Raw genomic sequence first — 112400 nt, 5'->3', positions numbered from 1 at the left:
GCTCCGGTGTCGTCGGAACAGGTCGAGGACGACGACTTCGACGCGCCGGCCCTCGGGGTGAACTGGTCGACGCTGCGCCGCCCGGCCACGCCGGACTGGGTCTCGCTGACCGAGCGCCCCTCGCACCTGCGCCTCTACGGCGGCCTGTCCCCCATGGGCCGCCACCGGCCGAGCCTGGTCGCCCGCCGGGTCGTCGCGGCCGACTGCGAGTTCGAAGCCGTGATGGATTTCGGGCCCCGCAACTATCGCCAGCTCGCGGGCATCACCGCCTACTACAACACCCGCAACTGGTACTTCCTGCACGTGACCGCCGACGACGACGGCAGCCCCGTCCTCGACATGCTGGCCTGCGACAGCGGCCACGTCACCGTCGTCCCCGGCGTCCGCACCCCCGTCCCGGCTCCCGGCCCGGTCCGCCTGCGCTTGCGCTTCGAGGGCCCGTCCCTCTCCTTCGGGTACGCCTTCCCCGGCGCGGCGGACGACTCGGTGTGGCACCAGGCCGGCCCGTCCTTCGACGCCACGATCCTCTCCGACGAGTTCGCCGCCCACGTGGTCGACGGCGAACCGGCCGCATGGGGCTTCACCGGCGCCTTCGTCGGCCTGTGGGCGCAGGACCTGGGCCGCGAGGGCGCCTACGCCGACTTCGACCGAGCCTCCTACACCACCGCAATGAAGCCGACCGAGGCGTAGAGCCAACCGAGGTGTAAAGCCGACCGAGGCGTAGAGCCAGCCGAGGCGTAGAGCCAGCCGAGGCGTAGAGCCAGCCGAGGCGTAGAGCTGGCCAAGCTCCCGGACGGCAAGCGCGGCAGCTCAGCTCACGACGGTGAACTGCCTCAGCGTGTGCACCTCCTTGCCGCCGGTCGGGACGACCACGCCGCGGACGGTGCGGTCGTCCGTCCAGGCGACCTCGACCGTCGCCGCGGCGGCACCGCCCTTCGCGGTCGCGACCTCGCGATCGGCCAGCACCCGGCCGTCCTCGGTGCTGAGGACGGCCACCCGCGAGGCGCCCTTGGCGCGGTAGGTGACGGCGACCCGCAGGGCGGCCGGGGACAGCCGCAGCCCGGTCACGGACGTGCAGCCCAGTGCCGTCAGAGGCAGGAAGCGCAGGCCCTGGGGCGGCGCGATGCTCGTCAGCAGCGGACGGCACGACCGGTCCTGGTCGGCGATGACCAGCCGGTCTCCGCCCACGTCGGCCGCGTCGAGGCCACCGGCCGGGTCGCTGTCGGGCAGCTCGAGCATGTCGGAGGAGATGACCAGCCGCTCGAGGCCGCCGGCCAGCTCGCGGGCGTACAGACCGTACGGGCGCCACAGGTAGGCCGTGGTGGCGTCGGCGGCGGCCAGGCTGACCGGCTCGTCCTCACTCGTGACGTCGCGCTGCTGCGTCTGGCCGCCGGGCGTCTCGACGGTGAGCAGCATTTCCCCGTGCGGCGGGGCGGCGCCGCGCGGGCCCATCGAGACCAGCCGGCCGTCGGGCAGGCCGATCGACGTGGTGTAGCGACCGCCGCCCACGACCTGATGGGTGAGCAGGTGGTCGTCGACGGAGAGCTCGCCGATCTGCGCGGCGTCGCCCAGGTGCACCGGCGACGGGTCGCCCTGGGCGGCCACGTAAATGCCGTCGGCCCCGGGAAGCAACAGCCGCTGGGCCGGCACCGGGGAGGCCGGCTCGTGGAGCGGCATCGCGTCGGTGCGCTGCCGCAGGGCGAACCCGCCACCGGCCAGGCCGGCCAGCACGGTGAACGCGGCGGCTGCGGCCGTGGCCCGGCGCCGGGCGCGACGGCGGCGCGCCCGGCGGAAGACCGTGGACAGCTCGCCCTTGTAATCCTGGGGCGCCTCGGCCGCGGCGCGCACGGCCACCTGGATGTCGCGCGGAATCTCGTCCATGGTCACTCCTCGGTGCTCAGCTGGGCGCGAAGGGCGGCGAGGCCACGGGAGAGGCGGCTCTTGACCGTCCCCTCGCTCAGGCCGAGGGCCTCGGCCGTCTCGGCGGTGGAAAGGTCGAGCAGGATGCGGCACGTGACGACGGCCCGCTGCGGGAGGGGCAGGGCGGCCAGCGCGAACAGCGCGCCGCCGGGCGTGGTGTCGGCGGCCGGATGGTCGGCGGCCGGGTGGCCGGTGTCGGTGAGCGGCGGGCCCTCCCGCCGGAGCTTGCGCCACCAGGAGGTCGCCCAGTTGAGCCCGACCCGGAAGACCCAGCCGGCCGGGTTGTCGAGCGTGCCGACCACGTGCCATCTCGCGTAGGCGCGGGCCATCGCCTCGTCGACCGCCTCGTGGGCCAGGTCGTCCCGTCGCAGCGTGACCGCGAGCGCGCGATAGACCCGGTCGACGTGCGCGCGGTAGAACGCCTCGAACCCGTCCGTGACCGGCTCGGCCGGGGCGGAACGGGGGGCTGTTGTCGGAACCACCATGTCCGATACACGCGGGCGCACCCCGGGAGGTTCCCAGACGTACGGGAAAAGGTTGTAGACATCGATCGATTGCGATGGGGGGAAGCGGGCATTACGGTGTTGTCACCGCGGTCGCGCGGAGCCTCCACCCCCAGGCCGAGCGCGACGCGGGGGAACGGCGTGGTGCCCCGCCCGAGGCGGACGGCACGAGTGGGCACGCTGACGTCGAGTCACGCCCCCCACTCAGAGGTAGGTCATGAAGAGGAAACTCACCGTCCTCGCCACCGCTCTGCTCGCCGCCGCGGCCGCTGTGCTGTTCTTCCCCGGGCCGGCCTTCGCCGCGACCGGCCTGCACGTCGTCGGACGCGACATCGCCGAGGCCAACGGCCAGACGTTCGTCATGCGCGGCGTCAACCACCCGCACGCCTGGTACGCCGACCGGACCGGCTCGTTCGCCGACATCAAGGCGGCCGGGGCCAACACCGTACGCGTCGTGCTCAGCGGCGGCCGCTGGACAGCGAACACGGCGAGCGACGTGACGAACGTGATCGCGCTGTGCAAGCAGAACAAGCTCATCTGCGTCCTCGAGAACCACGACACCACCGGGTACGGGGAGGACGGCGCGGCCTACACCCTGGACCAGGCGGCGAACTACTGGATCGGCCTCAAGAGCGTGCTGGTCGGCCAGGAGGACTACGTCGTCATCAACATCGGCAACGAGCCGATCGGCAACACCAACCCCGGGCAGTGGACGGCCGCGACGGTGGCGGCGATCCAGAAGATGCGCAGCAACGGCTTCGAGCACCTGCTGATGGTCGACGCGCCGAACTGGGGCCAGGACTGGACCTACGTCATGCGGGACAACGGCCAGACCATCCTCGACGCCGACACCCGGAAGAACACGGTGCTGTCGATCCACATGTACGCGGTGTTCAACACGGCCAGCTCGATCACCAACTACCTCGACACGTTCGCGAGCAAGGGCTGGCCGCTGGTCATCGGCGAGTTCGGCTGGCAGTTCGCCGCCGGTGAAGTGGACGACGCGACGATCCTGTCCGAGGCGGTCAAGCGCAACCTCGGCTACCTCGCGTGGTCGTGGTCGGGCAACACCGACCCGATCCTGGACATGACCACCAACTTCGACGCCGCCCGGCTCACCACCTGGGGCCAGCGCATCGTCAACGGACCCAACGGGCTCAAGGCCACCGCCAAGCAGGCGACCATCTTCGGCGGGCCGACGACCCCCACGCCGACCCCGACCACCCCGGCGCCGACCACCCCGGCGCCGACCACCCCGCCCCCGACGACCCCGCCGCCGACGGGCGCCTGCACCGCCACCTATGCCACCACCGGGCAGTGGGCCGGTGGCTTCCAGGCCGACGTCAAGGTGACCGCCGGCGCCGCCGCCATCAAGGGCTGGGCGGTGACCTGGACGTTCGCGAACGGACAGTCCGTGTCGCAGGCCTGGAACGCCACCGTCACCAGCAGCGGATCGACCGTGACGGCGAAGAACGCGGGCTACAACGGCAGCCTCGCCGCCGGCGCCAGCGCACAGTTCGGCTTCCTCGGCTCGTGGAACGGCACCAACAGCATCCCGGCAGTGACCTGCGCCGCGGCGTAGGTCCCGCGGGCTGCCCCGGTCTCCGGATCGGGCAGCCCGCAGCCCCGGGGATCCCGTCGCCCGGCGAGCCTATGGGAGACGGTCAGACCATCGCCGGGTCTTCCTCGTCCGGGCCGGGCTCCGGCGGCACCTCGGGCTCGGGGTCCGGCGGGTCGTCGCTGAGCTGCTCGCGGACGTAGACGTAGACCACCGAGATCAGCGCGGCGACCGGCACGGCCAGCAGGCTGCCGATGATGCCGGCCAGGCTGCCGCCCAGCGTCACCGCGAGCAGCACGACGGCCGCGTGCAGGCCCAGGCCCCGGCTCTGGACCATCGGCTGGAAGACGTTGCCCTCCAGTTGCTGCACCACGATGATGATGCCGAGCACGATCAGCGCGTCGACCCAGCCCTGGGTGACCAGCGCGATCAGCACGGCGATGAAGCCGGCGAAGAGCGCGCCGACGATCGGGATGAAGGCCGTGATGAAGGTCAGCACGGCCAGCGGCAGCACCAGCGGCACGCCGACGATCCACAGGCCGAGTCCGATGAAGACCGCGTCGAGCAGGCCGACGAAGGCCTGCGACCGCACGAACGCGCCCAGCGTGTCCCAGCTGCGCGAGGCCACCGCCGGGACGTCGTCGGCGAGCCGGCCCGGCAGCTGCTTGGACAGCCAGGGCAGGAAACGCGGGCCGTCCTTGAGGAAGAAGAACATCAGGAACAACGCCAGGACCGTGGTCACCACGCCGTTGACCAGGGTGTTGACGCCGGTCAGGGTGATGTTGACGATGCTGCCGGCGCTGTTCTGGATGCGCTCCACGGCCGAGTCGAACGCGCCGGTGATGTCGTCGTCGCCGAAGTTCAGCGGCGGTCCGGCGGCCCACTCGCGCAGGCGCTGGATGCCGTCGACGACCGCGTCGGCGAGCTCACCCGACTGGGACGCCACCGGCACGGCGATGACGACGATGATGCCGGCCATCACGACCAGAAACAGCAGGGTGACCACACTGGCGGCGAGCGCGGGCTTCCAGTTGAGCCGGTAGCGCAGGAACCGCGCCACCGGCCAGGTCAGCGTGGTGAGCAGCAGCGCCACCACGACCGGCCAGATGACCGACCAGGCCCGGCCCATCAGCCACAACACGACGTAGGCCATGACCAGCACGAGCAACGTCTGCGCCGAGAGGAGGGCCGAGGTCCGTAACGCGGACCGGGCCCGGTCGGGGTTGAGCTTGGCAGGCATGCCGATCACCTTAGAGAGCGGTGCGCGCTTCCGCTGGGTGACGCCCCCGGGATCACGCCGGCTGGAACAGAACCGTGTCCGATCGTTCACCGTCGCGCCGCCCGGACCAGAATGGACCCATGCCGTACGGGATCCTGGGTCCGACGCTCGCCGGCCCGGAGACCGCCGGTCCCCGGCCTGGCGCAGGCGGGGCCCGGTTGCGTGCCCTCCTGGCCCGGCTGCTGCTCGAGCCGGGCCGGGTGGTGCCGCTCCCCCGGCTCATCGACGACCTGTACGGCGACGATCCCCCGGCCGGGGCGGTCAACGCGGTCCAGTCCAACGTCTCGCGGGCGCGGCGTGAGGTTCCCATCTCGTACGACGGCTCGGGCTACCGGCTCGAGGTCGCGCCGGACGAGGTCGACGCGCACCGCTTCGCCCGGCTGGCCCACGCCGGCCGGGATGCCCTGCGGGCGGGCGACCCGGCCACCGCGAGCGCGCTGCTGACCGACGCGCTCGCGCTGTGGCGGGGTGCGGCCCTGGCCGACGTCCGCTCGGCGCCGTTCGCGCCGGCCGCGGCCGACCGCCTGGAGGAGCAGCGGCGGCGCGCCCTGGAGGACCGCATCGAGGCGGAGCTGCACCTGCGGCCGTCGGGGGACGCCGTCGGCGAGCTGCGCGCGCTGCTGACGGCCGCGCCGTTGCGGGAGCACACCTGGGCGTTGCTGATGCGCTCGCTGGTCGCCGCCGGGCGCCCGGCCGAGGCGCTGGCCGCCTTCGCCGAGGCCCGGCACGTCCTGGCCGACCAGCTCGGCGCCGACCCGTCGGCCGAGCTGAGCGCCGTGCACACCGCCGTGCTGCGCGGGGAGGCCGCCGGAGCGGACCGGCGCCGCCTGCCGGCCCAGCTGACCAGCTTCGTGGGACGGGAGGAGGAGCTGGCCCGGGCCGGTGCGGCGCTGCGTTCGGCGCGGCTGGTGACGCTGACCGGGCCGGGCGGGGCCGGCAAGACGCGGCTGGCCCTGGAGGTGGCGGCCCGGCATCCCGGCGAGGCCTGCCTGGTCGAGCTGGCCGCCACCGGGCCCGGAGACACGGCCCGGGCCGTGCTCGACGCCCTGGGACTGCGCGACAACACCCTGCGCGACAACACCCAGCGCGACAACACCCCTCGGGAGCGCGGGGCCGGGCCGGACACGCTCGACCGGCTGCTCGCAGCGTTGTCGGCCCGGCCGCTGCTGCTCGTGCTCGACAACTGCGAACATGTCGTCGGGGCGGCGGCCGCTCTGGCCGGGCGGCTGCTCGCGGCCTGCCCCGGACTGCGGGTGCTGGCGACCAGCCGGGAGCCGCTGGGGATCACCGGCGAGGTGCGGCTGCCGGTCGGCGGGCTGCCGCTGGAGGCCGGCGTGCGGCTGTTCGCCGACCGGGGCGCGGCGTCGGCCGGCTTCACGCTGAGCGCCGGCGCCGAGGACGCGGTGCGGCGCATCGTCCGTACGCTGGACGGCTTGCCGCTGGCCCTGGAACTGGCCGCGGCCCGGTTGCCGGTGCTGCCGGTCGACGAGCTGGCCCGCCGGGTCGGCGACCGGTTCCGGCTGCTGTCGCGGGGCAGCAGCACGGCCGGGTCGCGGCATCAGACCCTGCGGGCCCTGGTCGCCTGGAGCTGGGATCTGCTCACCCCGCGCGAGCGCCTGCTGGCCCAGCGGTTCACGGTGTTCGCCGGCAGCGGCGGGCTGGACGCGATCGAGCAGGTGTGCGGGCTCGGCGCGGACACCCTCGACGTTCTCGACGGCCTGGTCGGCAAGTCGCTGATCGAACGGGACGGCGCGCGGTACCGGATGCTGTCGACGATCCGGGCGTTCTGCGCGGCGCAGGGACCGGCGCCCGTCGAGGCGCACGCCGCCCACTTCCTGCGGCTGGCCCGGACGGCCGACGCGCACCTGCGCGGAGCGGAGCAGCTGGAGTGGCTGGACCGCCTGGACGCCGACCGCGACAACCTGCACGCGGCGGTGCGTCACGGCTCCGGCGGGGTGGCGCTGGGGCTGGTCGCCGCCCTGTCGTTCTACTGGTGGCTGCGGGGCGCCCGCGGTGAGGCGTCGGCCCTGGCCGGCGAGCTGCTCGAGCGGATCGGTCCGGCGGCCCCGGCCGGGCTGGCCGAGGAGCACCTGCTGTGCCGGTTGAACGCCGACCTGTCCGGCCCGCGAGAGCCGGGCGAGCATCCGGCGCTCTATCTGCAGTCGCTGGACCGCGCCCCCGACCAGCCGTTCCTGCTGTACCTCTCGGCGTTCGCCGCGGGACCGCCGGCCGACTCACCGGACGACGTGGTCCGGGTGCAGGAGAGCCTCCGGGCCCGGCTGGCCGGTCACCCGTGGAGCCAGGCGCTGGCCTCGATCGGCAGCGGCTGGATCGCGTCGTTCCGGGACGATCCCGGGTGGGCCGAGCGGGAGTTCGTCCGGGCGCTGACCGGGTTCCGGGCACTGGGCGAGCGCTGGGGCATGATGCTCGCCCACTCCGGGCTGGCCGAGCTGGCCACCGCGCGGGGCGACCACGCGGCGGCCCGGGCTCCCCTGGACGAGGCGCTGCGCCTGGCCGGTGAGCTGCGCTCGCAGGTCGACCTGGCCGAGATGCTGCGCACCCGGGGCGACGCCCGCATGCGCAGCGGCGAGCCGGCCGGGGCGGCGGCCGACTTCACCGAGTCCATGGCGCTGGCCACGGCCTGCGGCGCCCCCGAGGTGGTCGCGTCGTCCCGGCTGGGCCTGGCCCGGCTGGCCCGGCTCCAGGGTGATCCCACGACCGCGCGGGCCCTGGCCCGGACAGCCCTGGCCGAGTGCCCGGCCGGGTGGTACACCGCCGACAGCGTCCGCGAGACCATCCGGCTCGAACTGGCCGCGCTGGAATCCTGACGACGCCGGTGAGCGGCCCGTCAACGGCCCGTCAGCGGCTCGTGCGCGGCTCGTCAGCGGCCGGCGGGAGTCTCGGGCCATGACGACGATCGCCATCGCGGCCGAGGGGCTGCGCAAGACCTACCGGGGCGTGCCCGCGCTCGACGATTTCCGGCTCAGCGTTCCGGCCGGCACCGTCTGCGGCCTGCTCGGGCCCAACGGCGCCGGCAAGACCACCGCGGTCCGCATCCTGGCCACGCTGCTCGACTTCGACGGCGGCCGGGCCACGGTGGCCGGCGCCGACGTCGCGAACCGGCCCGACCTGGTGCGCGAGCGGATCGCCCTTACCGGGCAGTCCGCCGCGGTCGACGCCTCGCTCACCGGGCGGCAGAACCTCGTGCTGTTCGGCCGTCTGCACCATCTCGGCCGCCGGGCCGCCCGGGCCCGCGCCGAGGAGCTGCTCGACCAGTTCGACCTGGCCGGCGCGGCCGACCGGTCGGCCGGCGAGTACTCCGGCGGCATGCAGCGCCGCCTCGATCTGGCGGCCAGCCTGGTCCGCGCACCCCAGGTGCTGTTCCTCGACGAGCCGACCACCGGGCTCGACCCGCGCAGCCGCAACCAGGTCTGGGACACCGTCCGCAAGCTCGTCGCCGACGGCACCACCGTGCTGCTGACCACGCAGTACCTCGACGAGGCGGACCAGCTGGCCGACCGGATCTCGGTCGTCGACACCGGACGGGTCGTCGCCGAGGGCACCCCGGACGAGCTCAAGACGGCCATCGGCGCCGACCGGCTCGAGGTCGTGATCCGCGAGCACGACCGTCTGCCCGAGGCCGCCGCCCTGCTCGGGCGCATCGGCGACGTGGACCTCGATCCGGATGTCCGCCGGCTGCGGGTCACCGTCACCGACCGGGTCGCGGCGCTCGTCGAGGCCGCCCGGCTGCTGACCGGCGCGGCGATCACGGTCGACGACCTCGGCCTGCGCCGCCCGACCCTCGACGAGGCGTTCCTGAGCCTGACCGGCCGCCCCGCCGACGACCAGCACAGCGACCAGCAGACCGGCCAGCAGGAGGAGACCCGATGACCACCGCAATCGCCGACGGCTGGGTGATGACCGGCCGCTACCTGCGGCACGTCGTCCGCGAGCCCGAGCAGATCGTCATCTACTTCTCCCTGCCCATCATGTTCGTGCTCGTCTTCGGGTACGTCTTCGGCAGCGGCATGGCCGTCGGCGGCGAAAGCTACCGCGAGTTCCTGCTGCCCGGTGTCTTCGTCATGACCCAGCTGTACGGGCTGGGCGCCACCGCCACGGCCATCTCGCTCGACATCAGCCGCGGCGTGGTCGACCGCTTCCGGTCCATGCCCACCGCCCGCTCGGCCCTGATGGTCGGCCGCGGCACCGCCGACCTCACCCGGGCCGTCCTCGAAATGATCGTCCTGCTGGTCTGCGGCCTGCTGGTCGGCTGGCAGTGGCACCGCGGAGCCGGAGCGGCCCTGGCCGCGGTCGGCCTGATCCTGCTGCTGCGGCTGGCTTTGACCTGGGTCGGCATCTTCCTGGGCAGCGTCGTGCGCAACCCCGACACGGTCAGCCTGATCGTCTTCCCGCTGGCGTTCCCGTTGACCGCCCTGTCCAACGTGTTCGTGGCGCCGGAGCAGATGCCCGCCTGGCTCGGGGCCGTGTCGGAGTGGAACCCGATCTCGGCCACGGTGGCGGCCGCCCGCGAGCTCTTCGGCAACCCGGGGCTGGGCAGCGACTCGTGGCCGGCCGAGCACGCCGTCGCGCTCGCCCTGGCCTGGCCGCTGCTGTTACTCGCGGTGTTCGCCCCGCTCGCGGTGCGTCGCTACCGGCTCCTGGGCCGGTGATCAGCCCGGGCTGTCCCGGCGCATCTGCCACGCGTCGCCGACAAGTTCTCGCAGCCGCGCAGTGGTCACCAGGGGTAGCCGCAGCATCACCAAGGGCAGCCCGTCGTACGACGGAACGGTGAAGAACAGCTCGGGCTCGCCGAGGACCAGAGCCTGTTTCTCGGCCTCGTCGCCGACGTAGAGGACCGCGATGTCGGTCCGCAGTACGCGGGGCTTACCCGGCTCACGCTGCGGATACGACCAGACGAAGCCCCGGTTGCGCACCCGGAAGTCGAAGCCGTCGCTGTCGATCTCGGCCACGTCGGGCAGAGCGAGGGCCAGTCGGCGTACGTCGTCGGCGTCAGCCACTCCGGACCTTTCGCGGATGGTGGGGTCGGCGACTGATGCTATGACACCCGAGCGAGCTCAGCGGCTGTGTGCGTAGGATGCGGCGGCACGGTACGAAACAGCAGGGGAGCCGAGGAGCACGATGCCGCTAACTCCAGCCGACGTTCACAACGTGGCGTTCAAGAAGCCGGCGATCGGCAAGCGCGGGTACGACGAGGAGGACGTCGACGCGTTCCTGGACGAGGTCGAGCAGGAGCTTCTCCGGCTCCTCGAGGAGAACCGCGCTCTGCACGACCAGGTCCAGCGACCCGGGCCGAGCGGTCCGCCCGCCGGGGGGAACAACCGGGCGATGGAGGCCGAGCTCAACGACCTGACGGCCCAGCTCGGCCGGCTCCAGGAGGCCCGCGCCCGGGCCGAGCAGAACGCCCGCAGCATGCAGTCCCAGCTCGAGCGGGCCCGCCGGGAGACGCCGTCCGGTCCGCCGCCGTCGGCCGGCGACGGTCAGGACTCGCCGGTCCTGATGATGGCCCGGCGCACCGCCGACGACCACATGCGGGACGCGCGCAACGAGGCCGACGCGGTGATCGGCGGGGCGCAGTCCGAGTCCGACAAGATCACCAGCGACGCCCAGCTGAGCGCCAGCACGATCGAGACCGACGCCCGTCGCAAGCACACCGAGGCGATGAACGGCCTGGTCGAGAAGCGGGCCCAGCTGCTCGACGAGATCGACAAGCTCGGCCGGCTGGCCCAGACCTACCAGCAGGCGCTCGGCGACCACGTCCAGCGCCAGCTACAGGAACTGGACATCGCCTCGGGCCGCGACCTCGACTGAGCCTGCTCGGCTGAGCCTGCTCGGCTGAGCCTGCTCGACCGAGTCTGCTCGGCTGACCCTGCTCGCGCGGATCGGCGGAATCAGCTCGCGCCGTGGCCGGCCGACCCGGCCGGCCACGGTAGATTCGCCGCATGAAGACGGTCAGCCGCCGGCTCGCCCTGTGGCGCGCCGATCTCGAGGCGGGCGTCTGCGCCGTCCCCGAGGAGGCCGCCGCGTCGGCGCCGGAGTCGGGCCGCGTCGTCGCCGTGCTCGACAACCGCCAGACCTTCGAGTGTGAGCTGCGGCAGGACGTCGAGTGGCAGCTCACCGGTCTGACCTGGCCGGCCGGTTTCCGGCCGGGCGTCCTGGTCACCGTCACCTGGCATCCGGCGCGCAACGACTTCGTGATCCGCCCCGAGCCGCTCGACGAGCCGATGAGCGTCGACGGCGTCGACTACTTCTACGCGTACGACCCCAAGGTCGTCACCCGCGACCACCGGCCCGAGGAGTCCAACCGGGCCAAGGTCCTGCACACCGTCCGCAAACTGGGCCGGGTCTTCGACGACGGCAGCGCGGTGCTCAGCGAGGAGCTGCTGGCCAAGCGGTCGGGCCTGGGCCGCGGGGCCAAGGCGGCGTTCCTGCTCCGCAACGCGGTCGACCAGCTCATCCGCGAGGGCTACCTCACCCGGGTCACGGGCAGCGTCGACTCGGCCGGCCACCCGTCCTATCCGGCCGCCGACGGCGAGACCCTGACCGACATGGTGTTCTACGCGCCGATGGTCGAGCCGATCCCGTACGAGTCGCATCGCGGCGAGCACTGGGTGAGCGGCTTCATCCGCAAACTGCCCCGCGGCGCCCAGCCCTCCGAGAAGCAGCTGGCCCTCTATCAGGAGGCGGTCGAGAACGAGGGCATCGGCCCGCTGGCCCCGGGCTACACCTTCGTCAAGAAGCACCACCGCAACGGTTAGCCGGGGCTCCGATCTAGATTGTCGGTCATGGTGGATGACGTGGCGGCCCGGATGGCCGAGGCGGCCCGGGCGTGGCTGGGGCAACTGACCGACGACCAGCGGGCCGTCGCCCGGGGCCGCGGCCCGTCGGCCGGGGAGCCCGACGACGAGCGGCGGCGCTGGTTCTACACCCCGACCGACCACGGCGGCCTGACCTTCCATCAGCAGCGCCCGGCCCAGCAGCAGGCGGCGATGCGGCTGGTGGCCGCCGGCCTGTCCCGCGCCGGCTTCGTCACGGTGGCCACCACCATCGGCCTCGAGAACGTCCTCGACCACACCGAGGGCTTCGTGTCCGGCTTCGGCGGCGAGCGGGGTCGCGACCCCGGCCGGTACTACCTGCGCGTCTTCGGCGAGCCGGGGCCGAGCGGCGCCTGGGGCTGGCGCTTCGGCGGCCACCACGTCTCGCTCAACAACCTCGTCGTGGACGGCCGGGTGGTTGCGACCACGCCGAGCTTCCTGGGCGCCGACCCGGCCGTCTCCGAGCTGCTGGGCGGGGCGGTCAACCGTCCGCTGGCCCGGGTCGAGGACCTGGCCCGCGACCTCGTCCGGTCCCTCGCGCCCGGCCTGGCCCGGCGCGCGATCCTCTCCTCCACCGCGCCGTCCGACGTCGTGACCGGCAACCGCAGCAGCATCGCCGGCGACGACCTGGTGGCCCGGCCGGCCGGCATCGCGGGCGCCGACCTGCCGGCCGACCGGCGCGATCTGCTCCGGGCCCTTCTCGGTACGTATTTCGGGCGCGTGCCCGAGGCGGTGTCCCCGATGGCGGCCTACGACGACGCCGCGCTCGACGCCGTCCACTTCGCCTGGGCCGGCCCGACCGGTCCCGGCGAGCCGCACTACTACCGCGTGCAGGGACCGAACCTGCTGATCGAGTGGGACAACACCCAGCGCGGCGCCAACCACGCCCACTCGGTCTGGCGCGACCCCGCCAACGACTTCGGCCAGGACGTCCTCGGCCGCCACCGCCGCGATCACCACTGACCGATCCCCGACCGGGCGACGCTGACCATGGCGGCCGGCGACGACAATCACGGGGTGGAGCAGCGGGTCGATCGGGTGGTCCTGGCCGACGGCACCACCGTGGCCTACGCCCGCGCCGGCGCCGGCCGGCCGCTGGTCTACGTGATGGGCTGGCTCACGCACCTGCGGCTCAGCTGGGAACTGCCGGCCGAACGGGCCCTTTACGAAGCCCTGGCGCGCGGCTGCCGGCTCGTGCGTTACGACCGCGCCGGGTCCGGGCTGTCGGACGCCACGGACCGCCCGGCGTCGCTGGAGTTCGAGCTCGAACAGCTGGGCGCGGTCGCCGCGGCGGTGGGCGAGCCGTTCGACCTGATGGGCACGTCGATGGGCGTACCGGTCGCCGTGGCCTGGGCCGCGGCCCATCCCGCCACCGTCCGGCGCCTGGTGCTCTACGGCGGCTGGGCCCGCGGCGGCGAGCTGTCCCCGCCGGGCGTGCGTGAGCACATCCTCGGCCTGGTCGGCTCGCACTGGGGGCTGGGGTCGGACGTGCTGACCGACATCTTCGCGCCCGACGCCGACCGGTCGACCCGGGCCGAGCTGGCCCGCTATCAGCGCGCGTGCTCGAGCGCCGCGACCGCGCAGGCCCTGCTGGCGCTCAGCTACCGGCTCGACGTCAGCGACCGCCTCGCCCACGTGCGGGCGCCCACGCTGGTGGTGCACCGCACCGGGGATCGGGCGGCGCCCGTCGCGCAGGCCGCCACGCTGGCCGACGGCATCGGGGGCGCCCGGCTGGCGCTGCTGCCCGGCCGGTCGCACCTGCCCTACGCCGGCGACCGGGACGCGCTGGTGCGCGTCGTCCGCCGGTTCCTCGGCCTGCCCGTCCCCCGGCGGCGCGCCGACGGGTTGACGGTCCGCCAGCGGGAGGTGGCCGACCTGATCAGCCAGGGGTGCACGAACCGCGAGATCGCGGCCCGCCTGGGGATCGACGAGCGCTCGGCCGAGGGGCACGTCGAGCGGATCCGCCTGCGCCTGGGCTTCCGGTCCCGGGCGCAGGTCGCCGCCTGGTACAGCGAGCGGCGCGATCGGCTCTGAGCGCGGCCACAGTGGGGTATTTCCCCGCCTGACCGGCGGGCCGGATCGGCGCAGAGTGTCCGGATGACCGACAACGACCTGCGCCTGTCCTCAGCGAGCGGCTTCGAGACGCACGCCGCGCGCGGACCCTTCAACGCCGCGTTCTTCAGCGTCCTGGGCCCGTACATCGAGTGGAACGTGCGGCGGCACAAGCAGCGTGTCTTCGCCCGGCTGCCGTCGACCGTCGTGGAACTGGGCCCGGGAGTGGGCGCCAACCTCCGCTACCTGCGCCCCGGGACGACGCTCGTGGCCGTCGAACCCAACCGGCCGATGCACCGGCGGCTGCGGGCCGCCGCCGAGCGCCGCGGCGTGCGCCTCGACCTGCGCGACCAGGTGGCCGAACACACCGGCCTGGCCGGCGGAAGCGCCGACGCGGTGATCTCGTCGCTCGTGCTGTGCACGGTGACCGATCCCGTCGGTGTCCTGGCCGAGGTCCGTCGCATCCTGCGGCCCGGCGGCACCTTCCGCTTCCTGGAGCACGTCGCCGCCCGGGCCGGCACCCCCACCCGGGCTCTCCAGCGGGCGCTGCGCCGCCCGTGGGCCTGGACCTTCGAGGGTTGCTCGTGCGAACGGGACCTGGCCGGCCTGGTGCGCGCGGCGGGGTTCGACCGCGTCGATCTCGAGACGTACCGGCTGCACAGCCCGTTCGTCCCGTTCAACACCCAGATCGCGGGGATCGCGTACGCCTGAGCAGCGCTTCGCTGTGACGACCCGGCCGCTCAGCGGTGGGTGGAGTCGACGTCCCAGGCCTCGTCGCGGACCTCGGGCTCGTGGTGGTCGCGCAGGGAGCCCAGCAGGTCGCGCCAGGGATCGGTCCAGCGGACGCGGGTGTCGGTCAGCAGGGCCACCGCGAACAGGCCACCGGCCAGGTCGCCGCGAGCGGCCAGGCGGCCGATGGCGGCCCGGTCCTCGAAGGCGGGCAGCTCGATCAGGCGGTCGCGGATCCGGTCGGCCGTCCGCACGGCCAGCACGGGGCGGCCGGCGCACAGGTCGGCCAGCTCGTCCAGGTTGTCCAGCCGGCCCAGGCCGAGCAGCAGAGCGGCCGCCACCGGCCGCCGGCCGGGCCGGGCCGCGAGCCACCGGGCCGACGCGATCAGCGCCGACCGGCCGGTCGCCGCCGGCGCGTCGCGGGACCACGCCGCCGTGCCCCGGGCCAGCACGTCGAGCCGTCGCCGGACGGGCTCGGCGTCCCGTCCGATCAGGTCGGAGAGGACGGCGGTAAGGCCGGTCGGGGCCAGCGCCGGAAGCAGCCCGGCGACCTCGGCCGGGCCCAGCTCCTCGCCGAGGTCGGTGAAGCGGGCGGTGACCAGGTCGCCCGCGGGCGCCCAGGGCAGCCAGGCCGGCAGGGCGGCGAACGCGGCCCGCCGGACCACCGGGTCGGGGCTGCGGCCGGCGTCGGCGATCAGGGCCGCGTACCGGGGGCGGTGCCGGGCCGAGATCCGGGCCGGCGCGGTGGCCAGGACGGCACGGCGTTCCTCACGGCTGCCGTCCCGGGCCGCGGCCAGCACCGTCCAGCTGGGGTAGGCGTCGAGGCGCCGGCCGGCGCCCGCGACGATCGCCGCCCGTACGTCCCGGGGGGTGTCCGGGTTCCGGAAGACCTCGAGCAGGGTGGTCATCACCTCGGCCGGGGCGTAGCGGGCGAGCAGCCGGGCGGCCTCCTTGCGGCTGGTGACCTTGGCCGGTCCGGCCAGCACGCCACCCAGCAGCGCCGGCAGGCGGCCGGGCTCGGTGTGGGCGGCGGCGCGACCGGCGGCGTAGAGGGCGACCCGGGCGCGGTCGGAGCCGGCGTACTCGAGCAGGATCGACAGCGCCTCGCCGGGGCGGTCGGTCCACGGCAGAGCACCCAGCGCGGCCTCGGCGATCGGCACGGCCGGGTCGTCCCGGTGGCGCAGCACCAGTTCGCGCCCGGCGCCCGGCACGACGGCGGCGGTCCGCAGCACCCGGGCCCGCGTCCACACCCCCTCGGCCGGGTCGCCGGCCACCGTGGCGAGCAGTTCCACGAACGCCTCCTGCTGGCGCGGCAGCCAGCGGTCGACGTGCCGCGGCGTCCGGGGGATCCAGCGCTCGCCCGGTCCGAGCCGGCGGCCACGCATCGGACCGGCGAAGACCTTGTCCAGCAGGTCGGTGCGGCGCGAGCTGATCGTCTCCCACACGATCGGCAGCGTCACCGCGGTGAGGTCGCTGTCGAGCACCTGGGCGACCCGCCGGGAGCGCTGCCGCCGATCGGCCAGCCACAGCCGGACAGCCTGGTCGCCCAGCCTCGACCCGATCGCCGAGCCCAGCAGGTCCTGCAGCTCCGGCCGGTCGTAGGCGCCCCGGCCGAGGGCCCGCGCGACCGCCAGCAGCGGCTCGGGCCGGCCCTGGGCCAGGGAGGCCGACACCCAGGGGCGCAACCGGTCCCAGACGATCGCCGGCGGCACCCCGTCGAAGCTCGCCAGGTGCGGGACCGGTGCGGCCGTGCCGACGCGGTCGATCGTGAACAGCGCCCACTCGCGCAGCGCCGGCACGTCGACATGGAAGCGCAGCGTGCCGAGGGCGAGGCGGGCCAGCTCGGCCGCGGTGGTGGCGGACGAGTCCCGGGCCTCGACGGCGGCGGTGGTGACCCGGGTGAGCGGGGCGGCCGCGGACGCCGTGAGCAGCCGGGCGACCCCGGACAGGGCGCTGAGGGCCGCCGCGCGGACGGGATCCTGCTCGTTGCGGAGCTGGTCGAGCCGGTCGATCACCTCGGCCACCGCGTGCGGGTCACGGGAGAGCCGGGCCGCGGTGACCAGCCGGGCCCAGGCCCGCTCCCGCTCGGCGGCGTCACCCGAGCGCAGCTGCGGGGCGAGCGCGGCCGAGACGTCGGTCCAGGCGAGATAGGCGCGGTACTTCCCGCGTACGGACGGGGACACCAGCTCCGCGGCCCGGGCGGCCTCCCGGATCCGGGTCGCGACCGGCAGCAGCTCCAGGATCGCCGGCGACGGCACGCGGCCGGTGGAGGCGCGGTCGTACAGGTCGGTCCGCCGCGACGGCGCGAGCGCGTCGAGCAGCGCCCTGAGGTGCGTGCGGGCCAGCGGCACCAGCGCCTCGTTCGGCAGCGCCGCGAGACGCCGCACCACCGCCGGCGGCAGCGGGCCGGTCTCGACCGGGGCCAGCAGCCGGGCCACCCGGCCCGGGTCGGCCGCGGCGAGCCGGCCGTAGGCGCGCAGATCGCCGGGCAGCCGGTTGTTGACCGGGAAGCGTTCGACAAGGTCGAGCGCCCGCCCCGGATCGCACGACAGCACCGCCGCCCCGACCTGCTCCCACACGTCCCACCGATTCTCGATCGGGGCTGCGGCCAGGCGCTCCCCGGCCCGTGCGAGCAGCAGATCGGGGTGCCGCCGGGCCACCACTTCGAGGTTGGCCGCGAATTCCAGATCGGGCAGCGCGGCCCGGACGACCGACGGCCCGCAGGCCGGCAGCAGCGCGGCCGCCTCCTCGTCGCCGAAGTGCTCGCGCACCTCGCCGATCAGCGCGTCGGCCGTCGCCGTGTCGTCGAGCCGCCGCAGCGTCCGGTAGGCCCGCCGTCTGTCCCGTGCGGACAGTTCGGTGATGCGCCGGTCGAACACCCGGGCCCGCAGCAGGATCTGCGGGTCGGACGACGCGGCCACGATGCCCGCCGCGTCTTGGGCGACCATGGCGGCGACCAGCGCGAGCCGCCGGCCGTGATCACCCCGGGCGAGGAGCTCGGCGCAGACCTCCGCACGGTCCGGCGCGGTGCGCGCCCAGGCCGCCACGTGACGCATGCGCTGGTGGTACGGCAGGGGATCCAGCGCGGTGAGGAGCTCTTCGACGGCCATTCACGAGATTATGACGGTCTGCAGCTCGGTGAAGGCGTCCATGGGGTGGCTGCCGCCGACCCGGCCGAGCCCGCTGTCCGAGCCCGACCGCCCGCCGAACGGCAGATGGCTCTCCCAGTAGTTCGACGACTCGTTGATGTTGACCCAGCCGGTGCGCACGGCGTCGGCGAAGGCCAGCCCGGCGGACAGGTCGGCCGTGTAGACGGCCGCGAGCAGCCCGTAGCGGGACGCGTTGGTCAGCTCGATCGCCTCGTCGAGCGAGCGGATACCGACGATCGGCGCGACCGGCCCGAAGGTCTCCTCGGTGGCGACCAGCGATTCCCGGGACACGCCGTCGAGCACGGTGGGCTCCCAGTAGAGGTCCGTCCGGAACGACGAGGCGCGTGACCCGCCGGTCAGCACCGACGCGCCCCGCCCCACCGCGTCGGCCACGTGCGCGTCCATCTTGGCGGCCACGCCGGCGTTGTTGAGCGGTCCCATCGTGGTCGCGTCGTCGAACGGGTCGCCCAGCCGGACCGTGTCGCGCACGGCCGCGGCCAGCCGGGCCGCGAACTCCTCGCGCACGGCCTCGTGGACCAGCAGCCGCTCCCCCGCCGTGCAGCTCTGGCCGGCGCACAGGAAGCAGGCGACCAGCGCCCCGGCGACGGCCCGGCCGAGATCGGCGTCGGCCAGCACGACCACCGGCCCGTTGCCGCCCATCTCCAGCAACGTCGCCTTGCCGGCGGCGGCGTGGGCCACGAGCCGCCCGGTCGCGGTCGAGCCGATGAACGCGACCGCGTCCGTGCCCGGGTGACGCGCGATCTCGTCCCCGACGACCGGCCCCGGCCCGGTGACCAGGTTGAGCACGCCCGGCGGCAGATCGGCGTCGGCGACACAGGAGGCCAGCGCGACGGCGGCCACCGACGTCGAGGGGGCGGGCGTCCACACCACCGTGTTGCCGCAGGCCAGCGCGGGCGCGATCAGCTCGGCCGGCATCGTGTAGGGCCAGTTCCACGGGGTGATGACGCCGACGACCCCGCGCGGCCGGCGGATCAGCAGGGCCCGCTTGCCCGGCGACGACGAGTTCGGCAGCAGCCCGCCGTGGCGCTTGCCGTCCTCGGCCGCCATCCGCCAGTAGGTGACGAGCTCGTCCACCTCGTCGTAGGCCTCGGCGCGCAGCGGCTTGCCCTGGTCGAGCGTCAGCGTGCGGGCCAGCTCGTCGCGCCGGGCCTCGATCACGTCCCCGACCCGGTGCAGCAGGGCGGCCCGCTCGAAGGCGCTCAGCCGGGCCCACCCGGGTGCGGCCGACCGGGCCGCGGCGATGGCCGCGCGGGCGTCGTCGCGGTCGCCTTCCGGTACGCGGCCCAGCGACTCGCCGGTGGCCGGGCTGGCCGCTTCGGTGCTGGCGTGCGAGCGCGCGGGCACCCAGGCGCCGCCGACGAACATCCGGTGATCCACCGGCTCAGGCTATCGGCGGTCATCACACGGTGATAGGTGCGAAGTGAGCTGTGTCCTTCCCGGCGGTCCGTGGCGTACGTTACTTCGACAGCCTTCGATGCGTGGCCGGACCGGACCGGCTCCGGGCGCGTCGACGTCCCCCCGAAAGGAGTCCGGCGTGCGCATCCGCATCGTCGTCGCTTCGCTTGCCACCGTCCTGACCGGTGCCCTGGCCGCCCCCTCGGCCGCCTCCGCGGCCGTCGACGACCCCGGCGCCGGCATCATCGGCGGCGGCACGGTCTCGTCCGCGCCGTGGGCCGCCGCCGTGCTCAGCAACGGCAGCTTCACCTGCTCGGGCACGATCATCTCGGCCACCTACGTGCTGACCGCCCGGCACTGCATCTCGGGCACCATGTCGGTGCGGGTGGGCAGCGTGAACCGTACGTCCGGCGGCACGACCCGCACGGTGAGCAGCACGTCGACCCGGTCCGACCTGGCCCTCATGCGGCTCAGCTCGCCGATCACCACGTCGTACATGCCGCTGTCGAGCGCGTACCCGCCGGTCGGGTCGACGAACTCCATCTACGGCTGGGGCATGACCTGCTACAGCGGCTGCAGCGCCTCCACGACGCTGAAGACCGCCACCGTCCAGGTCACCTCGACCAACCAGACCGACGCGTACGGCGGCCGGGCGATCGGCAGCACCCGGATCAACGGCAACGCGTGGCGCGGCGACTCCGGCGGCCCCCAGGTCTACAACGGCGCGCAGGTGGGCGTGGCCTCGACGGCCGACGGCACGAGCCGGCAGTACTACGGCAGCGTGGCCTACAACCGCGCCTGGATCACCTCGGTGGCGGGCATCTGACCCCTCCCACCTCGTCCGGAGCCGGCCCCTGAGGGGCCGGTTCCGGATCTTTTTTGCGGCGGCCCGGCGGTAACCCGGGAAATGGTGTTCAGGCAATTCCCAGAAAGGGTGAGCGCGCGATGAGTTAGAGATCAGAAAGCGCTCGAAACGGACAGCGGGGTGGGCGCGCATTAAACAGCGGCCGGATAATTCAATGGAGGCTCGACGCGGTCGGATCGTTACCCAGCGTACCGAAAAACGGCTTTTCGCATGCTCCTTGTCATGGCGGCGTAACCCATTGTTCAGCGGGGTTGACTAATAGATCGTGACCATATATCTGTTCTGACGGCGTTGAGCCCGGTGCGGGCGGTGACTCCCCTCCCGGGGTGTGCCGCACGCCCGCATCAGACGAGGGAGCTAACACCTATGCCGGCTGGGACCGCCACGAGAGGCGATCGCAACGTCCGCCCGGGCCAGCGCAATGCGCAGAGCGGCGGCGGAGCCGGCAACAACGGCGGCCAGTACGGAAAGAAGTCCAAGCGCCGCGCCCCGCTCTGGGCGAAAATCGTCACCGTGTTCGGCGTCGTGATGGCGCTCGTCGGCGTCGGCGGCATCGTGACCGTCAAATACTTCCTGGGCCAGCTGACCTCGAACATCCAGACGACCTCGTCGGTGCTCGACTCCTCCGGCGGGCTGGGCAACAGCGGCGCCAAGGCGGGCGAGCTGCCCAAGGGCGCGATGAACATGCTGCTGCTGGGGCTCGACACCCGTACCGGATGGGGCGAGGGCGAGTCCCGGTCGGACACGATCCTGATCCTGCACATCACCGCCTCGCACGACAAGGCGTACATGATCTCGATCCCCCGGGACACGGTCGCGGAGATCCCGGCCGACGAGTCGATGGGCGTCCGCAGCCAGCGCACCAAGATCAACGCGGCCTACCTCTTCGGGTCGCAGGGGGGCCGGGGCTGGCAGGGCGGCGCCAAGCTGGCCACCAAGGCGGTCAACAAGCTGACCGGCATCGAGTTCGACGGCGTCATGGTCATCGACTTCAACGGCTTCAAGGGCATCCTCGAGGCGATGGGCGGCGTGCGTCTCTGCGTCGACAAAGAGATGTGGTCCAGCCACTACCTGGTCAAGAACGGCAAGGTCGAGTACGCCCACGGCGCCGACCCGACGTCGAAGCCGCGCAACGCCCTGGTCTTCAAGAAGGGCTGCCGCGAGATGCAGCCGTGGGAGGCCCTCGAGTTCTCCCGGCTGCGGCACTCGGACAACGGCGACTACGACCGGCAGCGTCACCAGCAGCAGCTGCTGCGCGCGATGGCCAAGAAGGCCAGCAGCGCCGGCATCATGGGCAACCCGACGAAGGTTTCGAAGATCCTGGCCGCCGCGGGCAAGTCGCTGAAGATGGACACGCACGGCGTGAAGGTCGACAACTTCATCTTCGGCCTCAAGGGCCTGGCCGCGGGCGACCTGATCCCGATCAAGACCAACGGCGGCACGTTCGCCGGCGGCGAGGGCGGCGAGGGCATCACCGACGACACCCGGCGCCTGTTCGAGGCCACCTCGGCCGACAAGCTGCCCGAGTTCCTGCTGCGTCACCCCGAGAACGTGATCACCGACGGCGCGGCCGCGTCCTGACGACGGCGTACCACGCGGGAATCCGCTGGACCGGGCCACCCGGCTCCAGCGGCACCCCGTAGACCTCGGTGGCGCCCTGTTCGACCAGCTGCCAGGCGTCGCCGGGGAAGCACTCGGCCACCTCCTCCGGCCCGAAGCGCCGCGGCGCCCGCACCCCCGCGCTGATCAGCCGGTGCACCAGCGGCGGCAGCCGGGTCGGCCGGGCGCCCTGGTCCAGCAGATAGTCGAGCGGGTCGCCGGTGTGGTTGGTCTCGCTCAGATACAGCGCCCCGGTCTCGCCCAGCAGCGCCGCGACGGTGGCCGCCACGGTGCGCCGGGAGGCGTCGTCCAGTACGTGCAGGACGCCGCGGATGTGCACGTTGGAGTCGCCGAGCTCGTCGTGCAACCGCTCCCCCAGGCCGGGCGAGGCGAGGTCGGCGACCCGGAACGTCACGTCACCGAACGCGGCGGCGGCCCGGGCGATCGCGGTGGCCGACCCGTCGATGCCCACGACGCGCGAGGCGAAGCCCGTCAACGCGTACGCCTGACGCCCGGACCCGCACCCCAGGTCGACCATCGGCAGGCTGGGGTCGGCGTGCCGCCGCAGCGTGGCGGCCAGAAGTTCCGTCTCGGCCGGCTCGTCGGCCTCCCAGAGCACGTCACCACCCGGCCCGGTACGCGTGACGCTGCCCCAGTAACGCTCCCAGGCCCGCGACTGCGAGCGGGGGGCACCGAGCGCGGCGAGGGTGAGCCGGGGGATCAACAGGTACTTGCGCCAGACCACGACGATCATCATTGCCCGCTCGGCAATCCCTGACCAGACCGGTCGGTGGGATCTCCGAAAACGGCACCCGGAAGGTCTGTCCACGACGGAATCCGTGGCCATTATGACCAGGAAAAACTCATTACGCACCGAGATCAACACGTAACAATGGGTCGGTACGGTCCCCATCCATGATTCGGCGCAGTGGCCTGGCCACACTCGGTGTTGTGCTGGCGGTCGCTGTGGCCGCCTGTGGATCGGACGGCGGCGACGACCTCGTTTTCGGCGGTGAGCCGATGTCGCAGTGCGTGCGCGTGCCCGAGGGGGCGTCCATGGTGATCGGCGCGGTGATGCGCGCCCCGGGCGACGCCGACCTCGTCGTGCAGAAGATCGGGCTGGACGGCGCCCAGGGCGTCAAGGCGGGCAAGGCCTTCATCGTCCCGCTGGGCAGCGGGCGCACGCCGATCGGCAACACCAACTACCCGCCGGCCGCCAACGTGACGTGGGACTCCCGGGTGCCGGCCGAGAACGCCACGGTCCGGGCCGGCGAGGAGGCCAACCTGCTGCTCGTGGTGAGCCGCAGCGGGACGCTGGACGGCTCGGCCACGGGCATGCGGATCGACTACCTCGGCGGCACCAAGACCAACGCGACGACCTACCAGTTCCGGACGGACTGCAGCCAGACTTAGGGCTACCGCAGGGCCGGCAGGACCTTGGCCCCGAAGGCGTCGATGAACGGCATCAGGTCCTGCCCGACGTGGTGCAGATAGATCCGGTCGAAGCCGAGGGCGGCGTAGCCCCGCAGCTTGTCGATGTGCTCCTCGAGGTCGGCCGAGATGTTGACGACCTTGCCGACCTGCTCGACCGTGACGTTCTCGCCGACGACGTCGAAGTGGTCGACGGTCTCGAGGTCCCAGCACACCGGCGGGGCGAAGATGTTGCTGCGCCACTGGTCGTGCGCGATCGTCTCGGCCTCCTGCTGGGTCGGCGCCCAGCTCAGGTGCACCTGCAGGCAGATCGGGCCGCGGCCGCCGGCGCCGCGGTACTCGGAGATCATCGACCGCAGGTGCTCGTCGGGGGCGTTCACCGTGACCAGGCCGTCGGCCCAGCCGGCGCACCACTTGGCGGTCTTCGTGGTCACCGCGGCGCCGATCAGGGCCGGCGGCGTCTCGGGCCGGGTCCACAGCCGCGCCCGGTCGACCGTGACCAGACCGTCGCGGGTGACCTCCTCGCCGGCCAGCATGTCGCGGATGACGCCGACGCACTCCAGCAGGCGAGCCTCGCGCACCTCTTTGCGGGGCCACGGCTCGCCGGTGATGTGCTCGTTGCTGTACTCGCCGCTGCCCAGGGCGGCCCAGAACCGTCCCGGGTACATCGCGCCGAGCGTGCCGATGGCCTGCGCGATGATCGCGGGGTGGTACCGCTGACCGGGCGCGTTCACCACCCCGAACGACAGGTTGGTGGCCTGCAGCGCGGCCCCGAGCCACGACCAGGCGAAGGCCGACTGGCCCTGGCGCCGGCTCCACGGCGAGAAGTGATCGGAGCACATCGCCGCGTCGAAGCCGGCGCGTTCCGCGGCCACCACGGCGGCGAGCAATTCGGCGGGCGGGATCTGTTCGTGCGAGGCGTGGATTCCGTACTCCGTCATGGCAGCCCTCTTACCCAGGTTGCCCGGCTAAGAATCGGACACGAACGACGCGTACCGCTGGCGATCACCGGCTGTGCGGCACAGCATCACCCCATGGGGATCAGCCGAAGACTTCTGTTCACCGCCGGATCCGGCGTGCTGGGTGTGACCGTGCTGTCCGCGTGCTCGGCCGACGAGACGCCGGCGAGCCAGGCGTCGACGGGTGCGGCGCCCCCGAGCACCGGCCCGGCGAGCGCGGCCGCGCCCGGGAAGTGGGAGCGGGTCAACCTCTCCTTCGTGTCGGCGTACCTGTTGATCCGCGGCTCCGAGGCGGCGATCGTCGACCTGGGCGTGGACGGCTCGGCCGACGCCATCGGCAAGGGGCTCACCGCGGCGGGCAGCGGCTTCTCGGCCGTACGGCACGTGGTGATGACCCACAAGCACGACGATCACGCCGGCGGTCTCGGCGGCGTGCAGCCGCAGGCGGCGAACGCGAAGTTCTACACCGGCGAGGCCGACGTCAGCTCGGTCCAGTCGGCTCAGCCGCTGACCCCGCTCAAGGACGGCGACGAGGTCTTCGGCCTGCAGGTGATCGGCACACCCGGGCACACCGCCGGGCACATCGCCATCTACGACCCGGTGACCCGCACCCTGGTCGCCGGTGACGCGCTCGGCACCGGCCCCGGCGGCCTCGTCGGTCCCAACCCGCAGTACAGCGAGGACATGACGACGGCGGCCGCCTCGCTCAAGAAGCTCGCCGCCCTCGACGTCCGGACGATCCTGCCCGGCCACGGCGACCCGCTCACCTCCGGCGCCGCCGACGCCCTGCGGAAGCTGGCCGCCGGGGCGAGCTGAGCTCTGTTCATCTGCTGGTCGCCCGGCCGAGCGGGAAAGATCGTAAGGTCGGCCGGTGACGACACAGAACGAGGACCGGGTCTCCGACCTCCACCACCGGCTGTCGGGCGCCGAGGACGCTGCCGCCGAGCGGCACGCCGGCTACGCCGAGGCGATCCGCGGCTCCTTCGACCGCCTGCGCGCGGGGCTCGAGCACGCCCACGCCGGCAGCCGGGCCGGCGACCAGGAGTGGGCCGCCTACGTGGCCGGGCTCGACCGCGGCCTCGACGAGCTCGACCGCGAGCTCGCCCACGCCGCCGATCTGCCGGCCGCCGAGGGCCGGCTGCTGGTGCACACCTCGAAGCTGGAGCTCTCCGGCTGGCGGCTGCGGGTCAGCCTGCCCGGCTCGGCCGCGTCCGACCGGACGGGCGTACGGGACCGGCTCGCCGCCGCCGAGACCGAAGTGGACCGCTACGCGGCGGGCGCGTCCTCACCCGAGAACGTGCACCGCACGATCGAAGACCTGCGGGACGCCCGGGCGGATCTTTAGTTTTCCCTTTCCGGCCGAGCCTCCGGTGCCCTTGATCGGGTAAATTGCGCCCGGCGCAGTCGCGCCGCGTATCCGAAAGGGCACCCCATGCGCCGGACGCTCGCCGCTGCCATCGCCGTCGCCGTGCTCCTCACCGGGGCCGCCTGCTCCGACGACGACGCGGCCGAGGCGCCCAGCGGCACGAAGGTCAGCGTCGGCGTCATCCCGATCATCGACGTGGCGCCGATCTACCTCGGTCAGCGCAAGGGCTTCTTCTCGCGGCGGGGCATCGACCTGTCGCTCACCCCCGAGCAGGGCGGCGCGCCCATCGTCGAGGGGGTGCTCGGCGGCAAGTACCAGTTCGGCTTCAGCAACGTGACCTCGCTGATGGCCGCGCAGGCGGGCGGCGCTCCGCTCAAGGCCGTGGCCAGCGGCGTGGCCTCCAACGGCCGGGCCGGGCGGGACTTCTCGGCCATCGTGGTGACCGGGGCCAGCCCGGTCCGCTCGGCCCGCGACCTGACCGGCAAACGGATCGCCGTGAACACGCTGAAGAACCTGGGCGACACCACCGTGCGGCAGTCGGTGCGCCGGGCCGGCGGCAACGCGGACAACCTGCGGTTCCAGGCGATGCCGTTCCCCGACATGCCGGGCGCGCTGCAGGCCGGCAAGGTGGACGCGGCGTGGGTGGTCGAGCCGGCGCTGAGCGCGGTGCTCACCCAGGGCGGCCAGATCGTGGCGTCGAACTATGTGGACACCGCGCCCGACCTGACCGTGGCGTTGTACTTCACCAGTCAGGGAACGATGACCGCGAAGCCCAAGCTGGTCGCCGACTTCACCGCGGCCATCAAGGAGTCGATGCGCTACGCCGCGGGTCACCCCGAGGAGGTACGCGACGTGGTCGGCACGTACACACCGATCAACGACACCGTGCGGATCTCGATGATCCTGCCCAGCTGGCCCGTCGACATCAACCGGCCGTCGCTGGAGCGGGTGGCCACGCTGGGCGAGCAGGACGGCATCTTCGCCAAGCCGCCGACCCTTGACCAGCTGCTGCCCTGATCGCCGTCACCGCACGCCGGCGGATCGTCCGGCCGGGGAACGCGTTCGGCTGATCCGCGGCGTCCGGCTGCCGCATGATGAGGCGGTGCGGTTTGTTCTGCCGGTCGCGGCCGGTGTCCTGGCGGTCGTGCTGCTGACGCTCGTCGGCGTACGGCTGCTCGACAGCGGCGACGACGGCCCGCGGCCCGACCAGTCCCGCCCCGGGACGGTGCTCCTGGTGCCCGGCTACGGCGGCAACCGCACCGCGCTGTCCCGCCTGGCCGAGCGCCTGCGGGCCGAGGGACGCACGGCGACCGTGCTCACGCTGCCCGGCGACGGCACCGGCGAGCTCGAGGAGCAGGCCGGTGTCCTCGACGCGGCCGTCCGGGACGCCCTGCGCGCCGGCACGCCCTCGGTCGACGTGGTCGGCTATTCGGCGGGCGGGGTCGTGACCCGGCTGTGGATCGACCGCCACGACGGCGCCGAGGTGGCCCGTCGCGTGGTCTCGCTGGGCTCGCCGCTGCACGGGACCCGGCTGGCCGGGCTGGGCGCCCGGTTCGCCCGCGACCAGTGCCCGCCGGCCTGTCAGGACCTGGCGCCCGGCAGCGACCTGCTGGACAGCATCGACGACCCGCTGCCGGCGCGCCTGCCCTGGCTGTCGATCTGGACCGAGCACGACGAGACCGTCCAGCCGCCCGACTCGGCCCGCCTGGACGGGGCGGTCAACCTGTCGCTGCAGAGCCTCTGCCCCGCCGCGCGCACCTCGCACAGCGAGCTGCCGGCCGACCCGTACGTCACCGCCCTGGTGCTCGACGCCCTCGGCACCGGCCCGCTCACCCCGCCCGGCACGTGCCCGGCCGTCTGACGACCACGGGCTTCACTAGCAGACGCACGCTTCCGGCGCGCCCCCCGCGCCCCGGCCGATCGGGTGATCCGGGCGGCCGTTCAGGCGGAAGATCATAGCGGGCGGGGGGCATCTGGCGGCAGCGATGAGGCAGGAGTTGAAAGTGTTTCTGCATTGAGTAATCTGCTCGCCGTTGTCCCGTGAACAGGAGCGCGCACACCCATGGTTTCCAACCTTCTTGAGCTTTCCGACAACCCGGCCACCAAGGAGGCCTTGGTCAAGGACGCCCAGGCGCTTGTCGAGTCCGAGCTGGCCAGCAAGTCGGGCATCTCGGCCGGCGCGGTCAAGCTCGCCTACAAGGCGGTCACCTCGTTCGCCCCGGGCTACTACGTCGAGACCCTCAACATCATGGTCCCCTCGATGCTGGAGCAGCTGCAGCCGTTCTGGGCCGACTTCCAGGTCGCCGGCGGCGGCACCTTCGGTGACTACCTGGTCAAGCGCCAGGACGAGGTCACCCCGGCCCTGCTGCTGGTCACCGACGACATGGCCAACGCGTCCGAGAAGGCCGTCGTCGTCAAGGCCTACAAGACCGTCCGCGGGGGCGCCGCCAAGCACATCGAGGCCGCCCTGCCGGCCCTCGGCACGCTGGTGGAGAAGTACGCCGCCTGATCGAGTTTTCCCACAGCCGCGCCCGCGTCGTCAGTGGGCGCGGCTGTTCGGAGCCGGCACGGTCCTGCGGTAGGCATGGAAATTGATGTCGCGGCGGTGCCGGAAGCCCATCGCCAGGTACAGCCGGATCGCCCCGGTGTTGCTCCCGGCCGCGTGCAGGAACGGCGTGTCGCCCCGGTCGCGGACGGCCGCCCCCACCGCCCGGACCAACCGGGCGGCCAGACCCTGGCCCCGGAAGGCCGGATCGGTGCAGACGGCGCTGAGCTCGGCCCAGCCCGGCGGGCGCATCCGTTCCCCGGCCATCGCGACCAGCGCGCCACCGCGCCGGATCCCCAGATAGGTGCCGAGCTCCTGGGTCCGCGGCCCGAACGGCCCGGGCCGGGTGCGGGCCACCAGGTCCAGCATCTCGGGCCCGTCGGCCTCGGTCAGGACCACCGCCTCCGGGTCGGGCGCGACCGCCAGGTCCTCGCCGGTGAGCTGCACCCCGAGGCCGCCGCCGGCGCGTTCCCAGCCGGGCGGCGTCCCGTCCGGGGCGGCGGGCATCAGCACCTCGGCGCCGGGCCCGGCCAGCTCGGCCAGATCGGCCCACGCCGCCGGGTCGTCCTGGTCGGCGACGGCGGCGAACGGCGACACCTCGGGCCGGTAGCGGGCGGCCCGGCCGCGTACGTCGGCGAAGGGCCGCTGCCCGTGGGTCAGGGCCGCCCAGGCGGGATTGTCCAGCACGTCCTGGTCCAGGGTGGTCATGGCGTCTTTCTATCGCGGCCCGGCGCCGCGCGCGCAGCGATTGTGATCGGGCGCATACGGGCCCCGGACGTCGCCGGGGCCCCCGCGGCTGCCTGCCTCCGCCCACGATCACGGCAGCAGCAGGTGCACGTCGCCGAATTCGTGCCAGCGGTACCGCTCGCGCAGCGCCTCCGCATAGGCCGCCCGCAACGCCTCCTCCCCCGCCACCGCAGTGAGCATCTTGAGGTGTGACGCCCGCGGCTCGTGCAGCCCGGTCAGCAAGCCGTCCACCGCCCGTACGACGTGATCCGGCTCGATGACCAGCGAAGTCCACCCCGAGCCGGCCCCGGTGAGCGCCGACTCCAGCGCCCGCACCACTGTCGTCCCCACCGCGACCACCCGCCTCCCCTCGCCCCGCACGTGCTCGATCAGCCGCGCCGTCGACGCCGGCACCCGGAACCACTCCGGATAGGGCGGCTCCTCCACCTCGGCCGACGCCACCCCGGTGTGCAGGGTGACCGGCGCGACCAGCACCCCCCGCCCGGCCAGCTCGGCCAGCACCCGCCCGGTCAGCGGCCGGCCCGCGCTGGGCATCTCGGCGCTGCCCGGCTCGGTGGCGTAGGCGTTCTGATAGACGTGCAGCGGCCAGTCCTGGTCGGTGTAGCTGTAGCGGATCGGCCACCCGTGCCGCCTCAGGTAGTCGGCCCGGCCCGCGCCCACGTCGGCCGTCGCCACCCACAGCCGCGCGGTGTACGGCCGCACCAGCGTCAGCGCGCCACCGGGCACCTCCAGCCGCAGCCCGGCCCGCGCCGGTGCGTCGCGCACCTCGACCAGCCAGGTCCCGTCGGCCTGTTCGGTCGAGACGTGCACCCGTACCCCCGAGGCGTCCAGCGCGGACGGCAGCGTCGCCGAGTTGTTGACCACGAGCAGGTCGCCCGGGTCGAGCAGGCGTGGCAGCTCGGTGAACCGGTGGTGACTCACCGCGATCCCCCGGCTCACCATCAGCCGGACGCCGTCGCGGCTCAGGCCCCGCGCCTCGACGGGTTCGCGGGCCTGCAGCCCCTCGGGCAGCTCGAAGTCCACGACGGTCATCGGGCGACGTACCTTCCCGAGGCCGGCCGTTCCTCGAGCAGCTTCTCGAAGTACGGCACGACGGCCGACGGCAGCGGCCGGTCCGAGATGTCCTCCCCCGGGAACGCCTGCTGCTGCAGCCGGGTGCGCAGGTCACCCGGATCCACCGACCACACCCGCACGTCCGGCTCCTCCTTGGCCAGCACCGCGCCGGCGTGATCGAGCGCGGCCTTCGCAGCGCCGTATCCACCCCAGCCCTCGTACGCTTCGACGGCCGCGTCGGAGCTGAGGTTGAGCACCGCCCCCGCCGCTGACCGGCGCAACTGCGGCAGCACGAGCTGGATCAGCGCGATCGGGGCGAGCACGTTGACCTCGAACGTCTCGAGCAGCGCGGGCAACGGGAAGCCGGCCAGCGCCGGTGGCGGGCTACCGCCCAGCGTCGACGCGTTGTTGACCAGCAGGTCGGCCCCGCCCAGCGTGGACGCCGCCTCGGCCAGCTCGGCGCGGTGGTCGTCGTCCACCACGTCGCCGGCGATCGCCACCACGGTGGTGAGCCGGCCGATCTCTTCGGCCACCACCTCCAGGTCCTTTCCCGTACGGGCATCGAGGACCAGCGTCCATCCGGTGCGGGCCAGCGCGCGGGCCAGGGCGGCGCCCAGCCCCTGCGAGGCGCCGGTGATCACAGCTGTGTTCGTCATGCCCCGACCCTGCTCGTCGCGGCGGCCCGCGGCCTCGGGCGGTGGTCGCCTTTCCCGCCGGACCTTGGTCCTAGGACCATCGGCCCAGGGCGCGGACCCCCGGGCGCGGTTATCGTGAGCCGGTGACCGCCGCCGACGACCTGAGCACGGCGCGCCGCCTGTCCGCGGCGGTGCTGGCGGTCAGCGACCAGCTCACGGTGCCCGAGGTGCTGCAGACGATCGTCGATACCGCCCGCGAACTGGCCTCGGCCGAGTACGCGGCGCTGGGCGTGCCCGACGACAGCGGCTCCTTCGCGCAGTTCCTGGTGAGCGGGGTCTCGGCCGCCCAGCGGGAGGCGATCGGCCCGCTCCCCCGCCAGCACGGTTTCCTCGCCGTGATGCTGCGCGAGCCGGCCACCCAGCGCCTCGACGACATCCGGGCCGACCCGCGCTTCGGCTGGTGGCCGGCCGCCCACCCCGTTCTCCGGGCGTTCCTGGGCGTGCCGGTCGTCAGCGGGGACGAGATCCTGGGCGCGCTCTACCTGGCCAACAAGCCGGGCGGCTTCACCGGGCACGACGAGGAACTCGTCCGGGTCCTGGCCGCGCACGCGGCGATCGCGCTGACCCACGCCCGGCTCTACGCCCGCAGCCGCGAGCTCACGATCGCCGAGGAACGCGCCCGGATCGCCCACGACCTGCACGACGCGGTGGCGCAGCGGCTGTTCGGGCTGCGGCTGACCGCGGAGGCGGCCGACCTGCTGATCGACCGCGATCCGGCCGCCGCCCGGGCCCGGCTGGCCGAGGTCATGACGCTGGCCCGCGAGGCCACCGAGGAGCTGCACGCGGCCGTGCTCGAGCTGCGGCCGGCCCGGCTCGACGAGGACGGCCTGCCCGACGTGCTGCGCAAGCAGGTGCGGATTCTCGATCGGGCCTCGGGCGCCGGCGGACCCCGGCTGTCGTACACCGAGGACGACCCGCCGGTGCTGCCGGCCGGTCAGCAGGCCGTCGTGTTGCGGGTCGCCCAGGAGTCCCTGCACAACGCCGTCCGCCACGCCGCCGCCCGTGAGATCCAGGTCCGGCTGACCCGTCTCGGTTCGGCCGGCGTACGCCTGGAGGTGTCCGACGACGGCGCCGGGTTCGACGTCGCCGCCACCCTGCAGGCCGGGCGCAGCCTGGGCTTGCGGTCGATGCGCGACCGGGCCTGCTCGGTGCGGGGCCGGGCCACGTTCACGTCGTCGCCGGGCGGCGGCACGGTGGTGTGTCTCGAGGTGCCCGGTGGCTGAGATCCGGGTGCTCATCGTCGACGACCATCCCGCCGTACGCCGGGGGTTGCGCACCTTTCTGGAGCTGGCCGGCGACCTCGAGGTGGCCGGCGAGGCCGCCGACGGCCCCACGGCGATCGAGCTGGTCGAGCGGACCGCGCCCGACGTGGTGCTGCTCGACATGGTGCTGCCCGGCATGGACGGCGTGGCCGTGCTGCGCGAGCTGGCCCGCCGGGCCCTGGCGGCAAGGGTCCTGGTCGTCACCAGCTTCACCGACCGCGCCCGCCTGCTGCCCGCCGTCCGAGCCGGCGCCCGCGGCTACCTCTCCAAGGACGTCGACCCGCAGGCCCTGGTCGCCGCCGTGCGCTCGGTGCACGCCGGCCACCTGCTGCTCGAGCCGGATGTGGCGGCGACACTGCTGGGCGGGCCCGCCGGCACCCCGGCGCTGACCGCCCGCGAGCGTGACGTGCTGGCCCTGATCGCCGACGGCCGCTCCAACCGCGAGATCGCCCGCGCCCTGGTGGTGGCCGAGAAGACGGTCAAGACCCACGTGTCGAGCATCCTGCTCAAGCTGGGGCTGGCCGACCGTACGCAGGCCGCCCTGTACGCCGTCCGCACGGGCCTGGTCCCCCGCGACCCCGGCGTCAGCTGACCCGTCCGCGCCACCGCCCCGCGTTACCGTGAGGCGTGACGACGATCCTGGTGCCCTTCCACGCCAACGAGCGACTCCCCGACGGCGACGTTCCCGTGCGCGCCGACGTCACCGTCCAGCCCCGACCGCTGGACGGTGACGCCTGGGACCGCCTGGCCCGCGTGTGTGCCGCAACGGCCGACGCGGTGGCCGCGGCCCCCGGCACACCGCTTGTCTTCTCGGGCGACTGCCTGATCGCGGGCGGGACAGTCGCCGGGCTCCAGCGCACGGGCGTCGACCCCGCGGTCGTCTGGCTCGACGCCCACGGCGACGTGCACACCCTGGAGACGACCACGTCCGGCTACCTCGGCGGCCTCTCGTTGCGGCTGCTGACCGGCGCCCACCCCGACCGGTACGCCGACCGGATCGGGTTGCGCCCGGTGGCCCCGGAGCGGGCCGTGCTGGCCGACGCCCGAGACCTCGACCCGGCCGAGGCCGACTACCTGTCCACTTCGGCCATCCGCCGCCTGACCGTGCCCGAGCTGTCCGCCGAGACGGTTCCGCCGGGCCCGTTCGTCCTGCACGTCGACGTCGACGTCATCGACGCGGCCGATCTGCCCGGGCTGCGTTTCCCGGTGCCGCACGGCCCGTCGGCCGACGAGGTGCTGGCCGCGTGCGAGCGGCTGGTCGCCACGGGCCGGGTCGCCGCCCTCGACGTGGCCTGCACATGGTTCCCGGACGCCGGCGCCGCTCAGGCCCGGCTGATTGCGCGCCTGGCCGGCCTCATCTGAACCCGGCCCACCCCTCGCGCCCCGTCCGGTAGCTATCCGCTGATCACGTTTCCGCTGTCGGTGGCTGACACGGTCACCCGTCCGCCGATGGGCTCGCCGTCGGTGAGCAGGTCGAGCACGGCGCCGGCGCGGGCCACGAAACGGCGGCCGTCCTCCTCGAGGCGCCCGAGCACGATGCCCTCGCGCGAGCCGTCGCGCCGGTGCTTCACCGTGTACGTCTCGATGACGGCCGGCCCGTCGGCGGTGATCGCCTCGGCCGGGGCGGGCGCGGCGTCCAGGCCGGCTTGGATCCGCGCGCTCTCCGAGGCCTTGAAGGCGTACGGAACGGTGGTGTAGACGCCCGTGGAGTGCTTGCTCATGATGCCGCCGTTGGCGCCCACGAACCCGTACGTCCCGGGGGCCGAGCGCAGCCGGGCGACGGTCGTGGCGATGGCGTGCATCGAGTAGTTGTTGCCCGGCCCGCCGAAGAACGGCAGCCCGCCGGTGACCGTCAGCCCGCGCGGGTCGTCGGGGGCGACGCCGAGCGCGGAGGCGACGATGAAGACCGGCGCCGCGTAACAGCTGTAGAGGTCCAGGGTGCTCAGTGCGGAGGCTTCGATGCCGGCGAGCTCGAGCGCGTGCCGCGCCGCCCCCACCGCCGCCGGCGAGGCGCCGTAGTCGGGCCGTTCCAGCAGAATGCGCTCGCGCAGGTCGGCGTGCCCGGCCAGATAGACCCACCGATCCTCCGGTACGCCGTGACGCCGCGCCGCCCCGGCCGACATCAGCAGCACGGCCGCACCCTGGTTGACCTTCTCGCGGGCCACCACGTATCGCGTGTAGGGGTCGGCGATCGGCCGGTTGGCCGGGCTCGGCGTGACCAGTGCCGCGGCGTCGCGGAACACCGGCGCGGCGGCGTGCGGGTCGGCCGCGGCGACCGCCGTGAACGGCTCGAACAGCTCTCCGATGGCCGCCGCGTACTCGGCCCGTGACATCTTCAGCCGGGCCCGCCGAGCGTTGTCGATGAGCGCGTACTGGGACGGTGTGTCCGACAGCCCGTGCGCGACGTGGTGCGCCGACACGATGCCGTCGAGCCCGTGACCCCGCGCCTCGAGGGACCCGCCGGGGCTGTCGCCGAAGTCGGGCCGGGGTTCGGCCGTGGCCAGCGACATGATCGTCGAGATCGCCTCGGACCCGGCCAGCAGCACGACGTCGCCGTGCCCGGCCGCGATCGACGCCGCGAACTCGTTCACGAGGTGTTGCGGCGCCTGACCGCCCCCGACCTCCAGAACGGCGCGCCGCGGCGACGCCCCCAGCCGCCCGGCCACCGACCGCGGGAAGTTGTCCGAGCAGCCCAGCAGCGGCTTCACCCAGGGCAGCGAGATCTCGAACTGCGGCACCCCGGCCACGGTGTCGATCGCCGTCGCCGGCACGCCCGCGTCGGCCAGCGCCTCCCGGGCGGCGTCGGCGGCCAGGTCGACCGGCGACCGCGCCCGGTAGCCCGGCGAGCCGAGCCGCTCGGACACCTGCCCGACGCCGACCAGCACCGGCGTACGGGAATCGGCCGTCACAGACGCCCGGCCAGCTCGCGGATGCGCCGCTCGCAGTCGGCCGCCATCGTGCGGGTGATCTCGCCGGCCGGGCGGATGTCGCGGAACGACCCGACGACCTGCCCGACGAAGAACGACTCGAGTCGCAGCGCGCCCTCGTGCCCGGCCTCGGCCGCCGCGTCGATGCGCTGCCACGCGTCGTCGACGAGCATCGGCTGCAACGGCAGGGGCAGCGGGTCGGGGCTGCCCGGCGCCGCCCACTCGTCGTGCCAGGCCGTCCGCAGCTGACGGGCCGGTTTTCCGGTACGGGTGGGCGAGCGCAGCGTGTCGGCCGAGCTCGCGGCCAGGAACTTGCTCTTGATCGCCTGCACGGCCACGTCCTCGGCGCTCGACAGCCACACCGAGCCGCACCACACGCCGGCCGCGCCCAGCGCGAGCGCCGCGGCCATCTGACGCCCGTCGGCGATCCCGCCCGCGGCGAGCACCGGCCGGTCACCGGCGATGTCGACGATCTCGGGGGTGAGCACCATCGTGGCGATCGTGCCGGTGTGACCGCCGGCCTCGGTGCCCTGCGCGACCAGCACGTCGACGCCCGCCGCGATCTGCCGTTCGGCGTGCCGGGCCTGCCCGACCAGCGCGGCGGTCCCGACGCCGGCCTCCTTGGCCCGGGCGACCAGCTCGGGCGGTGGGGTGCCGAGCGCGCTGGCGATGAGCGAGATGCGGTGCCGGAAAGCGGTGTCCAGCAGCGCGACCGCGCCCGGCCTGGTCAGCGAGGCGGCGACGTGTTGCTGGTCGACCGTGGGGGCCGGCGGGATGTCGTACTTCTCGAGCAGGTCGCGCACGAACGCGAAGTGCTCGTCGGGGATCTGGGCGCGCATGCTGGCCACCAGGTCGGCCGGGTCGCCGGGCACGAACTTCTCGGGCACGAGCAGGTCCACACCGTACGGCCGGCCCTCGACCTGCTCCTCGATCCAGGTGAGCTGGGCATCGAGCTCGTCGGGGCTGTAGACCGAGGCGGCCAGCACCCCGAAGCCGCCCGCGTTGGTGACCGCGGCGACGACGGCGGGCGATCGGTTGAAGCCGACGAGGGGGTGCTCGACGCCGAGCAGATCGGTCAAGGCCGTACGCATGCCGACACGTTACCCGGCAGTCACTTGTGCGAGGCGGCTGATCTCGCTCCCCTGTTCGACGGCCATCTCGTTGGCGACCTCGCGCAGCTTCTCGTCGTTGCCGCCCTTGAGCACGTCACCGGCCATGCGCTGGGCGCCGCGGTGGTGGTCGGTCATCATCGCGGCGAACCGGGTGTCGAACGCGGCGCCCTTGGCGGCGGCCAGGGCGGCCAGGTCGGCGTCCGTCTGCATGCCCGGCATCGACCCGTGGTCGTGCTGGGGGTCGGTCTCCGGCAGACGGCGTTCCTTGAGCCACGTACGGAAGAAATTGATCTCGAACGGCTGGGCCGTGGCGATCCGCTCGGCCAGGCCGGCCAGGCGCTCGTTGACGGCCCGGCCCGGGGCCAGCTCGGCCATCTCGATCGCCTGTTGATGATGGACGATCATCATCTGGACGAACGCGGTGTCGATGGCGTTGTAGGTCGACCCGTCGGGCGCCCGGACCTGGTCGGAGTCGGTGACGACGGCCTCGTCACCCGGGCCGCCGGGCAGGACGACGCGATGCGGCGTCGTCGCGCTGACACTGGGGCGCGGCGCCGCCGCGGAACCGCCCGAGCCCATCCGCGCGGCCACCGCCAGTGTCACGGCCCCGGCCAGGATGATCACGGCAGCCACGAGGGTCGATGTTCTGATCCGACTCACCCAGGGTCCTCCATCGATATCCAAAGTTGTTCCCGGAACCGGCTCCGGCCACTACTGTAACGACAAACATGGATACGCATCGTGTGACGCCACCTCGCCGCAAGATCCGTCGAGGAGGCCGCGCGGTGCGTCGAGGAAGGAGACCCATGAAGCTCACTGCCCCACGAGGGCGGATGCTCAAGCGCTTGGCCGCCGTCAGTGCCTTCGCACTGGTCGCCGGTCTGCTGACAGCTCCGGGGAGCAGCGCGGCGCAGGCGCCCGTCGGTCAGAACCCGATACCGGGCATCGACGAGATCGTCAGCAGCCCGAACCTCAAGCAGGTCGCGCACCTGGACAAGTCGGGCCCGCTGACCGGCACCAACACCGACTGGGCGTTCCAGGGCCGGTATGCCTACGGCGGCAACTACAACGGCTTCTACGTCTACGACATCAAGAACCCGAAGGCGCCGACGGTCGCCGCCGAGGTGCTCTGCCCGGGAGCTCAGAACGACATCTCGGTCAGCGGCAACCTGCTGTTCCTCGGCACCGACTCGCAGCGCACGAACGACACCTGTGTGAACGCGGCCTCGACGGCCGACGCTCCCGGCGAGCGCTGGGAAGGCGTCAAGATCTTCGACATCAGCAACCCGCTGACGCCGAAGTACCTCAAGTCGATCAAGACGGACTGCGGGTCGCACACGCAGACCCTGGTGCCCGGCAAGCGCGGCGAGAAGAACGTCTACATCTACGTCTCGTCGTACAACCTGGCCGGCGCCGACCTGCCGAACTGCGCGCTGCCGCACGACAAGATCTCGATCATCAAGGTGCCGGTGCGCAACCCCACGGCCGCGGCCGTGGTGTCCACGCCGGTCGTCTTCCCGGACGGCGGTTTCCCGGGCAACGACAACCCCGAGGCGATCGAGACGACGGGCTGCCACGACATCACCGTGTACGCCGACAAGAACCTCGCGGCCGGCGCCTGCATGGGTGACGGCGTGCTGTTCGACATCTCCGACCGGGCCAAGCCGCGCGTCATCAACACGGTCCGCGACGAGGTCAACTTCGCGTTCTGGCACTCGGCGACGTTCAACAACAGCGGCTCCAAGGTCGTCTTCACCGACGAGCTCGGCGGCGGCGGCGCGGCCACCTGCAACGCGGAGGTCGGCCCCAACCGGGGCGCCGACGCCATCTACGACATCGTCGGCAAGGGCGACAAGCGCAAGCTGGTGTTCCGCAGCTACTTCAAGATCCCGCGCTACAACGCCGACACCGAGGTGTGCGTGGCCCACAACGGCTCGCTGATCCCGGTGCCCGGCCGCGACATCATGGTGCAGGCGTGGTATCTCGGTGGCATCTCGGTCTGGGACTTCACCGACTCGCGCAAGCCCAAGGAGATCGCCTACTGGGAGCGCGGCCCGCTGTCGCTGACCCAGCTCACCGGCGGCGGCTCCTGGTCCGCGTACTGGTACAACGGCTACATCTACTCGAACGACATCACCAAGGGCGTCGACGTGCTCGAGCTCAAGGACGCGCGCACGGCACTGGCCAAGTACTTCCGGGCCGATGTCTTCAACGCCCAGAGCCAGGACAACTACCTGGGCTGGTGACCAGTCGTCCGTTGACTGAGTCATCCCGATGATCGCGTCACCCGATGCCCGTCCCGCCACCCGGCCGGACGGGCATCGGCCTGCCGGGAGCCGCTCGCGACCGGCCCCGTCTACAGTGATGCCGACGGCAGCCGAACGACGTGGTGACAGTCCCAGCCGAGAGGGTCCTTCATGAAGTTTCTTCTCACGTCCGCGGGTGTCCGGAACCCGAGCATCTCCGGTGCGCTCGTCGACCTGCTGGGCAAGCCGATCGCCGAGTCCCGCGCCCTCATCGTCCCGACCGGCGTCCACCCCTTCCCGGGCGGCACGGACCAGGCGTGGCAGGCGATCAGCGGGACCGGCCCGAGCCCGATGGGCGACCTCGGCTGGAAGTCGCTGGGCGTCCTGGAGCTCACCGCGCTGCCGACCATCCGCGAGGAGAACTGGCTTCCCGCGGTACGGGAGGCCGACGCGCTGCTCGTGTGGGGCGGCGACGTGCTGTACCTGACCTACTGGATGCGCAAGTCGGGCCTGGCCGACCTGCTGCCTTCGCTGAGCGACATCGTCTATGTGGGGATGAGCGCCGGCAGCATCGCGGTGACCCCCTACAACTGCGACGCGGAGTTCGACCTGCAGTTCGTGCCGGACGGCAGCGACATGGCGGCCGGAGCCGAGCGGGCGCTGGGTCTGGTCGACTTCGCGCTGTACCCGCATCTCGACGACCCCGACATGGAGGACACCACGTCGGCCAACATCGAGAAATGGGCGTCGACCGTGCCTGTCCCGACCTACGCGATCGACGACGAGACGGCCCTCAAAGTCGTCGGCGGCACGGTGGAAGTCGTCTCCGAAGGGGACTGGAAACTGTTCAACGCCTGACCGCCCAAGGCCGGGGGTCAGAGCGTCGGCCGCATGCCCTTGCTGAGGTCGATCAGGCACACCGCGTTGCCGAACGGGTCCTCGATCACCGCGCACTTCCCGACCGCCACGTCGAACGGCGCGGTGCGGACCACGCACCCCCCGCGCTCGGCGGCCACGACCGCGTCCGCGACGTCGTCGACGAGGTAGTGGACGTGCTGACCGGGTGGCAGGTCCATCGTGTGCAGCACGACCTCGGCGTCGGTCTCGGGCAGCGCCAGGCCGACGGCCGACTCGTCACGCCAGATCGGCCGCAGACCGAAGACGCTCACGTAGAAGGCCTCGGCGGCCTCGAGCGCGTCGACCCGCACCAGCACGCAGTCAATCTTGCGCAACATCAGCCGACGGTACCGGCAGCGTCGCGTGAGCCTGGTCTCCCCGCCCGGTGAAGATGGCACTCGCCGGGTAGTGCCCTGGCGTAGCGCGAACCAGACAACGCGAACCAGCCAACGGAGGTGCGAGATGTCGGATCTGAGCAAGGACACCGAGACCCAGCTCGAGGAGATCGCCGCGAAGCGCGTCGAGGAGCTTCCGGGCGAGACGGCGCTCGGCCACCGCGACCCCCAGGCCGGCGGCGAGGGTGAGCCGCAGGACTGGAAGGGCAACAGCGAGGTCAAGCTCCCCGAGTGAACGACGACGTCAGGGGCCGCTCATCCGAGCGGCCCCTGACGCTTCTCCGATCCCTCGGCCGGCTCTGCGGGGCTGTGCGGCTCGCCGGGTGGCAACACGGTCGAGAGACATGCGCGGGACCGTTCGAGGCACTACCGTGTGTGCCGTGCTGAGAGGCTGCGTATGAGTCTGGAAAAGGTCATCTTCGGCTTCTTCGTGCTGCTCGCCGCGACGCTGAACTTCGGGTTCTTCATCGGCGACATCTCGAACGCGGCGTTGCACAACGAGTACGAGTTGTTCGCCGCCGTGGTGGTCAACCTGATCGCGACGGTGCTCAAGTTCGGCGACCGCACGCAGATCGGCGCCGTGCATCTGGCGACCAGCCTGGTGGCCGATCTGCAGCTCATCGCGGCCACGCTGACCTGGGTCTACGCCACGCAGATCTCCTCGTCGGGGATGACGCCCGAGGCCACCGCCAGCGTCGTGTCGCTGTCCGGCGGCGCGCTGCTGGCCAACCTGGTCTCCGTCGCGCTCCTGGTGATCGAGACGACGACCTTCCATCGGCGATGAAGCCGGCGATGAGGCGACCGCTTCCCCGCGGTCGCTTCCACCGGCAGACGGCGATCGCGCACCCGGCCGAGGGCTCGCCGACCGTGTTCCTCGTCATGCGCCGGATGCGCGCGCCGCTCATCGTGCTGATCCTCATCTTCGCGATCAGCGTCTTCGGCCTCACGCTCATCCCCGGTCAGGACGCCGACGGCAACCCCGTCCGCATGGGGTTCTTCGACGCCTTCTACTTCATGAGCTACACCGCGACGACCATCGGGTACGGCGAGATCCCGCACCCGTTCACCGGCGCCCAGCGACTGTGGGTCACGGCCACCATCTACCTCACGGTGATCGGCTGGGCCTACGCCATCGGTTCGCTGCTCGCCACCCTGCGCGACCGGGCGTTCCGCGAGGCCCTCGCCCTGCGCCGCTTCACCGCCACCATCCGGCGGATGCGCGAGCCGTTCCTGCTGGTCGTCGGGTACGGGCAGACCGGCCAGCTGCTGGGTCACGCGCTCGACACGCTGGGCCGCCGGCTCGTCGTCGTCGACCGGACCCCCGAGCACATCGACACCCTCGACATCGACCCCTACTACGCCGACATCCCCGGGCTGGTGGCCGACGCCCGTAACCCGCACACGCTGGGCGTCGCCGGCCTGGAGCACCCGGCCTGCGAGGGCGTCGTCGCGCTGACCGACAACGACGAGGTCAACCTGGTCGTGGCCATGACGGTGGCCCTCGTCCGCCCGGGCCTGCCGGTCATCGCGCGCACCGTCTCCCCGGCCATCGAGCACCGCATGCGGGCCTTCGGCTCCCCCACGGTCGTCAACCCCTTCGACCGGTACGGCGACCACCTGCGGCTGGCCCTGCACAAGCCCTCGGCGTACCTGCTGACGTCCTGGCTCATCCGCGGCGAGGGCGCGGAGATGCCCGAGCTGGGTCGCCCGCCGGCCTCCGGGCGCTGGGTGGTCTGCGGCTTCGGGCGGTTCGGGCACAAGCTCACCGAGGATCTGCGGGCCGACGGCCTCGAAGTCACGGTCATCGACCCGCGCGCCGACCCGGTACCGGGGGTGACGGTGATCAAGGCGGACGCGTCCGAACCGGCGGTGCTCGCCGAGGCCGGCCTGGCCGGGGCGGCGGGCTTCGTGGCCGGCACCGACAACGACGCCACGAACCTGTCGCTGGTGGCCGCCGCGCGCACGGCCAACCCGGCGCTGTTCATCGGCGCCCGGCAGAACCGCCCGGCGAACGCCCCGCTCTTCGCGGCCATGGAGATCGACTGGCTGCTGGTGCCGAGCGAGATGGCCGCCCGCGAGATCTACGCCCGGCTGAGCACCCCGATGCTGTGGCGTTTCCTGCAGGAGATGCCGGAGCTGGGCGACGAGTGGGCGGCGGACACGCTCGAGCGGATGCGCGCCTACTGCGGCGCCCACCTGGGTGCCTTGTGGAAGCTCACCCTCTCGGCCGGGGAAACCCCGGGTCTGCGGCCCTGGCTGCGGCCGGGTGTCGTGCTGGGTGATCTGCTGCGCAGTCCCCGCGACCGTGAGCAGCGCCTCGACGCGGTGCCGCTCATGCTGATGCGCGACGGCGTGACCGTCCTGGGCCCGGCCGACGACACCCGGCTGGAGGAGGACGACCAACTCCTGATCGTCGGCCGGCCGTACGCCCGGCGGTCCTTGGTCGACACCGTGACCAACCGGGTCGTGGCCGAATATGTGCTCTCCGGCCGCGAGGTGCCGGCCGGCTGGGTATGGCAACGCGTGACGGGGAAGATACCGACAGCGGCCGAACGCTCCGAATCACCGGTTCGTTCGTCGGACGATCCCTAAGACAATCGGACAAACTCGCTCGTGCAAGCGCACGTGCACGTGCAGATGCCCTTGTGCAGCTGCAAGGGACCGCTCAGGATGGACGTAAGCGTTCCACATTTCCATCCGCGGCCCGACGAGGCCGCCCGGCCCCGCGAGGTGAGATGACCATCGACGACAGACCCGCGGGCACCATCTGGACGTTCGCCGAGGAGGACTACCGCTACGGCGTCGGTCCCCTGCGCCTGCGCATAGATCGTGTGCTGGCGGGCGCCCCGGTGCATGAGGACAACGATCTCTGGTACGAGGTGGAGGGCGTGGAAGTGACCGACCAGGGCCGCACGATCGGACCGCGCCGCGCCACCGTCCGAGCCTCCCGGCTCCCCACCGCGCGACGCCGGCCGAACTGATCCGAACCGACTTGACCCGGCGCGGGCTGACCCGGCCCGCGCTGACCCGGCCTGACCTAACCCGGCCCCGCGCTGACCCGGCCTGACCTGACCGGCCCTCCGACCCGGCCTGGCCTGACCTGCCCCGGCCCGCGCGGCGGCCACCCGCCGAGCGTCAGCCGGTGACGAAGATGGCGACCTCGTCGTGGGTGACGCGGTCGTCCCACCGGGTCAGGACCTTGCGGGCGTTCTCGGCCACCACGGCGTACTCGTAGTCGTCGCCGGCGAAGGCGCGGATCGCGTCGACGTCGGCGAAGAACGTGATCGAGGTGAATCGCACCTCGTCGCCCGTCTGGTGCCGCAGCAGCCGCGCTCCCCGGAAGCCGGGGATGCCCCGCAGCTCGGCCGCCACCACCGTCGCATAGTGACGCTGATAGTCGTCGGCTTCCGACGCCCTGGTCCAGCCCCGCCAGGTCCGCGCGATCATGCCATCGCCCTCTCGTCGGTCCACCCGAGATCCCAGCATCCCGGCTGTGACCCGAAAAAGCGACAGAGCGGTCCCGCCGTCTACGTCAGCAGGCGACAGCGGCGGCCGGCGCGGTCCGCCGGACGACCGCCGGGCGGCGGAGGCGGCGGAGCCGGCGGGCCGCGAACGGGACGACGCCGAGGCAGGTGGCCCCGACGGCGGTGAGCACCAAGCCCAGCCCGCCGGTGGCGTCGGCGCCCGCGGTGAGCAGGCCGACCCCGGCGAAGGCGCCCACCCACAGGGCCGTGCCGAGGCCCGACCACAGGACGAACCGGCCGAACGGCATGCGCACGACCCCGGCCACGATCGGCACGACCGCGTGCACCACGGCGACGAAGCGGACGGCGACCAGCGCCGGAGCGCCGCGGTCGCGCAGATAGGCCTCGGCGCGGTCGAAACGGGCGGCGCCGATGCGACGGCCCAGCCGGGTCGAGCGCAGACGCGGCCCGAAGGCCCGGCCCACCGCGTACCCGGCGATCTGCCCGGCCAGCGCGCCGGCCGTGCCCACGACCAGGACGGCGGCGAAGCCGGCCGGCCCGTCGGGCAGCGAACCGGCCAGCATGACCACCGACTCGCCCGGCACCAGCAGCCCGGCCAGGAAGGTCATCTCGACGGCGGCGGACAGGAACGTGAAGACGAGGACCGTCCACCGGTCGAGAGTGGACAGCCAGTCGACGAAGGCGGTGGCGGTGTTCATCAGGTCGGCGAGCACGAGATCAGCCTGTCAATCCCGGCGCCGCCGAGCCATCCGGCCATACCCCGAGATACCCCTGAGAACGAGCGGGCCGCCGAGCTCGGGGTAGCCGGTCGGCGCCGGCGACGGAGGTGCGATCGGCGCCGTGCTCGCGGCGCCCGCGTTCGCGGCCTGAGAGCCCGGGCCGGCGCTGCGCGAGCTGGTCCGGCGCTACCTGTGGTCGTACGGACCGGCGACCCCGGCCGAGGTGGCGCGGTGGCTGGCCGCTCCCCCGCGCTTCGTCGCGGACGTGTCCGGCTCCCTCGCCGAGGCGCTCGAGCCGGTGACGGTCGACGGCGAGCAGAGGTGGCTGCTCGCGGGCGACACCGCGTTCCGGCGCCCTCGGCGGCGCGCGGCGTCCGCCTGCTGTCCTACTTCGACGCGTACGGGGTGGGAGCGCACCCCCGGGCCGTCACCTTTCCCGGCCGGGCCTTCGAGCGGGCGCTGGACCGCGGTCAGGCCGGCAACCACCCCGTGCTGCTGATCGACGGCCGGGCGGCCGGCGTCTGGCATCAGCGCCGTTCGGCCGTCGCGTGCACGTCACGGTCGAACCGCTGGAGCCGCTGACCGCCGCCCGGCTGACCGCGCTGGACGAGCAGGTCGAGCGGCTCTGTCACCTCCTCGGCGCGACGCCCGCGCTGACGATCGGCGCGGTGACGGTCGGCCCGCACGCCTGAGAGTTACCCGGCGATCGGGATCACCGTGGGTTCCTCGTCGACGGGTGCCGGGGGCACGGCCTCGGTCTGCTCGGACGGGATCGCGGCGATGCCGGCCAGGATGAGGGCGCCGCCGAGGATCTGCAGCGGGGTCAGCGACTCGCCCAGCGCCAGCCAGGCGAAGATCGAGGCGAAGACGACCTCGAGCAACCCCAGGAACGACGCCAGTCGTGAGCCCAGGCGGGCCGATCCGGCGATCCCGGTGGCGTACGCGATGGCCGTGCCCGCGATCGCCACCACCCCGAGCGGGACCCACCAGGGGGCGGTGCCGCCGAACAGCGGGACGTCGCCGCCCGTCGTGTCGAGCGGGAGAGCGCCGGTCAGGCCGATGAGTCCGAGCGCCAGGCCGCCGAGCAGCAGACCGGAACCGGCCAGCGCGACTGGGGGCAGGCCGTCGGCCGGGCGGGCAGCCACCACGAAGTAGACGGCGCAGCCGATCGCGGCGGCGAAGGCCAGCATCAGGCCCAGCACGTCGACCGCCTGCAGCGCGCCGGGGCCGATCACCAGCACCAGGCCGCCGACCGCCAGCACCGAGCCGAGCAGGACGGCCGGCCGGGGCAGGCGCCGGGTGGTGGCCCAGGCCCAGAGCACCAGCAACAGCGGGGCCAGGTATTCGATCAGCAGCGCAGTCGAGACGGGGACCCGGGAGATCGCGGCGAAGTAGGCGAGCTGGGTGAACGCGACGGCGATCAGGCCCATGCCGAGCACTCGCCAGCGCCCGCGCCACAGCGCCGACCAGCGGCCGCGCAGCGCGAACAGCACGAACGGCAGCAGCACGACGCTGCCGGTGAGCGCGCGTACGGTGACAGCGGCGGCCGGGGACCAGCCGGCTTCGAGGAGCGGCTTGATGAACGCGCCGGACGTGCCGAACGAGACCGCCGACAGGGTCATCGCGGCCAGGCCAAGGTGCTTCGTCTTCACGTCCGCCTCCGTTCTCGTGCTGCGGTCAGGGTTTGTCGGTTCAGAGCTTGCCGGTTCAGGGTTTGTCGGTTCAGCGCCGATCAGTCCGGCTCGATCGGCCCTGGCGCACCGGCAGGGAACGGGCTGTCATGGGCTAAGTTGGCTATGCCCCTGACGCTAGGCTCGTACTCGTGAGGAGTCAAATTGCTTTTTGCCCCTGACACGGTGGAGTCGCTGGACTTCGTCGTGGCGCTCGCCAACACGTCGCCGAGCAGCTCCCGCAGCGGCGCGGACGAGCTCGCGACCGTCGACCAGCTGGCCGAGCTGCTCACCCGCTTCACGTACACGGGCCGCATCGATCACGACGCCGCCGAGCTGGAAGACGTGCGCCGGACCCGTACGCTGCTCCGCTCGGTCTGGATCCAGGAGCGCGACGACGCCGTTGAGGTCGTGAACCGGATGCTGCGCGAGGCCAAGGCCCTGCCGTTTCTGACCCGGCACGACGGGCTCGACTGGCACATGCACGCCACCTCGCCGGACGCGCCGCTGGCCGAGCGCATCCGGGCCGAGGTCGCGCTGGCGCTCACCGACGTGATCCGCATGAACGAGATGAGCCGGCTGCGCATCTGCGAGGCCGACGACTGCGACGGTCTGGTGCTCGACCTGTCGCGCAACGGCTCGAAGCGTTTCTGCACCGTGCGCTGCGGCAACCGGATGAACATGATCGCGTTCCGCGAGCGCCGGGCGGGCGGTTAGCCGCGTTCGGGACGGCGTTCCCGGTCCGCAGGCGCTAGGGTCGGCTCATGATGCTGCGGGAGCTCATCGGCCGCGTTCTGCGCCGCACGCGATTGGCGCAGCGGCGCACGCTGCGCGAGGTGGCCGACGCGGTCGGCATGTCGATCGGGCACCTCTCCGAGGTCGAACGCGGCCGCAAGGAGCCGTCGTCCGAGATGCTCGCGGCCATCTGCCGCGCGCTCGGCATCTCGATGACCGACCTGCTCGCGGCCGTCCTGCACGACCTGCAGCCGCGCCTCTTCCGGTTCGAGCTGATGCAGCAGCACCAGGCTCTGCTTCGCAGCCGCACCGAGGCCGAGCTGACCCGCCGGCGTCCGGCGCCCCGCAGCCGCACCGAGTTCGAACTGGCCGCTTAGAGCCGGCTGGAGCAAGCTTCGGGGGCCGCTCAGAGCCGGCCGGAGCGGGCTTCGGGGGCCGCTAGATCCCGGCGTCGCGGGCCCGGGCGATCGCCTCCGCGCGGCTCGCGACGTGGAGCTTGCCGAAGACACTGCTGACATAATTCCGTACGGTCTTGGCGCTCAGCCCCAGCCGGGCCGCGATCACGTCGTTGGGCAGTCCGCGGGACATCAGCTGCAGCACGTTGCGTTCGCTGGCGGTCAGCCCCGGGAACGGCTCGGCGGCGGGCCGCCCGGCGAAGAACGCCACGATCCGCGAGGCGATCGCCGCGCTGAAGATGGCCTCGCCGTGACCGACGGCCAGGATCGCCCGGGTCATCTCCTCGTCGTCGGTGTCCTTGAGGACGTAGCCGCGGGCACCCGCCCGCAGCGCCGCGAAGACCGAGTCGTCGTCCTCGAACATGGTCACCACCAGGATGTGCGGCCCGTCCCCGCGGGCCGTCAGCCGGCGGATCGCCGTCAGCCCGTCCCCGCCCGGCATGTGCAGATCCAGCAGCAGCAGCCGCGGCCCCAACTCAGCGGCCAGCCGCACCGCCGAGTGACCGTCGGTGGCCTCCCCGACGACCGCGACCTCGGGCATGGTCGCCAGCAGAGCCCGCAGGCCCTTACGGAAGAGCGGATGGTCGTCGGCGATCAGCACGGAGATCGGCTCGGGGGTCGGCACAGAGATCGGCTCAGTCATGGGGGCCCCGCGCGAACGTGACCGCTACCCGGGTGCCTCCGCCGCCGGGTGCGTCGCCGATGGTCAGGGAGCCGCCCAGCTCGCTGCTGCGCTCCCGCATCGACCGGTGTCCCACCCCCGCAAGATAGTCGGCCGGCAGCCCCTTGCCATCATCGGTGACAGTCAGCGTCACGTCCGCCGGGGAGACGACCAGCTCCACGGCGCACGCGCGGGCTCCGGCATGCCGAGTGGCGTTGTGCAACGCCTCGGCCGCGATCCGGTACAGCGCCACCTCCACGGCCGCCGGCAACGCCGGCAGCGGGTCGGGCGCCGACACCGTACGGGTGAGGTCGTCCCCGGACCGCAGGTTGCGCAACGCGTCGACCAGCCCGAGCTCGTCCAGCATGGGCGGTCGCAACTCGTACACCAGGCGCCGGATGTCGGCGGTGGCCTGCCGCACGTCGGCGCGCAGCTCGGCGGCCAGTTCCGCGGCCGCCGCCGGATCGCTGGGCAGGATCCGCTGCAGCACCCCCAGCCGCAGGCCGAGCGACGCGAGTGTCGGCGCCAGCCCGTCGTGCAGGTCGCGGCGGATCCGCAGACGTTCCTCCTCGCGCGCCGCCACCAGCCGCTCGCGGGCGTGCGCGGCGTGCATCGTCATCGCGATCTGCCGGGCCAGATCCTCGAGCAGCCGCAGGTCGGCCGCCGACAGCCGGTCGCGCCGCCGCCGCGCGCTCACCCGCAGCGTCCCGAGCCGCAGCTGCTCGTCCGGCGCCTCCTCGTACGTCAGCGGGATGGCCACGACCGGCGCCCCGTCGGGAGCCTTCCCGTACGAGGTCACGACCCGCCCGTCCGACTCGATCTCCACGTAGGGCAGGGCCATCGTGCCGGCCAGCGCCGCCGCCACCGACGGGAGCAGCTGCCTCGACACGTGACCGGCCACCTCGTACGCGTTGTCCCGCTGCCCGAAGGCCAGCTGGTGCACGCCCCGGTCGAGGTAGGCCGACACCGGCGCCCAGGTGATCGCCACGACGGCCAGCGCGATCGCGTGCGACCACCACGGGATCTCGTCGAGCGAGCCGATCGGCCGGTCGGGCCAGGTGGCCACCACCGCGACCAGCCCAGCCGCGACCAGGGCGTACCAGATCAGCAGGAACGGATAGAGCAGCTGGTAGAGGCGCCGGGCGGCCGCGTCAGACCGCAGCACTGACGACCCGTTCCCGCCAGAGACAGAACGAGATGACCACGATGTGGTGCACGAGCATCACCGACGCGAAGAGCACCTCGGCGCCGGTCCGGTCGAACAGCAGCGAGCTGACCGCCTGCACGATCCAGAACGCGTTCACCGCGATCAGCAGCACCGCACCCCATTTCTGGAGCCGCCAGGCGCCGTACGCGGCCACGAGCGCGAGCACGTCCGACGTGAAGCTGCCCAGGACGAGCCCGAACGGCGCTTCGCTGTCGCGCGCGCCGAGCACCAGGTTGGGCAGGTCGAACAGCACGATGCCGATGATCGCCACCAGCACCGACAGGGCGGCGGCGATCCGCAGTGCGGTCGAGCGGGTCATACGTCCCATGAGAAGCCCTCCAGATCACGGTTGTCGAGGGCTTCAACCTAGGAAAGCGCCGTCCCACCGGTCACGATGCCGATGTCCCGACCGCTTGGGACTCCGCTTGGGACTTCGGCGGGGACACCGGCCGGAACACGCCCACGGCCAGCAACAGCGCCACCAGGTTGACCGCGCCGGCCACGGCACAGACGGTCAGCGCCGCGGGCTCGGCCACGGAGACGGCGGCGGCCGCGGCGCACCAGATCACGAGCGCGCCGGCCAGGACCGCCGCGATCGTGCCGGCCGTGCGCGTGCGCACCGCCACCACCAGCGCGGCCGCCGCCGGGCAGGTCAGCGCGAACGCCGCGGCGGAGCCCAGCGCGAAGACCGACGTCGCCGCACCGAACCAGAGGTCGAGCTCGTCGAACAGGAAGGAATCGCCGTCGGTGAGCACGATCAGTCCCGCGTCGGCGCCGAGCAGCACGGTCGAGAACGCGGTCGCCACCACGACCCCCAGCGCGGCGACGGCGTCCAGCACGAAAACGACAGCCAGGGCCACGGACGCACCGTCCAGCTTCCTCATGCCCGGCACTCTAGGACCGGGCCGCACCCACCGTCGCGGCCAATTCCCGGACGACGGCGACGAACAGGTCGATGTCGGCCTCGGTGGTCCGCCAGTTGACGATCGCCGGGCGCAGAGCCACCTTCCCGTCGTAGACAGTGGTGCCGGCGTACACCCGACCGTCCCGCAGGAGGGCGGCGCCGACCCGGCGGTTGAGGTCGTCGAGATCCGCGTCGCCGGGCGGCGCCACCCGGAAACACACGATATTGAGCGGCACGTCGGCCAGCCGCTCCAGCTCGGGCGCCGCGTCGACCAGGGCGGCCAGGCGCCGGGCCAGATCGAGGTGACGCTCGACCATCTCACGATGGCCGTCCCGGCCGTACGCGGCCAGCGTCGCCCAGATCGGCAGCGAGCGGGCCCGCCGCGACGACTCCGGACCGTAGAGCGCGTACCCGCTCGCCGGATCACCCGGACCGGGCAGGTAGGCCGCGCCCGGCATGCCGAACGCCGCGCCCAGCCGCGACTGATCACGGACCAGGGCGAAACCGCTCTCGTACGGGACGTTGAGCCACTTGTGCGCGTCGGCCGCGATCGAGTCGGCCCGGTCGATGCCGCGCACCAGATGCTCCGTACGCGGGGAAAGCGCGGCGAAAAGGCCGAACGCGCCGTCCACGTGCAGCCAGCAGCCGTACTCGGACGCCAGGTCGGCCAGCTCGGCCACCGGGTCGAAGTCGCCGGCGTTCACCTCGCCGGCGTTGGCGATGAGCACGGCGGGCGCGCCCCGCAACGACTCGAGGTGCCGCCGCATGCCCGCGAGATCGGCCCGCCCGACCGCGTCCCGCGCGCACACCGTCACGGAGTTCCGTCCATGACCCAGCATCTGCAGCGCCTTGCGCGCGCTCGCGTGCACGTAACCGGAGGACAGCACCGGCATCCGCGGCAGGTCGGTCAGCCCGTCCTCGGCCGTGTCGACGCCGTGCTGAAACCCCCACCAGTGCGTGGCGCACCCGAGCGACGTGAAGTTGGCGAACGTGGCGCTGGCCACCAGCGCCCCGCCCCACGACGCCGGCAGCCCGAACAGCTGGCGCAACCAGTCGAGCGCCACGGTCTCGACCTCATGCGCGAACGGCGACGAGATCTTCGAGAACGCGTTCTGGTCGAGCAGCGCCGCCGCCCAGTCCGCCGCGAGCGCCGCCGGCGTCACACCGCCGGTGACGAAGTGGAAGAACCGGGGCCCGGCCGATGCCGTGCCGGCCGCCGTCCCGATCCGCAACAGCCGCTCGACCACCTCGGCCGGATCCCCCGAGGCGGGCAGCGGGCCACCGAGCTCGGCGAGAAGCGACAGAGCATCCGGATCCTGCACCGGCCGCGCGGACAGCGACTCGAGATAGGGCCCGGCGGCCGCGTGAACCTGGCCCAGAAGATCCGACATGCGAGCAGCCTACGGTGCCGTTCAGCCGGAACGGCGCGGCCGAGCGGCACGCGGTCGACTGTTCGCCCCGGCCACGAGGTCGTGCCGCCGGGCCCACCACCGTTCGCCGAGTCCGGCGATCAGAAAGACCAGACCGACGTACGCCCAGCCGCGCTGTGCAGCGACGGCATCGCAGCGACGTCGTTCGTCGTCTCCACCTGCAGCGCGTTCAGGGTGTTGCCGGTGCCCTCCAGGCCGATCGCCTTCCAGCCCTGGGTGGAGATGCGAGTCGCGTCGACGAGGCCGCGATACTGGTCCGCCCACCACGGCGGCGCCGCCGGGTAGGCGAAGTACGTGATGAGGCCGAGCACGCTGAGCAGGAACCACCGTCGCATGAACCGGGCCCACTGCGACCGCGACCGCATCCACAACACCACGGCGATCGTCGGCAGAGTCAAGAAGTGCGAGAAGTAGACGAGGGAGACGACCACCTCCCACCACTGCACCACGCCCCTCTGCCAGAGGTGCTGCTGCAGCCATTCGGTCGGGGTGAGTCCGCCGGTGAACCAGCCGAAGGCGATCAGCTGGTCGCTGATCGGCACGCCGACGAACTGGATCCCGACGACGAACACCGCCGCCCAGACCAGCATCCCGACGATCCGGCGCCGACGGCGGTTCGGCGTCGCGGGGGTCTCCGGAGGACTGTCCAGCGTCGTCACGGCGTCCAAGGGTAACGGCGTCCAAGGGTAAAGGGCGCCGGTCAGGGACGCCGCTCAGCCGGCGAGGAACGGCTGGACGTGGGCCGACGGGGTAAGCAGGGTGACGGTGGAGCCGTCGGTAAACGTCAGGAGCAAACGGCCGGCCTGCTCGGTGGCCGAGGCCAAGTCCGCCCGCGGGCATTCCCACCGCTTGCGCAGCGAAGGCGAGGGACCCGAGACCCGGTCCAGCAGGTCCCGCCACGAGCCGATGCCCTTGGCCAGGACGACGAGGCGACGGTCCGTGAGGGCGAGGACGCGGGGGTCGTTGACCGTGCGGATGTGCTCGTCCAGCTCGACGGCATGACTGCGCGGCGCACCGTGAAGCCCGCGGCGCATACCGGGGACGCGCCGGCGGAACCGCAACGGTGACATCTCACCGCGCGTGATCCGGACGGACGCGCTTCCTTCCGGCCGGCTCACCCAGATGGCGGCACGGAACGTCTCGCCCGGTTGCAGGTGCTCCCGCACCTGGGTTTGCAGCTGCGCGTCCCGATCAGCACCGGACTCCACTGCCCGCTCCCCCTCATTTGCCGCTGACTCAGACCGGAGCACGATGCCACTCCGGCCCGTCCAGTCGACCATGGGGCGAGCCGCGGGCGTTCGCCGGGTCGGCTCAGGGTTCGGCTAGCGCAAAGGGCGGACGGCGTAGCGGTGCATCGTGACGCCTTCGTCGAACGACGCCAGCTCGAGCAGGTCCAGCTGGATCGGCTCGTCGTGATCGTCGAACAACGGCCGGCCCGCGCCGAGGATCACCGGATGCGTGAAGAGCAGCAGTTCGTCGAGCAGACCCGCACGCAGCAGTTGCGTGGCCACGGTGGCGCCGCCGACGCCGATGTCACCGTCGGTCTCGGCGCGCAGGGCGGCGAGCCGGCCGATCGCGTCGTCGCCGCCGACCACGCGGGTGTTGTGCCCGGCGCCGGTGCGTGTGCGGGAGACGAGCACCTTCGGCTTGTCCGTCCAGATCTCGCCGTACTCCCGCAGATAGTCGGGCAGCGAGTCATCGGTACGGGCGGAGGGCCAGAATCCCTCCATGGTCTCGTAGATCGTGCGCCCCTGAACCATGAGCGCCAGCGCTCGCGCCCGCTTGTTGAACTCCCGGTGCAACGCCTCGCCGATGCGCATCCACTCGCCGCCACCCTGCTCGCCTTGAGCGTGCTCGATCCGGAGGTCGGCGGACACGTTCATCCAGTACACGAATCGTCCGGGCATGACGTCCTCTCCATGTTCGGCGACCGGCGCCGCGTCGGCAGCCGGCAAACTGCTCGCGGCTCGCGATCTCGCGGCTCACCATCTCGCGGCTCACCATCTCGCAGCTCACCATCTCGCAGCTCACCATCTCGCAGCTCACCATCTCGCAGCTCACCATACGGAAGCGGCGCGGTCGTACGCTGCTGGCTGAACCGTGGCCCGGCGGGTGTCGGCGGCGGCTTCGTTTCACTACGGTCATCTCATGGCGGACCTCACGCGGCGATCCCGGCCCCTGCTGCGCAAACTCGTCGGCGATGTTCTGCGCCGCCGCCGGCAGGAGCAGCGACGGACGCTGGCCGAGGTGGCCCACGAGGCGTGCGTCTCGGTGCAATACCTGTCGGAGGTCGAGCGGGGCCGCAAGGAACCGAGCTCCGAGATCCTGGCCGCTGTCTGCGAGTCGTTGCGCATCGACCTGGTCGACCTGCTGGCCGAGGTGGGGCGCGATCTGACCGTCGACCGCGCCCCCGTCCTCCAGCTCGAGTCGGCACGCCTGCGCCGAACTCAGGGCCAGCCCCAGTACAAAACCCAGCCCGAGTACAAGACCCAGCCCGAGTACAAGACCCAGCTGCGGACGTCGGCGCCGCGTGGCTCGCGCTCCGGAGACGTCGTCCTGCTGGCCGCCTGATCAGAAACTTTTCGAGGCCTTTACCTGAACGAGGCATAGTCCATCCGCTGGCCGCTCCATCGAGGCCGCCTGCCAATGCCTGTCGCTCGCTCGAGGCGAGACCCGATGCCGTTCACTCGATCGAGACAGGCCCCAAATGCCGGTCGTTCGCCAAGGCGGGAGCACACTGCCCGGTCGCTCGATCCAGGAGGGCTCCTGCTACCAGGTCGCTCGATAAAGGCGGCGCCTCACCACCTGCCGCTCACCCAAGGCGGCGCCTCACCACCGGCCGCCCGCCCAAGGCGGCGCCCACGGCCGGTCGCCCACCCAAGGCGGCGCGACCACCGGCCGCTCACTCGGGGGTGGCGTCCGAACATCGGCCGCTCACTCGGGGTGGCGTCCGCTGCCCAACCCCTGTCGAGGCGGCGCGCCCGCTGAGATCCATCGATCAGGACCGCCGCGTCCCGCGCCGCCGGACGAACGACCACAGGAACTTCCCCTGCCGACCGATGACCACAGCCAGTTGTGTTGCGTGGCCGATCGGCCCGCAGCGGATCGCACCGCCGACCGGCTGATCAAGCAGCGTCCAGCCGATAGGCGCGAGCCTCGCGCTGGGTGATCACCCGGTCGGCCAAGCCGTAGGCGACGGCGTCCGGTGCCGACAGGGTCATGCTGCGGTCGGTGTCGGCCCGGATCTTGGCGACTGTGTGCCCGGTGTGTCCGGCCAGGATCCGGTCCATCTCGGCCCGCACCTTCGCCACCTCCTTGGCCTCGACGGCCAGGTCCGGCAACGTGCCGCGGGCCTGGCTGGACGGCTGATGCAGGGTGACCTTGGCGTGCGGCAGCACCGATCGCTTGCCCGGGGTGCCGGCGGCCAGCAGCGCCGCGGCCGCCGACGCTGCCTGTCCGACACAGATGGTCGCGATGTCACACCGTACGAAATGCATGGTGTCGTAGATCGCGGTCAGGGCGCTGAAGCTGCCGCCCGGGGAGTTGATGTACAGCCCGATCTCCTGCTCGCCGGCCGACTCCAGGTGAATGAGCTGCGCGATGACGACGTTGGCGACGCCGTCGTCGATCTCGGTGCCGAGGAAGATGATCCGGTCCGACAGCAGTCGCGAGTAGATGTCGAACGCGCGCTCGCCGTTCGGCGTCTTCTCCACCACGGTCGGGATCGTGTACTGGCTCATGCGCTCAGTCCCATCGGCTGCCGGGCCATCGACGGGCGCACGTCGTCGACGCTGTCAAGAACGTGATCGATCAGGCCGTACGCGAGAGCCTCCTCGGCGGTGAACCAGCGATCGCGCCGGCTGTCCAGCTCGACCGTGTCGATCGGCTGCCCGGTGTGTTCGGCCGTGAGACCCAGAAGCGTCTGGCCGAGCCGCTCCAACTGGTTCGCGTAGATCTCGACGTCGGCCGCGGTGCCGCCGAAGCCGGCCGACCCCTGGTGCATCAGGATCTGCGCGTGCGGCAGGGCGAACCGCTTGCCCGGGGTCCCCGCGGTGAGCAGAAACTGACCCATGCTGCCGGCCAGCCCCAGCGCCAGCGTGCTCACGTCGTTGGGGATCAGCCGCATGGTGTCGTAGATGGCCAGTCCAGCGGTGACGGAACCGCCCGGCGAGTTGATGTACAGGCTGATGACGCCGCGCGGGTCCTCCGCCGACAACAGCAGCAGCTGTCCGCACAGCCGGTTGGCGATCTGGTCATCGACCTCGGCGCCGAGCACGATGATGCGCTGGTGCAGGAGCCGGGCGGCCACCTGGTCGTCGATGGAACCCGCGGTCCACGGGCTCGCTGCGGTGGAAAGGTGCATGGTTTCTCCTTCGGCTCGGCCGGACGTACTCGCTCCACCATCGAGCGGCGGACGGCCGGGAACCAAGCCGATCTGCTGTCAGCAGATGACTCCGGCGGTCCTTACGATGCGCCCACACGGTGACCACTGGCGGGCCGGCGGAACCGAGAATCAGAACAGGCGCGAGCCGGAATCCCGCAAGCGGACATAGGCGCGAGCCGACACAGGCGCGAGCCGACACAGGCGCGTTCGTCCTGCCCGTCCTGCCCGTCCTGCCCTTTCTGGATCGTGGCGGTGTGGCCTCGGAGCGGTTCGGGTGCTCGTGGCGCGCAGTACACCGACGGCATTGTGATCGAAGGTTGCGTGCAGCCGAGGCTTGGACACGGCTTCGCCGGGTGGGTCGGGCGGCTCATAAGCGTGGGTGGTAAAGGTTTCGCCGAGCCTTTCGGGTCGGGTCTATGCCGGGTGGTGGGAGGAAATCGGGCAGGCCGTCGCGGCCGGGGCGGACCTGCCAGCCCGCGGTGGGATGGTGGATCAGCCGGTGATGGCGGCGGCACAGCAGAACGAGGTTGTCCAAGGACGTGGGGCCGCCGGCTGTCCATGGCGTCAGGTGATGGGCGTCGGTCCACCTCGGCGGGCGATCGCAGTCGGGAAAGGCGCAGCCGCGGTCCCGGACGGCCAGCGCGCGGCGGAGGGGGCCGTTGACGAGGCGGTGACCGCGGCCGAGGTCGAGGATTTGTCCGGCGCTGCCGAGCACGACCGGGATGATGCGGGCGTCGCAGGCCAGCCGCCGGACGGTTGCGGGCGACACGGGGTCGCCGGTGTCGGTGGTGGCGGCGCCCAGCTGGGCCGCGAGCGCGTCGTAGGCGACGGTGACGGCGAGCTGGGCGGGCTCTCCACCGGAGGCCGGCAGCTCGCCGGTGGTCAGGGCCAGCCGGCAGATGTCGATCAGCGCGTCGGCGCGCCGTTGCGCTGGGCGCCGTTCGTCGCCGGTCGACGGTTTGCACAGGGGCTGCAGCGCGGCCTGGAGGACGGCGGCGTCTTCGGTGTCGAGCGCCCCGGAGAGCCGGACCAGGCCGTCGGCGGGAAGCGACATGGTTAAGCCGCGCGCTTGCCGGGCGCGGGCATCCTGGCGGGCCAGCAGCAGTTGGTCGGCGCGCTCGGCCAGGTCGGGGGCGACGTGGGCAAGAATGCGCTGGCCGACACGGTAGAGCTGGTAGGCGGGCAGCCGTTGAGCCATGTCGATGAGCGTGGTTTGCGCCTGCTCAGTGAGTTGCCCGGCATCGGCCGGGCTGATCTCGTCGAGGTCGGCCAGGCCGGCGGCGACGGTTTCGGTGGTGGTGGCGATCACCGCTGCCTGGCGGGCATCGACGTGCCCGTCGAGCAGGGCCTGCTCGACGGCGGGTTGCCGGCTGAGGACAGCGGCCCGGTCGGCGAGCTCGCGAGCCGGGGCAGGGTCGAGCAGCAGTCTCGCGCGCAGCCAGCCCGCGGTGCTGCGATGCCCCTGCCCTGCCGGCAGCCCGCGGTCGGTGGCCTGGTGCACCAGTCGTGTCTGCAGCGCTGCGGCGGCCTGCTCCAGCCTATGGGCCGACTGCAGGCAGGCGATGAGCTCGTCGTCGGCCAACGGCCACAGTGAGGCCGCGGCGAGCTTCGCCGCGTCCTCACCCAGTTGCTGCACGTCTGCCAACACGCACTTATCTTCGAACAGACGTACGACACTTTTCTGGTCGCGGCGGCCCTGCAGAGATCTACTTTCACCTTCTGTAAACCAGTGGCGCGAAGGCTGAGCCTGCGAGCTGTGCTGCCCGCTCGAGGTCGTGTCTGGCCTCCAACTGACCGCACGGCAACTTACCGAATGACAAGCGTCCGGCCGTTGAGCGCACAGCCCTTGACTACCCGACCACGAGCCGAGCGGGCGGACGGACGGGCGGACGGATGGACGGGCCGAACACGCGGGCTGGACAAGCAGGACCGAACAAGCGGGTCAGACACGCGAGCCGGACAAGCAGGACCGAACAAGCGGGTCAGACACGCGAGCCGGACAAGCAGAACCGAACAAGCGGGTCAGACACGCGAGCCGGACAAGCAGAACCGAACAAGCGGGTCAGACACGCGAGCCGGACAAGCAGAACCGAACAAGCGGGTCAGACACGCGAGCCGGACAAGCAGAACCGGGCGGGACCGAGGCAAGCACCCGACCGTCAAGCACTCCTGAAGCATCGAAAGATGCGGAGGACGGAGAACCCGGCGGCTGCGGCGGTCGGAGGGATGGTGATTCACGCAATCACCCGGCGCGGGAGATGTTGCGGAACACGGTGCAGAGGCGTTGGCGGCGGCGCGCCGCCAAAGCATTCTCGGGCCGAACGATTCGGTGTGGACGGACCCGAGCTGCGGATCAGGGCGTTGCTGGGGAGTTTTCAAGGGTGCCATCAACGGTGCTCATGGAGCGCTCGCGCCGGAAGGAGCAGAGCGCGGTGGCGACTCAGCGCCGATAGCGGGACGTCAATCTCCACACCGCTGGCGCGACGGTTGGCTGAAGTACCACATTGAGTGGGGCTCGGGCCGCCCGTCGGCTGGTTGGTCGATGGCTGAGCACTCGTCGGCCAGTCCCTGTTGTCGGGTTGTCCATGGTCGGGCGCTCGACGGCGGGGCGGTCAACGGCGGGTGCTGGAAGCTCAGTCGCGCCGGCGCCCGGCCCACCCTTCGAGCAGCCCGGAACGAATCTCGTCCTCACCGTGTGCCGCACACCCGCGCAGCGCACCCCGGACAATCGGCGACCCCATCCCCGCCGGACCCGGGAATGGGGCGCGCGACAAAAGCGGCCGGCCCGTCAGACGCGGCTGGTTCCGGGGCGCAGGTACACGACCCAGGTGACCACGACGCAGACGGCGTAGAAGGCGATGAACCCGAGGTAAGCCGAGTCCGCCTCCTTGGTGGTCAGGAACGACTGACGGAACGCCAGGTTGACCAGGACCCCGCCGAAGGCGCCGACCGCCCCCGCGATGCCGATGACCGCGTTGGACAGGCGGCGGGCCTCGTGGTCGTCGCCCGGGTTCTTGCGCTTGAAGATGGCCGGGATCATTTTGTACGTCGAGCCGTTGCCCACGCCGCTGAAGACGAACAGGGCGATGAACCCGACGATGTACAGGGGCAGCGAGCGCAGCTGGGCGGCCAGCAGGACGGTCGCCGCGCCCAGGGCCATGGCGATGAAGTTGACGAAGGTGACCTTCGCGCCGCCCAGCCGGTCGGCCAGGGCGCCGCCGACGGGGCGGATCAGCGAGCCCAGCAGCGGGCCGAGGAAGGTCAGGTAGGCGGCCTTGACGGGGGTGCTGAAGACGTCGGCGAACTGCACCTGCAGGACCTGGCCGAAGGCGAAACCGAAGCCGATGAACGAGCCGAACGTGCCGATGTAGAGCAGCGACATCACCCAGGTGTGGGGTTGGCGGACGGCGTCTCGCATGCCCCGCTTCTCGCTGCGGGCCTGTGACAGGTTGTCCATGTAGAGCGCGGAGCCCAGCGCGGCCAGCACGATCAGCGGGATGTAGATGCCGGCGACCAGGCCGGGTTGGCCGGCGCCGAAGACGGCCAGCACGAACAGGCCGACCAGTTGCACCGCGGCGACGCCCAGGTTGCCGCCGCCGGCGTTGATGCCCAGCGCCCAGCCTTTGAGGCGGTCGGGATAGTAGGCGTTGATGTTGGTCATCGACGACGCGAAGTTGCCGCCGCCGACGCCTGCCACGGCGGCCAGGATGAGCAGCGTCGAGTAGTCGACGCCGGGGCGGATCAGGAAGGCGGCCAGGACCGAGGGGACGAGCAGGAGCGCGGCGCTGAAGACCGTCCAGTTGCGACCGCCGAAGCGGGAGACGGCGAAGCTGTACGGGATTCGCAGCGCGGCCCCGACCAGCGTCGGCACCGCGGTCAGCAGGAACTTGCCGGCCGGGTCGATCCCGTACTCGGGGCCCAGGAACAGCACGAGCACCGACCAGAGGGACCAGACCGAGAAGCCGATGTGCTCGGACGTGATCGAGAAGATCAGGTTGCGCCGGGCGATGGGCGCGCCGGTCGTGTTCCAGAAGGCCGGGTCCTCCGGTCGCCAGTCGTCGATCCAGTGGCCCTTGAGGGAGGCCGGTGGGCGGGTTTCGGGCAGGGTGGCAGTCATCTCAGTCCCCCAGCAGGATCGTGTCGTCGTCGATGCGTACGGGATAGACCGCGAGGTCCGGCTGGCCGCTCAGCGAGCAGCCGGTCCGCAGGTCCCAGGCGTTCAGGTGCAGGGGGCAGACGACCTGCTTGAGGTCGATCTGGCCGTCGGCGAGCGGGCCGCCCTTGTGCGGGCAGACGGCTTGCAGGGCGCGTACGGAACCGTCGCGCAGCCGGAAGACGGCGACCATCTCGCCGTCGACGGTGTAGGTGCGTCCCTCGCCGGGCGGGATCTCGGCGGCCGGTCCGATCGCCCTCATGCGCGCACCGGGACCTGGGGCAGGACGGTCAGCGGCAGCGAGGTGCGGAACTGGCCGGGGGTGGCCGGTTCGTCGCGGTCCTTCCACGGGTCGCGGTAGGCGGCGACCGACGCATCCATCGCGGTGTCCAGGGCGGCGGCGAGACCGTCGGCGTCGTCGACCACGATCTCGCGGATCCGCTCGATGCCGATGCGCGGGACGAAGGCGTACGTCCGCTCGAGCCAGTTGGCGTTCTCGCGGTAGTACTGCAGGAACCGGCCGGTCAGCACCATCACCTCGTCGGCGCTGCCCACTGTGGTGAGCAGGTCGCCCTTGCGGATGTGGGCCCCGGCGGCGCCGCCCACATAGATCTCCCACTTGCCGCCGTCGATGGCGACGACCCCGAGATCCTTCACGTACGCCTCGGCGCAGTTGCGCGGGCAGCCGGTGACCGCGAGCTTCATCTTGCCGGGGCCCTCGATGCCCTGGTAGCGCTCCTCGAGGGCGATGCCCAGCGCGGTCGAGTCGCCGACCCCGAAGCGGCAGAAGTCCGACCCGACACACGTCTTCACGGTGCGGAAGCTCTTCCCGTACGCGTATCCGGAGGGCATGTCGAGGTCGGCCCACACCTCCGGCAGCTTCTCCTTGGGGATGCCCAGCAGGTCGATGCGCTGGCCGCCGGTGAGCTTGACCATCGGCACCTCGTGCTTCTCGGCGACCTCGGCGATCCGTCTGAGCTGGGCCGGGGTGGTGACGCCGCCCTTCATCTGGGGCACCACCGAGAAGGTGCCGTCGCGCTGGATGTTGGCGTGCACGCGGTCGTTGATGAAGCGGGCGTCGCGCTCGTCGACGTAGTCGGCGCCCCACATCATCTTGAGCAGCGACGCCAGGCCCATCTTGCTCTTGGCGTCCTCCTCGCCGCCCAGCGTGGCGAACACGGACGACACCGACCGCAGCGAGTGCACCCGGATCGCGTTCATCAGCTCGGGCTTGGGCATCGGGATGCCGGGCACGTAGTACGACGCGGCCGGGTCCTCCTCGACCTCCCCGCCGGCGGCCCACTCGACGATCCGCTGCACCAGCGGCTTGCAGGTGCCGCAGCCCTTGCCGGCGCGGGTCTTGTCCATCACCCCGCTGACCGTGCGGCAGCCCGACTGGACGGTCGAGCAGATGGCGCCCTTGCTGACGCCGTTGCAGTTGCAGACCTGCTCGTCGTCGGCCAGCTCCTCGACCTTCACCTCGCCGGCCGGGCCGCCCAGGTCGAACATCAGCTCGGCCCGTTCCTCGGGCAGCGCCAGCCCGCGGTCGAAGGCCTGCATGAGGAAGGCGACCTTCTTGACGTCGCCGACCATCGTGGCCCCGACCAGCCGGCCGTCGCGGATGATGAGGTTCTTGTAGATGCCCTTCTTGGGTTCGGCGAAGGTCAGCGACTCGTCGTCGTCACGTTCGGGTTCGGTGAGCCCCATGGCCGCCACGTCGACGCCGGCCACCTTGAGCTTGGTCGCGACCCGGGAGCCGTGGTACTCGGCGAGCGGGTTCACGCCGGTCAGGTGGTCGGCCAGCACCTTGGCCTGGTCCCACAGCGGCGCGACCAGCCCGTAGGTCTCGCCGCGATGCTGGGCGCACTCCCCCACGGCGTAGATGTCGTCCTCGTCCTGGGCCCGCATCCGGTCGTCCACGACGATGCCCCGCTCGACCACGAGCCCGCTGGCCGCGGCCATCTCGGCGTTGGCGCGGATGCCGGCCGCGACCACGACCACGTCGCACGGGATGACCCGGCCGTCGGCGAGCTTGACGCCGGACACCGCGTTCTTGCCGAGGATCTCGGTGGTGCGGCCGTTGACGATCACCTCGATGCCCAGCCGGGCCTCGATCGTGGCCCGCAGCGTCTCGCCGGCGTCGGCGTTGAGCTGGGCGTTCATCAGGTGGCCGGCGGCGTGGATCAGGGTGACGTGCGGCAGGTGGTTCTGCAGGCCCCGGGCGGCCTCGAGACCCAGCAGCCCGCCACCGATCACGACGGCGCGCTGGTGCTCCCGGGCGTACCGGATCATCGCCCTGGTGTCGTCGAGCGTGCGGAAGGCGAAGACACCCTGGTGGTAGCCGCGGCCGGGGCGGTGGATGCCGGGGATCGGCGGGACGAACGCGCGGCTGCCGGTGGCGATGATGAGCTTGTCGTACGGGGTCTCGGTGCCGTCGGCGGCGTACACGACCTTGGCGAACCGGTCGATGCGGTCGATCCGCGTGCCGGTGTGCAGCGTGATGCCGTTGTCGGCGTACCAGGAGAGGTCGTTGAGGAAGATGCCGGACTCGTCCTCGACGCCGGCGAGGACGTTGGACAGCATGATCCGGTTGTAGTTGCCGTACGGCTCGTCGCCGAACATGGTGATGTCGAAGTCGCCGCCGCGGGCCAGGATCTCCTCGACCGTCCGCGCGCCGGCCATGCCGTTGCCGATGACGACCAGACGTGGCCGCATCAGATCTCCACCAGGCCGAGGTCGACGACCACCGTGCCGGCGAGCCCGGCCGGGGCGGCCAGCCACAGGTCGACCGCGGTGCCGGCGGTCAGGTCCTCGACCACCCGCAGCGGCACGTGCACGTCGCCCTTGGCGCCGATCGGGAAGTACCGCATCGGGCTGCCGTCGCGCATCAGCACGAAGGTGACCAGCTCGGGCGCGGCGTTGCCGCCCCGGAAGTAGACGGCCTGCGCGGTGAAGCCGTCGGGCACCACATAGGACAACGCCGGGTCGAGCGGCGCGGGCCGGTCCAGGCCCTTGCCCTCGAAGGTGAAGACGCCTTGGCGGAATCGTGGGGTGGAGTGCACCGCTAATCGGTTCCTCTCTCGTGCCGGTGGATCGCGATCGCGCAGGCCTTGAAGGCGGGCATGCGCGAGTGCGGGTCGAGGGCGGGGTTGGTCAGCGCGTTCGCGCCCGGCCAGTGGAAGGGCGCGAAGACGGTGTCCGGGCGGATGCCGTCGGAGAGCCGGGCCCGCAGCACCGCGGCGCCGCGGCGGCTGCGCAGCTCGACCAGGTCGCCGTCGGCGATGCCGTGCCGGCGGGCCAGGTCGGGGTGGATCTCGGCGCGGGGTTCCGGCAGCGCCACGGTGAGCGCCTTCACCCGGCGGGTCTGGTTGCCGCTCTGGTAGTGCTGCATGTTGCGGCCGGTCGTGAGGACGTACGGGTATTGCCGGTCGGGCATCTCGGCCGGGTCGCGGTGGTGCACCGCGAAGAAGCGCGCGCGCCCGTCCGCGGTCGGGAAGCCGTCGGCGAACAACCGCGGCGTGCCCGGGTGGTCCTCGGCCGGACAGGGCCAGAAGACGCCGTCCTCGCGCTCGATCCGCTCGTAGGTGATGCCCTGGTAGTCGGCGATGCCGCCCGCGCTGGCCCGGCGCAGCTCGTCGAAGACCGTGCGGGGATCGCTGGACTCGAACCGTCCGAGCCGGCCGGCCAGCGCGGCGAGCATCTCCAGGTCGGTCCGGACGTCGGGCGGCGGCGCGAGGGCGCGCTTGCGGCGCAGGACCCGGCCCTCGAGGTTGGTCATCGTGCCCTCCTCCTCGGCCCACTGGGCGGTCGGGAGCACGACGTCGGCCAGCTCGGCCGTCTCGGAACGGAAGATGTCGGAGACCACGAGGAAGTCCAGGGCCTCGAGCCGGCCCCGGATGTGGTTGCTGTGCGGCGCGCTGACCGCGATGTTGCTGGCCAGCACCATCAGCACCCGGACGCCGCCGTCGGTGCCGAGACGGTCCAGCATCTCGTAGGCCGACAGCCCGGGCCGAGGCAGCTCGTCCTGGTCGACGCCCCACACCGCGGCGACGTGGGCCCGGGCCGCCGGGTCGTCGAGCTTGCGGTAACCGGGCAGCTGGTCGGCCTTCTGGCCGTGCTCCCGCCCGCCCTGGCCGTTGCCCTGACCGGTGATGGTCCCGTACCCGGAGAAGGGTTTCCCCACCAGACCCAGGGCCAGGGCCAGATTCAGGTACGCCTGGGCGGTGTCGGTGCCGTTGCTGTGCTGTTCGGCGCCGCGCGCGGTCAGGATCATCGCCGGCCCGTGCGTGGCCAGCAGGCGGACGGTCTCGCGGAGCCGGGTCTCGGGGACGCCGGTCAGCCGCTCGACCCGCTCGGGCCAGTAGGAGTTCGTGGCCGCCCGGACGGCGTCGAACCCGGTGGTCCGCGTCCTGATGTAGTCCTCGTCGAGGTGGCCCTCGCGGATCGCGATGTGCAACAGACCGTTGGCCAGGGCCAGATCGGTGCCCGGCAACGGTTGCAGGTGCAGGTGGGCCCCGGCGGCCGTGGTGGTGCGGCGCGGGTCGACGACGATGTGCCGGGCGCCGACTTCACGGCCGGCGTCGAGGTACTGCATGCTCGGCGGCATGGCGTCGGCCGGGTTGGCCCCGACGAGCAGCACGGTCCTGGCCCCGGCGACGTCCTCGAGCGGGAACGGCAGGCCGCGGTCGATCCCCAGCGCCCGGTTGGCCGCGGTGGCCGCGCTCGACATGCAGAACCGGCCGTTGTAGTCGATGGACGCGCTCTTCAAGGCGACCCGGACGAACTTGCCCAGCGCGTACGCCTTCTCGTTGGTCAGCCCGCCGCCGCCGAACGCACCGACGCTGTCCCGGCCGTGCTCGCGCTGGGACGTCGTGATCGCCTCGGTGATGAGGGTGAGCGCCTCGTCCCAGGTGGCTTCCCGCAGCGGGCTCAGGCGGTTGCCGGGTTCCTTGCGGACGAGCGGGGAGAGCAGCCGGTCGCGGTGATCGAGCAGATCGGCCGCGGTGAAACCCTTGGCGCACAGACCGCCCTTGTTGACCGGGAAGTCACGCGGCTCGAGCTTGACCCGGGGGATCTCCGGGGTCAGCGTCATGCCGCACTGCAGGGCGCAGTAGGGGCAATGCGTATCGGTCGCCGTCACACCCCGAATACTCGGAGCTGTTTGTTTACCCCCGAGTCCACCGCGGTTGCGGCGGCGTACGGAAAACCCTACAAGCGCGTGGTGGCCGTTGTGAGACCGCCGGCCGAGGCGTGGGCATCGTCGTAGCGGCGCAGGACGAGGTCGGTGACTGCGGGGTCGAGGCAGAGCGGCGGCGTGACCGTGGCAGCGCCGGACTCGGACAGGCTGCGGTAGAACAGGCCGTCGGCCAGGAAGTAGGCGGCGATGGCAACGTGGTGGGCGCCTTCGCGTCTCAGCTGGGCGACGACGTCGGTGACCCGTGGTTCCGGCCCGGAGACATACCCGACCCGCACGGTGCCGGGGATGCGGGCGGCCAGCTGCTCGACGTCGGCGCGCCAGGCGGGGTCCGAGGAGCCGGCGGCGGCGAGCACGACGGCGTCGGCGGCGGGCAGGTCGCGGAGCATGGTCGCGAGCAGCACGTCGTCGGGTCCGAGCGGCCGGGCGACCGGGACGGTGGTGCCGGCCACGGCTTCGGCGATGTCGACGCGTACGTGATAACCGGCCGACAGCAGCAGCGGCACCACGACGGCGTCGGGAGCCGCGCGCACGACGTCGGCGACCTTGGGCTCCTGGACGTCGACGTAGCTGAGCCGGACGTCGAGGCCGGGACGGCGGGCGGCGACCCGGGCGACGAGGTCCCGGATCTGCGCCTGACCGGCCGGGCTGCGAGTGCCGTGCGCGACAGCGATCAGCGTGGTCATGCGGCCGGATCGTCCAGCCGCAGACGGTAGCCGCGTTTGATCACGGTTTCGATGTGACGGCCGGAGCCGAGCGCGGTCCGCAGCCGGGCCACCGCGACGTCGACCGCGTGCCCGTCGTTGCCGCGGGGCAGGGCGGCGATCAACTGGTCCTTGGAGACGACCACGCCGGGGCGGACCGCCAGCGACGTCAGGATGGCCATCGCGGCCGGCGCCAGCGTGTGGGCCACCCCGTCGATGAGCACGGCGTGACCGCGCATCTCGAGCGTGGAGCCGGCGACGTTCAGCTTGACCGAGCGCCGGGGCAGCTCGTCGGTGAGTGTCTTGATCAGCGCGCCCAGCCGGTACCGCTCGGGCATGATCACCGGGATGCCGTGCTCGATGAGCGGCCCGGCGGTGACCGGCCCGACGCAGGCGGCCAGCGTGCCGCCCGAGCCGAACCGGCCGAGCACGGCCGCCCGCGAGTCGCCGGCCACGCCGAGGAAGGCCTTTACGGCGGGCGCGCTGGTGAACGTCACCGCGTCGATCTGACCGGCGGTGATCTGCTCGACCAACCGGCGTACGGGACCCACGTCGGGGGGAAGCGTCCAGCGGTAGACCGGCACCTCGACGACCGCGGCGCCGCCCCCGCGCAGCGCGTCCACGAACTCGGTCTGCGGTTCGCCGTGTTCCTGCACCACGATCCGCTTCCCCGAGATCCCCTCGGCGAGCAGCCGTTCGAGGATCTCGTCGGTGGACTCGGTCTTGGCCGCCCAGTCCTCGCTCAGCCCGGCCGCACGGATGGCCCCGCACGGCTTGGGCCCGCGGGCGATGATCCGGGCCCGGCCGAGCACCTCGCGCAGCCGGTCGCCCGCCCCCCAGCCGTCGGCCGCCTCGAGCCAGCCGCGGAACCCGAAGCCGGTGGTCGCGACGACCAGGTCGGGGGCGAGCCCGATGCAGGCCGCGGTGGCCGCGTGCAGCGCGTCGTCGTTCGCGAGCGGCACGATGCTGATCGCCGAGGCGGTGACGACCCGGGCGCCGCGCCGGGTGAGCAGCGCGGCCATCTCGTCGCGCCGCCGTTCCGCGGTCACGGCGACCGTGAAGCCGGTCAGCACGCCTTCGGTCATGGACACCCCTCCGCTCGATTCCGTCAGGGTTCCCAGGCCGGGTTACCGGGACGTCGTCGCCGTGTTTCGGGGGCAATAAGCCGACCTCACATCAGCCGGCCCGTGTGGGTGATCAATAGAGCGGGTCGCCGTTGGACTCGTCCTGAATGCGGCGCACGGCGGCGAGCAGGTGGAACACCTCGATCCGCCCGTCCAGGAACCCCATCCGGTAGTCCGCTCCGGTGGCCGGGTGCGCCGCGCGGTCCGAGTCGCGGTGGCCGGCTATGCCGTCCGAACGCCCGGTGACGTACGCGAAGATCTCGTCATCCATGGCGTCAGCGCTTGCCGTCCATCGCCTTGCGGATCGCCGCGATGAGATCGGCCTCGAACGCCTCGAGCTCGCCGTCGGCCAGCCCGACCCGGTAGTCCGTGTCCTGGCCGCGATCGTGGTCGCGGCGCCCGGCCACGCCGTCGGCCCGCCCCTCGTCGTAGGCCCGCAGGGCGAAGTCAGCGCTGTCCAACCGATCCTCCTCGAACGCTCTGCCGCGCGTTCGAGCGCAACACCGCGAATGAATCTCACATGTAGGTCGGACCTTTTCTACCCTCCGATCCGTCCGCCGGAAACCCCCGAAGTCCGAGGTCAAGAGCGCGATCAGCCACATTCTCGAGGGCGGTTCAACGGCATGTAGCGACGCCTTTCCGAAGCGTGACGAGCCCTCGGGAGAAAGCGTTTTTCGTTAACCTCCGTACGTGGAGATCCTCGAAGGTCCCGTGGTGGCCGGCCGGCCCGAGCGACCCACCGCCGGCATCCGGGTGGTGACGCCGTTCCGGGGGATGTTCGCCGTCCGCGACAAGCTGATGGAGGAGCTTCACACCTGGCTGGACGCCCGCGAGCTGACCTACGGCCCCACGTTTTTCCGCCTCCACGTGGTCGACATGGAAGCCGACATGGACGTCGAGGTGGGGGCGGTCCTGGACGAGCCGGCCCCCGGCGACGACCGCGTCAAAGCGAGCATTCTGCCGGCCGGCGACTACGCGATCCTCCAATACGTCAATCACGGCCGCCAAGCCAACAAAACGCTGCTCACGTGGGTGCGATCTCAACAATTGGCGCTGGACGTCGCCGAAAGCCCGGCCGGCGATCGTTTCGGGTGCCGCTACGAGGCATATCTGACCGATCCCCGCACCGAACGCATGAAGACCCGCTGGCAGATCGAACTGGCCGTCCGCCTCGCCGGGCCGTGACGGGCCGGCGGCGTCAGGTGGCGGGGAGCAGGCCCGAACGCCTCCACAAGGGCTTGCCGGGGCCGTCGATGAGATCAAGGTCCGTCAGGTACGCGACCACGCGCTCGCCCGACCAGCGGAGCGTCTCCTGGAAGTGCGGGTTGGCGCGGGCCGCGGCCCGGCCGGCCGACGGGCTCAGGCCGATCGACGTGTAGACGCCCGGGTCGATCAGGCGGGTGCCGCACAGGTAGGCGGCCCGGCCGATCACGAGTTTGTCGAAGGTCAGGCGGCTGCGGCCGGCCGTGCGCACCTGCCGGGCCAGTTCCTCACGGGCGTACCGGACGTGCCGGGCCTCCTCGACGACGTGGATGCGGGACACCATCCGGACCAGGGGCTGCACCCGCTCGTCGGCCATGGCTTCGCGCTGCAAGGTGTCGAGGATTTCCTCGCAGATGAGGATGGCGGCGAACATCCGCGGGCCGGTGGCCGTGGCGGCGATCCATCGGCCCAGGAACTCGTTCACGCCGTCGGGGCGGTACACGGGAGTGCCCAGGGCGGCGATCATCTTGCCGAACATGACCGAGTGGCGGCACTCGTCGGCGACCTCGGTGAGCCCGTACTGCGCGTGGGCGGCGGTCGGGTCCTGCCCGTAGTACGAGCGGATCAGCAATTGCATGAGGATCGTCTCGAACCAGATGCCCAGCCCGGCGATGCTGGCCGCCTCGTGCCGGGTCAGCGTGATCCGCTGCTCGGGGGACAGCCGCTCCCAGATGGCCGTGCCGTAGAGCGAGCAGCGGTGCGGCGGCACGAAATACTTGTCGGGGGCAAGGCCGGCGTCCCAGTCGATCTCGACCGCGGGATCGTACGAATGCTCGGCCGAGGAACGCAGGAGCCGGACGGCGGTGCGCTCGCGATCGGTCATGAGACACCCTCCAAAGCTTGACGTTACCCGAAGTAACAGTTACTTCTAGTACTATGAAGTCGGAAGAGAAGCCGGTCAATACCGCACCGCTCGGCACCGACGGCCGCCGCGGACGCTGGGCCGGCCATCGCGAGCAGCGGCGGGCCGAGCTCACCGACGCCGCCATCGACGCCATCCGGCAGCTCGGGCCCGAGGTGGGCATGGACGCGATCGCCGCGCACGCCGGGGTCAGCAAGCCCGTGCTCTACCGCTACTTCGCCGACAAGTCGCAGTTGTGGCTGGCGGTCGGGCAGCGCTCCGGCATCCTGGTGCTCGACGCGATCGTGCCGGCCGTGGCCGCCGTACGGGAGGAGCGGGAAGCCATCCGCGCGGCTGTCGACGCCTATCTCGCGCACATCGCCGCCGACACGAACCTCTACCAGTTCGTCGTCCACCAGCCCGAGATCGCCCGGCACCGCGACGTGGTCGCCGACGTGGTCGACACGGTGGCCAGCGGTCTGGCCCGGATCTTCGGCGATGGGCTGCGGGCCCGCGGGCTCGACTCCGGGGCCGCGCTGCCCTGGGCGTACGGGGTGGTGGGTTATGTCCAGTCGGTCGGTGACTGGTGGCTGCGGCAGCAGCAGCCGATCAGCCGGGAGGCGCTCGCCGACTACCTGACCACGTTTCTGTGGACGGGGGTCGCGGGCATCCGGCACGCGGCCGACGTCCCCGGCGGACTCGCCGCCTACCGGGAGGAGACCAGTGGTGAACGATGACGAATACCGCGGACCGGCGGTGCTGACGTTCGGCCGGGCGCGGCATCCGGTCGAGATCCGGATGTCGGCCCACTTCGAGCCGACCGAGGGCCGCATGCGCTGGGCCGGCCGCACCGCGCCCGACCCGCTGCTGCTGCGTGAGACCACGAGCGGGCTCCGCGAGGCCGAGCTGTCGATCGAGGGGTCACCGCCGGCCGGCGTACGGCTGAGCGAGCCCGACCCCTGGGGCGGGATCCGGCTGACGGGGACGGGCACGCCGCCCTGGTTCCGATGAGCGACCATGTCGACGTCCTCATCATCGGCGCCGGGCTGTCCGGGATCGGCGCGGCCTGGCGGCTGCGGGAGGCGTTTCCCGGCAAGACGTACGCGATCCTGGAGGCCCGGGACGCGATCGGCGGCACCTGGGACCTGTTCCGGTATCCGGGTGTCCGGTCCGACTCCGACATGTTCACGTTGAGCTACCCGTTCCGGCCGTGGACCGACACGCAGTCACTGGCCTCCGGCGACAAGATCCGGGCCTACATCCAGGCGACCGCCGACGAGTCCGGCATCAGCAAGCACATCCGGTTCGGGGCCAAGGCGGTTGCGGCCGACTGGTCGTCGCGGGAGTCGCGCTGGACCGTGCGGCTGGCCGACGGGTCGTCGATGACCTGCGGTTTCCTGTACGCCTGCACGGGCTACTACTCGTACGACGCGGGCTATCAGCCGGACTTCCCGGGCCTCTCCGAGTTCGCGGGCCGGCTCGTCCACCCGCAGTTCTGGCCGGACGACCTGGACTACCGGGGCAAGCGCGTCGTCGTCATCGGCAGCGGCGCGACCGCGGTGACGCTGGTGCCGGCCATGTCGCCGGACGCCGCGCACGTGACCATGCTGCAGCGCTCCCCCTCGTATCTGACCGCCCTGCCCCGCCGCGACGTCGTCGCCGACGCGCTGCGCCGGGTGCTGCCGGCCAGACCGGCCAACGCGCTCGCCCGGGCCAAGAACATCCTGCTCACCCAGGGCTTCTACCAGCTCGCGCGGCGGCGGCCGGAGCGGGTGCGCAAGGTCCTGCGGGGCATGGCGGTGCGGCTGCTGGGCGACGAGGCCTATGTGGACGAGCATTTCCGGCCCCGGTACGACCCGTGGGACCAGCGGCTCTGCGTGATCCCCGGCGGGGACCTGTACGCGGAGATCCGGGCCGGCCGGGCGTCGGTGGTCACCGATCACATCGACACGTTCCTGCCGTCCGGCATCCGGCTGAAGTCGGGCCGGGTGCTGGAGGCCGACGTGGTCGTCTCGGCCACCGGGCTCAAGCTGCTGCCGCTCGGCGGCGTCGACGTGTCGATCGACGGCACTCCGGTCAAGATCGGCGACCGGGCCGCGTACCGGGGTCTGATGCTGAGCGGGGTGCCCAACCTGGCGTACTGCATCGGCTACGTCAACGCCTCGTGGACGTTGCGGGCCGACCTGTCGCACCGCTACGTCGTCCGGCTGCTGCGGCACATGGACCGGCGCGGGCTGGCCGTGGCCACCCCGACGACCCCGTCGGGCACGGGCCGTCCGTTGCTCGATCTCTCCTCGGGGTACGTGCAACGTGCGCTCGAGATCTTCCCGCATCAGGGCGACCGGGCGCCGTGGATCGTGCGGCAGAACTACCTGCGGGACGTGATCACCACGCCGCGGGCCGACGTCACCCGCGACATGACCTTCGAGGAGGTTGCCCCATGACCCCGTACCGGTTCGCTGGGCGCACTGCTGTCCTGACCGGCGCCGCGAGCGGCATCGGCGAACAACTGGCGTACGGTCTCGCGCGCCGCGGCAGTCATCTCGTGCTGGCCGACGTCAACGCGGCCGGGCTGGAGACGGTCGTCGGCCGCATCCGGGCGGCCCACCCCGCGATCGAGGTCACCCCGGTCGTGGCCGATCTCGCCGAGCGGGCCGAGGTCACGGCGCTGGCCGACCGGGTCCGGGCCGACCACCCCGCGCTCGGGCTGCTGATCAACAACGCCGGCATCGCGCTGGGCGGCCGGTTCGACCAGGTCACGGTCGAGGAGTTCGAGACCGTGATGAACATCAACTTCCGCGCCCCCATGCTGCTGACCCACGCGCTGCTGCCCGCGCTGACCGCCGCGCCGGGCAGCCATCTGGTCAACGTGTCCAGCCTGTTCGGGCTGATCGCCCCGTACGGGCAGAGCGCTTACGTGGCCAGCAAGTTCGCGCTGCGCGGGCTGAGCCAAGTGCTGCGGGCCGAACTGGCCGAGAACGGTGTCGGCGTGACGACGGTCCACCCCGGCGGCATCCGCACGGCCATCGCCACCAGCGCCCGCATCGGCAGCAACGTCCCGGCCGGCCAGATCACGCCGCACCTGCGCGCCTTCGACGCCCTGCTGACCTATCCGGCCGAGAAGGCCGCCGCCGAGATCCTCGACGCGGTGGTCCGCCGCCGGGCCCGCCTGCTGATCTCCTCCAGCGCCAAGGTGCCGGACATCCTGGCCCGCCTGGCCCCGGTCGGCCACACCCGGCTCATGGCGCTGCTGACCGCCGCGATCACCGGCCGTTCCCGTACCGCCGCCCCGCGAGCCGCCGCCGCCCCGCGGGCCGCCGGCGCCGCCCAACCGGCCGATGCCGCGTCCGCGTCCGGCTCGCGGGCCGGGGAGGCGTCCGGCTCGCACCCGGGAGCCCCGCGGTGAACTGGGTCGAGGTGCGGGGCAGCCGCATCCGGCACGTGATCAGCGGCCCCGACGACGCCCCGCCGGTCGTCATGCTGCACGGCATCGGGCGCAGCCTCGAGGACTGGGAGCCGCAACGCCCGCTGCTCGACCCCGACCACCGCGTGATCACCCTCGATCTGCCCGGTTTCGGCCTGTCCCAGCGCCTGCCCGCCCCGGTCACGCTGCACTCGCTGGCCGACGGCGTCTGGGCCACGCTGGACGAGCTGGGCGAGACCCGCCCGGTGCACCTGATGGGCAACTCGCTGGGCGGCGCCGTCTCGCTGCGGATGACCGCCGACCGCCCCGATCGCGTCGCCACGCTGACCCTGGCCAACAGCGCCGGTTTCGGCAAGGAGGTGACACTCGCGTTGCGCCTGCTGGCCGTCCCGTTCCTGGGCCGCCCGCTGCTGGCCCGCCTGGACCCCCGGGCGGCGCGCCGGGTCGAACGGTCCCTGTTCTACGACCGCGCCCACGTCACCGAGGAACGCGTCGCCCTGGCCCTGAAGATCGCCCAGCAGCCGGACTTCGCCGCCGTGTACCTGGAGATCGCCCGCGCTTTGGGCAGCTTCCGGGGCATAGCCGCCCGGTGGCGCAGCGAGCTGCTGTCCCAGGTGGCGCAGACCCCGAAACCCACCCTGATCGTCTGGGGCGACCGCGACCTGATCCTGCCGGCCGGCCACCTGACCGCAGCCCGGGCCGCCCTCCCCCACGCCCGTTCCCACCTGTTCCGCGACACCGGCCACATGCCCCAGCTGGAACGCCCCACCGAGTTCGCCACCCTGACCCGCGAGCTGATCGCCACGGCCGGCAGCTGAGCTCAGGCGGCCACCGCTCGGGGTGCGGACTCGTGGAAGAGCATGGTCACGTGGTTGGCCGGGATGCGTTCGGTGGTGAGGCGGGGCACTTGGGCGCGGCCGGCGTCGAGGGCTCGGTCGGTGAGGAACGGGCGTGCGGAGTCGTCGGCGTCGTGTTCGGCCGCGATCACGTGGACGGGGATGTCCCCGGCGGCCAGCAGCGGCAGCGTGGGGTCGCCGGTCAGCGTGTCCACGGCGTCGTCGACGAGACGGGCCTGGTCGACGCGGGGGCGACCCGAACCGGTCAGCAGGTACGAGGCCCACTGGAGCAGGCGGGGGCGCAGGTCGGGGCGGCGGGCGACGGCGCGGCCCTCCACCTGGTCGACGAAGGTCCCGGCGTCGGGGAAGTCGTGGCCGAGCGGGCGCACGATGCGCTTCCACTGCGCCCGCACCACCGGCCGCCGCAGCAGCCACCGCGGCTCGGGTGGCACACCGCCGTCGAGCAGGACCAGTTTCCGTACGCGGTCTCCCAGCCCGGCCGCGACCAGCGGCGCCAGGTAGCCGCCCATCGAGTGGCCGACCAGCACCACGTCGTCGAGGCCGCACGCGTCGGCGACCCGGACGACCTCGGTGGCATGCCCGGCCAGGCCGGGCGCGGCCCCGGTGGTCAGCGAGCCGCCGCGGCCGGGCAGGTCGGGCGCGACGACCCGGGTGCCGGGCAGCGCCTCGGCCAGGGCCCGCCACACCTCGGAGGTGTTGGTCAGCCCGTGCAGGGCGAGCACGGCGGGGCCGCTCGCGCCGGAGTTCCAATCCGCGCAGGCCAGTCCGGCGATGTCGCGGCGTTCAGGCTGGGTCACGCGGCGACCCTACTGCCCGCGGATGCGGCGGAGGTTTCCGGGAGTGGATCGTCCGGATCGGCGCCTACGGTGAGGCGATGACCGACACCGCGTGGGAACCGCCGCTGGCCGGCACCGAGCTCGAGCACCTGCTGGGCGCGCTCGAACGGCTGCGGACGACGTTCCGCTGGAAGGCCGACGACCTGACCGCCGAGGGGCTGAACGCCCGGCTCGGCGCCTCGGCGCTGACCCTCGGGGGCCTGCTCAAACACCTCGCTCTGGTCGAGGACTACAAGATTGCCGGCAAATTCGGCGGAGAACCGCTGACCGGGTGGGACGACCTCGACCCGGACGACGACGACTGGGAGTTCACCTCGGCCGCCGGCGACCGGCCCGAGGACTTGTACGCCCGGTACGACGACGCGGTCGAGCGGTGCCGCGCGCGGCTGACCGCCGACCTGGCCGAGGGCGGGTTCGATCGGCTCGCGGTCGAGGCGCTGCCCGACGGCTCCCGGTTCAGCCTGCGCCGCATCGTCTTCGACCTGGTCGAGGAGTACGGGCGGCACACGGGCCACGCCGACCTGCTGCGCGAGGCGGTCGACGGCCGGACGGGCGAGGACCCGCCGCACGGCTGGCGCCCCGTCTCCGGCCACTTCACCCTGCCCCGCGCCTGAGGACTGCCCTGCGCTTGAGGACTGCCCTGCGCTTGAGGACTGCCCCGCGCCTGAGAACTGCTCGCGCCGGAGAACTGTCCGCGCCTCAGTTCAGGCGCCGATGACCAGGCGCACGGTCACGGTGTCGCCGACGTCGAGGTCCTCGCCGCGGCGGACGGCTGTCTTGATCGGCACGATGTAGCGGCCGTCCTTGGGCCACAGCGAGGTCGTCCAGCTCGTGCCGCCGATGTGCGCGGTCACCGGGATCATCCCCCAGCCATAACTGACCAGTGACGACGCCGACTCCAGGGCGCCGCACTCCTCGTCGGGGACCGTGACGAAGTGCCAGGGCGCCGGGCCCCGCCAGAACCAGATCTCCCCCGAGAACTCCACGTCCATGCGGCACACCCTAACGGCGGGCGCGGGGTCTCTCCCCGCGCCCGCCGGGGCCGGCAAGCGAGCCGGAGCCGTGCCGCCGTACCGGAAAAAGCGAAAAAACGGGTCGTGTAAGGGGACGCGGGACGGGTAAACGGCGCGCGCCGGACGCGGCAGGGGTCCGGTGCGACAAGAGACGAGGAAGCGGTTGCCCAAGATTGTGAACCACGACCAACGGCGCGTGGAGATTGTCGAGGCGTTCCTCGAGGTGGTCGGGCGGGACGGCCCGGCCGCGGCCAGCAGCCGCGCGATAGCGGCCGAGCTCGGAGTGGGGGCGGGCGCCCTCTGGCACTATTTCGACAGCCTCGACGCGGTCGTGGCCGCGGCCTGCCGCCGGGTGCTCGAACGCACCGACGCCCGCATCGCGTCGGTGACCGACGGCCGGCGCGGGCTGGCCGCGGTCGACGCGACGCTGCGGGAGATCCTGCCGCTGGCCAAGCGGACCGTCGACGAGGCCCAGGTGGTCGTCGGCTTCTGGGGGCGGCTGGCGGTCGACCGGCAGTTCGCCGGTGGGCGTTCGGACGCCCTGGACATGTGGGGCGCCCGGATCCAGCGGCACCTCGCCGAGGCGGTCGACGACGGCGAACTGGTGCCCGACGTACCGGCCGACTGCCTGGCCGAGGTGCTCCTCTCGATCGCCGTCGGCCAGCAGGTGCACGCCGTGCTCGACGCCGAGCGCGCCGACCCGCAGCGGCAGCTCGCCCTCGTCCACCACTGCCTGATGCCGTGGCGGCCTCAGGCGACGAAGATGCAGAACGGATGCCCGGCCGGGTCGGCGTAGACCCGTAGCGGCTCGTCCGGGTCGTCGCTGCGGTCGTGCAGCAGCTGGGCGCCGAGCGCGAGGGCCCGCTCGTGCTGGGCGTCGAGCTCGGCCACGGACGGCACGACCGTGTCGAGGTGCATCTGCTGCGGGACGGGCCCGTCGGGCCACGTCGCCGCGGGCAGCGAGCCGACCCGCTGGAACGCGAGGGCCCGGCTGCCGTCCGGCCGCAGCAGCACGAGCCATCGCCGGTCGTCCCCGACGTCGTCGCCCGGCCGGTAGTGCAGGCCGAAGAGGCGGCGGTAGAACTCGGCCAGGCCGCGTACGTCCTCGGTGTCCAGCACCGGCTGGAGGATCGTGGGATATCCGCTCATGGCGGTCAGCCAACCACAGACGCCCCGGGCCCCGAAGGACCAATACCTATTAAGCAAATAGGAATGCTATGCTTCCGCGGTTCCCGCCGGACTGCGACCTGAGCGAGGCGCCGCGTGACCACCCTGACCGAGCAGGCCGCCGCCCTGCTCCTGGCCGAGCACGCCTTCGCGCCGGCCACCCCCGGCTTCGTCGGCGCCGAGGTCGACCTGCCGCTGGACGCCCCCGGACTGCCGGCCGCGCTGCTCACCGCGCTGACCTTCCGCCCGGTGCTGCGCCACGGCTTCCTCACCGCTCGTTCGCCGCGCCTGGCGGTCGTCAGCGGACCACCCTCCCCCGGCCTCGAGGCGTGCCTGGCCCGCATGGCCGACGACCTGGCCGACCCGCTGCCGGCGATCGGCGCGGCCATCGCCTCCGGGGACAGCGGCGCGGGCGGCGTACGGGTCGCGCTCGAGGCCGGGCTCGACGGCGGCGGCCCGCTCGGCCTGACCCGTCGGTGGGCGCTGGCCAACACCCTCGCCCCCGTGCTGGCCGCCGCCTTCGCCAACTCGCCGCTGCGCGACGGGAAGCCGACGGGCTGGCGCAGCAGCCGCCAGTCCCGCCACCGGGACCACCCCGTCCTGCGGCCGGTCGCCGACCCGCGGGCCGCCTGGGCCGATTACGTCCTGGCCACCGACGGCCCGTTCCGCGAGACCGGCCGGCCGAGGCTCGCCGATCTCGTACGGCACGTCGACGCGCTGCGCCCGCCGGTGGCCGCCCGCGGGCACCTCGAGTTCGACGTGGCCGACCGGCAGCCCGGCGACGGCTGGCGGATCGTGGTGGCGGTGACCGCCGCGCTGCTCGACGACCCGCGGGCGGCCGGGGCGGCCGAGCAGATCACGGCGCCGCTCGCCGCCGAGCCCCGGCTGTGGGAGCGGGCGGCGCGCGACGCCCTCACCGATCCGGTGCTGGCGGCGGCCGCTCGGGGGTGCTTCGTCGAGGCGTACGGGACGCTGGCCCGGCACGGCGCGGGCCGCGACCTGCGGGACGCGGTCGCCGACTTCACCGAGCGCTACGTGATGCGCGGCCGGTGCCCCGCCGACGATCTGCTCGACCGGTGCGCCGCCGTCAGGCCCGCTCCCCGGTGATGTACTCCTCCAGCGTGCTGCGCTCGTGCACAAGCTCGTCGATGCGGAACTTCACCACGTCGCCGATGCTGACCACGCCGCGCAGCGAGCCGTTCTCGATCACCGGCACGTGACGGAACCGCCGCTCGGTCATCAGCCGCTCGACCTCGTCGACCGCCGCCTCGCGGTCCACCGAGCGCACCTCGGTGGTCTGGATGGCGGCGACCGGCTCGCTCAGCACGGCCGCCCCGCGCTCGGCCAGAGCCCGTACGATGTCGCGTTCACTGACGATGCCCTCGACCCGCGAGCCGTCCCGCGAGACGATCACCGCGCCGATCCCGTGCTCGGCGAGGACGGAGAGCAACTCCGTCACGTCCGCCTCGGGTGACACCGTCACCACTCGTTCGCCCTTGACCCGGAGGATGTCGCTGATCCGCATCGATGCTCTCCCGTCCCGCGATCCGGCCTGGTGTGACCCGCGGCGGGGGTAGCGACGCACAGCCTCGCAACGCCGCGGGGCCTACGACTAGATGCCGTCATCGCGGGCGCGAAGTCAAGGGTGACCGCTCTATTCGGCGACAGTCCTATTCGGCGACGGTCACGAACAGCCGCGCCGAGGCGTACTCCCACTCGGCCACCAGATCGACCGACTCGGGATAGCGCAGCCACTGCAGCTGCAGGCCGTCCATCAGGGCGACGATCTGGCGGGCCAGCGTGAGGGCGTCGCCGGTCTCGTCCGTGGCCAGCTCGCTGAGCATCTCGACCGTCTTGCGCTGGCGGGCGTCGAAGTAGTCGTGTGCCGGGTGGTCGGGCGTCAGCGACTCGGCCTCGAGCACGGCGAACAGGCGGACGATCTCGGGCTGGGCCGCGTTGCGGCGCACCAGCGCGGCGCACGTCTCGCGCAGCGTGCCCGGCGCCTGCTCGCCGACCGACCGCATGTCCTCGCGGTCGCGGTGGTCGAGCACGGCGAGCAGCAGGCCGTCCTTCGACCCGACGTGGTGCAGCAGACCGGGCACGGTGAGCCCGCAGCCGTCGGCCACGTCCTGCATGGACAGGCCCCAGAAGCCGCGCTCGGCGATCAGGCGGGTGGTCACCTCGACGATCTGGCGGCGGCGTTCGGCGGCCGGCAGCCGGGGGCGTTCCCGCCGGTACGGAAGTGCCATCTCAGCTCCTCACGGCTCCGGTCCCTTGCCCGGGTCGTCGCCTTCAGGCTATGTTACGTCCTGGTTATTACCTAGTAGGTACTCAGTAGTAGTAGGTATTCAGTAGTAGGTACTCAGTAGCGCCGCTCCACCGGGTTGACTTTCGCCCGAGCCGCTGTGCCTGCCGCCAATCCGAGCCCCGCCTGCCCCCCCGCTGGAGGATCCGTGGAACTGACCGACCAGGCCGCTCTGACCAGTGGCAGCGGCTTCTGGACGACGACGGCCGCCGGTGACGTCCCCGCTGTCACGCTCACCGACGGCCCGCACGGCGTCCGGCTGCAGAGCCACGCGAGCGACTTCCTGGCCGGGCGTCCCGCCACCTGCTTCCCGCCCGCGGTCGCCTCCGGCTCGACCTGGGATCCCGCACTGCTGCGCCGGATGGGCGAGGCGCTCGGCGACGAGTGCCGCGCGCTGGACGTGCAGGTGCTGCTCGGCCCGGGCATCAACCTCAAGCGCACCCCGCTCGGCGGCCGCAACTTCGAATACTTCAGCGAGGACCCGATTCTGTCCGGCGTGCTCGCCACCGAATGGGTCCGCGGCCTGCAGAGCAAGGGCGTCGGCGCGTCGCTCAAGCACTTCGCGGTCAACAACCAGGAGACCGACCGCATGACGGTCAGCGCCGACCTCGACGAGCGCACGCTGCGCGAGGTCTATCTGCGGGCCTTCCAGCGGGTCGTGACCGAGGCCCAGCCGTGGACCGTCATGTCCGCCTACAACAAGATCAACGGCGTCTACGCCTCGCAGAACCACTGGCTGCTCACCGAGGTGCTGCGCGACGAGTGGGGCTTCGAGGGCCTGGTCGTCAGCGACTGGGGCGCGGTGGTCGACCGGGTGGCGGCGCTCGCCGCGGGTCTCGACCTGACCATGCCCGGGCCCGACGACACCGGGGACGCCGCCGTGGCGGCCGCCGTGGCCCAGGGTGAGCTGCCGGCCGAGGTGCTCGACGCCGCCGTGGCGCGGATCCGGGCACTGGTCGAGCGGTCGCGACGGGCCACCCGGACGGACGGGTACGACGCCGAGGCGCACCACGCTCTCGCCCGCGACATCGCCGCCCGGGGCATCGTGCTGCTCAAGAACGACGGCGGCGTGCTGCCGCTGCGCGCCGAGGGTCAGTCGATCGCGGTGCTCGGCGAGTTCGCGCGCACCCCGCGCTACCAGGGCGGCGGCAGCTCCCAGATCACCCCGACGCGGCTCGACGACCCGCTCACCGAGATCACCGCGACCACGACGGCGCCCGTGCGGTTCGCGCCCGGCTACCGCCCCGCCGACGACGCCGCCGACGAGACCCTGATCGCCGAGGCCACCGCGCTGGCCGCGGGCAGCGACGTGGCGGTGGTCTTCGTGGGCACCACCCGCGAGACCGAGGGCGCCGACCGGGCCGATCTCGACCTGCCCGAGGCGCACCTGGCGCTCATCGAGCGGGTCGTGGCGGCCAACCCTCGCACCGTGGTGGTCCTGTCCAACGGCGCCGTCCTGCGCACCTCACCGTGGGACGCGGCCGTGCCGGGTCTCGTCGAGGCGTGGCTGCTGGGCCAGGCCGGTGGCAGCGCGATCGCCGACGTGCTGTTCGGCCGGGTCGACCCGTCGGGCCGGCTGGCCGAGACGATCCCGCTCAAGCTGTCCGACCACCCGTCCTACCTGGACTTCCCCGGCGAGAACGGGCACGTCCGCCATGGCGAGGGCCTGCACGTGGGCTACCGCGGGTTCGACGCGCGCGAGCAGCCGGTGGCCTACCCGTTCGGCTTCGGCCTCTCCTACACGACGTTCTCGTACGGCGAGGCCACCGCGGTCGCCCACGCCGACAGCGTCGAGATCACCGTCGCGGTGACCAACACCGGCGGGCGCGACGGCCGCGAGGTCGTCCAGGTCTACGCCGCCAAGCCCGGCTCCCGGGTGCGGCGGGCCCCCCGCGAGCTGAAGGGCTTCGCGAGCATCCCCATCGCGGCCGGCGCGACCGAGACCGTGACGGTGCGGATCCCGCGCGACGACCTGGCCTACTGGGACACCCGGCTCGGCCGCTGGGTCGTCGAGGACGGCGACTACACGTTCGCCGTCGGCGCGTCGTCGCGCGATCTGCGCACCACGGTGACGCTGACGGTGGCCGGCTCCCCCGACAGCCGCTGGCCGCTGACCGCCGCTTCGACCGTCGCCGAGTGGATGGCCGACCCGCGCGGCGCCGTGCTGCTGCGCGACGCCTTCGCGGCCGGCGGCGACAGCCCGCTGATGGTCCCGGAGGCCGGCGACGAGGGCCCGTTCGAGCTGCTGGGCGGCATGCCCCTCGACCGGCTGGCCCTGTTCCCGGGCAGCCCGTTCACGATCGAGACGGTCACCGACCTGGTCAAGCGGGCCAACGCCTGAGGCCGAGGCGGCGAGTCAAGGCCGGCCCAGGCGCAGGCGGTCGGGTCGGCGGCTGGGGTCAGCGGCTGCGGTCAGCGGGCTCGGGCGCGGTGGCGGCGGACGGCTGAGCGGTTGGCGCAGGCCGGCGAGCAGTAGGTCTGCGTTCCGGTGCGGCTGAAGTCGGCGTAGGGGCGGTCGCAGTCGTCGGCGGCGCAGCGGCCCAGACGGTGCATGCCCCGGCCGGCCAGGTGCAGGGCGGTGCCGACGCTGATCAGGGTGCGCAGCACCGAGGCCAGCGGCTGGTCGGGATCGCGGTAGTGGATGTGCCACCCGTCGCCGGCGTGGTCGGTCAGCCGGGGGTAGGCCGACGCGAAACGCAGCAGGTCGTTGAGGCGCCGGGCTCGCTCGGCCGGCTGAGTGGCGTCGATCACGCTGAGCCATTCGGCCAGGAACTCGTCGGTCGCCTGCCGGTCCCAGGCGGTCACCGGCAGCTCGATGACCAGGTCATATGCGCGACAGCGGTCGGCCAGAGCGGCGTCGGTCGACGGCGGGTCGGTCACCAGGGAGAGCGCGAGCCGCACCGCATCCTCGCCGTAAGGGTTGAGATGCACCAAGCCATTACAGCAGGATGGGCTGCGATCTTGAAGGGGACACAGCCGTGGAATGGCAAAGCATCATCCTGCTCCTGGCCGTGGCGGCCGCAGCCGGCTGGGTCGACGCGGTGGTCGGCGGCGGCGGGCTCGTGCTCGTGCCGGCGCTCATGCTCAGCCTGCCCGGGCTGCCGCCGGTGACCGCGCTCGGCACCAACAAGGTGGCCAGCATCTGCGGGACCACCTCGGCCGCCATCACGTACGCCCGCCGCACGAAGATCGACTGGCGGATAGCCGGACCGGCCGCGGGCCTGGCCGTCGCATGCTCGGCGGTGGGCGCGCTGACCGCCTCGTACATCCCGGCCGAGTACTTCCGCCCGGCCGTGATGGTGCTGCTGCTTCTGGTGCTGGCCTTCGTCGTCGCGCGCCCGTCGTTCGGCGTCGTGGTCAGCGAGCCGCGGCACACCTGGCGCCGCCGCCTCGCCGCGGTGCTGCTGGCGGGCACGGTGATCGCCTTCTACGACGGCGTCTTCGGCCCCGGCACCGGCACCTTCCTGATCATCGCGTTCACCGCGCTGCTCAACCTCGACTTCGTCGCCAGCTCGGCCACCGCCAAGATCCTCAACGTCGGCACCAACTTGGGCGCGCTGCTGGTCTTCGCCGCCGGCGGCCACGTGCTCTGGACGCTCGGCCTCGCCATGGCCGCGTTCAACATCCTGGGCGCCCGCTTCGGCGCCCGCACCGCCCTCAAACGCGGCGCCGGCTTCGTCCGCGTCGTGCTGGTCGTCGTCGTCCTCGGCATGGTCGCCCGCCTCGCGTCCCTGTACCTCTGAGGGGGCGTCCCGGCACCGCCGCCCGATGCCTCGGCCGTCCTCGAGGTCTGTTTCGTAGCTGGGGTGGGAGCGAGGCGCGGTCCGGATTTCGTCTGGTGGTGGCTGGTGGAAGCCCGGCTCCCGGTGTTGGAACCGGGTTCTCGCGGGACGCCGCCAGGCGGGATCTGGACCTCGCCGCAGCCCCGCCCCAGCTACGAAACAGACCCTACGGCTGGCCGAGGCGCTGGGCGAGCCGGGCGCGGCACTCCGGCCACTCGGCGGCGACTATCGAGAACACCGCGGCATCGCGCAGGCGGCCCTCCTCGCCCGGCGCCCACGACGGCGACCAACTGCGGAGCACGCCCTCGAATCGGGCGCCGACGCTTTCGATGGCCGCCCGGGACCGCGCGTTGCGGGCGTCGGTCTTGAGATCCACGCGCGCCACCCGCCACTGTTCGAAGGCGTGGCCGAACAGCAGGAACTTCGCCTCCCGATTGATCCCGGTGCCCTGGGCCGACGCGGCCAGCCAGGTGAAGCCCACCCCCACCGCGAACAGCACGTCCCACCCACGGGTCCCAATAGGACGTGACGCCGACGGCCCGGTCGGTCCGCCGGTCGATCTGCGCGTACGGCAGCAGGGCGCCGGCCGCCGCCTTGGCCCGTTGCGTCTCGATGTAACCGTCCACCTCGTCCGCCGAGGGCACCCAGGTGAAGCCGTAGCTGCCGCGATCCTCCCCGACCGCCGCGGCCAGGTCGGGCCCGTGCCGGTGGTCGAGCGGTTCCAGGCGTACGCGGGCGCCTTCGAGGGCAGGAACAGTGAGGGGCGGGAAACGCACGACGATCTCCGTTCGCGGCTCGCCCGGCGACCACCGCCGGGCTCGGTCACCACCCTGAGCTCGGTCACCACCCCGGGCCCGGTCACCACCCCGGACTCGGTCACCACCCCAGGCTCGGTCACCCACCCCGGGGGCCACAGCCGGCCGAGGAGCGGGGCCCTGACCGCGCCATCGATGCTATTCGTTCGTTCGACGGGAGCAGCAACCGATGCCCGACCCCACCGCCGAGGCCGTCACGTTCGCCAGTGAGCTCATCGCCATCGACACCACCAACCGCGGCGACCCGGACCGGCCCGGCACCGAGCGGCCGGCCGCCGAGTACGTCGCGGAGAAGCTCACCGAGGTGGGCTACGACATCACGTACGTCGAGACGGGTCCCCGCCGGGGCAATGTGATCGCCCGGCTCGACGGGCTGAGCCGGCGGGCGCTGCTGGTGCACGGCCACCTCGACGTCGTCCCGGCCGACGCCGCCGAGTGGTCGGTGCACCCGTTCTCGGGCGAGGTGCGCGACGGGTACGTGTGGGGCCGCGGCGCCGTCGACATGAAAGGCATGGTCGCGATGACCCTGGCCGTCGCCCGCCGCTTGAAGCGTGACGGCGTCGTCCCGCCCCGCGACCTGATCTTCACGTTCCTCTCCGACGAGGAGGCCGGTGGCCATGTGGGCGCCCGCCGGCTCGTCGGCGAGCACCGCGAGCTGTTCGACGGCGCGACCGAGGCGATCAGCGAGGTCGGCGGCTTCTCGGTGCCGCTGGGTGGCGAGCGCGCCTACCTCGTCCAGGTCGCCGAGAAGTCGTCGGTCCTGCTCCGGTTGACCGCGCGCGGGACCGCCGGCCACGGCGCGATGCTGCACCAGGACAACCCGATCGCCCGCCTGGCGGCGGCGGTCGACCGGCTCGACCGGCACCGTTTCCCCCTGACGCTGACCGATCCGGTACGCCGGTTCCTGGCCGGCGCGGCCGCGGCGCTGGCCGACGACGGCGACGACCCGGACGCGCTCGTCGCCCGGCTCGGCCCGCTGTCCCGGCTGATCGGCGCCTCGTTGCGCGACACCGCCAACGTCACCGGCTTCGAGGCCGGCTACCGGTCGAACGTGGTCCCGTCGGTGGCCACCGCGACCGTCGACTGCCGCGTGCTGCCCGGCCGGGAGGAGGCGTTCCGGCGGGAGGCCGAGGCCGTGCTGGGACGCGGGATCGAGGCCGAGTGGCACAGTCTGGCCGGGGTGAGCACCAGCTTCGACGGTGATCTGACCGCGGCCATGGCGGCGGCGATCGCGGCCGAGGACCCCGGCGCCCGGCTGCTTCCCTACCTGCTGCCGGCCGGCACCGACGCCAAGACGTTCGCCGGGCTGGGGATCCGCAACTTCGGGTTCGCGCCTCTGCGGCTGCCCGAGGATCTCGACTTCACCTCCCTGTTCCACGGTGTGGACGAGAGGGTGCCGGTCGCCGCTCTCGAGTTCGGCACCAGGGTGCTCGACCGGTTGCTGACGAACGCTCCAGGCTCCTGAGCCCCGTCCGTCGCAGCAGTCCCGCATTCGAGGCCGACATTCCTGATACGTACCGCTTTGCCGAGAACGATTCGCAATAGTGGGGAGGAAGTTTCCAACCGGTACGACACCCCACGGAGTGCGACATGAGCGCGCTAGCCCTGACCGAGCCGATGTCCGCGACGCGCGCCGGCCGGCGTTCCTTCGACGACCTCGGCGTCAGCGTCAAGGTGCTCGCCGCGGTCAGCGCGGCCGCCCTCGTGGCGCTCGTGGTGGGCATCATGGGCCTGGTCGCGCTGGGCAATGCCAGCGACTCGGCTCAGGTGATCTACACCAGCAATGTCTCGGGCGTCAAAGCCGTCGGTCAGATCCGCTCGGAGGTCAGCGAGACCCGCCTGGACACCGCGTTCCACGCGATCTCGAGGACTGACGCGCAGATGCAGAAGTACGCCGCGCAGTTCAACGACGACGCGGACGCCTTCGCAGCGGCCATGACCGCCTATCGCAACAGCAACCCGGCCGGCGAGAAGGCCGTCATCGACCAACTGCAGGATGACTGGAACACCTACCTGCAGCTCGCGCGCACCCGGTTGTTGCCGATCGGTGAAAGCAACAACCTGGTGGAATGGGATCGGGTCCGGCTGGAGGAGGTCGTTCCCGTCCTGACCAGGGTCAGCGCCTCGGTGGCCGCCCTCGAGGAGGACGAGACCCAGGACGCAGCCCGGAACGCCGCCGCCGCTCGCGACGGCTACACCAGCAACCGCACCAGGGCGATCATCATGCTGGTGGTCGGTCTGGGGCTGGCCCTGGGGCTCGGCCTCTGGGTGGCCCGCCGGATCGTGGGCTCCCTGACCAAGGTCACCGTCGTCTGTGACGGCCTGGCCGACGGCGACCTGACCCGGACGACCGGGCTGACCACCGCCGACGAGCCGGGCCGCATGGGCCGTTCGCTCGACGCCGCGATGACCCGGCTGCGCGCGACGGTGGCCACGATCGAGGCGTCGGCCGTGTCACTGGCCGGCGCGTCCGACCGGATGACCGACACCGCCACCCACATCGCGTCGTCCGCCGAGGAGACGTCGGTGCAGGCGCAGGCCGTGTCGGCAGCGGCCGAGCAGGTGTCGCGCAGCGTCGACAGCGTCTCGGCCGGCGGTGAGCAGATGGGCGCGTCGATCCGGGAGATCTCCCAGAACGCCGCCGAGGCCGCCCGGGTGGCCGCCGAGGCGGTCAACGTCACCGCCACCACCTCGGCCACGATGGGCAAGCTGGGCGAGTCGTCGGCCGAGATCGGCAACGTCATCAAGACGATCACCTCGATCGCCGAGCAGACCAACCTGCTCGCGCTCAACGCCACCATCGAGGCGGCCCGGGCCGGGGACGCCGGCAAGGGCTTCGCGGTCGTCGCCAGCGAGGTCAAGGACCTGGCTCAGGAAACGGCCCGCGCCACCGAGGACATCTCCAAGCGGGTCGAGGCCATCCAGGCCGACACCAGCGGGGCGGTCGCCGCGATCGAGGAGATCTCGGTGGTCATCGAGCGGATCAGCGACTTCCAGACGACGATCGCCTCGGCGGTCGAGGAGCAGACGGCCACCACCGCCGAGATGAACCGCAGCGTCACCGAGGCGGCCGGCGGGGCCGGCGAGATCGCCCAGAACATCACCGGGGTCGCCGAGGCCGCCCGGCTCACGAGCCAGAGCGTCGTCGAGACCCAGGAGGCGACCGCCGATCTGGCTCGGATGTCGTCCGAGCTGCGCAGCGTGGTCTCCGCATTCCGTGTCTGACTTGCGAACCGGGAAATGCGCGCGGAATACTAGCAAGCAGATGCCAGAAAGCATCGGCAAGCAATAAAGGCGACAGTTTTAGCCAGCATCTCCACGGCATTTCGTCCATGCAATTTTACGAGTTCGGACGCGTCATTTCTCCTCCGGCCGGAGCCCCTCCGGCTGGGAAGGTTCTCCGGTACCCGTTCCAGGGTGCGAGACCTTCCAGGGGGGAAGTCGTAATGAATGCAATCGAGACCACGGCCGGACGGCGCCGGATGTTCCGGATCGCCGTCCTGGCCGTAGCCGGCGCCGCTCCCGCGTTCGTCCTGTCCGCTCCGGCCCACGCCGTCACCGGGGTGTTCAAGGCCGGCAACGCGATCGTGGTGAACGCCTCGAACAACCGGGCCAACACCATCACGATCAACCGGGCCGGAAACAATTTCTTCGTCCGCGACTCGGGAGACAGTCTGGTGCCCGGCGCCGGTTGTGTCCTGGCCGCCGCGGGCGTGATCCGCTGTTCGGCCAACGGCGTGGCCCGGATCGTCGTCAATGCCGGCAATCGCAACGACCGGGTGGTCAACAACACCGGTACGCGGTCGACGATCAACGGCGGCGCCGGCAACGACAACCTGACCGGCGGCTCGGCCGGCGACGTCGTGAACGGCGGCGCGGGCAACGACACGCAGGCCGGCCGCGGGGGCAACGACACGCTGACCGGCGGCGACGGGGGCGACAACCAGAACGGCGGCGCGGGCAACGACACGCTCAACGGCGGCAACGGCAACGACCTCCAGCGCGGCGGCGCCGGCAACGACCGGCTCAACGGGCAGGCCGGCAACGACACCCAGTTCGGCGACGCCGGCAACGACGTTCTCAACGGTGGCTCCGGGAACGACCGGCAGTTCGGTGGGCTCGGCAACGACATCACCGGCGGCGGGACCGGCAACGACACCCAGTCCGGAGCGGCGGGCAACGACCGGCTGAGCGGCGACGCCGGAAATGACACCCAGACCGGCGACGCCGGCAACGACACTCAAACCGGCGACGCCGGCAACGACACGCAGAACGGCGGGGCCGGCAACGACAAGCAGAACGGCGGAGCCGGCAACGACACCCAGCGCGGCGACGCGGGCAACGACGTCTCGCGCGGCGGGCCCGGCAACGACAACGTCACCGGCGGGGCGGGCAACGACCTGCTCTTCGGCGACCCCGGCAACGACCGGCTCACCAGCCGCGACGGGGTGAACGCCAACGACCGCAACTTCGGCGGCGCGGGCACCGACCGGTGCCTGTCCAACGTGGGCGACCTGCGCAACAGCTGCGAACTGTCCTGATCTCCAGCCCGGCGATCCGGGCACAGCGGGGTGCGGCGCCGTCGGCGTCGCACCTCGCTGCGCGTCTATCTCGCCCGGTCGCGCAGCCGGTCGAGGTCGATCACCGACACCGACCGGCGGCCGGTCTCGATGATGCCCTGACGGCGCAGCGTCCGCAGGGCCTTGGTGACCGACTCGCGCGACGAGCCGGTCCACGCGGCCAGCTCGTCCTGGGTGAACGGCAGGGTGATCCGCACGCCGCGCTCGGCGTCGGCCCCGAAGCGCTCCGCCATCTCGGCCAGGCGCAGCGCGACCCGCCCCAGTGCGTCGTAGGTGCCGAACTCGACCCGCTTGCGATCGGCGTCCCGCAACCGCGACACGATCATCCGGACGATCCGCACGGCCGCGTCCGGGTGCGTCCGCAGGAAGTCGAGGAAGGCGGTCACCCCGACGACGTACGCCTCGAGGGGTTCCAGGGCGGCGACGGACGCCGAGCGCGGGGCGCCGTCCAAGGCCGACATCTCGCCCACCAGGGCGCCCGGCCCCCGGATCGCCAGCAGCACCTCACCGCCCTGCGCGGTCAGCGAGAACACCTTGGCCCGGCCGCTGATCACGAGCACCACGGTGGTCGACCGGTCGCCCTCGCTGAACAGCGTCGCCCCGGCCGGCCAGCGCCGCCGCCGGCCGATGTGGAACAGGTCGTCGCGATCCTGGGCGGACAGCACCGTGACGAACTCGCCGGGGTCGGTGCGGCTCAGGAGACCAGGCTCAGGTGCCACGGGCTCTCCCCTCGCAGGCCGTGCAGCACGAAGGCGGGCACCGGCTGGAGCCGGCCCTTGACCATCAGGTCGCCCAGCGGGGTGACGAGCGCGCGGTCGCCGATCCGGTCCCTGGTGGCCGCGCCGATCACGACCTGGCCCGGCGCGGCCTGCGTCTCGAGGCGGGCGGCCACGTTGACCGCGTCACCCATCGCGTTGAAGTTGCGCAGCGCCTCGCCGCCGATGTTGCCGACCAGCGCCTCGCCGGTGTTGACGCCGACCCGGAAGCGTGGCCAGTCCGGGCGGGCGGCGGCTATCCGGTCGACCTCGTGCTGGAGGGTGAGCGCCGCCCGGGCCGCGCGCAGGGCATGGTCGGGTTGCCGGGCGGGCGCGTTGAACAGGGCCATGAGCGCGTCACCGACGAACTGCACGACCGTGCCGTTCTCACCGAGCACCGCCCGGGTGGCCACGTCGAAATAACAGTTGAGCATGTCGACGATCTGGCCGGGCGACGAGCGCTCCGAGAAGGTGGTGAAGCCCCGCAGGTCGGCGAAGAGCGAGGTCACCTCGATCACGGCGCCGCCCAGGGCGGCCTGGCTGGGGTCGGCGACCAGCGCGGTCACGACGTCCGGCGACATGTACTGCCGGAACAGCACGTCGAGCTGCCGGTAGAGCCGGGCGTTCTCGAGCGAGATCGCGATCTGGGCGGCCAGCGAGGTCAGCAGGGCGGCGTCGCGCTCGGCGATCGGGCCACCGCGCGCGGCGATCAGCACGCCGGCCGGGTGCCCCTTGACCAGGAACGGCAGGTACAGCACGCCGTCGCGCTGCTCCGGCCGGGCCCGCGCGAGGGCGGCCTGCGCTATCCGTACGGTGTGGACCTCGACCGGCGCGGCGCCGGCGCCGGCGGCGAGCACGGGCGGGAACACCAGCCGCTCCTGCTCGACGAGACCGACCCGTACGGTGAAACCGCCGAAGGCCGACGCCACCCGGTGCACAGCCCCGCGCAGCAACTCGAAGTCGGCGACCATCACGCGCGCGTCCTGGCCGATCGCGACCAGGGCGTCCAGCTTGCGGATCTGATCACGCTCGGCGGCCAGGGCGCCGGCGGCCCGGCCGAGCACGGCCGCCTGCCCGTCGGTGAGCTCGAAGCGCCGGGCCACCCGTTCGGTGGTGGCCGCGAGCCGGCCCTCGGTCAGCGCGCCCTGCTCCCCGCTGCGCAGGGCGTCGACCAGGCCCTCCAGCGCCGCGCCGTAGTCGGCCCGCAGCCGCCGCACGGTCTCGTCCCGGCCGACCGCCGCGAACAGGCCCGCCGCCGCGCCCTCGTTGCGATATTGCACCCAGGCGCTGTACGCGACATAGCCGAACCCGGCGGCCATCAGCGCGTGCCACAGCCACCACGAGGCGTGCCAGCTCGTGCCGGCGGCCATCGCGACGGCGGCCTCGGCCAGGAGCACGTACGCGGTCACGACCGACAGCAACATGACCGCGCGCCGCCGCCGGTGCAGCAGGTAGTAGCGCACCGCCGCGTACCCGAAGAGGATCACCCCGACGGCCGCCAGCAGGATCGCCGGCGTGCTCTCGCCGGCGCCGGGCACCCGGTCGAGCGGCGGCAGCCCGGTCAGCGACACCACGGCCCAGGCCGCGGCGAGGGTCAGCACGGCCGCGCGCAGCCGGCCCGACCAGCGCAGCAGCCACCGCTCGGCGGCGGCCGGAAGATCGAGAGCACTGGCCGCGGCGAACACGGCGGCCAGGGTCAGGCCGACCGGTGAGGCGTAGACGAACCCGGTGTTGCGGGCGTCGAGAACCACCTGCGGGGTGGCCACCGCGTGGAGCCCCAGGAAGGCCGCCGCGACCAGGAAGGACAGTGCCACCAGCAGCAGCCGGGTGTCCGACCGGCGCCGCGCGGCCTGGTTGACGACGATCGCGAGGGCCAGGCTGACCAGGGCCACGAGCAGCACCAGCCAGAAGTGGGCGGGCTCGTGCTGCCAATGGCCGTCCAGGCCGGGCCGGGCGACCAGCAGCCAGAGTCCAGCCATCGGGGCACTCAGGTGGGCGACCCAGACCGCCACCCGCGCCGCCCCGCCGCGGCCAGCCACCGGGTCCATCGGCACGAGCTCACCCTAGTCGCGCGCGAAGGCGCCGGGCTGTCGGAAAAGAGCAGCCCCGGCGCCTGAGCAGCCCGGCGCCTGAAGTACCGACGGCACGACCTCTGATGGACGCCGTCAAGGCCGACGTAGCGAATGCTTTCGATGCGAAAGGCGTCCCCGCCATGCCTTGTGATACGAACCACTCGCCACTATGGTCTGTCCAGCGGTACATCGAAACCACCAGGCGGACCTTGAGTCAGCCTGACGCGACGAGGCCGTCACCACCTGTATCGATCGAGGTGCGGCATCGATGAGGGGACGAGATCGCATGCAACTGGAATCCACCTCCAGACGGGAACTTCCAGCGTGAACAACAATTGGCTCAAGACGGTGGTGCCCCTCGTGGCGCTCGCGATCCTCGCGCCCGCCTCGGCTCTCGCGATCACGGGATCGACGAAAGGGCATCAGGGAAGGCCGGACCGCATCGACCCGGTGTACGGCGTGTGCCGTGGAGTGGACCCGGACTGCTACAGCGACTGGGGTGCCGAGCGCGACAACAAGGTGCTGGTGTACTCCCGTACGGCGGGACCGCGGCACGCGAACCTCGGCCGGGTCCTGGATCCCGACAACGCGAGCGTCCAAGGCGTGACACTCCCCCGCCCGTACGTGATCACGCGCGACCACAGCAACCCGGCGGCCTGGCCCCGCCCCCTGGACAGCTCCAACGTGGCGCAGGCCGGGCTGGTCAGAATGCTCGAGGCCGACGGCATCGAGGTGCACGTCACCGAGGACGTCCAGGCGATGGAGCGGCTGAACTCCAGCTACAAGGCCGTCATCTTCATGAGCCCCACCCGGGACACCCTGTGGAACCACGCCCGCGGCGCGACCGGCGGCACCCGCCTCGACTGGGCCCGGGAGTCACTGCGCAAGTACATCCAGGGCGGTGGCGGCTTCGTCGGCGTCCACAACGCCTTCGGCACGGAGTACGGCTGGCACTGGTACGAAGGCCTGCTCGGCAACGCCAACTACTACAACCACGGACGCAGCCAGCCGGGTGACGTCGTGGTCGTCAACGACCGGGACGTCTCAACCAAGGGTCTTCCGCGGCGCTGGAGATTCTCCGACGAGTGGTACAACCTCGTCCCGTTCCCGACCGATGTGAACTTCCTCGCCACCGTCGACGAGCGAACCCTGGCCGACGGCGCCGGCGGAGAGGGCTCGCACCCCGGACACGGTGACTTCCATCCGGTCACCTGGTGCCAGTACTACGACGGCGGCCGGTCCTGGGTCACCACCCTCGGGCACGAGGGGGCGGCCTTCCAGGAGAACTCCACCTTCCCCGGCGCAGCGCAGTTCCAGGCGCACCTCGAGCACGGCATCAAGTCCGCCATGGGCCTCGAACCGTTCTGCACCCCGGCCAAGCGCAAGTAGCACCAGGGAAGGCACATCGATGAAACCCCGCATACTCGCACCGATCCTGTTCGCCGTCGCTGTCGCCATCGGGCCGTCGGCCGCCGTCGCGCAGGGCCCCGGAGAAGGCGTCGAGCGACTGGGACTGCCAGGCCTGGAGCCGACCGGCGCCGACATGCCGACCGTCGGCGGCAACCTCGCGAACCAGCACTACTCGGGGCTGAAGCAGATCTCGCAGCGCAACCTCGACAAGCTCGGCCCGGTCTGGCGCACACACCTCTCGGCGGTCGCGCCGGCCAGCGACGACGTCGGCCAGCAGACGACGCCCATCGTCGCCGACGGCGTCATCTACCTCGACACCCCCGGCGGCGAAGTGATCGCCGTCGACGGCAAGACCGGTGCGCCCAAGTGGAAGTGGGCGCCGGAGGGCTTCGCGACGGCGGATACCCGACGCGGTGTCTCCATCGGCGATGGCAAGGTCTACACCCTCGCCGACGGTGACCGCATCGTCGCCCTCGACCAGGAGACCGGCGAGCAGGCCTGGGTCGTGCAACCGGCGGTCCAGGCCGGCGTCGACCTGGGCAACCTCGACCGGGTCGCGACCGTTTACCACGACGGCGTGGTCTACGCCCACGCCGCCAACGGCAACCGCGCCGCGGTCGTCGCGGTCCGCGCCGGCGACGGCGGCTACCTGTGGCACGTCTTCGGCGGACCGGAACGTGGAACCGTCTACACCGACGTCAACGGCAACTCCGTCGACGCCGGCGCCACCTGGGGAGCCGTGCTGCCCGACGGCACCGAATGCAACCTCGAGGGCGGCGCGACACCGTGGATGCACGGCTCGGTCGACCCCGACCTCGGCTATTACTACATGACCTTCGGCAACCCGCGCAGCTGCCGCAGTTCGCAGGACGGCTCCCTGCGCCCGGGCGACAACCTGTTCTCCACCACCATGGTCGCGGTCGACATGAAGACCGGCGCCTACAAGTGGCACTACCAGTCGATCCGGCACGACGTGTGGGACATGGACAACGTCCACCCGCCGACCCTGGCCGACATCAGGATCCAGGGCCAGAAGCGCAAGGTGGTGTTCTACGGCAGCAAGTCGGGGCACCAGTTCGTACTCGACCGGACCAACGGCAAGCCCGTGCTCCCGGTCGTCGACAAACCGATGATCGTGGACTCACGGCAGCACAACGCCGAGACCCAGCCCTTCCCGACAGAACGCCTGCTGCCCGAATGCGTCGTCTGGCAGAAGCTGGACCCGCGCAACGTCCCGGGTGACCCGTGGCGCGCCGTGCCGAACTACAACGGCTACCAACCGGACGCGCGCGGCAACCTGGTCTTCAATCCGGACAGCTACGTCAAGGCGGACCAGCCGTTCCTGACGTACCCGCGAGCACCCTCGGACCACCGGCGCGGCTGCATGTACGACCCGCAGTGGGACCTGCCGATCCTGTCGACCACCAGCCAGAACGGCGGTGGTGACTGGTCGAACAACTCCTACAGCCACAGCACGAACCTGGTTTACTACCCCTACGGCGCCAACCCGGTGGCGCACTGGAACGGCGCCGCGGCCAACGGCCAGCGGGCGATCGGTCAGTACCAGACCGGCGGCATCCTGGCCTACGACGCCTCGACCGGCAAGGTGCGGTGGCGCAACCACCTCGGCACGGACATGTCGCACGGCCAGGGTCCGCTGACGACCGCGACCGACCTGCTGTTCGCCGGGCAGATCGACGGCCGGCTGCTCGCGATGGACGCCCGCGACGGCGACGTCCTGTGGCAGTTCCAGACCGGGTCGGGCATCGCCGGCGCCCCGATCACCTACACGGTCGACGGCGAGCAGTACGTCGCCATCCTCGCCGCGGGGTCCACGAACCCGTACGGCGGGTCGGTCACGCAGGGCGACTCGCTGTGGGCGTTCAAGCTCGGCGGCACCTACACCACCGAATCGGGCAGCCAGGAGGGCCCGGACACCGCTCCGCTGACGATCCGCCGGCCCGTCCAAGGCGGCCCGGTCGAGGGAGCGACGGTGAACAACACCGTCTACCTGGGCCGCCAGGACCGCACGACGGACACCGCCGCGGCACGCGACAGCACCTCGCAGGCCGGCATGAACCCGACTCACCTGCGGGTGCCGGTCGGGGCCACCGTGACCTTCCTCAACCCCGGAGCGGAGACCTTCCCGAACTTCCCGAACCAGCGGCCGCACTGCGCGACCCAGTTCTTCGAGGGACTCTTCAATCCCCGGCTGAGCCCCGGGGAGCGCTCCGAGTTCACGTTCGACAGGGCCGGTGAGTACTACTTCAACGACTGCACCGACCCGCGGCCGACCGGCAAGATCGAGGTGTACGCGGTACCGCAGGATCTGCCGGGTGCGTTGCGGTTCGTGCCCTCGACCATCGACCTCGGCTCCGGGACCGGAACCTTCACCACGGTCCGCGGCGTGGTGACGGCAGCGCTGCGCCTCCCGGCCGGCTACCGGCTCGACGGCGACGTCCAGCTGCGGACGCCGCTGTCGCAGTCACCCGTCAAGGCCAGGCACGCGACGGCGATCGGCCGCACCTTGATCGTGACGTTCGACAAGTCCGACCTCGACAACAACGTGCCAGAAGGTGACGCGGTGCCGCTGACGCTGGTGGCGAACTTCTTGTCCGAGGGGGACCAGAAGCAGCTCACGTCGACGGCGACAGTGCGGGTCCGCAAGTAGGACCCGGCATCCGGGGCCGGCGCGGCAACGCCGCCGCGCCGGCCCCGGTCTCCCAAGCCTCACACGGCCATCACCGGCGAGAGGACCATCGTCATGAGCACGATCGATCGGCGCTGCCTGCTCCAGGGAACCGCCGCCATCGCGGTGACCGCGACTCTGGCGGGCCAGGGCACCGCCCGGCCGGCCGCCGCGCACCCGGCCGGGCGGATCCCGGGTGACCTCGGTGAGCCGCTACCGCTGGACGGCCGTCCGTTCCCGGAGTACGACTACTCCCGCGCCAGCAAGCTACCCCGGGAGATGACCGGCTACTGGACGAAGTCCTTCGACGTGGCGGGCACGACCCGTACGGCGAAGGTGTACATCTCCCCCGAGACACCCATCCGCTCCTACTACACGGTGATCGCCGTTCCCGACGGCGTCGAGACGGGCGAGTTCCTCCGGCGAGCAGCCTGGGCCGAAATCGCCGACCGGCGCGAGGAGGGCCTCTTCGTCCTGGAGCCCGGCCCGGACGGCTGGGGCACCGCCACGCAGGAGGCCGCCTACGTCGAAGCCGCGACGGTGTTCTTCCAGAACAACCGCTATTTCTCCATCTTCGGTCTGCATTACCTCGTCGGCTACGGTTCCGGCGCCGCACCCTTGGAGGCCTGGGCGGTTGCGCACCCCTTGCGGGTCATCAGCCAGGTGTACGTCGACTCGTCCGGACTCGACGCGGCGTACCTGAACTCGTACGCCGGCCGTGAGTTCGGTGGCGAGACCGAGGGCAGCTACACCCCGGTCGAGTTCCCTGACGGCTTCGACCTGATCCGGTACGACGAGACGGTCCTGCCCACTTGGTACATCCGCCCCGACCGGACCTCGATCGACGCGAGCCTGTCGTACTGGAGACGGGCCAACGACACCGGACGCCGCGCCCGGCCGGACCGGACCCTCGGTGCGGTGTACCCGCAACGCCACGGCTCCCGGCGGTGGATGACGTCCTACGCCGGGCCGATCTCCCAGGTGGCCGTGCAGCACCGCCCGGCGAGCACGCACCGCATCGTGGACTTCCTGACCCAGTACACCCGGTACGAGAACTTCTTCGCCTACGGCAACCAGCTCTTCGAACGCGCCGACTACGCGAAGCTGGGCGTCCAGGTGCGCACCATGATGGTCGAGGGCTTCCTCCGCGAATACCTCGTCCATGTTCCCCGCTCCGCCCGCCGGCTGTGGCGTGACCGGGCGCCGGTCGTGTTCGTCTGGCCCGGCAACACCCAGACCGCCAAGGTGTTCCTCGATGCCGCCCAGTGGTGGAAGGTCGCCGAACGCGAAGGGTGCGTCCTGGTCATCATCGGCGAGCAGTACAGCGCCAGCTCCGTGTCGGTCAGCCACCGCGACTCGCACACCTTCTACCGGCAGCTGCGCGACCTGATCACCGACGAGTTCGGGGTCGACCCGACGAGGTTCTACTCCACCGGTCAGTCCGCCGGCAGCGCGGTGACCCAGAACTTCGCCATCGCCTACCCGGAGTACTTCGCCGCGGTCGCCTCGACCTCGTTCACCACCGCCCCGGACGCCGCCGGCACGGTCGGCATCGACGGCGTCCAGGTTCCAGCCAGCGGCCGGCCGATCCCCAACTATCAGATCTACGGGTACGGCGACCTCGGCTTCCTCGCCGGTGACCTCTGGGACGACACGCAGAACTCGCTCGACAGCTGGGCGCGGTACCACCTGGGCACCAACGGGCTCACCCTCGCCGACGTGGACACCGTCGCCGGGAGACGCCACGGCTGGCAGGACCGCTTCCAGACCTGGACCTGGCACGACGACGACACCGCGATCCACGTCCTGAAGCTGTCCAAGAACCTCTACCGCTCGCACAACACCATGCCCGAGGAGATCCCGCTGCTGTGGGACTTCCTCAAGCACTACCGGGGCGAGGTCGAACGCGACGGCAACGTCGTCCGCTATTACAGCCGCTCCGCGTTCCAGCACCCCCGGGACGCGGAGCGGCTCTGATCCGAAATGCCGCACGGCCGCGCCTGGGTCAGCGGCCGGCCCGCAGCAGTTCCTCGGAGTCCGAGAGCATCGCTTCCGCGTCCGCGGGAACGCCGGTGAAGTGCTCGAACGCGGCAACGGCCTGGTAGACGCTCATGCCGGCGCCGTGCAAGGTCACGGCGCCGGTCGCGCGTGCCGCCTGGAGCAGTGCCGTGTCGGTGGGCCGGTAGACGATGTCGGCCACCCACAGGTCTTTGCGCAGATCGTCGGGCGCGACCGGTGAGCCCGGGTGGTGCGCCATGCCGATCGGAGTCGTGTTGATCAGCCCGTCGGCGCCCGAAAGCAGCCTGGCCAGGTCCGCGTGCGCACCGACCGCGACGCGGTCGGCACCGAATTCCGCAGCGAGCAGGCCCGCAAGCCGGTGCGCTCTGGCCGCATCGACGTCAACGAGAGTGAGACGGCGGGCGCCCAGCGTCAACATGGCGTGCGCGACCGCGGATCCGGCTCCCCCGGCGCCCAGCTGCACCACCTCGTTCCTGGGCTCGGCGCGGAAGTTGCGTTCGAAATTGCGGGCGAAGCCCACCGCGTCGGTGTTGTAACCGCAGGTGGCACCGTCGGCGAAGACCACGGTGTTGACCGCACCGAGAATCCTCGCCTCAGCCGAGAGCTGGTCGAGATGCCGGACGATCTGCTGCTTGAACGGGTAGGTGACGTTGAGTCCCCGGTAGCCCAGTGTGCGGGCCCAGCGGAGCAGACCGGGCAGATCATCGGCGGTGAGGCCGGACGCGGCCGAGTCGATAATCGTGTAGAGGAGCCGGATTCCCTGCCGGTCGGCCTCCCGCTGGTGCAGCAGTGGTGCGTGCGAGGACCCGATACCCGCCCCGAGCAGCCCGACCAGGACCTGCGTTTGCTGAGGGCTGGTCACCCGTACCTCTTCCCCGGTTCGGTCGTGGGGCCGGCGGACCGCCGGCCCCAGCCCTGCGGTCAGGCCGATGCCCGGATGCTCTTGTAGAGCTCCAGGTTCTCACCGGTGAAGTGGGTGTTGAAGAAGGATTCCGCCTTGCTGATGAACGCCGCCCGGTCGACCTGGTCGATCTCCACCACGGTGCGGGTGGAGTCGCCGCGCCAGCCGTCGAGGACCTTCCCGGTCTCGTCGTCGACGCATTTGCGGTTCTCGGCGCGGATGTCGTGGATGGCCTTGAACAGCGCGTCCTTCTGGGGCTGGCTCATCTTCTCGAGGGTCTTGTCGGACATCACGACGTAGTGGGTGCCGACTTGGTGGTTGGTGAGGCTGGCGACCTTGAGGATCTCGTCGAACTTCTGGGCGTGGGTGGCCACGACCGGGTTCTCCTGGCCCTGAGCGACGCCCTGCTGCAAGGCCAGGTAGAGCTCCTCGACGGCGATCGCTACGGCGTCGGCGCCGAGCGCCTTGGCGTTGGCGAGGAACTGCGGGGTGTTCGGGAAGCGGATCTTCTTGCCGGCGAGATCCGCCGGCTTGCGGATCGGCTCGGTGGCAGTGAACGTGCGCATACCGAAGTACCACGCGTCGACGATGGTGGTGTCGGTCGCCGTGTTGAAGTCGGTGAAGAAGTCCTTGCCGTTCTGGTCGACCCACTTGAAGAAGTGGTCGACGTCGTTGAACGCATAGGCGGCGTCGAGCACGCCGATCTGCGGGAAGGCGGTGGACATCGCCGAGCCGCCCTGCAGGTCGATGTCGATGTCACCGCTCTGCACCCCGGCGTAGCGTTCGGCGTCCGGGCCGAGCTGGCTGTTGGGGAACATGTCGATGGTGAGGCCGAGGTTCTGTGCCTCGACCCGTTCCTTGAGCAGTTTCATGCCACAGTAGAAGTTCGGCTGGCTCTCCGGCTGAGAGCTGCCGATCTTGATGGTCAGAGTGGGGTTCTCGCCTTCGGCGGCGGGGGTGTTGTTCGAGGTGGAGCACCCTGTGGCGAGCACGAGTGCGATGGGAAGGGTGAGCGCCGCGGTGATGCGGCGCCATCCTGCGGGACGTTGGTGCATGGCGTTTCTCCTCCCGGTGTGGGATGGCGGGCTGGTGGGTCAGAAGCCGAGGAGGCCGGGTAGCCAGAGCACGAGGCCGGGCAGTGCGGTGACCAGGATCAGCACGGCGATCAAGGGAATGAGGAACGGGGCGACACCGCGGAAAACGACGTCGACCGGTTTGCCGATGACGGAGCTGGTGATGTAGAGAACGCTTCCCACGGGTGGGGTCAGCAGGCCGATCATCAGGTTGATGATCATGACGACGCCGAAGTAGACGGGGTCGACGCCGAGTTCCATGGCGATCGGCAGCAGGACCGGCACCGTCACGAGGATGACCGCGGTGGCGTCGATCAGTGCGCCGAGGATCAGCAGGATGATGTTGACCAGGATCATGAAGACCCAGGGGCTCTCCGTGACGGCCGTGAGGTACTCGGCGATGTTGCGCGACACGTGGGCTCGGGTGAGGAGCAGGCCCAGCAGCGCGGCGGCACCGAGGATCAGAGTGATGCCGGCGGTGATGACCGCGGTCTCGCGTAGCGCCTGCAGCAGCAGCCGTGGTGTCGCGGAACGGTAGATCAGGCCGAGGATGAGCATGTAGAGGACGGCGACGGCAGCCGCTTCGGTGGGGGTGAACGTGCCGGAGAGGATGCCGCCCAGCAGGATCACCGGAGTCAGCAGCGGGCCGACGGCGTTCACCGCTGCCCGGGTGAACCGGCTACGGTCGAACTGCACCGAGCCGAACTGCGGGCGGCGCATGGTCCACAGCAGGATGTAGATGCACAGCCCGGCCGCCATGGCGAACGCCGGTAGGACGGACGCGGCGAACAGGGCACCGGTGGAGACGGTCGCGGTCGCCGCGTAGATGACGGCGGGGATGCTCGGCGGCATCACCGGGCTGATGAGCGAGGACGAAGCCGTAAGCCCGGCGGCGAATCCGGCAGGGTACCCCGCCTTGACCATCGCCGGGATCTGCATCTTGCCGAGACCGGCCACGTCGGCGAGTGCGGAGCCGCTCATCCAGGAGAAGCCGACCGCGGAACCGACGTTGACGTACGCCAGGTTTCCGCGCAGCCGGCCCAGCGCGGCCAGGCAGAACTCGTAGAGCCGGTCGGCGATGCCGAGCCGGTTGGCCAGCACACCGACCAGGATGAACAGCGGGACGGCGAGCAGCGGGAAGCTGTTGAGCCCGTCGAAGGTCGTCTTCAGGGCGAAGCCGGCGGAGCGGCCGTCGGCGATCGCGTACCACAGGCTGGGGCCGATGAAGGCGAGGGCGACGGGGACCCGGATGAGCAGCAACAGGGCGATGATCGCGCCGACCATCCACAGTTCGAGGATCATCTTGCCTCCGCCGCGTCGAAGGGGACGTCCTCGCGGGCTGCGGTGAAGACCCGCACGAAGGCACGCACGGTGCCGGAGACGAAGCCGAGCATCGGGACGACGTAGAGCATCCAGATCGGGATGCCCAGAGCAGCGGTCGTCCGGGTCGGGTACGCCTGGATCAGCTCCCACGCCTCCCAGACGAGAACCGCGCAGATCAGACCGGTCACCGCGGCGGACACGGCTTTGACCACGACGAAGGCCCGCCCTTTGACCAGGTAATCGATGACCTGGATGGTGATGTGGCCGTTGTTGCCGATCAGGTAGCCGACCATGATGAAGGTCAGCACGATCAGCGAGTAGTTGGCGAGCTCGCTGACGCCCGGCCAGTTCAGCGCGGGCACGTAGCGGCTGATCACCTGCCAGAGGACGCTGAGGAAGATCGTCGTCAGCGCAAGGCAGGCGATCCACAACTCCCCCGCCGCCCAGGTGCGCAAGACTCTCGGCTCGTGCCAGTGCTGTTCCGGCTCGGGGCCGGACAGCGGGCCGTCGGGGGTGGCGACGGGTTCAGCTGTCATCGGCCATCGCTCCCGGCACATGGCCCGGCCGGCGGCAGCGCGGGCCGGCGACGCGGGACGGGGTGGTCAACAATGCGCCCTCGCTCTCAGGTGTACGTCTGTCGCGACACGAGGTGCCGCGGTTGTGCCGTCACGGCGGTGACCGGAATCGAACTTCGGCCACTCGGCCAGGGCCACCATCGGACGTGCGGACTTTGGGATGGCATGTCACAGGCTTTTTATAAAGCTTCACTGCGGACCACTGTTCGGACCTGGTGGACCACTGTGTGGACTAAGTGTAAAGTACGGGCGGCCCTCGTCCCTGGCAAGGGCTTGAGTCCGGACCGTTACGGATCGGTGAAAGGTGCGTCCCGCAGGCGAGAATGGTGGCGATGCAGGAAGGATGGTCAGCGGACCATTCCGGCGACACAAGGAGAGTGCAGAACCGTGGACGCGCCCCTCACCCGCAATTCCGCGGCCAAGCCGTCCGCGGCGGAGTCCGCTGACCAGCAGGGCGTCCGAAGCGTCCAGCGCGCGCTGGGCATCCTCGGCCTGCTGACCGATGAACGGCCCACCGTCTCCGTCCGCACCATTGTGGAGGAGACCGGCCTGGCCAAGACCACCGTGCTGCGGCTGGTGTCGACTCTGGAACAGAGTGGCCTGCTCTGGGCCACCGGCAGCGGATACATGGCGGGACCCGGACTCTGGCGGTGGGCGCATCTCGCTCAGCGCAGCTGGGAGCTGCCGCCCGAGACCCAACGCGAGATGCGCGAACTCGCCGCGCGCCGGCGCGAGACCGTGAACATGTATGTAGTCCGTGACATCTACCGGGTGTGCGTCGCGCAGCAGGAGAGCCCGCAGCCGCTGCGGCATGTCGTCCAGGTCGGCGACGAGCTGCCGATGTGGGCGGGCGCCTCCTCGAAGGTGCTGTTGCGCGACGCGTCCGACGGGCTTCTGGAGCGGATCGCCAGGCAGTCGCCGCACGGCCCGCAGCACGCGGCGACGATGCGCGAGTGGATCGACGAGACGGCCGCCAAGGGGTACGGCGAGAGTCACGGCGAGCGCGAGGCCGGCCTGTCGGCCGTGGCCGTTCCGATTCTCGGGCAGTCCGGCAGTGTCGTCGCCGCGCTGGCGCTCAGCGGGCCGACCGTCCGCTTCACCTCCGAGCAGGTCACCGCGTTCGCCGCCGACCTTCGGCAGATCGCTTCGCAGATGGCCGACCGGGGTTTCGATCGCCCCTTCGGCAGCGGAAGCTGACCGCTCCCCCGCTGTCACCACGGCAGTTCCACGGCCGAGCCGGTGCGCGACGACTCGTAGACCGCCTCGACGATCGCCAGTGATCGCAGCGCGTCGCGACCGGTGACGGCCGGTTCACGGTCCTCCCGCAGCGCCGCGACGAAGTCGGCGATCTGCTGGGCGTGGTACGGCGCGAGATGGTCGTGGACCTCGGCCAGGGCGAGATCGAACCGGCGACCGGTGGCGTACCCAGTGGCGAACGCCTCCTCATCGGGCAGGGTCCGCACGTCGGTGAAGCCGACGCCCTCGGGAAACTCCATCACGCTCGCCGTACGGCCGCGGGCATCGCTGACCCACACCTGCACGCCGAGCCCGGGCTGGAAGGTGGTGCCGGCCTGCACCGTGGCGACGGCGCCGGAGGCGAACTCGATGAGCGCGGCGGCGGTGTCCTCGACCTCGATGACGTCCTGGTGAGCGAGGGTCGCGCACCGGCCGGTCACTCGTCTGGCGGGGCCCATGAACCACTGGAGCAGGTCGATGTGGTGGATCACCTGGGTCATCAGGACCCCGCCGCCCTCCGTCGCCCGGCGACCGCGCCACGGTTCGGCCCGGTAGTAGTCCGCGCCCCGGTTGAGGCGGGCGACCACGGCACCGCAGATCGGCAGGCTCATACGCCCGTCGTCGATCGCCGCACGGATGCGCGCCGCCGCCGGCCAGAACCGGCGCTGGAAGAGGACGCCGAACTTCACCCCGGCGGCCGCGGTGGCGGCGACCATGCGCTCGCCCTGGTCGACCCGCAGGGCCATGGGTTTCTCGCAGAGCACGTGGGTGCCGTGGCGGGCGGCGGCGAGCACCCCGGCCTCGTGTTCCGCGTGCGGGGTGCAGATGGTGACCGCGTCGAGTCCGGCGGCAAGCATCTGCTCCGGATCGCCGAAGGATCGATCGATGCCGTGTTCCGCGGCGAACGACCGGGCCCGCCCCGGGTCGATGTCGGCCACCGCGGCCACGTGGACGCCGTCGACACCGCGCAGGGCGTGCACGTGGTTGCGGGCGATCCGGCCGCAGCCGAGGATTCCTATCCGCACGCCTCGCCGCCTTCCGACAGGTGGGTGGCGAGGCCGCGCATCGCCATCTCGTAGACCTCTGCGCCGAAACCCGCCAGGAATCCCCACGCGGTGGCCGCGGTCAGCAGGTCCCGGTAGAGCGGCTCCCGGCCGAGCACGTTGGTCAGGTGCACCTCGACGATCGGGCGGTCGAGCATCCGCAGCGCGTCATAGAGGGCCACGGCGCGGGTGGACAGGCCCGCCGGGTTGATGATGACCGGCGCCGCCTGGTCGTATGCCTGGTGAACCCAGTCGATGAGCTGCCCTTCGGCGTTGGACTGAGCGAGGAACAGGTCGAAGTCGAGTTCCTCGGCGACCGTCCCGCATCTCTTCTCGATGGCGGGCAACGTCACCGGGCCGTACAGGTGCGGTTCGCGCCGGCCGAGCATGTTGAGATTGGGACCGTTGAGGATGAACAACCGCTGCGCCACGGACGGCCTCACCTTCTGGTGCCGACGGCCGGCGCCGGCACCTCGGGGGTCACTCGAAGATGCCCTGGTAGATGTCCTTGATGTTCCAGTGCCCCGGAGTCGGCACCGGTTCATTGACCATCGGCACGTCGATGACCGCCGGTCGACGAGCGGCCAGGGCGGCACGCAGCGCGTCGCCGAGGTCGCCGGCGCCGGCCAGGGTGTAGCCGTCGGCGCCGCAGGCGCGGCCGAGAGCGGCGAAGTCCGGGCTGTACGGTGTGCCGTCCGGTCCGGTGAAGTCGCAGCCGTAGCTCTGTCCGAAGTTGGCGGCCTGAAGGTCGCTGATGGTGCCGTGGGACCGGTTGTTCATCACGACGAAGATGACCGGGGCGCCCTGTTCGACGGCCATCGGCAGGGCCGGGAGCTGAGCGCTCATGCCGCCGTCACCGATCAGGGCGACCACGGTGCGGCCGGGCTGGGCGATCTGGACGCCGACCGCCGCGGCCGGGCCGAAGCCCATCGTCGAGGCGCCACCCGGCGTGATGAACCGTCCGTCCTCCGGCAGTTCGTAGCACTGGGCGACACCGTTCTTGTTCCAGCCCACGTCGGTGACCAGGACCGCGTCGGCGGGCAGGATCGAGCGCAGGTCGGTGAGGATGCGTTCCGGGCGCAGCGGGAAGTTCTCGCTGGTGCCGCGTTCGCGGCTGTCGGTGAACAGGGTGCGCCGGGTCGCGGTGATGGTCTCGCGCAGCCCGTCGCGGTGCCGGGGTTGCGGATGGCGGGCGCGCACGGCGGTATCGATCGCTCGCACGGCATGGGTGACGTCGGCGACCGCGCCGACGGCGACCGGGTAGTTGCGGCCGATCTCGGCGGGGTCGATGTCGATCTGGATCAGCTCGCCGGGCGGGAACTGCCAGGTGTAGCGGGAGTCCCAGGAGCTGGCGTCGGTCTCGGCGAAGCGGGAGGCCAGGGCGAGGACGACGTCGGCCTCGCGGGTGTACTCGTTGGTGATCTTCAGGCCCCAGAAGCCCGGCATGCCGAGCAGCAACGGGTGGCTGTCGGGCAGGGTCCCCTTGGCCATCAGCGAGTGCACGACCGGGATGTCGAGATGCTCGATCAACGAGCGCAACGCGTCCAGGCCGGGCCCGCGACGCAGTCCCCCGCCGAGGTAGACGAGCGGTTTGTCGGCGGCGAGCAGCATGCCGGCGATGCGGTCCGCGACATCGGCGGGCAGGCCCGGGCGCTGCGCGACGGCGAGCGGGTAGGCGCCGGCAGTCTCGGCGGGGACCGGCCGGGAGAAGTGGTCCATCGGCACGCTGAGCAGCACTGCGCCCGGGCGTCCGGACGCCGCGGTCCAGAAAGCGCGTTCGGTGAACCGGCCCAGGTCGGCGACCTGGTGCACCTGCCAGGCGCGCTTGACGAACGGCCGGTAGACGGCGGTCTGGTCGGCGTCGGCGTGCAGGTTCACCTCCTGGTGCGGGTGCCGGCCGTGGTAGTAGGACGGGATGTCACCGGCGATCGCGACCAGGGGCACGGAGTCGAGCGCAGCGGTGAGCACGCCGGTGACGCCGTTGGTCATACCCGGCCCGACGTGCATCAGCACGACGCCGGTGCGGCCGGTGGCCCGGGCGTAGCCGTCGGCGGCGTGCGCGGCGGCCTGCTCGTGGCGGGCGATGACGAACCGGATGCTGCTGCGCCCGATCGCGTCGAGCAGGGCGATGTTGGTGTGGCCGCAGGTGCCGAAAATGTGTTCCACACCGTAGGACTCGAGCTGGGTGACCAGCGCCTCGGCGGCGGTCACGGTCTTCTCGTCCGATTCGATGGTCATCGGGCGTCCTCCTGGTCGCCGAAGAGGGAGATGCCGCGCAGCATCAGGGTCTTGACGACGGTGTAGTCGTCGATCATCCAGCGCGGTGCCTCGCGACCGAAGCCGGAGTCCTTGACCCCGCCGAACGGGATGTGGTCGAGCCGGTAGTTCGAGGACCCGTTCACGATGAGTCCGCCGACCTCTAGCTCGCGCCACGCGGTGACGATGCGCCGCACGTCGTGGGTGAACAGTCCGGCCTGCAGGCCGTAGCGGCTGTCGTTGCAGGTCGTCAGCACGTCGTCGAAGTCGTCGAACGGCTGGACGGCCACGGCGGCGCCGAACACCTCCTCGCGGATGAGACGGGCACCCGGTGGCGGGGACGCGACGACTGTCGGGATCACCGTCGCTCCGTTCCGGCGGCCGCCGGTGGTGATGGTCGCCCCGGCGGCCACCGCCTCGTGCGTCCACGAGACGACGCGTTCGGCCGCGTCGTCGTCGACCATCGAGCCGACATCGGTGGCCGCGTCGAGAGGGTCGCCGACGGTGAGCTTCTCGACCGCGAGGGTGAACGCGGCGAGGAATTCGTCGTACCGGCTGCGGTGCACGTAGACCCGCTGCACCGAGATGCAGCTCTGCCCGGAGTTGCTGTACCCGGTGGCCGCGCAGATCCGGGCGGCCGCGGCGATGTCGGCGTCCTCGCAGACGATGGTCGCGGCGTTACCGCCGAGTTCCATGACCAGGCGCTTGGCGCCGGCCGACCGGGCCACCGCGGCGCCCGTCTCCGGGCTGCCGGTGAAACTGATGACCCCGACTTCAGGCGCGGCGCTCAGGGCCGCGCCGACCGGTCCGCCGCCGTGCAGCACCTGAACCGCCTCGGGTGGCATCCCGGCGTCGAGCAACAGCCGTACCACCGCCGCGGACGACGCGGGGGCCTGTGGCGGCGGTTTCACGATCGTGGTGTTGCCGGCGGCGAACGAGGCGGCGAGCTTGTGTGCGAGCAGGTTGGCCGGCGCGTTGAACGGGGTGATCGCGAGGGCGACACCGACCGGGGCGCGGTGGGTCAGCGCGGTGTTGCCCACGCCGCGGGCCCAGCCCGCCACCGGCAGGACCTCCCCGCCGATGCGGCGGGCTTCGGCGGCGGAGACGGCGAAGGTGTCGGCCACCCGGTCGATCTCGCCGCGGCCGTCCTTGACGGGTTTGCCGAGTTCCCGGGCGAGCAGCGTGGCGATGTCGTCGCGCCTGGCCAGCGCCTCGGCGGCGGCCCGTTCCAGCACACCGGCGCGGGCGGCGGGCGACATCCGGGCGACCGCCTTGGCACCACGATGTGCATACCGAAGAGCGGCATCGATGTCGTGATCGGTGGCCTGCCGGGTGGTGCTGACGACGACTCGGGTCCAGGGACCGACGCGGTCCGCCCGCTGTCCGTCGCTCACCCACTCGCCGGCGATCAGGCATCCGACCGTGGTCGGCGCGTCCTGCGGGACGGCACGGCCAGGGCTGTCAATCATCGGCACTCCTCCGAGCGAACCGCTAGGTAGTCCATATGGACCACCCTGTGGACTAGGTGTAACGTACGGGCCGCGGAGACCCCTGGCAATGGCTGGCTCCGCGGTTTGTTTCGGGGAAGTGAAAGCCGCACTGCTCCGCCGCCTGACCGCCATGCCGGGCTTCTCGCCCGATGACGACCGAGGGGCACGTCTCATGGATGACGACCGACCGTTGCACGGCGTCCGGGTTCTGGACCTGACAAATGTCCTGGCCGGCCCGTACTGCAGCTACCACCTGATGCTTCTCGGCGCAGAGGTCGTCAAGATCGAGAGGCCCGGTGACGGGGATCTGGCCCGCAAGCTGGGTCCGGAACCCGGGTTGAACCGGGCGGCGATCGGCGCGTCCTTCCTCGCGCAGAACGCGGGAAAGAAGTCCGTCGAACTCGACCTCAAGGACACTGCCGACCGGGCGACCTTCGAGGCCCTGCTCACCGGCGCCGACGTCCTGCTGGAGAACTTCCGGGCCGGTGTCCTGAGCCGGATCGGGTACGGCTGGGAGGTGCTGCACCGGATCAACCCACGTCTGGTGTACTGCGCCATCTCCGGGTTCGGGCAGACCGGGCCGATGCGCCAGGCGCCCGCGTACGACCAGATCATCCAAGGCCTGTCCGGGATGATGAGCGTGACCGGCACACCGGAGACCGCCCCGCTGCGGGTCGGGTTCCCGGTCTCCGACACCATCGGTGGCCTCGTCGCCGCCATGACGATCGCCGCCTCGCTGGCCGGGCGGGCCAGAACCGGCAAAGGTGTGTGCCTGGACGTCTCCATGCTGGAGACCTCCCTGTCCGCGATGGGATGGGCCGCATCGAATTTCCTGGTCAGCGGTATCCCCCCGGAGCCGATGGGCGACCAGAACGCCACCGCCGCACCCTCGGGCACCTTCCACGCCGCGGACGGGCCGCTCAACATCGCCGCCAATCGGCAGGAGCAGTTCGAGACTCTTTGCCGGCTCATCGAGCGCCTTGACCTGCTCACCGACGAGCGATTCGCCGACCGCGAGGCGCGAAAACACCACCGGTCCGCGCTCAACGATGCGATCAACTCAGCGCTGCGCGGACGCCCGGCCATCGAGTGGGAGCGCACGCTGTCGGCGGCCGGCGTGCCGGCGGCCCGCATCCTGACCGTCCCGCAGGCGATGGAACTCGACCAGCTGAAGGCCCGCGGCTTCTTCACCGAGCTGGGGTTCCCCGGCGACCCGGACCGGACGCTGCGGGTCACCGGCAGCGGGGTGCTCGTCAACGGTGAGGCCCTGCACCCCCCGGCACCGCCGCCACTGCTCGGTGAGCACAACGACGAGTTCAAGATCGCCACGGACGAGGTGACCGCACCATGAGCCAGGACCGGCCCGAGCCGACCGTCCGAGACGTGTCCGACTGGTGGGCGACAAGCGTCTCGCGCATCGAACCCAACCGCATCGAACTGCGCGGTCACCCCGTCCAGGACCTGATCGGCTCGATCAGCTTCGCCGGGATCATCTGGCTCATGGTGCGCGGCGAGACCGCCACCCCGGGTCAGGAGCGACTGCTCGAGGCGGCCCTGGTCTCCTCCGTGGACCACGGCCCGCACGCGCCGTCCATCGCGGTGGCCCGGATGGCGGCGACCTGCGGAATCGGCCTCAACAACGCCGTGGCGACCGGCATCAACCTGCTGGGCGACGTGCACGGCGGCGCCGGCGAACAGTGCATGACCCTGCTGGACGACGTCCGGCGCCTGCACCAGGACGGCGCCGAGCTCGCCACCGCCGCCGAGACAACCGTGGACTCGTGGCGGGCCCGCTCGAAGTACCTGCCCGGCTTCGGGCACCGGTTCCACACCGTCGACCCCCGCCGCGACCCACTGCTCGCTCAGGTGGAGCAGGCCGTCGCCGGTGGCGTCGTCGACGGTTCCTACCTGCGCGCCGCCCACGCCATCGAGCACGTCCTCGCCGAGGGCCGCAGCCGGCCCGTGCCGATCAACATCGACGGCTGCACCGCCGTCGTCTACGCCGAACTGGGCTTCCCGCCGCCGCTGGCCCGGGGACTGTTCGTCCTGAGCCGCAGTGTCGGCATCCTCGCCCACGCCTGGGAGGAGACCGGCCAGGGCCGCCGCAACAAGGGCCCGATGCCGCCGTGGATCCTGCCGACCTTTACGCAGGACACCTCGTAAGGGTGCGGTGGAAGCGTCGAGACGGCCGGTCGCCGCGACGCTTCCACCGCCGCCCGCGGCCCCCGGCATCGCATCGGCCATCAGACGCTCTCCTCTCTGGCGTTGGCACCGGCCGTACGGCTATGCCGCGTCGGCCGATCTCCGGTTCGCCGGCACGCTGTCGAGGCGGCGGCGCGCCGCGGCGACCGCCAGGCGGGCATGCTCCTTCGCCCCGATCTGCGCCACCAGCTGCGCGCGGGGAATCTCCAAGGCGTACGGGATGCCGGACGGCAGAGCCGCCAGAATTCCGTCGACGTCGATGCCGCCCTCGCCGGGATAGAGCCGTTCGAACCGTGCGGTGTGGATGAGCTCCTCCCTGGTCGGCGGCACCCCCGGCGGCGCGTCACAGACGTGCGCGAAGTGGAACCACCCGGCCGGCAGCTCCCGCAGGTCGGCCACGCTGGAGCCGGAGCGGGCGAAGTGCAGCAGGTCGATCAGGATGCCGGCGTTCGGCTGATCCGCCGACCGCAGAACCCGGGTCGCCTCGGTGAGATCCGGTGTCTCGGTCCACGAGGGGAACTCCAGATCCATGGTCAGGCCGAGCGGGCGGGCCATCTGGCACAACCGCGCGTACCGGTCGATCTTGCGGTTGCGGTCCGGATCGGGCAGCTGGACGATGACGTGGCGCGCACCGAGTTCCGCGCCGGCCTCCAGGAAGCGCTGGAAATCCCGCGGATCCTCGTCGGGACCGATCCTGGCCAACTCGATGTCGAGGACCTCGACCCCGGTGGCCGCCAGGCGCACCTTCGTCGTGCGCATCAGCGCGGGATCGGTGGCCAGCGGATAGTGCGGCTCGACCGGCGTCACCCGGGTCAGGCGCAGGCCCACATACCGGTATCCGGCGTCCGCGGCGGCCTCGACCAGTTCCGGTGGGGACAGGCTCAGCGCCGTCAGGTGGGCCAGGGAATAGTCGTGCTCACGACCGTACGTCTGCTGTGGTGTCTCCCGGAGTCGCCGTAGGCGACGTTGCCGGTGTGCGGCCATCCGCACCGGAGCGCTGCTCGCGGCGCCGTAGCCGGCGTAGTCACCGATGCGTTGCACCACCTCGAAGAACAGCCGCGAGCCCAGCATCTCGGTGTAGAAGTGCAGGTACTCCCCACCCTCGTCGCAGTCGTAGAGAATCGAGTGCTCGCGCAGGGTCGCGAGCAGCTCCGGCTTCGGGGCGAGGCGGGCGTCGAGGTCGTCGTAGTAGTTGTGCGGGATGCGCAGCACCGGCGCGCCGAGCTCACGCATGGCCTTGGCCGCGGCGATCACGTCGTCGCTGGCGAACGCGATGTGCTGAGGGCTCGGCACGGCCGGCGCCCAGGAACCGCGGCGCAGCGGCGCCGTGTTGAGCGTGATCCGCACAGTGTGCCCGGCGTCGGTGGCCGACCGGCTGCGCAGCAGACCGAAGGGTGCGGTGAGCTCGATCGTCTGGCCCGACTGCAGGCCCAGGACCGTGCGGTAGAAGAGGGTGACCTGGTCGAAGTCGTCCACCGGCTCGGTCAGAGCGATGTGGTCGGTCGCGGTCACCAGGCCCCCGGTGCACGTCTCGGCGTCGGTGGCCTCGAAGTCGGCCAGCCAGCCGTTGCCGTCCGCGCCCGCACGGCAGAAGAAGACCGCAGTCCCGTCGGGAGCGGCCACCGAACTGAGGTCGGCCTCCTCCGGTTGACGCACGCGAGGCAGGACCGGAGCGAGCAGCCGAACCGCACGCTCGGCCGAACCCGCGGGATCGCTGCTCTCCAGCCCGAGGGCGCAGATGGCCGCCGTGCCGGGCGCGACCGTCCGCTGCGACGCGAAGTTGAGCAGGATCCGGGCGGCGCCCTGCTGCCACAACTGCACCGGCTTGGAGCGGTGCGACCCGGTCCAGGCGAAGCCCAGAGCGGTCAGGGTACGGGCGACGACCGGGCCGGACACCTCGTCGACGGCGAGTTCGGTGAACATGTGGCCGCCGAGACGCGGCGCGGGGGTCAGGCCGGGTGATCGCAGCCGGCGCCGCGCGACGGGTGGGCCGCCGACGCTGACCGACTCCTGCAGGGCGAGCAGCGACCGCATCCCGTCGATGGCGGCGTGCCGGGGATCAGCTTGCCGGTAGACGTCGTTGAACACCTCGAGCGAGAGCGGACCGTCGTAGCCGGTGGCCAGGACCTGGCTCAGGAACCCGGTCAGGTCGAACGAGCCGAGGCCGGGAAAGAGCCGGTGGTGCCGGCTCCACTCCACTGTGTCCATCTTCAACCGAGGCGCGTCGGCCAGTTGCAGGTGGAACACCTTCGAGCCGGGCACCACCCGGATCCCGGCCAGGTCGTCGCCCCGGGACAGCACGTGGAAGCTGTCCAGGCACAGGCCGAGGGCGGGGTGGTCGGCGCGCCGCACGATTCGCCACGCGTGGGCGTACGTGTTCACGAAGCGGCCCCAGGCCAGCGGCTCGTACGCGATGCGCAGCCCGCGGACCGCGGCCATCTCGGCCAGCTCCCGCAGGTGGTCGGCGGCCAGGTCGTCGTCGTCGACGGCGTCGGCCGACTCTGACGAAGCGACCAGCATCGTGACGGCGCCGAGTTGTTCCAGCACGCCGAGCTTGTGGTCCGCACGGCGCAGGTTGGCCCGGAAGGTGTCGGGGGCGACCGCCTCGAAGTCGCGGAAGGGCTGGTAGAGGTCGATGGTCAGGCCACGACGGGCGCATTCCTGCCGGACCCTCGCCGGTGACCATGCCGACGCGATGAGGTCGCTCTCGAATATCTCGATTCCGTGGAAGCCGGCTGCCGCGGCGGCCGCGAGCTTGTCCTCCAGGGTCCCGGACAGGCAGGCGGTGGCGATCGTCAGGCGTGGTTCGGCGCGCGGTGCGACGGCCGCGCTTCGAGCAGCATCATGATCGGCGATGAGCATGGTGCACTGCCTTCCTCGATGGCTTCGCCCGGCGTCGAGGACGGGCTCAGCGATGCGCCGATGGGACGACACAGGGTGCGCCGCTGACGGTTCCGAACCACAGGCGTTGCCGCTGGCGGCAATGTATGTACTAGTTAGTTAGTTATACGCGTTGCGTGGCAGAGGAGGAAGGGCCACGAACCCGTGACTAAGGTGAATCTTCGATCGAAGGAGGGCCATGTGGCCACGCAGACGCCGGACTCGCCAGCTGCGGCCCCCGCCGCGCGAGACGCTGAACGGACCCGATCCGAGATCCTCGCCGTCGCGACCCGCGAGTTCGCCGACAAGGGCTTCGCCGGAGCCCGCGTCGACGAGATCGCGGCGAAGACCCGCACCACCAAGCGGATGATCTACTACTATTTCGACGGTAAAGAAGGTCTATACATCTCGGCGCTCGAGCAGGCGTACACCGGGATTCGCGCCCTCGAACAGCAGGTCGACGTGGAGCACCTCGACCCGGCCGAAGCGATCCGGCGGCTCGCCGCTCTCACGTTCGACCATCACGAGTCGCACCCGGACTTCATCCGGCTGGTGAGCATCGAGAACATTCACTACGCCCGGCACATCGCCCGGTCCGAGATCCTGGCGGGCCTGGCCAATCCGGCGCTGGACGCGCTGAGCCGGATCCTCGAGCGCGGTCGTGCGGCCGGCCAGTTCCGCGACGACGTCGACCCGATCGACGTACACATGATGATCAGTGCGTTCTGCGTCTTCCGGACCGCCAACCGGTACACCTTCAGCGCGATCTTCAAACGGGACATGCTCGACCCCGCCCGCCGGGACCACTACCGGACCATGATCAGTGACCTCGTGCTGGAGTACCTGACCGCCGGCCGATGACGGGTCGGACCAGCGCGCGTTCGCAGGCGATCAGCGCCGCCTCGTCCTCGGGGTCGCCCTGCCAATCCGGCGGCGCCACGGTGATGCTGAAATCGTCGTACCAGACGGTTTGCCCGGGACTACCGCGGCAGCTCTACTTCATCGGCGTCGGACGGACCCACACCGAAAAAGAAAACCCCTGAACCCGCAACCGCGGGTTCAGGGGTTTCGATGTCTTGAGACATCACAGAGAGCGGACGACGGTGTCCTGGCTCAAGACATAGGAAACCCCTGTCTCAAGTCATCGGAAACTGGTGTGTCGGGACATAGGAAACTTTGGATGACGGTGATCGTCGCGGGGTGTCCTTAGCCCGTGTCGTGATCACTGCC

Annotated in this window: 109 protein-coding genes and 2 pseudogenes (1 of these 111 running past the window's edge); 54 read left to right on the top strand and 57 right to left on the bottom strand. The window is 71.9% G+C overall.

The genetic code is table 11. The features are described from left to right. A protein-coding gene (locus tag HJC40_RS39460) for a glycoside hydrolase family 43 protein (RefSeq protein WP_250008719.1) crosses the window boundary here: on the top strand, window positions 1–690 show its 3' portion. 996 nt of this gene lie to the left of the window's left edge; 690 of the gene's 1686 nt are visible here — the last part of the coding sequence; its start codon lies off the left edge, out of view; it ends in the stop codon at window positions 688–690. A gap of 120 nt (window positions 691–810) precedes the next feature. Here HJC40_RS39460 and HJC40_RS39455 read toward each other — a convergent pair whose 3' ends face one another. Further along, window positions 811–1881 carry a hypothetical protein gene (locus HJC40_RS39455; RefSeq protein ID WP_250008718.1) on the bottom strand — a complete coding sequence of 357 codons (1071 nt, stop codon included), beginning with the start codon at window positions 1879–1881 and terminating at the stop codon, window positions 811–813. 2 nt (window positions 1882–1883) lie between these two features. Beyond that, the gene (locus HJC40_RS39450) at window positions 1884–2405 is read right to left on the bottom strand and encodes an RNA polymerase sigma factor (protein ID WP_250008717.1); all 522 of its coding nucleotides are present in this window, start codon (window positions 2403–2405) and stop codon (window positions 1884–1886) included. A 235-nt stretch (window positions 2406–2640) separates the two neighbouring features. Here HJC40_RS39450 and HJC40_RS39445 point away from each other — a divergent pair, with 235 nt between their 5' ends. Next, window positions 2641–4005: a cellulase family glycosylhydrolase gene (locus HJC40_RS39445; protein WP_250008716.1), complete on the top strand. Its 1365-nt coding sequence runs from the start codon at window positions 2641–2643 to the stop codon at window positions 4003–4005. A gap of 82 nt (window positions 4006–4087) precedes the next feature. Here the strand turns inward: HJC40_RS39445 and HJC40_RS39440 are convergent, their stop codons facing one another. After that, window positions 4088–5221, bottom strand: a complete 1134-nt coding sequence (locus HJC40_RS39440) for an AI-2E family transporter (protein ID WP_250008715.1) — start codon at window positions 5219–5221, stop codon at window positions 4088–4090. Window positions 5222–5340: 119 nt separating this feature from the next. Between HJC40_RS39440 and HJC40_RS39435 the strand changes: the two genes are divergently transcribed. The 3 genes from HJC40_RS39435 to HJC40_RS39425 all read left to right on the top strand — a co-directional run bounded on the left by HJC40_RS39435 (window position 5341) and on the right by HJC40_RS39425 (window position 9930). After that, on the top strand, window positions 5341–8088 hold the full coding sequence (locus HJC40_RS39435) for a BTAD domain-containing putative transcriptional regulator (protein ID WP_250008714.1): 2748 nt from the start codon (window positions 5341–5343) through the stop codon (window positions 8086–8088). Window positions 8089–8167: 79 nt separating this feature from the next. Then, window positions 8168–9151, top strand: coding sequence for an ATP-binding cassette domain-containing protein (locus HJC40_RS39430; RefSeq protein WP_250008713.1), 984 nt, complete (start codon window positions 8168–8170; stop codon window positions 9149–9151). After that, window positions 9148–9930, top strand: a complete 783-nt coding sequence (locus HJC40_RS39425; protein ID WP_250008711.1) for an ABC transporter permease — start codon at window positions 9148–9150, stop codon at window positions 9928–9930. Before HJC40_RS39430 ends, HJC40_RS39425 begins: the two co-directional genes overlap by 4 nt. On the opposite strand, the gene HJC40_RS39420 is transcribed toward HJC40_RS39425, so the two are convergent. Continuing rightward, a complete protein-coding gene (locus tag HJC40_RS39420; RefSeq protein ID WP_250008710.1) occupies window positions 9931–10278 on the bottom strand; it encodes a hypothetical protein in 348 nt (115 codons plus the stop codon). It lies immediately after the preceding gene. A gap of 121 nt (window positions 10279–10399) precedes the next feature. On the opposite strand from HJC40_RS39420, the gene HJC40_RS39415 reads away from it, so the two are divergent. From HJC40_RS39415 to HJC40_RS39395, 5 genes are all read left to right on the top strand, one after another. Beyond that, window positions 10400–11089, top strand: a complete 690-nt coding sequence (locus HJC40_RS39415) for a DivIVA domain-containing protein (protein WP_250008709.1) — start codon at window positions 10400–10402, stop codon at window positions 11087–11089. 131 nt (window positions 11090–11220) lie between these two features. After that, the gene (locus HJC40_RS39410) at window positions 11221–12036 is read left to right on the top strand and encodes a hypothetical protein (RefSeq protein ID WP_250008708.1); all 816 of its coding nucleotides are present in this window, start codon (window positions 11221–11223) and stop codon (window positions 12034–12036) included. Window positions 12037–12063: 27 nt separating this feature from the next. Then, on the top strand, window positions 12064–13056 hold the full coding sequence (locus tag HJC40_RS39405; RefSeq protein ID WP_250008707.1) for a DUF3500 domain-containing protein: 993 nt from the start codon (window positions 12064–12066) through the stop codon (window positions 13054–13056). 54 nt (window positions 13057–13110) lie between these two features. Beyond that, on the top strand, window positions 13111–14127 hold the full coding sequence (locus HJC40_RS39400) for an alpha/beta fold hydrolase (RefSeq protein ID WP_250008706.1): 1017 nt from the start codon (window positions 13111–13113) through the stop codon (window positions 14125–14127). A gap of 63 nt (window positions 14128–14190) precedes the next feature. After that, window positions 14191–14856: a class I SAM-dependent methyltransferase gene (locus tag HJC40_RS39395; RefSeq protein ID WP_250008704.1), complete on the top strand. Its 666-nt coding sequence runs from the start codon at window positions 14191–14193 to the stop codon at window positions 14854–14856. A gap of 29 nt (window positions 14857–14885) precedes the next feature. On the opposite strand, the gene HJC40_RS39390 is transcribed toward HJC40_RS39395, so the two are convergent. Both HJC40_RS39390 and HJC40_RS39385 read right to left on the bottom strand, forming a co-directional pair. After that, on the bottom strand, window positions 14886–17984 hold the full coding sequence (locus HJC40_RS39390; protein WP_250008703.1) for a hypothetical protein: 3099 nt from the start codon (window positions 17982–17984) through the stop codon (window positions 14886–14888). Beyond that, entirely contained in the window at window positions 17985–19421 is a 1437-nt protein-coding gene (locus HJC40_RS39385) for an aldehyde dehydrogenase family protein (protein ID WP_250008702.1), read from the bottom strand. Between the two features lie 157 nt (window positions 19422–19578). Between HJC40_RS39385 and HJC40_RS39380 the strand changes: the two genes are divergently transcribed. Beyond that, a complete protein-coding gene (locus HJC40_RS39380) occupies window positions 19579–20265 on the top strand; it encodes a trypsin-like serine protease (protein ID WP_250008701.1) in 687 nt (228 codons plus the stop codon). A 405-nt stretch (window positions 20266–20670) separates the two neighbouring features. Next, window positions 20671–21885, top strand: coding sequence for an LCP family protein (locus HJC40_RS39375; protein ID WP_250008700.1), 1215 nt, complete (start codon window positions 20671–20673; stop codon window positions 21883–21885). On the opposite strand, the gene HJC40_RS39370 is transcribed toward HJC40_RS39375, so the two are convergent. Continuing rightward, entirely contained in the window at window positions 21860–22660 is an 801-nt protein-coding gene (locus HJC40_RS39370; protein WP_250008699.1) for a class I SAM-dependent methyltransferase, read from the bottom strand. The two genes, HJC40_RS39375 and HJC40_RS39370, sit on opposite strands and share 26 nt — an antisense overlap. Before the next feature lie 158 nt (window positions 22661–22818). Between HJC40_RS39370 and HJC40_RS39365 the strand changes: the two genes are divergently transcribed. After that, entirely contained in the window at window positions 22819–23316 is a 498-nt protein-coding gene (locus tag HJC40_RS39365) for a hypothetical protein (RefSeq protein WP_250008697.1), read from the top strand. A gap of 2 nt (window positions 23317–23318) precedes the next feature. On the opposite strand, the gene HJC40_RS39360 is transcribed toward HJC40_RS39365, so the two are convergent. Then, on the bottom strand, window positions 23319–24275 hold the full coding sequence (locus HJC40_RS39360) for a TIGR03885 family FMN-dependent LLM class oxidoreductase (protein ID WP_250008696.1): 957 nt from the start codon (window positions 24273–24275) through the stop codon (window positions 23319–23321). A 93-nt stretch (window positions 24276–24368) separates the two neighbouring features. Between HJC40_RS39360 and HJC40_RS39355 the strand changes: the two genes are divergently transcribed. From HJC40_RS39355 to HJC40_RS39335, 5 genes are all read left to right on the top strand, one after another. Beyond that, window positions 24369–25109 (top strand): MBL fold metallo-hydrolase, encoded by a 741-nt coding sequence (locus tag HJC40_RS39355; RefSeq protein WP_250008695.1) that lies wholly within the window; start codon window positions 24369–24371, stop codon window positions 25107–25109. Window positions 25110–25164: 55 nt separating this feature from the next. After that, window positions 25165–25638, top strand: coding sequence for a hypothetical protein (locus HJC40_RS39350; RefSeq protein WP_250008694.1), 474 nt, complete (start codon window positions 25165–25167; stop codon window positions 25636–25638). 87 nt (window positions 25639–25725) lie between these two features. Further along, window positions 25726–26676 carry an ABC transporter substrate-binding protein gene (locus tag HJC40_RS39345; protein ID WP_250008693.1) on the top strand — a complete coding sequence of 317 codons (951 nt, stop codon included), beginning with the start codon at window positions 25726–25728 and terminating at the stop codon, window positions 26674–26676. Between the two features lie 85 nt (window positions 26677–26761). Next, the gene (locus HJC40_RS39340) at window positions 26762–27520 is read left to right on the top strand and encodes a lipase (protein WP_250008690.1); all 759 of its coding nucleotides are present in this window, start codon (window positions 26762–26764) and stop codon (window positions 27518–27520) included. A 201-nt stretch (window positions 27521–27721) separates the two neighbouring features. Further along, window positions 27722–28168 (top strand): hypothetical protein, encoded by a 447-nt coding sequence (locus tag HJC40_RS39335; RefSeq protein WP_250008689.1) that lies wholly within the window; start codon window positions 27722–27724, stop codon window positions 28166–28168. A 30-nt stretch (window positions 28169–28198) separates the two neighbouring features. On the opposite strand, the gene HJC40_RS39330 is transcribed toward HJC40_RS39335, so the two are convergent. The 3 genes from HJC40_RS39330 to HJC40_RS39320 all read right to left on the bottom strand — a co-directional run bounded on the left by HJC40_RS39330 (window position 28199) and on the right by HJC40_RS39320 (window position 30660). After that, window positions 28199–28912, bottom strand: a complete 714-nt coding sequence (locus HJC40_RS39330) for a GNAT family N-acetyltransferase (RefSeq protein ID WP_250008688.1) — start codon at window positions 28910–28912, stop codon at window positions 28199–28201. Between the two features lie 108 nt (window positions 28913–29020). Continuing rightward, window positions 29021–29983, bottom strand: a complete 963-nt coding sequence (locus HJC40_RS39325; RefSeq protein ID WP_250008687.1) for an S-adenosylmethionine:tRNA ribosyltransferase-isomerase — start codon at window positions 29981–29983, stop codon at window positions 29021–29023. After that, entirely contained in the window at window positions 29980–30660 is a 681-nt protein-coding gene (locus HJC40_RS39320) for an SDR family oxidoreductase (RefSeq protein WP_250008686.1), read from the bottom strand. Before HJC40_RS39320 ends, HJC40_RS39325 begins: the two co-directional genes overlap by 4 nt. Before the next feature lie 122 nt (window positions 30661–30782). Here HJC40_RS39320 and HJC40_RS39315 point away from each other — a divergent pair, with 122 nt between their 5' ends. The 3 genes from HJC40_RS39315 to HJC40_RS39305 are packed head-to-tail and all read left to right on the top strand — an operon-like array spanning window position 30783 to window position 33323. Beyond that, window positions 30783–31922 carry a GAF domain-containing sensor histidine kinase gene (locus tag HJC40_RS39315; protein ID WP_250008685.1) on the top strand — a complete coding sequence of 380 codons (1140 nt, stop codon included), beginning with the start codon at window positions 30783–30785 and terminating at the stop codon, window positions 31920–31922. After that, complete coding sequence (locus HJC40_RS39310; protein ID WP_250008684.1) at window positions 31915–32553, top strand: response regulator transcription factor; 639 nt, start codon at window positions 31915–31917, stop codon at window positions 32551–32553. Before HJC40_RS39315 ends, HJC40_RS39310 begins: the two co-directional genes overlap by 8 nt. Window positions 32554–32588: 35 nt before the next feature. Continuing rightward, window positions 32589–33323 (top strand): arginase family protein, encoded by a 735-nt coding sequence (locus HJC40_RS39305; RefSeq protein WP_250008682.1) that lies wholly within the window; start codon window positions 32589–32591, stop codon window positions 33321–33323. A 32-nt stretch (window positions 33324–33355) separates the two neighbouring features. Here the strand turns inward: HJC40_RS39305 and HJC40_RS39300 are convergent, their stop codons facing one another. Genes HJC40_RS39300 through HJC40_RS39290 form a run of 3 tightly spaced genes read right to left on the bottom strand, consistent with a single transcriptional unit; the run spans window position 33356 to window position 36633 of the window. Continuing rightward, entirely contained in the window at window positions 33356–34870 is a 1515-nt protein-coding gene (locus HJC40_RS39300; protein WP_250008681.1) for an acetyl-CoA acetyltransferase, read from the bottom strand. Then, window positions 34867–35979: a nitronate monooxygenase family protein gene (locus tag HJC40_RS39295; protein ID WP_250008680.1), complete on the bottom strand. Its 1113-nt coding sequence runs from the start codon at window positions 35977–35979 to the stop codon at window positions 34867–34869. The genes HJC40_RS39300 and HJC40_RS39295 overlap by 4 nt, the downstream gene beginning before the upstream one ends. A gap of 9 nt (window positions 35980–35988) precedes the next feature. Continuing rightward, the gene (locus HJC40_RS39290; RefSeq protein ID WP_250008679.1) at window positions 35989–36633 is read right to left on the bottom strand and encodes a DUF305 domain-containing protein; all 645 of its coding nucleotides are present in this window, start codon (window positions 36631–36633) and stop codon (window positions 35989–35991) included. Window positions 36634–36806: 173 nt separating this feature from the next. Between HJC40_RS39290 and HJC40_RS39285 the strand changes: the two genes are divergently transcribed. Both HJC40_RS39285 and HJC40_RS39280 read left to right on the top strand, forming a co-directional pair. Next, window positions 36807–38246, top strand: coding sequence for an LVIVD repeat-containing protein (locus HJC40_RS39285; protein ID WP_250008678.1), 1440 nt, complete (start codon window positions 36807–36809; stop codon window positions 38244–38246). A 171-nt stretch (window positions 38247–38417) separates the two neighbouring features. Continuing rightward, window positions 38418–39104, top strand: a complete 687-nt coding sequence (locus HJC40_RS39280; RefSeq protein WP_250008677.1) for a Type 1 glutamine amidotransferase-like domain-containing protein — start codon at window positions 38418–38420, stop codon at window positions 39102–39104. A 17-nt stretch (window positions 39105–39121) separates the two neighbouring features. Here the strand turns inward: HJC40_RS39280 and HJC40_RS39275 are convergent, their stop codons facing one another. Next, window positions 39122–39481, bottom strand: coding sequence for a VOC family protein (locus HJC40_RS39275; RefSeq protein ID WP_250008675.1), 360 nt, complete (start codon window positions 39479–39481; stop codon window positions 39122–39124). A gap of 124 nt (window positions 39482–39605) precedes the next feature. Here HJC40_RS39275 and HJC40_RS39270 point away from each other — a divergent pair, with 124 nt between their 5' ends. From HJC40_RS39270 to HJC40_RS39255, 4 genes are all read left to right on the top strand, one after another. Next, window positions 39606–39773, top strand: coding sequence for a hypothetical protein (locus HJC40_RS39270; protein WP_250008674.1), 168 nt, complete (start codon window positions 39606–39608; stop codon window positions 39771–39773). Between the two features lie 162 nt (window positions 39774–39935). Then, complete coding sequence (locus HJC40_RS39265; RefSeq protein WP_250008673.1) at window positions 39936–40322, top strand: DUF6394 family protein; 387 nt, start codon at window positions 39936–39938, stop codon at window positions 40320–40322. Between the two features lie 8 nt (window positions 40323–40330). Next, window positions 40331–42130, top strand: coding sequence for a TrkA family potassium uptake protein (locus tag HJC40_RS39260; protein ID WP_250008672.1), 1800 nt, complete (start codon window positions 40331–40333; stop codon window positions 42128–42130). A 143-nt stretch (window positions 42131–42273) separates the two neighbouring features. Next, complete coding sequence (locus tag HJC40_RS39255) at window positions 42274–42519, top strand: hypothetical protein (RefSeq protein WP_250008671.1); 246 nt, start codon at window positions 42274–42276, stop codon at window positions 42517–42519. Between the two features lie 154 nt (window positions 42520–42673). On the opposite strand, the gene HJC40_RS39250 is transcribed toward HJC40_RS39255, so the two are convergent. Next, window positions 42674–43009, bottom strand: coding sequence for an antibiotic biosynthesis monooxygenase (locus HJC40_RS39250; RefSeq protein WP_250008670.1), 336 nt, complete (start codon window positions 43007–43009; stop codon window positions 42674–42676). 61 nt (window positions 43010–43070) lie between these two features. Beyond that, complete coding sequence (locus HJC40_RS39245) at window positions 43071–43736, bottom strand: DedA family protein (protein WP_250008669.1); 666 nt, start codon at window positions 43734–43736, stop codon at window positions 43071–43073. A gap of 172 nt (window positions 43737–43908) precedes the next feature. Here HJC40_RS39245 and HJC40_RS46770 point away from each other — a divergent pair. The 3 genes and pseudogenes from HJC40_RS46770 to HJC40_RS39235 form a co-directional block, all read left to right on the top strand. Then, window positions 43909–44049, top strand: a pseudogene (locus HJC40_RS46770) (DNA glycosylase AlkZ-like family protein); the annotation flags it as partial. Window positions 44050–44063: 14 nt separating this feature from the next. Beyond that, window positions 44064–44324: a DNA glycosylase AlkZ-like family protein gene (locus HJC40_RS39240; protein WP_250008668.1), complete on the top strand. Its 261-nt coding sequence runs from the start codon at window positions 44064–44066 to the stop codon at window positions 44322–44324. Further along, complete coding sequence (locus tag HJC40_RS39235; protein ID WP_250008667.1) at window positions 44291–44434, top strand: hypothetical protein; 144 nt, start codon at window positions 44291–44293, stop codon at window positions 44432–44434. Before HJC40_RS39240 ends, HJC40_RS39235 begins: the two co-directional genes overlap by 34 nt. A gap of 3 nt (window positions 44435–44437) precedes the next feature. On the opposite strand, the gene HJC40_RS39230 is transcribed toward HJC40_RS39235, so the two are convergent. Beyond that, complete coding sequence (locus tag HJC40_RS39230) at window positions 44438–45394, bottom strand: DMT family transporter (RefSeq protein ID WP_250008665.1); 957 nt, start codon at window positions 45392–45394, stop codon at window positions 44438–44440. A gap of 183 nt (window positions 45395–45577) precedes the next feature. On the opposite strand from HJC40_RS39230, the gene HJC40_RS39225 reads away from it, so the two are divergent. Then, a complete protein-coding gene (locus HJC40_RS39225; RefSeq protein WP_250008664.1) occupies window positions 45578–46129 on the top strand; it encodes a CGNR zinc finger domain-containing protein in 552 nt (183 codons plus the stop codon). A gap of 47 nt (window positions 46130–46176) precedes the next feature. Further along, window positions 46177–46425, top strand: a pseudogene (locus HJC40_RS39220) (helix-turn-helix domain-containing protein); the annotation flags it as partial. 160 nt (window positions 46426–46585) lie between these two features. Here HJC40_RS39220 and HJC40_RS39215 read toward each other — a convergent pair. The 8 genes from HJC40_RS39215 to HJC40_RS39180 all read right to left on the bottom strand — a co-directional run bounded on the left by HJC40_RS39215 (window position 46586) and on the right by HJC40_RS39180 (window position 52711). Continuing rightward, window positions 46586–47245 (bottom strand): response regulator transcription factor, encoded by a 660-nt coding sequence (locus HJC40_RS39215; RefSeq protein WP_250008663.1) that lies wholly within the window; start codon window positions 47243–47245, stop codon window positions 46586–46588. Next, window positions 47238–48428: a histidine kinase gene (locus tag HJC40_RS39210; protein WP_250008662.1), complete on the bottom strand. Its 1191-nt coding sequence runs from the start codon at window positions 48426–48428 to the stop codon at window positions 47238–47240. The genes HJC40_RS39215 and HJC40_RS39210 overlap by 8 nt, the downstream gene beginning before the upstream one ends. Continuing rightward, on the bottom strand, window positions 48415–48789 hold the full coding sequence (locus tag HJC40_RS39205; RefSeq protein ID WP_250008661.1) for a hypothetical protein: 375 nt from the start codon (window positions 48787–48789) through the stop codon (window positions 48415–48417). Before HJC40_RS39205 ends, HJC40_RS39210 begins: the two co-directional genes overlap by 14 nt. Before the next feature lie 70 nt (window positions 48790–48859). After that, window positions 48860–49354, bottom strand: a complete 495-nt coding sequence (locus HJC40_RS39200) for a hypothetical protein (protein ID WP_250008660.1) — start codon at window positions 49352–49354, stop codon at window positions 48860–48862. Between the two features lie 10 nt (window positions 49355–49364). Next, entirely contained in the window at window positions 49365–50765 is a 1401-nt protein-coding gene (locus tag HJC40_RS39195; protein WP_250008658.1) for a pyridoxal-dependent decarboxylase, read from the bottom strand. A gap of 119 nt (window positions 50766–50884) precedes the next feature. Continuing rightward, on the bottom strand, window positions 50885–51463 hold the full coding sequence (locus tag HJC40_RS39190) for a phosphatase PAP2 family protein (protein ID WP_250008657.1): 579 nt from the start codon (window positions 51461–51463) through the stop codon (window positions 50885–50887). A gap of 54 nt (window positions 51464–51517) precedes the next feature. Beyond that, window positions 51518–52012: a hypothetical protein gene (locus HJC40_RS39185; protein WP_250008656.1), complete on the bottom strand. Its 495-nt coding sequence runs from the start codon at window positions 52010–52012 to the stop codon at window positions 51518–51520. A gap of 114 nt (window positions 52013–52126) precedes the next feature. Beyond that, a complete protein-coding gene (locus tag HJC40_RS39180; RefSeq protein WP_250008655.1) occupies window positions 52127–52711 on the bottom strand; it encodes a dihydrofolate reductase family protein in 585 nt (194 codons plus the stop codon). A gap of 241 nt (window positions 52712–52952) precedes the next feature. Here HJC40_RS39180 and HJC40_RS46765 point away from each other — a divergent pair, with 241 nt between their 5' ends. After that, window positions 52953–53375, top strand: a complete 423-nt coding sequence (locus tag HJC40_RS46765) for a helix-turn-helix domain-containing protein (RefSeq protein ID WP_374273651.1) — start codon at window positions 52953–52955, stop codon at window positions 53373–53375. Window positions 53376–53929: 554 nt separating this feature from the next. On the opposite strand, the gene HJC40_RS39170 is transcribed toward HJC40_RS46765, so the two are convergent. From HJC40_RS39170 to HJC40_RS39115, 12 genes are all read right to left on the bottom strand, one after another. Beyond that, window positions 53930–54544 carry an ATP-dependent Clp protease proteolytic subunit gene (locus HJC40_RS39170; RefSeq protein WP_250008654.1) on the bottom strand — a complete coding sequence of 205 codons (615 nt, stop codon included), beginning with the start codon at window positions 54542–54544 and terminating at the stop codon, window positions 53930–53932. Beyond that, window positions 54541–55167: a ClpP family protease gene (locus HJC40_RS39165; protein ID WP_250008652.1), complete on the bottom strand. Its 627-nt coding sequence runs from the start codon at window positions 55165–55167 to the stop codon at window positions 54541–54543. The genes HJC40_RS39170 and HJC40_RS39165 overlap by 4 nt, the downstream gene beginning before the upstream one ends. Before the next feature lie 388 nt (window positions 55168–55555). Continuing rightward, window positions 55556–56836, bottom strand: a complete 1281-nt coding sequence (locus HJC40_RS39160) for an HNH endonuclease signature motif containing protein (protein ID WP_250008651.1) — start codon at window positions 56834–56836, stop codon at window positions 55556–55558. A 1140-nt stretch (window positions 56837–57976) separates the two neighbouring features. Continuing rightward, complete coding sequence (locus HJC40_RS39155) at window positions 57977–59305, bottom strand: nitrate/nitrite transporter (protein WP_250008650.1); 1329 nt, start codon at window positions 59303–59305, stop codon at window positions 57977–57979. A 1-nt stretch (window position 59306) separates the two neighbouring features. Continuing rightward, entirely contained in the window at window positions 59307–59603 is a 297-nt protein-coding gene (locus HJC40_RS39150; protein ID WP_250008649.1) for a Rieske 2Fe-2S domain-containing protein, read from the bottom strand. Continuing rightward, window positions 59600–62056, bottom strand: coding sequence for a nitrite reductase large subunit NirB (gene nirB / locus HJC40_RS39145; protein ID WP_250008648.1), 2457 nt, complete (start codon window positions 62054–62056; stop codon window positions 59600–59602). Before nirB ends, HJC40_RS39150 begins: the two co-directional genes overlap by 4 nt. After that, window positions 62056–62403, bottom strand: a complete 348-nt coding sequence (locus tag HJC40_RS39140) for a molybdopterin oxidoreductase (RefSeq protein ID WP_250008647.1) — start codon at window positions 62401–62403, stop codon at window positions 62056–62058. The genes nirB and HJC40_RS39140 overlap by 1 nt, the downstream gene beginning before the upstream one ends. Window positions 62404–62405: 2 nt before the next feature. Beyond that, window positions 62406–64481, bottom strand: a complete 2076-nt coding sequence (locus HJC40_RS39135; RefSeq protein ID WP_308200993.1) for a molybdopterin oxidoreductase family protein — start codon at window positions 64479–64481, stop codon at window positions 62406–62408. Between the two features lie 68 nt (window positions 64482–64549). Beyond that, window positions 64550–65221, bottom strand: a complete 672-nt coding sequence (locus HJC40_RS39130) for a sirohydrochlorin chelatase (RefSeq protein WP_250008646.1) — start codon at window positions 65219–65221, stop codon at window positions 64550–64552. Beyond that, a complete protein-coding gene (locus HJC40_RS39125) occupies window positions 65218–66324 on the bottom strand; it encodes a uroporphyrinogen-III synthase (RefSeq protein WP_250008645.1) in 1107 nt (368 codons plus the stop codon). Before HJC40_RS39125 ends, HJC40_RS39130 begins: the two co-directional genes overlap by 4 nt. A gap of 112 nt (window positions 66325–66436) precedes the next feature. Then, window positions 66437–66634, bottom strand: a complete 198-nt coding sequence (locus HJC40_RS39120; RefSeq protein WP_250008644.1) for a hypothetical protein — start codon at window positions 66632–66634, stop codon at window positions 66437–66439. Between the two features lie 4 nt (window positions 66635–66638). Continuing rightward, entirely contained in the window at window positions 66639–66824 is a 186-nt protein-coding gene (locus tag HJC40_RS39115) for a hypothetical protein (protein WP_250008642.1), read from the bottom strand. A gap of 229 nt (window positions 66825–67053) precedes the next feature. Here HJC40_RS39115 and HJC40_RS39110 point away from each other — a divergent pair, with 229 nt between their 5' ends. After that, the gene (locus HJC40_RS39110; RefSeq protein ID WP_250008641.1) at window positions 67054–67548 is read left to right on the top strand and encodes a GyrI-like domain-containing protein; all 495 of its coding nucleotides are present in this window, start codon (window positions 67054–67056) and stop codon (window positions 67546–67548) included. A gap of 13 nt (window positions 67549–67561) precedes the next feature. On the opposite strand, the gene HJC40_RS39105 is transcribed toward HJC40_RS39110, so the two are convergent. Continuing rightward, window positions 67562–68449, bottom strand: a complete 888-nt coding sequence (locus tag HJC40_RS39105) for a diiron oxygenase (RefSeq protein ID WP_250008640.1) — start codon at window positions 68447–68449, stop codon at window positions 67562–67564. Window positions 68450–68502: 53 nt separating this feature from the next. Here HJC40_RS39105 and HJC40_RS39100 point away from each other — a divergent pair, with 53 nt between their 5' ends. The 5 genes from HJC40_RS39100 to HJC40_RS39080 are packed head-to-tail and all read left to right on the top strand — an operon-like array spanning window position 68503 to window position 72709. Further along, window positions 68503–69204: a TetR/AcrR family transcriptional regulator gene (locus HJC40_RS39100; protein ID WP_250008639.1), complete on the top strand. Its 702-nt coding sequence runs from the start codon at window positions 68503–68505 to the stop codon at window positions 69202–69204. Further along, the gene (locus tag HJC40_RS39095; RefSeq protein WP_250008638.1) at window positions 69194–69478 is read left to right on the top strand and encodes a DUF4873 domain-containing protein; all 285 of its coding nucleotides are present in this window, start codon (window positions 69194–69196) and stop codon (window positions 69476–69478) included. Before HJC40_RS39100 ends, HJC40_RS39095 begins: the two co-directional genes overlap by 11 nt. Further along, window positions 69475–70911, top strand: coding sequence for an NAD(P)/FAD-dependent oxidoreductase (locus HJC40_RS39090; RefSeq protein WP_250008636.1), 1437 nt, complete (start codon window positions 69475–69477; stop codon window positions 70909–70911). The genes HJC40_RS39095 and HJC40_RS39090 overlap by 4 nt, the downstream gene beginning before the upstream one ends. Then, complete coding sequence (locus HJC40_RS39085; protein ID WP_250008635.1) at window positions 70908–71873, top strand: SDR family oxidoreductase; 966 nt, start codon at window positions 70908–70910, stop codon at window positions 71871–71873. The genes HJC40_RS39090 and HJC40_RS39085 overlap by 4 nt, the downstream gene beginning before the upstream one ends. Beyond that, window positions 71870–72709 carry an alpha/beta fold hydrolase gene (locus tag HJC40_RS39080; RefSeq protein ID WP_250008634.1) on the top strand — a complete coding sequence of 280 codons (840 nt, stop codon included), beginning with the start codon at window positions 71870–71872 and terminating at the stop codon, window positions 72707–72709. Before HJC40_RS39085 ends, HJC40_RS39080 begins: the two co-directional genes overlap by 4 nt. A gap of 2 nt (window positions 72710–72711) precedes the next feature. On the opposite strand, the gene HJC40_RS39075 is transcribed toward HJC40_RS39080, so the two are convergent. Continuing rightward, window positions 72712–73545, bottom strand: coding sequence for an alpha/beta fold hydrolase (locus HJC40_RS39075; protein ID WP_250008633.1), 834 nt, complete (start codon window positions 73543–73545; stop codon window positions 72712–72714). 77 nt (window positions 73546–73622) lie between these two features. On the opposite strand from HJC40_RS39075, the gene HJC40_RS39070 reads away from it, so the two are divergent. Then, window positions 73623–74198 carry a DUF664 domain-containing protein gene (locus tag HJC40_RS39070; protein WP_250008632.1) on the top strand — a complete coding sequence of 192 codons (576 nt, stop codon included), beginning with the start codon at window positions 73623–73625 and terminating at the stop codon, window positions 74196–74198. A 90-nt stretch (window positions 74199–74288) separates the two neighbouring features. Here the strand turns inward: HJC40_RS39070 and HJC40_RS39065 are convergent, their stop codons facing one another. Then, window positions 74289–74576, bottom strand: coding sequence for a DUF1905 domain-containing protein (locus HJC40_RS39065; RefSeq protein ID WP_250008630.1), 288 nt, complete (start codon window positions 74574–74576; stop codon window positions 74289–74291). A 217-nt stretch (window positions 74577–74793) separates the two neighbouring features. Between HJC40_RS39065 and HJC40_RS39060 the strand changes: the two genes are divergently transcribed. After that, a complete protein-coding gene (locus HJC40_RS39060) occupies window positions 74794–75393 on the top strand; it encodes a TetR/AcrR family transcriptional regulator (protein ID WP_250008629.1) in 600 nt (199 codons plus the stop codon). Here HJC40_RS39060 and HJC40_RS39055 read toward each other — a convergent pair. Then, window positions 75348–75746: a VOC family protein gene (locus tag HJC40_RS39055; protein WP_250008627.1), complete on the bottom strand. Its 399-nt coding sequence runs from the start codon at window positions 75744–75746 to the stop codon at window positions 75348–75350. The two genes, HJC40_RS39060 and HJC40_RS39055, sit on opposite strands and share 46 nt — an antisense overlap. A 114-nt stretch (window positions 75747–75860) precedes the next feature. Here HJC40_RS39055 and HJC40_RS39050 point away from each other — a divergent pair, with 114 nt between their 5' ends. Then, window positions 75861–76871, top strand: coding sequence for a glutamate-cysteine ligase family protein (locus tag HJC40_RS39050; protein WP_250008626.1), 1011 nt, complete (start codon window positions 75861–75863; stop codon window positions 76869–76871). Here HJC40_RS39050 and HJC40_RS39045 read toward each other — a convergent pair. Together HJC40_RS39045 and HJC40_RS39040 are read right to left on the bottom strand one after the other, a co-directional pair. Then, a complete protein-coding gene (locus tag HJC40_RS39045) occupies window positions 76852–77289 on the bottom strand; it encodes a CBS domain-containing protein (RefSeq protein ID WP_250008625.1) in 438 nt (145 codons plus the stop codon). The two genes, HJC40_RS39050 and HJC40_RS39045, sit on opposite strands and share 20 nt — an antisense overlap. A gap of 145 nt (window positions 77290–77434) precedes the next feature. Next, complete coding sequence (locus HJC40_RS39040) at window positions 77435–78013, bottom strand: TetR/AcrR family transcriptional regulator (RefSeq protein ID WP_250008624.1); 579 nt, start codon at window positions 78011–78013, stop codon at window positions 77435–77437. Between the two features lie 204 nt (window positions 78014–78217). Here HJC40_RS39040 and HJC40_RS39035 point away from each other — a divergent pair, with 204 nt between their 5' ends. Further along, complete coding sequence (locus HJC40_RS39035; protein WP_250008623.1) at window positions 78218–80410, top strand: glycoside hydrolase family 3 C-terminal domain-containing protein; 2193 nt, start codon at window positions 78218–78220, stop codon at window positions 80408–80410. 71 nt (window positions 80411–80481) lie between these two features. On the opposite strand, the gene HJC40_RS39030 is transcribed toward HJC40_RS39035, so the two are convergent. Beyond that, window positions 80482–81000, bottom strand: coding sequence for a CGNR zinc finger domain-containing protein (locus HJC40_RS39030; RefSeq protein ID WP_250008622.1), 519 nt, complete (start codon window positions 80998–81000; stop codon window positions 80482–80484). Window positions 81001–81047: 47 nt separating this feature from the next. Here HJC40_RS39030 and HJC40_RS39025 point away from each other — a divergent pair, with 47 nt between their 5' ends. Further along, window positions 81048–81812 carry a TSUP family transporter gene (locus tag HJC40_RS39025; RefSeq protein WP_250008621.1) on the top strand — a complete coding sequence of 255 codons (765 nt, stop codon included), beginning with the start codon at window positions 81048–81050 and terminating at the stop codon, window positions 81810–81812. 205 nt (window positions 81813–82017) lie between these two features. Here the strand turns inward: HJC40_RS39025 and HJC40_RS39020 are convergent, their stop codons facing one another. Then, window positions 82018–82350, bottom strand: a complete 333-nt coding sequence (locus tag HJC40_RS39020) for a GNAT family N-acetyltransferase (RefSeq protein WP_250008619.1) — start codon at window positions 82348–82350, stop codon at window positions 82018–82020. A gap of 485 nt (window positions 82351–82835) precedes the next feature. Between HJC40_RS39020 and HJC40_RS39015 the strand changes: the two genes are divergently transcribed. From HJC40_RS39015 to HJC40_RS39005, 3 genes are all read left to right on the top strand, one after another. Beyond that, complete coding sequence (locus HJC40_RS39015; protein WP_250008618.1) at window positions 82836–84131, top strand: M20/M25/M40 family metallo-hydrolase; 1296 nt, start codon at window positions 82836–82838, stop codon at window positions 84129–84131. Between the two features lie 125 nt (window positions 84132–84256). After that, window positions 84257–85891, top strand: coding sequence for a methyl-accepting chemotaxis protein (locus tag HJC40_RS39010; RefSeq protein ID WP_250008617.1), 1635 nt, complete (start codon window positions 84257–84259; stop codon window positions 85889–85891). A 221-nt stretch (window positions 85892–86112) separates the two neighbouring features. Then, a complete protein-coding gene (locus HJC40_RS39005) occupies window positions 86113–87207 on the top strand; it encodes a calcium-binding protein (RefSeq protein WP_250008616.1) in 1095 nt (364 codons plus the stop codon). Between the two features lie 65 nt (window positions 87208–87272). Here HJC40_RS39005 and HJC40_RS39000 read toward each other — a convergent pair whose 3' ends face one another. Then, window positions 87273–87965, bottom strand: a complete 693-nt coding sequence (locus HJC40_RS39000) for a Crp/Fnr family transcriptional regulator (RefSeq protein ID WP_250008615.1) — start codon at window positions 87963–87965, stop codon at window positions 87273–87275. After that, window positions 87941–90049, bottom strand: a complete 2109-nt coding sequence (locus HJC40_RS38995; protein ID WP_250008614.1) for an adenylate/guanylate cyclase domain-containing protein — start codon at window positions 90047–90049, stop codon at window positions 87941–87943. The genes HJC40_RS39000 and HJC40_RS38995 overlap by 25 nt, the downstream gene beginning before the upstream one ends. Window positions 90050–90397: 348 nt before the next feature. Here HJC40_RS38995 and HJC40_RS38990 point away from each other — a divergent pair, with 348 nt between their 5' ends. From HJC40_RS38990 to HJC40_RS38980, 3 genes are all read left to right on the top strand, one after another. Next, window positions 90398–91462, top strand: a complete 1065-nt coding sequence (locus HJC40_RS38990; protein ID WP_250008612.1) for a ThuA domain-containing protein — start codon at window positions 90398–90400, stop codon at window positions 91460–91462. Window positions 91463–91481: 19 nt separating this feature from the next. Then, a complete protein-coding gene (locus tag HJC40_RS38985; RefSeq protein ID WP_250008611.1) occupies window positions 91482–94154 on the top strand; it encodes a PQQ-binding-like beta-propeller repeat protein in 2673 nt (890 codons plus the stop codon). A gap of 93 nt (window positions 94155–94247) precedes the next feature. After that, window positions 94248–96149 carry a hypothetical protein gene (locus tag HJC40_RS38980; protein ID WP_250008610.1) on the top strand — a complete coding sequence of 634 codons (1902 nt, stop codon included), beginning with the start codon at window positions 94248–94250 and terminating at the stop codon, window positions 96147–96149. 28 nt (window positions 96150–96177) lie between these two features. On the opposite strand, the gene HJC40_RS38975 is transcribed toward HJC40_RS38980, so the two are convergent. From HJC40_RS38975 to HJC40_RS38960, 4 genes are read right to left on the bottom strand one after another with little or no spacing between them, the layout of a single operon-like run. Beyond that, entirely contained in the window at window positions 96178–97053 is an 876-nt protein-coding gene (locus tag HJC40_RS38975) for a shikimate dehydrogenase (RefSeq protein WP_250008609.1), read from the bottom strand. A gap of 59 nt (window positions 97054–97112) precedes the next feature. Then, complete coding sequence (dctP, locus tag HJC40_RS38970; protein WP_250008607.1) at window positions 97113–98147, bottom strand: TRAP transporter substrate-binding protein DctP; 1035 nt, start codon at window positions 98145–98147, stop codon at window positions 97113–97115. A 39-nt stretch (window positions 98148–98186) separates the two neighbouring features. Further along, a complete protein-coding gene (locus tag HJC40_RS38965) occupies window positions 98187–99467 on the bottom strand; it encodes a TRAP transporter large permease (RefSeq protein ID WP_250008606.1) in 1281 nt (426 codons plus the stop codon). Further along, a complete protein-coding gene (locus HJC40_RS38960) occupies window positions 99464–100024 on the bottom strand; it encodes a TRAP transporter small permease (protein ID WP_250008605.1) in 561 nt (186 codons plus the stop codon). Before HJC40_RS38960 ends, HJC40_RS38965 begins: the two co-directional genes overlap by 4 nt. A gap of 426 nt (window positions 100025–100450) precedes the next feature. Here HJC40_RS38960 and HJC40_RS38955 point away from each other — a divergent pair, with 426 nt between their 5' ends. Next, window positions 100451–101260: an IclR family transcriptional regulator gene (locus HJC40_RS38955; protein WP_250008604.1), complete on the top strand. Its 810-nt coding sequence runs from the start codon at window positions 100451–100453 to the stop codon at window positions 101258–101260. A 14-nt stretch (window positions 101261–101274) separates the two neighbouring features. On the opposite strand, the gene HJC40_RS38950 is transcribed toward HJC40_RS38955, so the two are convergent. The 4 genes from HJC40_RS38950 to HJC40_RS38935 are packed head-to-tail and all read right to left on the bottom strand — an operon-like array spanning window position 101275 to window position 106067. After that, window positions 101275–102324 carry a Gfo/Idh/MocA family protein gene (locus HJC40_RS38950; RefSeq protein WP_250008603.1) on the bottom strand — a complete coding sequence of 350 codons (1050 nt, stop codon included), beginning with the start codon at window positions 102322–102324 and terminating at the stop codon, window positions 101275–101277. After that, window positions 102315–102773: a type II 3-dehydroquinate dehydratase gene (locus HJC40_RS38945; protein ID WP_250008602.1), complete on the bottom strand. Its 459-nt coding sequence runs from the start codon at window positions 102771–102773 to the stop codon at window positions 102315–102317. The genes HJC40_RS38950 and HJC40_RS38945 overlap by 10 nt, the downstream gene beginning before the upstream one ends. 49 nt (window positions 102774–102822) lie before the next feature. Next, a complete protein-coding gene (locus tag HJC40_RS38940; RefSeq protein WP_250008601.1) occupies window positions 102823–104580 on the bottom strand; it encodes a thiamine pyrophosphate-binding protein in 1758 nt (585 codons plus the stop codon). After that, window positions 104577–106067, bottom strand: coding sequence for an aldehyde dehydrogenase family protein (locus tag HJC40_RS38935; RefSeq protein ID WP_250008600.1), 1491 nt, complete (start codon window positions 106065–106067; stop codon window positions 104577–104579). Before HJC40_RS38935 ends, HJC40_RS38940 begins: the two co-directional genes overlap by 4 nt. Window positions 106068–106260: 193 nt before the next feature. Between HJC40_RS38935 and HJC40_RS38930 the strand changes: the two genes are divergently transcribed. Together HJC40_RS38930 and HJC40_RS38925 are read left to right on the top strand one after the other, a co-directional pair. Next, window positions 106261–107439: a CaiB/BaiF CoA-transferase family protein gene (locus HJC40_RS38930; protein ID WP_250008599.1), complete on the top strand. Its 1179-nt coding sequence runs from the start codon at window positions 106261–106263 to the stop codon at window positions 107437–107439. After that, window positions 107436–108251 (top strand): citryl-CoA lyase, encoded by an 816-nt coding sequence (locus HJC40_RS38925; protein ID WP_250008598.1) that lies wholly within the window; start codon window positions 107436–107438, stop codon window positions 108249–108251. Before HJC40_RS38930 ends, HJC40_RS38925 begins: the two co-directional genes overlap by 4 nt. Before the next feature lie 120 nt (window positions 108252–108371). Here the strand turns inward: HJC40_RS38925 and HJC40_RS38920 are convergent, their stop codons facing one another. Beyond that, window positions 108372–111152, bottom strand: coding sequence for a TIM barrel protein (locus HJC40_RS38920; RefSeq protein ID WP_250008596.1), 2781 nt, complete (start codon window positions 111150–111152; stop codon window positions 108372–108374). Window positions 111153–111371: 219 nt separating this feature from the next. Here HJC40_RS38920 and HJC40_RS38915 point away from each other — a divergent pair, with 219 nt between their 5' ends. Next, on the top strand, window positions 111372–112031 hold the full coding sequence (locus tag HJC40_RS38915) for a TetR/AcrR family transcriptional regulator (RefSeq protein ID WP_250008595.1): 660 nt from the start codon (window positions 111372–111374) through the stop codon (window positions 112029–112031). Window positions 112032–112400 lie beyond the last annotated feature (369 nt).

The sequence above is a fragment of the Actinoplanes sp. M2I2 genome, assembly GCF_023544445.1.
GTDB lineage: Bacteria > Actinomycetota > Actinomycetes > Mycobacteriales > Micromonosporaceae > Actinoplanes.
Note: the sequence above shows the minus strand (reverse complement) of the source record. Positions and strands in the feature narration are given on the sequence as shown.

Excerpts from the sequence above, each read along its gene's own strand:
- HJC40_RS39455 (WP_250008718.1), bottom strand. The coding sequence starts at position 1,881 with ATGGACGAGATTCCGCGCGACATCCAGGTGGCCGTGCGCGCCGCGGCC.
- HJC40_RS39450 (WP_250008717.1), bottom strand. The coding sequence starts at position 2,405 with ATGGTGGTTCCGACAACAGCCCCCCGTTCCGCCCCGGCCGAGCCGGTC.
- HJC40_RS39445 (WP_250008716.1), top strand. The coding sequence starts at position 2,641 with ATGAAGAGGAAACTCACCGTCCTCGCCACCGCTCTGCTCGCCGCCGCG.
- HJC40_RS39440 (WP_250008715.1), bottom strand. The coding sequence starts at position 5,221 with ATGCCTGCCAAGCTCAACCCCGACCGGGCCCGGTCCGCGTTACGGACC.
- HJC40_RS39435 (WP_250008714.1), top strand. The coding sequence starts at position 5,341 with ATGCCGTACGGGATCCTGGGTCCGACGCTCGCCGGCCCGGAGACCGCC.
- HJC40_RS39430 (WP_250008713.1), top strand. The coding sequence starts at position 8,168 with ATGACGACGATCGCCATCGCGGCCGAGGGGCTGCGCAAGACCTACCGG.
- HJC40_RS39425 (WP_250008711.1), top strand. The coding sequence starts at position 9,148 with ATGACCACCGCAATCGCCGACGGCTGGGTGATGACCGGCCGCTACCTG.
- HJC40_RS39415 (WP_250008709.1), top strand. The coding sequence starts at position 10,400 with ATGCCGCTAACTCCAGCCGACGTTCACAACGTGGCGTTCAAGAAGCCG.
- HJC40_RS39410 (WP_250008708.1), top strand. The coding sequence starts at position 11,221 with ATGAAGACGGTCAGCCGCCGGCTCGCCCTGTGGCGCGCCGATCTCGAG.
- HJC40_RS39405 (WP_250008707.1), top strand. The coding sequence starts at position 12,064 with ATGGTGGATGACGTGGCGGCCCGGATGGCCGAGGCGGCCCGGGCGTGG.
- HJC40_RS39395 (WP_250008704.1), top strand. The coding sequence starts at position 14,191 with ATGACCGACAACGACCTGCGCCTGTCCTCAGCGAGCGGCTTCGAGACG.
- HJC40_RS39390 (WP_250008703.1), bottom strand. The coding sequence starts at position 17,984 with ATGGCCGTCGAAGAGCTCCTCACCGCGCTGGATCCCCTGCCGTACCAC.
- HJC40_RS39375 (WP_250008700.1), top strand. The coding sequence starts at position 20,671 with ATGCCGGCTGGGACCGCCACGAGAGGCGATCGCAACGTCCGCCCGGGC.
- HJC40_RS39370 (WP_250008699.1), bottom strand. The coding sequence starts at position 22,660 with ATGATGATCGTCGTGGTCTGGCGCAAGTACCTGTTGATCCCCCGGCTC.
- HJC40_RS39365 (WP_250008697.1), top strand. The coding sequence starts at position 22,819 with ATGATTCGGCGCAGTGGCCTGGCCACACTCGGTGTTGTGCTGGCGGTC.
- HJC40_RS39360 (WP_250008696.1), bottom strand. The coding sequence starts at position 24,275 with ATGACGGAGTACGGAATCCACGCCTCGCACGAACAGATCCCGCCCGCC.
- HJC40_RS39355 (WP_250008695.1), top strand. The coding sequence starts at position 24,369 with ATGGGGATCAGCCGAAGACTTCTGTTCACCGCCGGATCCGGCGTGCTG.
- HJC40_RS39345 (WP_250008693.1), top strand. The coding sequence starts at position 25,726 with ATGCGCCGGACGCTCGCCGCTGCCATCGCCGTCGCCGTGCTCCTCACC.
- HJC40_RS39335 (WP_250008689.1), top strand. The coding sequence starts at position 27,722 with ATGGTTTCCAACCTTCTTGAGCTTTCCGACAACCCGGCCACCAAGGAG.
- HJC40_RS39330 (WP_250008688.1), bottom strand. The coding sequence starts at position 28,912 with ATGACCACCCTGGACCAGGACGTGCTGGACAATCCCGCCTGGGCGGCC.
- HJC40_RS39325 (WP_250008687.1), bottom strand. The coding sequence starts at position 29,983 with ATGACCGTCGTGGACTTCGAGCTGCCCGAGGGGCTGCAGGCCCGCGAA.
- HJC40_RS39320 (WP_250008686.1), bottom strand. The coding sequence starts at position 30,660 with ATGACGAACACAGCTGTGATCACCGGCGCCTCGCAGGGGCTGGGCGCC.
- HJC40_RS39295 (WP_250008680.1), bottom strand. The coding sequence starts at position 35,979 with ATGCGTACGGCCTTGACCGATCTGCTCGGCGTCGAGCACCCCCTCGTC.
- HJC40_RS39285 (WP_250008678.1), top strand. The coding sequence starts at position 36,807 with ATGAAGCTCACTGCCCCACGAGGGCGGATGCTCAAGCGCTTGGCCGCC.
- HJC40_RS39280 (WP_250008677.1), top strand. The coding sequence starts at position 38,418 with ATGAAGTTTCTTCTCACGTCCGCGGGTGTCCGGAACCCGAGCATCTCC.
- HJC40_RS39275 (WP_250008675.1), bottom strand. The coding sequence starts at position 39,481 with ATGTTGCGCAAGATTGACTGCGTGCTGGTGCGGGTCGACGCGCTCGAG.
- HJC40_RS39270 (WP_250008674.1), top strand. The coding sequence starts at position 39,606 with ATGTCGGATCTGAGCAAGGACACCGAGACCCAGCTCGAGGAGATCGCC.
- HJC40_RS39265 (WP_250008673.1), top strand. The coding sequence starts at position 39,936 with ATGAGTCTGGAAAAGGTCATCTTCGGCTTCTTCGTGCTGCTCGCCGCG.
- HJC40_RS39260 (WP_250008672.1), top strand. The coding sequence starts at position 40,331 with ATGAGGCGACCGCTTCCCCGCGGTCGCTTCCACCGGCAGACGGCGATC.
- HJC40_RS39255 (WP_250008671.1), top strand. The coding sequence starts at position 42,274 with ATGACCATCGACGACAGACCCGCGGGCACCATCTGGACGTTCGCCGAG.
- HJC40_RS39215 (WP_250008663.1), bottom strand. The coding sequence starts at position 47,245 with ATGACTGAGCCGATCTCTGTGCCGACCCCCGAGCCGATCTCCGTGCTG.
- HJC40_RS39205 (WP_250008661.1), bottom strand. The coding sequence starts at position 48,789 with ATGACCCGCTCGACCGCACTGCGGATCGCCGCCGCCCTGTCGGTGCTG.
- HJC40_RS39200 (WP_250008660.1), bottom strand. The coding sequence starts at position 49,354 with ATGAGGAAGCTGGACGGTGCGTCCGTGGCCCTGGCTGTCGTTTTCGTG.
- HJC40_RS39195 (WP_250008658.1), bottom strand. The coding sequence starts at position 50,765 with ATGTCGGATCTTCTGGGCCAGGTTCACGCGGCCGCCGGGCCCTATCTC.
- HJC40_RS39180 (WP_250008655.1), bottom strand. The coding sequence starts at position 52,711 with ATGCCCGGACGATTCGTGTACTGGATGAACGTGTCCGCCGACCTCCGG.
- HJC40_RS46765 (WP_374273651.1), top strand. The coding sequence starts at position 52,953 with ATGGCGGACCTCACGCGGCGATCCCGGCCCCTGCTGCGCAAACTCGTC.
- HJC40_RS39170 (WP_250008654.1), bottom strand. The coding sequence starts at position 54,544 with ATGAGCCAGTACACGATCCCGACCGTGGTGGAGAAGACGCCGAACGGC.
- HJC40_RS39165 (WP_250008652.1), bottom strand. The coding sequence starts at position 55,167 with ATGCACCTTTCCACCGCAGCGAGCCCGTGGACCGCGGGTTCCATCGAC.
- HJC40_RS39155 (WP_250008650.1), bottom strand. The coding sequence starts at position 59,305 with ATGACTGCCACCCTGCCCGAAACCCGCCCACCGGCCTCCCTCAAGGGC.
- HJC40_RS39150 (WP_250008649.1), bottom strand. The coding sequence starts at position 59,603 with ATGAGGGCGATCGGACCGGCCGCCGAGATCCCGCCCGGCGAGGGACGC.
- nirB (WP_250008648.1), bottom strand. The coding sequence starts at position 62,056 with ATGCGGCCACGTCTGGTCGTCATCGGCAACGGCATGGCCGGCGCGCGG.
- HJC40_RS39130 (WP_250008646.1), bottom strand. The coding sequence starts at position 65,221 with ATGACCACGCTGATCGCTGTCGCGCACGGCACTCGCAGCCCGGCCGGT.
- HJC40_RS39125 (WP_250008645.1), bottom strand. The coding sequence starts at position 66,324 with ATGACCGAAGGCGTGCTGACCGGCTTCACGGTCGCCGTGACCGCGGAA.
- HJC40_RS39120 (WP_250008644.1), bottom strand. The coding sequence starts at position 66,634 with ATGGATGACGAGATCTTCGCGTACGTCACCGGGCGTTCGGACGGCATA.
- HJC40_RS39105 (WP_250008640.1), bottom strand. The coding sequence starts at position 68,449 with ATGACCGATCGCGAGCGCACCGCCGTCCGGCTCCTGCGTTCCTCGGCC.
- HJC40_RS39100 (WP_250008639.1), top strand. The coding sequence starts at position 68,503 with ATGAAGTCGGAAGAGAAGCCGGTCAATACCGCACCGCTCGGCACCGAC.
- HJC40_RS39090 (WP_250008636.1), top strand. The coding sequence starts at position 69,475 with ATGAGCGACCATGTCGACGTCCTCATCATCGGCGCCGGGCTGTCCGGG.
- HJC40_RS39085 (WP_250008635.1), top strand. The coding sequence starts at position 70,908 with ATGACCCCGTACCGGTTCGCTGGGCGCACTGCTGTCCTGACCGGCGCC.
- HJC40_RS39070 (WP_250008632.1), top strand. The coding sequence starts at position 73,623 with ATGACCGACACCGCGTGGGAACCGCCGCTGGCCGGCACCGAGCTCGAG.
- HJC40_RS39065 (WP_250008630.1), bottom strand. The coding sequence starts at position 74,576 with ATGGACGTGGAGTTCTCGGGGGAGATCTGGTTCTGGCGGGGCCCGGCG.
- HJC40_RS39055 (WP_250008627.1), bottom strand. The coding sequence starts at position 75,746 with ATGAGCGGATATCCCACGATCCTCCAGCCGGTGCTGGACACCGAGGAC.
- HJC40_RS39045 (WP_250008625.1), bottom strand. The coding sequence starts at position 77,289 with ATGCGGATCAGCGACATCCTCCGGGTCAAGGGCGAACGAGTGGTGACG.
- HJC40_RS39040 (WP_250008624.1), bottom strand. The coding sequence starts at position 78,013 with ATGGCACTTCCGTACCGGCGGGAACGCCCCCGGCTGCCGGCCGCCGAA.
- HJC40_RS39015 (WP_250008618.1), top strand. The coding sequence starts at position 82,836 with ATGCCCGACCCCACCGCCGAGGCCGTCACGTTCGCCAGTGAGCTCATC.
- HJC40_RS39010 (WP_250008617.1), top strand. The coding sequence starts at position 84,257 with ATGAGCGCGCTAGCCCTGACCGAGCCGATGTCCGCGACGCGCGCCGGC.
- HJC40_RS39005 (WP_250008616.1), top strand. The coding sequence starts at position 86,113 with ATGAATGCAATCGAGACCACGGCCGGACGGCGCCGGATGTTCCGGATC.
- HJC40_RS38995 (WP_250008614.1), bottom strand. The coding sequence starts at position 90,049 with ATGGACCCGGTGGCTGGCCGCGGCGGGGCGGCGCGGGTGGCGGTCTGG.
- HJC40_RS38985 (WP_250008611.1), top strand. The coding sequence starts at position 91,482 with ATGAAACCCCGCATACTCGCACCGATCCTGTTCGCCGTCGCTGTCGCC.
- HJC40_RS38980 (WP_250008610.1), top strand. The coding sequence starts at position 94,248 with ATGAGCACGATCGATCGGCGCTGCCTGCTCCAGGGAACCGCCGCCATC.
- dctP (WP_250008607.1), bottom strand. The coding sequence starts at position 98,147 with ATGCACCAACGTCCCGCAGGATGGCGCCGCATCACCGCGGCGCTCACC.
- HJC40_RS38965 (WP_250008606.1), bottom strand. The coding sequence starts at position 99,467 with ATGATCCTCGAACTGTGGATGGTCGGCGCGATCATCGCCCTGTTGCTG.
- HJC40_RS38960 (WP_250008605.1), bottom strand. The coding sequence starts at position 100,024 with ATGACAGCTGAACCCGTCGCCACCCCCGACGGCCCGCTGTCCGGCCCC.
- HJC40_RS38940 (WP_250008601.1), bottom strand. The coding sequence starts at position 104,580 with ATGACCATCGAATCGGACGAGAAGACCGTGACCGCCGCCGAGGCGCTG.
- HJC40_RS38935 (WP_250008600.1), bottom strand. The coding sequence starts at position 106,067 with ATGATTGACAGCCCTGGCCGTGCCGTCCCGCAGGACGCGCCGACCACG.
- HJC40_RS38930 (WP_250008599.1), top strand. The coding sequence starts at position 106,261 with ATGGATGACGACCGACCGTTGCACGGCGTCCGGGTTCTGGACCTGACA.
- HJC40_RS38925 (WP_250008598.1), top strand. The coding sequence starts at position 107,436 with ATGAGCCAGGACCGGCCCGAGCCGACCGTCCGAGACGTGTCCGACTGG.
- HJC40_RS38920 (WP_250008596.1), bottom strand. The coding sequence starts at position 111,152 with ATGCTCATCGCCGATCATGATGCTGCTCGAAGCGCGGCCGTCGCACCG.